The organism is Flammeovirgaceae bacterium, assembly GCA_015180985.1.
In the GTDB taxonomy this organism is placed as follows: Bacteria; Bacteroidota; Bacteroidia; order Cytophagales; family Cyclobacteriaceae; genus UBA2336.
Map to the genome: position 1 here is coordinate 2,620,366 of CP054185.1, position 115,343 is coordinate 2,735,708.

General features: G+C 46.5%; 86 protein-coding genes (1 of these 86 running past the window's edge). 33 read left to right on the plus strand and 53 right to left on the minus strand.

Annotation, left to right across the window (positions count from 1 at the left end; genetic code table 11):
* Positions 1-301: 301 nt before the first annotated feature.
* Both HRU69_12100 and HRU69_12105 read right to left on the minus strand, forming a co-directional pair.
* Entirely contained in the window at positions 302-583 is a 282-nt protein-coding gene (locus HRU69_12100; GenBank protein QOI98921.1) for a GIY-YIG nuclease family protein, read from the minus strand.
* A 161-nt stretch (positions 584-744) separates the two neighbouring features.
* A complete protein-coding gene (locus HRU69_12105; GenBank protein ID QOI98180.1) occupies positions 745-1,143 on the minus strand; it encodes a hypothetical protein in 399 nt (132 codons plus the stop codon).
* A 459-nt stretch (positions 1,144-1,602) separates the two neighbouring features.
* On the opposite strand from HRU69_12105, the gene HRU69_12110 reads away from it, so the two are divergent.
* The 6 genes from HRU69_12110 (at position 1,603) to HRU69_12135 (ending at position 6,330) form a co-directional block, all read left to right on the plus strand.
* On the plus strand, positions 1,603-2,277 hold the full coding sequence (locus tag HRU69_12110; protein ID QOI98181.1) for a hypothetical protein: 675 nt from the start codon (positions 1,603-1,605) through the stop codon (positions 2,275-2,277).
* A gap of 2 nt (positions 2,278-2,279) precedes the next feature.
* Complete coding sequence (locus HRU69_12115) at positions 2,280-2,699, plus strand: DM13 domain-containing protein (protein ID QOI98182.1); 420 nt, start codon at positions 2,280-2,282, stop codon at positions 2,697-2,699.
* 1 nt (position 2,700) lies between these two features.
* Positions 2,701-3,246 (plus strand): YceI family protein, encoded by a 546-nt coding sequence (locus HRU69_12120; protein QOI98183.1) that lies wholly within the window; start codon positions 2,701-2,703, stop codon positions 3,244-3,246.
* A gap of 4 nt (positions 3,247-3,250) precedes the next feature.
* On the plus strand, positions 3,251-4,504 hold the full coding sequence (locus HRU69_12125) for a hypothetical protein (GenBank protein ID QOI98184.1): 1,254 nt from the start codon (positions 3,251-3,253) through the stop codon (positions 4,502-4,504).
* Between the two features lie 121 nt (positions 4,505-4,625).
* Complete coding sequence (locus HRU69_12130; GenBank protein QOI98185.1) at positions 4,626-5,093, plus strand: hypothetical protein; 468 nt, start codon at positions 4,626-4,628, stop codon at positions 5,091-5,093.
* A gap of 187 nt (positions 5,094-5,280) precedes the next feature.
* Positions 5,281-6,330 (plus strand): hypothetical protein, encoded by a 1,050-nt coding sequence (locus tag HRU69_12135; GenBank protein ID QOI98186.1) that lies wholly within the window; start codon positions 5,281-5,283, stop codon positions 6,328-6,330.
* Positions 6,331-6,486: 156 nt separating this feature from the next.
* Here HRU69_12135 and HRU69_12140 read toward each other — a convergent pair whose 3' ends face one another.
* The 11 genes from HRU69_12140 to HRU69_12190 form a co-directional block, all read right to left on the minus strand.
* Positions 6,487-7,062, minus strand: a complete 576-nt coding sequence (locus HRU69_12140; GenBank protein QOI98187.1) for a hypothetical protein — start codon at positions 7,060-7,062, stop codon at positions 6,487-6,489.
* Positions 7,063-7,153: 91 nt separating this feature from the next.
* Entirely contained in the window at positions 7,154-7,537 is a 384-nt protein-coding gene (locus HRU69_12145; protein ID QOI98188.1) for a DoxX family protein, read from the minus strand.
* 5 nt (positions 7,538-7,542) lie between these two features.
* Positions 7,543-8,424, minus strand: a complete 882-nt coding sequence (locus tag HRU69_12150) for a hypothetical protein (GenBank protein QOI98189.1) — start codon at positions 8,422-8,424, stop codon at positions 7,543-7,545.
* Position 8,425: 1 nt separating this feature from the next.
* Positions 8,426-8,815: a biopolymer transporter ExbD gene (locus HRU69_12155; protein ID QOI98190.1), complete on the minus strand. Its 390-nt coding sequence runs from the start codon at positions 8,813-8,815 to the stop codon at positions 8,426-8,428.
* On the minus strand, positions 8,812-9,486 hold the full coding sequence (locus HRU69_12160; GenBank protein QOI98191.1) for a MotA/TolQ/ExbB proton channel family protein: 675 nt from the start codon (positions 9,484-9,486) through the stop codon (positions 8,812-8,814). The genes HRU69_12155 and HRU69_12160 overlap by 4 nt, the downstream gene beginning before the upstream one ends.
* Positions 9,487-9,546: 60 nt before the next feature.
* Positions 9,547-10,314 (minus strand): SPOR domain-containing protein, encoded by a 768-nt coding sequence (locus HRU69_12165; GenBank protein QOI98192.1) that lies wholly within the window; start codon positions 10,312-10,314, stop codon positions 9,547-9,549.
* A 70-nt stretch (positions 10,315-10,384) separates the two neighbouring features.
* Positions 10,385-12,040 carry a hypothetical protein gene (locus HRU69_12170; protein ID QOI98193.1) on the minus strand — a complete coding sequence of 552 codons (1,656 nt, stop codon included), beginning with the start codon at positions 12,038-12,040 and terminating at the stop codon, positions 10,385-10,387.
* Position 12,041: 1 nt separating this feature from the next.
* Positions 12,042-15,092, minus strand: coding sequence for a tetratricopeptide repeat protein (locus HRU69_12175; GenBank protein QOI98194.1), 3,051 nt, complete (start codon positions 15,090-15,092; stop codon positions 12,042-12,044).
* Between the two features lie 144 nt (positions 15,093-15,236).
* Complete coding sequence (holA, locus tag HRU69_12180) at positions 15,237-16,262, minus strand: DNA polymerase III subunit delta (GenBank protein ID QOI98195.1); 1,026 nt, start codon at positions 16,260-16,262, stop codon at positions 15,237-15,239.
* A complete protein-coding gene (locus HRU69_12185; GenBank protein ID QOI98922.1) occupies positions 16,262-16,765 on the minus strand; it encodes a rhomboid family intramembrane serine protease in 504 nt (167 codons plus the stop codon). The genes holA and HRU69_12185 overlap by 1 nt, the downstream gene beginning before the upstream one ends.
* A gap of 67 nt (positions 16,766-16,832) precedes the next feature.
* Positions 16,833-17,300: a hypothetical protein gene (locus HRU69_12190; GenBank protein ID QOI98196.1), complete on the minus strand. Its 468-nt coding sequence runs from the start codon at positions 17,298-17,300 to the stop codon at positions 16,833-16,835.
* Between the two features lie 94 nt (positions 17,301-17,394).
* On the opposite strand from HRU69_12190, the gene HRU69_12195 reads away from it, so the two are divergent.
* Positions 17,395-18,756 (plus strand): sigma-54-dependent Fis family transcriptional regulator, encoded by a 1,362-nt coding sequence (locus HRU69_12195; protein ID QOI98197.1) that lies wholly within the window; start codon positions 17,395-17,397, stop codon positions 18,754-18,756.
* A 2-nt stretch (positions 18,757-18,758) separates the two neighbouring features.
* Positions 18,759-20,663 carry a response regulator gene (locus HRU69_12200; protein ID QOI98198.1) on the plus strand — a complete coding sequence of 635 codons (1,905 nt, stop codon included), beginning with the start codon at positions 18,759-18,761 and terminating at the stop codon, positions 20,661-20,663.
* On the opposite strand, the gene HRU69_12205 is transcribed toward HRU69_12200, so the two are convergent.
* From HRU69_12205 to HRU69_12235, 7 genes are all read right to left on the minus strand, one after another.
* Complete coding sequence (locus HRU69_12205; GenBank protein QOI98199.1) at positions 20,647-39,360, minus strand: autotransporter-associated beta strand repeat-containing protein; 18,714 nt, start codon at positions 39,358-39,360, stop codon at positions 20,647-20,649. The two genes, HRU69_12200 and HRU69_12205, sit on opposite strands and share 17 nt — an antisense overlap.
* Before the next feature lie 95 nt (positions 39,361-39,455).
* Positions 39,456-40,685, minus strand: coding sequence for a hypothetical protein (locus HRU69_12210; protein ID QOI98200.1), 1,230 nt, complete (start codon positions 40,683-40,685; stop codon positions 39,456-39,458).
* Complete coding sequence (locus HRU69_12215; protein QOI98201.1) at positions 40,675-41,760, minus strand: outer membrane beta-barrel protein; 1,086 nt, start codon at positions 41,758-41,760, stop codon at positions 40,675-40,677. Before HRU69_12215 ends, HRU69_12210 begins: the two co-directional genes overlap by 11 nt.
* Before the next feature lie 44 nt (positions 41,761-41,804).
* Positions 41,805-44,963, minus strand: coding sequence for a hypothetical protein (locus tag HRU69_12220; GenBank protein QOI98202.1), 3,159 nt, complete (start codon positions 44,961-44,963; stop codon positions 41,805-41,807).
* Between the two features lie 148 nt (positions 44,964-45,111).
* On the minus strand, positions 45,112-48,261 hold the full coding sequence (locus HRU69_12225) for a cyclic nucleotide-binding domain-containing protein (protein ID QOI98203.1): 3,150 nt from the start codon (positions 48,259-48,261) through the stop codon (positions 45,112-45,114).
* Positions 48,262-48,336: 75 nt separating this feature from the next.
* Entirely contained in the window at positions 48,337-48,939 is a 603-nt protein-coding gene (locus HRU69_12230) for an OmpH family outer membrane protein (protein QOI98204.1), read from the minus strand.
* A gap of 55 nt (positions 48,940-48,994) precedes the next feature.
* Positions 48,995-49,504, minus strand: coding sequence for a gamma carbonic anhydrase family protein (locus tag HRU69_12235; GenBank protein ID QOI98205.1), 510 nt, complete (start codon positions 49,502-49,504; stop codon positions 48,995-48,997).
* A 68-nt stretch (positions 49,505-49,572) separates the two neighbouring features.
* On the opposite strand from HRU69_12235, the gene miaB reads away from it, so the two are divergent.
* The 5 genes from miaB to secG are packed head-to-tail and all read left to right on the plus strand — an operon-like array spanning position 49,573 to position 54,075.
* Positions 49,573-51,021 carry a tRNA (N6-isopentenyl adenosine(37)-C2)-methylthiotransferase MiaB gene (gene miaB, locus HRU69_12240; GenBank protein QOI98206.1) on the plus strand — a complete coding sequence of 483 codons (1,449 nt, stop codon included), beginning with the start codon at positions 49,573-49,575 and terminating at the stop codon, positions 51,019-51,021.
* A gap of 6 nt (positions 51,022-51,027) precedes the next feature.
* A complete protein-coding gene (locus HRU69_12245) occupies positions 51,028-52,290 on the plus strand; it encodes a sigma-54-dependent Fis family transcriptional regulator (protein ID QOI98207.1) in 1,263 nt (420 codons plus the stop codon).
* A gap of 46 nt (positions 52,291-52,336) precedes the next feature.
* Positions 52,337-52,822 carry an LptE family protein gene (locus tag HRU69_12250; protein ID QOI98208.1) on the plus strand — a complete coding sequence of 162 codons (486 nt, stop codon included), beginning with the start codon at positions 52,337-52,339 and terminating at the stop codon, positions 52,820-52,822.
* Between the two features lie 34 nt (positions 52,823-52,856).
* Positions 52,857-53,747, plus strand: coding sequence for a hypothetical protein (locus HRU69_12255; protein QOI98209.1), 891 nt, complete (start codon positions 52,857-52,859; stop codon positions 53,745-53,747).
* Position 53,748: 1 nt separating this feature from the next.
* On the plus strand, positions 53,749-54,075 hold the full coding sequence (secG, locus tag HRU69_12260; protein QOI98210.1) for a preprotein translocase subunit SecG: 327 nt from the start codon (positions 53,749-53,751) through the stop codon (positions 54,073-54,075).
* 287 nt (positions 54,076-54,362) lie between these two features.
* On the opposite strand, the gene HRU69_12265 is transcribed toward secG, so the two are convergent.
* The gene (locus HRU69_12265) at positions 54,363-55,079 is read right to left on the minus strand and encodes a hypothetical protein (protein ID QOI98211.1); all 717 of its coding nucleotides are present in this window, start codon (positions 55,077-55,079) and stop codon (positions 54,363-54,365) included.
* Between the two features lie 273 nt (positions 55,080-55,352).
* Here HRU69_12265 and HRU69_12270 point away from each other — a divergent pair, with 273 nt between their 5' ends.
* The 3 genes from HRU69_12270 (at position 55,353) to HRU69_12280 (ending at position 57,760) form a co-directional block, all read left to right on the plus strand.
* Positions 55,353-55,631 carry a co-chaperone GroES gene (locus HRU69_12270; GenBank protein ID QOI98212.1) on the plus strand — a complete coding sequence of 93 codons (279 nt, stop codon included), beginning with the start codon at positions 55,353-55,355 and terminating at the stop codon, positions 55,629-55,631.
* Positions 55,632-55,659: 28 nt separating this feature from the next.
* Positions 55,660-57,288 (plus strand): chaperonin GroEL, encoded by a 1,629-nt coding sequence (gene groL, locus HRU69_12275; protein QOI98213.1) that lies wholly within the window; start codon positions 55,660-55,662, stop codon positions 57,286-57,288.
* A 106-nt stretch (positions 57,289-57,394) separates the two neighbouring features.
* Positions 57,395-57,760 carry a TerB family tellurite resistance protein gene (locus HRU69_12280; GenBank protein QOI98214.1) on the plus strand — a complete coding sequence of 122 codons (366 nt, stop codon included), beginning with the start codon at positions 57,395-57,397 and terminating at the stop codon, positions 57,758-57,760.
* Between the two features lie 71 nt (positions 57,761-57,831).
* Here the strand turns inward: HRU69_12280 and HRU69_12285 are convergent, their stop codons facing one another.
* The 3 genes from HRU69_12285 to HRU69_12295 all read right to left on the minus strand — a co-directional run bounded on the left by HRU69_12285 (position 57,832) and on the right by HRU69_12295 (position 63,139).
* Positions 57,832-59,877 carry an OPT/YSL family transporter gene (locus HRU69_12285; GenBank protein QOI98215.1) on the minus strand — a complete coding sequence of 682 codons (2,046 nt, stop codon included), beginning with the start codon at positions 59,875-59,877 and terminating at the stop codon, positions 57,832-57,834.
* A gap of 3 nt (positions 59,878-59,880) precedes the next feature.
* Complete coding sequence (locus HRU69_12290) at positions 59,881-61,140, minus strand: MFS transporter (GenBank protein QOI98216.1); 1,260 nt, start codon at positions 61,138-61,140, stop codon at positions 59,881-59,883.
* Positions 61,141-61,291: 151 nt separating this feature from the next.
* A complete protein-coding gene (locus HRU69_12295) occupies positions 61,292-63,139 on the minus strand; it encodes a phosphoenolpyruvate carboxykinase (GTP) (protein ID QOI98217.1) in 1,848 nt (615 codons plus the stop codon).
* Positions 63,140-63,256: 117 nt separating this feature from the next.
* Between HRU69_12295 and HRU69_12300 the strand changes: the two genes are divergently transcribed.
* Genes HRU69_12300 through HRU69_12310 form a run of 3 tightly spaced genes read left to right on the plus strand, consistent with a single transcriptional unit; the run spans position 63,257 to position 65,784 of the window.
* Entirely contained in the window at positions 63,257-63,733 is a 477-nt protein-coding gene (locus tag HRU69_12300; GenBank protein QOI98218.1) for a hypothetical protein, read from the plus strand.
* 60 nt (positions 63,734-63,793) lie between these two features.
* Positions 63,794-64,594, plus strand: a complete 801-nt coding sequence (locus HRU69_12305; protein QOI98219.1) for a M15 family metallopeptidase — start codon at positions 63,794-63,796, stop codon at positions 64,592-64,594.
* Positions 64,591-65,784 carry a glycoside hydrolase family 1 protein gene (locus tag HRU69_12310; GenBank protein ID QOI98220.1) on the plus strand — a complete coding sequence of 398 codons (1,194 nt, stop codon included), beginning with the start codon at positions 64,591-64,593 and terminating at the stop codon, positions 65,782-65,784. Before HRU69_12305 ends, HRU69_12310 begins: the two co-directional genes overlap by 4 nt.
* Here the strand turns inward: HRU69_12310 and glpK are convergent.
* The 7 genes from glpK to HRU69_12345 all read right to left on the minus strand — a co-directional run bounded on the left by glpK (position 65,776) and on the right by HRU69_12345 (position 78,965).
* Positions 65,776-67,254 carry a glycerol kinase GlpK gene (gene glpK, locus HRU69_12315; protein QOI98221.1) on the minus strand — a complete coding sequence of 493 codons (1,479 nt, stop codon included), beginning with the start codon at positions 67,252-67,254 and terminating at the stop codon, positions 65,776-65,778. The genes HRU69_12310 and glpK overlap by 9 nt on opposite strands.
* Positions 67,255-67,959 (minus strand): aquaporin family protein, encoded by a 705-nt coding sequence (locus HRU69_12320; protein ID QOI98222.1) that lies wholly within the window; start codon positions 67,957-67,959, stop codon positions 67,255-67,257.
* Between the two features lie 72 nt (positions 67,960-68,031).
* A complete protein-coding gene (locus HRU69_12325) occupies positions 68,032-73,008 on the minus strand; it encodes a T9SS type A sorting domain-containing protein (GenBank protein QOI98223.1) in 4,977 nt (1,658 codons plus the stop codon).
* A gap of 133 nt (positions 73,009-73,141) precedes the next feature.
* Positions 73,142-75,919, minus strand: a complete 2,778-nt coding sequence (locus tag HRU69_12330) for a DNA gyrase/topoisomerase IV subunit A (protein ID QOI98224.1) — start codon at positions 75,917-75,919, stop codon at positions 73,142-73,144.
* A 5-nt stretch (positions 75,920-75,924) separates the two neighbouring features.
* Positions 75,925-76,458, minus strand: a complete 534-nt coding sequence (locus tag HRU69_12335; GenBank protein QOI98225.1) for an ORF6N domain-containing protein — start codon at positions 76,456-76,458, stop codon at positions 75,925-75,927.
* Positions 76,455-78,317: a type IIA DNA topoisomerase subunit B gene (locus HRU69_12340; protein QOI98923.1), complete on the minus strand. Its 1,863-nt coding sequence runs from the start codon at positions 78,315-78,317 to the stop codon at positions 76,455-76,457. Before HRU69_12340 ends, HRU69_12335 begins: the two co-directional genes overlap by 4 nt.
* A 219-nt stretch (positions 78,318-78,536) precedes the next feature.
* Positions 78,537-78,965, minus strand: coding sequence for a hypothetical protein (locus HRU69_12345; GenBank protein ID QOI98226.1), 429 nt, complete (start codon positions 78,963-78,965; stop codon positions 78,537-78,539).
* 34 nt (positions 78,966-78,999) lie between these two features.
* Here HRU69_12345 and HRU69_12350 point away from each other — a divergent pair, with 34 nt between their 5' ends.
* Together HRU69_12350 and HRU69_12355 are read left to right on the plus strand one after the other, a co-directional pair.
* Positions 79,000-80,229, plus strand: coding sequence for a sterol desaturase family protein (locus HRU69_12350; GenBank protein ID QOI98227.1), 1,230 nt, complete (start codon positions 79,000-79,002; stop codon positions 80,227-80,229).
* Positions 80,207-80,569: a hypothetical protein gene (locus tag HRU69_12355; protein QOI98228.1), complete on the plus strand. Its 363-nt coding sequence runs from the start codon at positions 80,207-80,209 to the stop codon at positions 80,567-80,569. Before HRU69_12350 ends, HRU69_12355 begins: the two co-directional genes overlap by 23 nt.
* Before the next feature lie 222 nt (positions 80,570-80,791).
* On the opposite strand, the gene HRU69_12360 is transcribed toward HRU69_12355, so the two are convergent.
* The gene (locus HRU69_12360; protein ID QOI98229.1) at positions 80,792-81,061 is read right to left on the minus strand and encodes a hypothetical protein; all 270 of its coding nucleotides are present in this window, start codon (positions 81,059-81,061) and stop codon (positions 80,792-80,794) included.
* Positions 81,062-81,100: 39 nt separating this feature from the next.
* On the opposite strand from HRU69_12360, the gene HRU69_12365 reads away from it, so the two are divergent.
* Positions 81,101-81,988 (plus strand): 3-hydroxybutyryl-CoA dehydrogenase, encoded by an 888-nt coding sequence (locus tag HRU69_12365; GenBank protein ID QOI98230.1) that lies wholly within the window; start codon positions 81,101-81,103, stop codon positions 81,986-81,988.
* A gap of 58 nt (positions 81,989-82,046) precedes the next feature.
* Here HRU69_12365 and mscL read toward each other — a convergent pair whose 3' ends face one another.
* The 3 genes from mscL to HRU69_12380 all read right to left on the minus strand — a co-directional run bounded on the left by mscL (position 82,047) and on the right by HRU69_12380 (position 84,211).
* Entirely contained in the window at positions 82,047-82,421 is a 375-nt protein-coding gene (gene mscL, locus HRU69_12370; GenBank protein QOI98231.1) for a large conductance mechanosensitive channel protein MscL, read from the minus strand.
* A gap of 65 nt (positions 82,422-82,486) precedes the next feature.
* On the minus strand, positions 82,487-83,302 hold the full coding sequence (locus HRU69_12375; protein QOI98232.1) for a DUF3108 domain-containing protein: 816 nt from the start codon (positions 83,300-83,302) through the stop codon (positions 82,487-82,489).
* 96 nt (positions 83,303-83,398) lie between these two features.
* The gene (locus HRU69_12380; GenBank protein ID QOI98233.1) at positions 83,399-84,211 is read right to left on the minus strand and encodes a 2,3,4,5-tetrahydropyridine-2,6-dicarboxylate N-succinyltransferase; all 813 of its coding nucleotides are present in this window, start codon (positions 84,209-84,211) and stop codon (positions 83,399-83,401) included.
* A gap of 34 nt (positions 84,212-84,245) precedes the next feature.
* On the opposite strand from HRU69_12380, the gene HRU69_12385 reads away from it, so the two are divergent.
* Genes HRU69_12385 through mnmE form a run of 5 tightly spaced genes read left to right on the plus strand, consistent with a single transcriptional unit; the run spans position 84,246 to position 91,596 of the window.
* Complete coding sequence (locus HRU69_12385) at positions 84,246-85,367, plus strand: glycosyltransferase (GenBank protein ID QOI98234.1); 1,122 nt, start codon at positions 84,246-84,248, stop codon at positions 85,365-85,367.
* Between the two features lie 54 nt (positions 85,368-85,421).
* Positions 85,422-86,078, plus strand: a complete 657-nt coding sequence (locus tag HRU69_12390; GenBank protein QOI98235.1) for a metal-dependent transcriptional regulator — start codon at positions 85,422-85,424, stop codon at positions 86,076-86,078.
* 1 nt (position 86,079) lies between these two features.
* Positions 86,080-88,281: a TonB-dependent receptor gene (locus HRU69_12395; GenBank protein QOI98236.1), complete on the plus strand. Its 2,202-nt coding sequence runs from the start codon at positions 86,080-86,082 to the stop codon at positions 88,279-88,281.
* A gap of 2 nt (positions 88,282-88,283) precedes the next feature.
* On the plus strand, positions 88,284-90,182 hold the full coding sequence (locus tag HRU69_12400) for an Nramp family divalent metal transporter (protein ID QOI98237.1): 1,899 nt from the start codon (positions 88,284-88,286) through the stop codon (positions 90,180-90,182).
* Positions 90,183-90,231: 49 nt separating this feature from the next.
* Entirely contained in the window at positions 90,232-91,596 is a 1,365-nt protein-coding gene (gene mnmE, locus HRU69_12405; protein ID QOI98924.1) for a tRNA uridine-5-carboxymethylaminomethyl(34) synthesis GTPase MnmE, read from the plus strand.
* Positions 91,597-91,606: 10 nt separating this feature from the next.
* Here the strand turns inward: mnmE and HRU69_12410 are convergent, their stop codons facing one another.
* The 6 genes from HRU69_12410 to HRU69_12435 all read right to left on the minus strand — a co-directional run bounded on the left by HRU69_12410 (position 91,607) and on the right by HRU69_12435 (position 95,390).
* Positions 91,607-92,257, minus strand: a complete 651-nt coding sequence (locus tag HRU69_12410) for a response regulator transcription factor (protein ID QOI98238.1) — start codon at positions 92,255-92,257, stop codon at positions 91,607-91,609.
* Positions 92,229-93,044 carry a hypothetical protein gene (locus HRU69_12415; GenBank protein QOI98239.1) on the minus strand — a complete coding sequence of 272 codons (816 nt, stop codon included), beginning with the start codon at positions 93,042-93,044 and terminating at the stop codon, positions 92,229-92,231. The genes HRU69_12410 and HRU69_12415 overlap by 29 nt, the downstream gene beginning before the upstream one ends.
* The gene (locus HRU69_12420) at positions 93,002-93,778 is read right to left on the minus strand and encodes a hypothetical protein (GenBank protein ID QOI98240.1); all 777 of its coding nucleotides are present in this window, start codon (positions 93,776-93,778) and stop codon (positions 93,002-93,004) included. Before HRU69_12420 ends, HRU69_12415 begins: the two co-directional genes overlap by 43 nt.
* Positions 93,768-94,577 carry an IS3 family transposase gene (locus tag HRU69_12425; protein ID QOI98925.1) on the minus strand — a complete coding sequence of 270 codons (810 nt, stop codon included), beginning with the start codon at positions 94,575-94,577 and terminating at the stop codon, positions 93,768-93,770. The genes HRU69_12420 and HRU69_12425 overlap by 11 nt, the downstream gene beginning before the upstream one ends.
* Positions 94,574-94,843 carry a transposase gene (locus HRU69_12430; protein ID QOI98241.1) on the minus strand — a complete coding sequence of 90 codons (270 nt, stop codon included), beginning with the start codon at positions 94,841-94,843 and terminating at the stop codon, positions 94,574-94,576. Before HRU69_12430 ends, HRU69_12425 begins: the two co-directional genes overlap by 4 nt.
* A gap of 196 nt (positions 94,844-95,039) precedes the next feature.
* Entirely contained in the window at positions 95,040-95,390 is a 351-nt protein-coding gene (locus tag HRU69_12435; protein QOI98242.1) for a hypothetical protein, read from the minus strand.
* Positions 95,391-95,875: 485 nt separating this feature from the next.
* On the opposite strand from HRU69_12435, the gene HRU69_12440 reads away from it, so the two are divergent.
* A complete protein-coding gene (locus HRU69_12440) occupies positions 95,876-96,343 on the plus strand; it encodes a DUF1493 family protein (protein QOI98243.1) in 468 nt (155 codons plus the stop codon).
* A gap of 60 nt (positions 96,344-96,403) precedes the next feature.
* On the opposite strand, the gene HRU69_12445 is transcribed toward HRU69_12440, so the two are convergent.
* From HRU69_12445 to HRU69_12485, 9 genes are all read right to left on the minus strand, one after another.
* The gene (locus tag HRU69_12445; GenBank protein ID QOI98926.1) at positions 96,404-96,913 is read right to left on the minus strand and encodes a PD40 domain-containing protein; all 510 of its coding nucleotides are present in this window, start codon (positions 96,911-96,913) and stop codon (positions 96,404-96,406) included.
* A gap of 132 nt (positions 96,914-97,045) precedes the next feature.
* Positions 97,046-98,233, minus strand: coding sequence for an IS256 family transposase (locus tag HRU69_12450; GenBank protein ID QOI98927.1), 1,188 nt, complete (start codon positions 98,231-98,233; stop codon positions 97,046-97,048).
* A gap of 149 nt (positions 98,234-98,382) precedes the next feature.
* Positions 98,383-99,024 carry a hypothetical protein gene (locus HRU69_12455; protein ID QOI98244.1) on the minus strand — a complete coding sequence of 214 codons (642 nt, stop codon included), beginning with the start codon at positions 99,022-99,024 and terminating at the stop codon, positions 98,383-98,385.
* Between the two features lie 110 nt (positions 99,025-99,134).
* Complete coding sequence (locus HRU69_12460) at positions 99,135-99,794, minus strand: response regulator transcription factor (GenBank protein QOI98245.1); 660 nt, start codon at positions 99,792-99,794, stop codon at positions 99,135-99,137.
* 1 nt (position 99,795) lies between these two features.
* On the minus strand, positions 99,796-101,304 hold the full coding sequence (locus HRU69_12465; protein QOI98246.1) for a PAS domain-containing sensor histidine kinase: 1,509 nt from the start codon (positions 101,302-101,304) through the stop codon (positions 99,796-99,798).
* An 11-nt stretch (positions 101,305-101,315) separates the two neighbouring features.
* Positions 101,316-102,425: a hybrid sensor histidine kinase/response regulator gene (locus HRU69_12470; protein ID QOI98247.1), complete on the minus strand. Its 1,110-nt coding sequence runs from the start codon at positions 102,423-102,425 to the stop codon at positions 101,316-101,318.
* Between the two features lie 16 nt (positions 102,426-102,441).
* Positions 102,442-102,867, minus strand: a complete 426-nt coding sequence (locus HRU69_12475) for a response regulator (protein QOI98248.1) — start codon at positions 102,865-102,867, stop codon at positions 102,442-102,444.
* Between the two features lie 8 nt (positions 102,868-102,875).
* On the minus strand, positions 102,876-104,963 hold the full coding sequence (locus HRU69_12480) for a PAS domain S-box protein (protein ID QOI98249.1): 2,088 nt from the start codon (positions 104,961-104,963) through the stop codon (positions 102,876-102,878).
* A 206-nt stretch (positions 104,964-105,169) separates the two neighbouring features.
* Entirely contained in the window at positions 105,170-105,583 is a 414-nt protein-coding gene (locus HRU69_12485) for a glutaredoxin (protein QOI98250.1), read from the minus strand.
* 288 nt (positions 105,584-105,871) lie between these two features.
* Here HRU69_12485 and HRU69_12490 point away from each other — a divergent pair, with 288 nt between their 5' ends.
* Both HRU69_12490 and HRU69_12495 read left to right on the plus strand, forming a co-directional pair.
* Positions 105,872-107,110: an OmpA family protein gene (locus tag HRU69_12490; GenBank protein ID QOI98251.1), complete on the plus strand. Its 1,239-nt coding sequence runs from the start codon at positions 105,872-105,874 to the stop codon at positions 107,108-107,110.
* 107 nt (positions 107,111-107,217) lie between these two features.
* Entirely contained in the window at positions 107,218-109,047 is a 1,830-nt protein-coding gene (locus HRU69_12495) for a glycoside hydrolase family 13 protein (protein ID QOI98252.1), read from the plus strand.
* 68 nt (positions 109,048-109,115) lie between these two features.
* Here HRU69_12495 and hrpB read toward each other — a convergent pair whose 3' ends face one another.
* Positions 109,116-111,599: an ATP-dependent helicase HrpB gene (hrpB, locus tag HRU69_12500; protein QOI98253.1), complete on the minus strand. Its 2,484-nt coding sequence runs from the start codon at positions 111,597-111,599 to the stop codon at positions 109,116-109,118.
* A gap of 234 nt (positions 111,600-111,833) precedes the next feature.
* On the opposite strand from hrpB, the gene HRU69_12505 reads away from it, so the two are divergent.
* The 3 genes from HRU69_12505 to HRU69_12515 all read left to right on the plus strand — a co-directional run bounded on the left by HRU69_12505 (position 111,834) and on the right by HRU69_12515 (position 113,976).
* Positions 111,834-112,145: a hypothetical protein gene (locus tag HRU69_12505; protein QOI98254.1), complete on the plus strand. Its 312-nt coding sequence runs from the start codon at positions 111,834-111,836 to the stop codon at positions 112,143-112,145.
* A 57-nt stretch (positions 112,146-112,202) separates the two neighbouring features.
* Positions 112,203-112,667 carry a MaoC family dehydratase gene (locus tag HRU69_12510; protein ID QOI98255.1) on the plus strand — a complete coding sequence of 155 codons (465 nt, stop codon included), beginning with the start codon at positions 112,203-112,205 and terminating at the stop codon, positions 112,665-112,667.
* A 109-nt stretch (positions 112,668-112,776) separates the two neighbouring features.
* Positions 112,777-113,976 carry a hypothetical protein gene (locus tag HRU69_12515; protein ID QOI98256.1) on the plus strand — a complete coding sequence of 400 codons (1,200 nt, stop codon included), beginning with the start codon at positions 112,777-112,779 and terminating at the stop codon, positions 113,974-113,976.
* Here the strand turns inward: HRU69_12515 and HRU69_12520 are convergent.
* Positions 113,936-114,172, minus strand: a complete 237-nt coding sequence (locus HRU69_12520) for a HAMP domain-containing histidine kinase (GenBank protein ID QOI98928.1) — start codon at positions 114,170-114,172, stop codon at positions 113,936-113,938. The two genes, HRU69_12515 and HRU69_12520, sit on opposite strands and share 41 nt — an antisense overlap.
* Positions 114,144-115,343: the 3' portion of an MASE1 domain-containing protein gene (locus HRU69_12525; GenBank protein ID QOI98257.1), read on the minus strand. It continues 243 nt past the right edge of the window; only the last 1,200 of its 1,443 coding nucleotides appear in the window; its start codon lies beyond the right edge, outside the window; it ends in the stop codon at positions 114,144-114,146. The genes HRU69_12520 and HRU69_12525 overlap by 29 nt, the downstream gene beginning before the upstream one ends.

Consider the following 115,343-nt stretch of genomic DNA (forward strand, 5'->3'; position numbering starts at 1 on the left):
GTGCACAGCTAAAAGTTTTTTTTCCCACGCGCATTTAAAGGCACCAACCGCACAAAGCATAAGTATTGCAAGCCGCGCTTATCAGCGCACAAGCCTAAGCCCGCAATACACATGCTTTCTTGCCAACGCTATTAGAATTACTCAAAATCATTTTGGTGCTTTATAAAGCTCACACATTGTATTTGATTTGCTCCGCTCGCGCTACGCATTAAACTGCGGTGTTCCCCGATGCTTCGATCGGGACGACAAGCGCACTTTTTGTTATGTACTTTTTGCCTTGATGCAAAAAGTACCAAAAAAATCAAGGCCCAAAAATGCTTCCACCCGCCTGGCCCGTGAAATAAGATTTGAGCCGGTTCTTTAAGAACATTTTGCCATAATGAGTTTTGAGGTACTTTTCACGATGCAAAGCATCAGCTTTGGACAAGCATGCTTCGAAGTAAATCAGTCTTAACGGACGTCTGTCTTTTGTTGATGGAACCCTCCCAAGCTGATGCTGCTCAAATCTTAGTTCCAAATTTTCTGTGTAGCCTGTGTAGAGCTTGCCATCCTTATCACTGTGAAGTATGTAGACATAGTACACCATACCCGAAGATAAAAATTTGGAACTATTTCACGGGCCAAGCCAACACACCGCCCCGCTTTTGGGCCGGGCCAGCGCACTCACGTTACTTAACATAATGTGATCAATACTTGCTGACTTGCTTTTCAAAGCTGTACTCGACTAGTTCTTCGAATGTTTTCTTACTTCACGCTGATGCCATATTCGTTGTGCTTGACAGCCGAGTTTGTGAATAGCTGATTAGGGTTTTTCCAAACTGTTGATGGAAACAGGTACTTCACCGGCTTTTTTCCATCGACAAATATTACTAGGCCAATTAAAAGGTCTGAACGCAGACCCATATCCAAATGATTGTGCGGAATAAACGCATAGGTTGTTTTGTCAATGCATATCTGCTTACACAGCACTTCAAACTCTTCTTCGGTTTGTCTATTTGATACTTTGAAGTTGGCTCCTTTATGTTCAACATAGCTGGTAATGACATGATGCTGCTCCGACATGATAAAGTCAGTCTTGATGATGGTTTCTGCCAATTGGTCAAGCTTGGATAATGGACGGAGTTTTGACCAGTCTTTGTTCATGCTTAAAAATACTTAAACATAACGCAAAGTTACGGGCGTGCGGAATAGAAAGCCGCAAGGGTACGCTCCGCCTGCTCGTAAAAAAATCTCCACCCTCCCCTCCTGCCAACCCACATGCCTTGGATAGTATTTTTTTACGGCAGCCCTTGCATCTTTCTATCCGATCCCGTGTGGTCGCGTTATGTTTAAATATATCATTCGTCTCTTCATCGGTGGCTTGGCTGTCGTTCGGTTTTCGGTTTGGCGCCTGCCTGTCCGGTGGCAGGTTAGGCCATTCCTGTTTGCTTTCTGTCCCTCTGGCATCAAAGAGGTTTTCATCAGGTTCTTGTGGCTTGAGTGTTCCATTTCAGAGCTCCATTTTTAGGGGGATCTTTTAAGCAGTTCTCTAGATGTCAGATTCCTGACAAGTTTAATCAAACTTTCTAACCATTATTGTGGTTAAGCGATAAACCAACCTTTATGAGAATATCAGCAATATGCTTCCTTTGCCTGCTTACATTTACTGCTGGATTTGCACAGGATTCTCGATCTGTCAATTACGCTGGTTTTACCGGAGCTATTGGCAACAACCAGGGAAATGTGTCATTGGATTACTTTCATCTATGGAAACTGGGAAAATCTAAAAAAATAGAAATTGGTCTGGGAGGCAGGTTCACATCCTACTTTGGCTCTTCTCAATACTATTCTTCTGCCCCGGCATCTTTGGCGGAGGATGAGAGTAAATCCGACTCACTTTTGCTTTCAACCCCGCAGGTAAATGCCCTGAACCTGGCCATGAACTTAGGCTACAGGCTATCCAGCAAAATCGGGTTAGGATTCAACATCGATGCCATCGGATTTTCCTTTGGGGCCAAGCAAAATGGATCTTACATCAATGGCCCTCAGGGGCAGGCTACATCAGCCTCACCTACCTCTTTTAATATCTTGTTGGTAGGTAATAACGACAAGGGAAGCCTGAATTCTGAATTTTACCTGCGATACTTCTTTAAAGAGAAGCTGGCTGTTAAAGTGGCATTTCAATTTTTATTTACAGAGTTCACCACCGACACACCAGTGCAACAACTGCCGGAACCCAATGATCGGTTCAGAAATAAATCCAGTTTATTCAGCGTAGGTATAACCAAACAATTTTAGGCATGAAAAAATCAATCCTAATCTTTTTGTTAGGCTTTGCAATGGCATGCAATCCTGATGAGGCCACTCCGACCACTCCGGTAAATGATGATTTTGATGAAACAAAGGCAACGCTGCTGCGTGAAGGCACCTGGATGGGCAGCGGAAGTTATAACGTAAGCGGTGTGGCCCAGATTTATGACGACAACGGAAAAAAAGTATTGCTATTGAACAATTTTTCATCCAGCAACGGTCCGGATCTAAGAGTATACCTGAGCACCACAACGGGCGCTGCTTCATTTGTTAACCTGGGGAAATTAAAATCGACCTCTGGTAAACAAACGTATTCCATACCAGATGGCACAGATATTACTCAGTTTAAGTTTGCACTCATCTGGTGCCAGCAATTTTCTGTTCTGTTTGGAAAGGCCGAAACACTGTAGCATGCGCTGTCTATCCACTCTTTCTTTTACTGTTTTTTTTTTAGTTGCCAAGGCACAAGTTTATGTTCCGGTAGATGCTTTATCAAAGATAGATTTTAAAATAAAGAATTTTGGCTCCACCGTTGACGGCAGTTTTAAAGGACTTAAGGGCACCATTAATTTTGATCCCGCCCAACTTTCGAGTGCGGCATTTGATGTAACCATTAATGCGGCCACAATTGATACAGGCATAGGTATGCGCGATAATCACCTGCGCAAATCTGATTACTTTAATGTAAAGGAATACCCTACCATTCGATTTGTATCCGGAAAAGTGGAGCAATCAACAAAGCCGAACGTAGCCATAATAACCGGTAAACTAACCATCAAGAAAACCACTAAGGAAATCTCCTTTCCGTTTCGATATAGCTACGCTGGCGATCTGCTGCAACTCACCGGAGAATTCAGGATTAACAGAAGAGAGTTTGGTGTGGGGGGCAGCAGCATTAGTCTGGCCGATGAATTAACAGTACTGCTTGATGTTAGAGCAACAAAACAACTTAAATAATCAAGTGAAGTGGTGTATATCGACTGTACTTAATGCCTTGCTTGCCTTTGGGATATGCCCAGGCGTATCGGCACAACAAATAATATCCAAGATTGAATTTTCCGGATTAACCAAAACCCGCGAATCGTTTCTGCGACAATACATAACCTTGGCGGAAGGGCAATGGTATGATTCTGTTCAACTTGTAAACGATCGGCAGAGACTTCTTAATCTTGGCATACTTAGCGAGGTGCAAACACAACTCGTGACAAACGGAGATAATGTAGTGGTAATTTTTGTGTGCCGCGAAATGTTCAATACACTGCCGGTATTTGCCCTTGGCAAAACGGAAAATACCTTTTGGTGTAAAGCGGGAATGCAAAGCCTGAACCTGACAGGGCATGGCGATAAATTGTTTGCTATTTATCAATACTACGACCGGCATTCTTTCTATCTGAATTATGCCACTGATCGGATAGGGAACTCGCGCTGGGGCATAACAACTTCCGTTATCAAGTGGGCTACAGTTGAGCCTTTGAATCTTGAGGGTAGTATGGTAAACTACAACTATACTAACTACACAGCTTATGCCAGTGCCGTTCGGTTTTTGTCTTTCCGGGAATCGGTGGATTTTGGTGTCGGTATCTTTAACGAACAATTCAAAGCGAAACAGCCAGATGACAATACCTTGGCGGATATCGTTCAGGGCAAGAAGTTCCTATCGAAACTGATTATCAAGAGCAACCACCTTAATTACAACACATTTTATATTGACGGAATTTACAATCAACTTAATGTTGAATTTATTCATTCACTGGATGAAGTCAGAAACTTCATAACCGTATTCAACGATTTTCGATTCTTCCGGCAGTTTGGCAAGCGCTTCAATTGGGCCAATCGCCTGCGCACAGGTATCGCTACAAACGACAATAACCCTTTTGCGCCATTCGTGCTGGATAGTTACCTCAATATAAGAGGTGTGGGCAACCGGGTTGACCGTGGTACGGGATCCTTGGTTGTTAATACCGAGTTACGCTATACACTTTTTGACAGAAAAATTTTGGCTGCACAAGGGGTGGGATTTCTTGATTTCGGATCATGGCGAAAGCCCGGTGGTAGCTTTAGCGATTTTACTAAAAGTGAGAACATGCGGGCCTTTTCCGGCCTTGGCTTTCGGTTGATTTATAAACGCGCCTTTGATACCCTGCTGCGCATTGACTATGGCTATGATTACAACAAAAATGCCGGGTTGGTCATCGGCATAGGACAATATTTTTAACTGAAATTAATTTTTAAATACTTCGATAAGCCATCAATTTGATGATTTGTCGCCAACACGACATTGATTGCATACTATAGATTCCTTATCCATGTTTATCTTTTGCAAAACAATTTTATGTATGAAACTAAGTGCTGCAATTATTGCCCTTGTGTTGGCACAGGCTGCTTATTCGCAACGGCCTGATACATTAAAATACTGTGTAAATGATAAACACATTGGTGTGGGAGGATATGACCCTGTTAGTTACTTTCAAGGTAATAAGCCGCTGGCTGGGAAAGCGGGTTTTAGCACAACTTTTGATAATGTAATATATCTTTTCGATTCAGAAGCCAACCTGAAAATTTTTGTCGCTAATCCAACCAAATATCTTCCGCAGTTCGGTGGGTGGTGTTCGATGACCCTGGCCATGGGCAGGGCAACAACACCCAAGTATGATAACTTTGTTATCTTGAAAGACAAATTGTACTTGTTCGAGCGCACCGTGTCTGTTAACGGCCGCGAGCTATGGCTAAAGGACCCTAAAAAGAACGAAAAAATTGCGTCAACCAACTACACCACCTATCGAACTACAGGCAAGATTAAATAGGAATTGTTTTCGAATTTGGTATCTGGTCTTCATCATATTTTTTTCGCATGGTTGCCAGAAACAATCTGATGAGTATACAATATTAGGTAACATTGAAGATCCACAAAACCAGATTGCCACTACTATTTCTTCTATACTTAGCAGACATCTTGGTGATACCGTTAAAGTTATAAGTGGCGTTGGGTCATTGTCTAATCTCGATTCCCTTGAGTCAGGTAAAGCAGATTTTGGCATCGTAGACAACTACTCACGATTTAGCGACAAGGTTTCAGTTGTAATGCCACTCTATCCGCAACTACTACACATACTCTACCGAAAGGAAAAATCGCCTCAATCCTTGCGTGAACTCTTTACGATGGGTAAAATTTTTGCCGGTATTGAGGGGAGCGGAACACGTATGTTCGTTGACGAATTGATGAAAGACATGGGCATTGAAAAATCGGAATGCACGTTTGTCGATGTGTATGATTTTTTTGAGGCAGACGTCATTTTTGCCTTTACCGATTTACTTACTCAAGAGGAACTACGGGACTTAGAGGGATATCATTTATACAGCATTGATGAGGTGGCCAATCTTGGCCAAGGATCTTTAGCCGAAGCTATATGCACACGGCATCCAGAGTTTGAACCCTATATTATTGCACACGATTTATACGGTTCGTTTACAGAACGCGCCATACTGACAATCAAGGTTGACGCTATCCTGGTTTGTCGCACAGACCTTGATCCAAGATTGGTTTATAATATGATGAAAGTACTTTCTGAAAACAGTCAGGATTTAAAAAATATCAACCCCCTGCTCTATCAGTTCTCTTCCGATTTTGATTCGCGTAAACTCAGCTTTATGCTTCATCCTGGCTCCAGAGACTACCTTGATCGCAATGCGCCAACCTTCTTTGAGCGGTACGCAGAATTAATGGGTGTGATTGTTACCATTTTAGTGGCGTTGGCCAGTACACTTTACACCATTAGAAAGTGGCAGCTACAAAAGAAGAAGAATAAAATAGATGTATATTATCAACGGATAATGGCCATCCGGAGAAATGCACAAGTAGTTGAGAATACTGAAACATTACTTGCCTTGAAGACTGAACTACAAGCCACTCAGGAGGAAACAATTGATTTGGTAACCGATGAGAAACTATTGGCTGATGACTCGTTTGTTATCTTTCTGAATCTTTACAAGATTGTAAATGAAGAGATTGATAAAAAACTTAATTTATTATTGGGAGTTTAGCAGCAGCAATTGTCAGGCTCTGCCTAACCGACTGGCAGGCCGCGCATCGCTCCAACCTCAAAAGCAAGCCAATAAGTACTGATGCCATCCGGATGCTGCCATCGCACAGGCCAGCCCGGTGTGATTGATTGATTGGGAACAATGTTTAGCCTTGGTCTATTTTCCGAAATCAGCTGAAGATTGTTCGGAAATGACGATGTACCTAAACAATAAGCCGGAAACAGCAAAGAGCCCCGCAAAAAAGGCATTTACCCCGATGATCTCTCCTACCGAACTACCCGGGTAGTGTTGCATACCGGTAAGCAATGCAAGAATAGCGACTAAAACAATAGAACCTGATGCGGCCAACATGGTGTGCTCCATACCCTTAGCCGTAAAGCGCGACAAGTACGTGCCGATAATAATTACAGCCACTACCCCAATGTACATCAGGTTGCCCGGGTTGGGGCCGCCACCAATCAGGCCAACAGCAAGATTTGCCCACACCAACAGAAAAGTTGACCCAATAGCAGAGGCCACTGCAACCCGATTAATAAGCCCCGGAGCATGGCGGGTTACTAACACATAAACTACCCCTGTACCAAATACGAGGATGCCCATTACAATAAAATCGAATACACTCCATTGCACCTCCGTTGTGAATTGCATGGCAATTAACGGTACCAGCAAAAGTAAAGCGGTTACCAGAGCCACCCCCGGAACAGTATGAAGGAATTTCAGCAGTTTTTCCATGTTTCTCTAAAATTAGTTACTTTTCAAAAGTACTTTTAATTTAAAAGTAATACAAGAAGTTTTTATAGTTTATTTACATGAATTGCGCCTTTTAAACCCCGGAAAGCCGCCTGTGATGAAAAATGTAGGAAAGAGTACCTGTACCCAGCGGTATAAGCATTGTAAGCATTAACGGATTAAAGCCGCCCACCATCAACCCTGAAAAGATTGCTCCGGTCAGGTCGAAAAAAAAACCGGCATAGGCCCATTCTTTAATTCGCGGATAGCCCGGAACAAGTAAAGCGATTATTCCAAGCAACTTTGCAATTCCGATAAACGGCAGCATGTAAACCGGGTACCCCAATTGGTTAAAAACATCAACCCACTCTTGCGTTGACATGATATTGGGGATAGCCGAGGTAAGCATAAAGGCGCAAAATATTCCGGTAAAAACCCAGAATAAGATAGTATCCCGTTTTGATGCTGGTTTTATCATACTACTTAGTTTGACCGGATAACAAAAGTGATTTTACCGGTACTGATGGCTGGAACAATAGCTCCGTCTTTGCGGGTAAAAGTAAGTTTTTCAATTGCTTCACGACAGGCCTTTTCGGCCTCTGGGCTAACACTTCGTTCAATCACGCGGTATCCCTCTAATTCACCATCAGCATTTACTTTTATTTCAAACACAATTCGTCCGGATTCATTATTAGGCACATTTGGTTTCGGTATGTAATCCCACATCCAGCCGGCCAGTTCAAGTCCTGTTCCTCCTGCACCACCTCCCTGGTTTCCATATAACGCCTTTGCATCAGGTGTGCCTTTAGGGTCGCCTTGATCGCCTGTTTTATTGGTTTTATCTCCCTGGCTTACGGGCTTACCCTCCTTATCTGTGGCAGTTGCGTTATCAGCCGTTGTGGTTGATTTGTTTTCGGTTTCATTTGGTTTAACGTCTGTCTTAGTTTCTGTTTTCTCTTTCGGCTTTTCAACGGGTTTTTCCACCGGCTTCGGTTGCTCTTTCTTTTCTTCTTTTACAGTTACCGGACTCTCCTGTTTTGTAGTAACGGGCTGCTCAACCGGCTTTGAATTATCGGGCTGGCTTTTGTCTTCAACCACAGGTTTAATCTCTTCATCGGGTTGATCATTCTTAATCTGTTGCTCATCCTCATTGGCCGGAGTTTCAGAGCCGGATGGTGTAACAGGTTGCACTTCACCACTACCCTGACTATCTAATCCAAAATTCAATTCAATTCCATACTCCGGCAGTGGCGGATTAGGCGCCCGCCAGGCCACTACAAACAAAAATGCCAGAAAAAGCAAGGCATGCACCGCTACCGATGTTATCAGCGCAAGTGTTCTGTTTTTCTTTTCTTCTTCGGTCATGTTACTTGGGTTTTGTAGCTACCACCACTTTGGCTTCCAGTTTGGTGGCAATATCAGCAACATAAATGCCATGCTCCCACGGCACATTCTTATCAATGTGCAGGATAACAGACCCTTTTGTTCCTGCCAGCTTGCTTTTCAACTCCCCTTCCAGCAGGCTTTTTGAAACCTTCTTATCATTAACGTAATACTGCAAATCGTTCGTTACGGTTACCGATACCTTTTGTACTTCAATTTTACTCTGGAGGCTGGTGGGCAGGTTTACCGGTAACCCGGAGGGAGTAATAAACGATGAGGTAAGCATAAAGAAAACCAGTAAAAGAAATATCAGGTCCGTCATGGAAGCCATGCTGAACATCGGTTCTACCTTGTTTTTTGATTGCAGACTCATCGGGGTTCTTGTAGTAGATCAATAAATTCAATCGAAGAATACTCCATTTTGTGCACAATCTTCTGCACGCGGGTTACCAAAAAGTTGTAGGCCAGGTACGCCACAATACCTACAATAAGGCCGGCCACGGTGGTCAGCATAGCGGTGTAAATTCCGCTTGACAATAATTTGGGGCTAACCGAGCCTTCTTCCTGTGCGATGGCAATAAATGCCTGTACCATGCCGATTACCGTACCCAGAAAACCCATCATGGGTGCGGCACCGGAAATTGTAGCAAGCGTGGATAGATTCTTTTCCAATTTAAAAATTTCAATTCTTCCCACATTTTCAATCGAAGCCTCAATGTTCTTCAGCGGGCTGCCTATCCGGCTGATTCCTTTCTCGATCATGCGTGCAATAGGTGATTCGTTATGTGAACAAAGAATTTTTGCGCCATTGATATCCCCCTTCTGCACCAGTTCTTTTACTTTTCCCATAAATTGGTTGGGATCCTGACTGGCCTTGTTCAACGTAAGGAAGCGTTCAAAAAAGATGTACACTGCAATAAACGAGAGCAACACAATCGGGTACATCATTAATCCCCCGGCTTTGAATAGCTCCCATAAGGAAAGCTGTTGATCGGTTGTTGTTGCTGCGGTTTCGGCAGCATCGGTCAAGATCTGTGCAATCATCCGGTTAAGTTTAAAAAGTAAAACGACAAAAGTTTAAAAAAGTATCCCGCCAGGGCGGTTTTAATATCTTAAAACCCAAACAGCATCGCCATATTCGGATTTTAGGCCATCTGCCTTGGCCTGCGCAAGGGCAAACGAATCACCACTGTCAACGGTTATCCGGTACACCTTATGTTTTCCGAACGGTGGAATAATTTTACTGCTCACACCTTTTTCGCTGAGTTTCTTGGCATAGTCGGTGAGCAGGTCCACATCGACCGCGCTGGCCACTACTACATAGTACTTTCCGGTGCGCTGCTCCAGGGTTTCGATTGTTCCGGTTGTTGGGATTGCTGCCAACGAATCCAGTCTTCTTTTTTCTGCTGCTTCACGGGCAAGCCTGGCGCGGTTCTCTTCCTCCTCACGTTCTATACGTTCTTTGTCTTGCTGGGCTTTTATCGCAGCCTGCCTGGCTTTCTCTTCCTGTTGAGGCTGGTATATCAGAAAGTAGTAAGCCGCGCCTAAGGCAACCACTACCACCAAAACAATGGCTAATACTTTTGGCCATACCGGAGCAGGCTCCTTTACGGGTTCGTAATGGTACTCGCTTTCTGCCGGAGCAACCGGTTCTTCAGAATAGGTCGTTTCACCGGTTGTTGCTTCGTCAACCTGTGCAACGGGTTCAGATTCATGAAGCGGCTCTGACTCCGGTTCCGGCTCGGGTTCAGTGGCCGGCTCATCCCTTCGTATCGGTTCGTAGTTGATTTCCGGCAACCCAAATGTATCATCAGACGAAGCCTGGTTTTCGTTGGCAGGCGGATTATCGTCAGTCTTTTTTCTTCTGGCCATGAAGGTGTAAAACGTTAGATCTATACAAAATTAACCGAATTTTCGATGCTGACAAATTTTCAGTCATAGACTAAAAGCTCCATGTTATTCCGCCCATCACCTGAAAGCCCCGCACCGGGTAGTTTAAAAACACCGGGTACTTGTTTGAGGTGATGTTGTTCAAATCAACAAACACCGAGAAGTTTTTTGATACAAAATATTCCGTTCTGAAATTAAGATCAAAGGCCGGATCGAGTTTTACAGGAAGTTGTGTTGCCGGATCAAGCGCTTTCATATTGCCCTGGGCGATAATATCAGCTCGCAGCAAAACCTTTTTGCGTATGTTATACGACCCGCTTACGGTAGCACGGTATCCGGGCCGGTGCCAGGCTTCGGGTAATTCATCGGTACTGTAACTGAAGTAGTCGCCCCGCAGCATAAAGCGTGCTACATCAGAATAGTTCAGTGTAAGCGCAGCAAAAAAGTTCGTCCGCTTGGTGGAGCCTGCATCGTACACGGTATTGAACTTGCTAACATCAACCGTATCGTTTACAAAAAAATAGAGGTTTTCAAAATTGGCGAATGATATACCCGTATGAACAAGGGCGATGCTGCTTAAGCGGGCATTAACTGCGGCCTGAATATCAAATAATTTGTTCGTATGATACAGCGGCACGGCCGGAGCAAGCCACAGGTTTTCGCGCACCAAGGTTTGTAACGATACACGTTGTACCCCACCGGTAAGCGTTCCCTCAACATCAACCGAAGAGCTTAGTTTATAAGTAGCTTTAAAATCGGGGAATAAGTGAAAATCTTTTTTGTCCAGGGTATCATTCTCAAGTGCCACAACAACGCCAGCCTGCAAACGAAGGTTATCGATCGGATTAAACAAAAAATAAGGCTTTGCGATGAACAGACTACGGGGTTTGGCATCAATACCTTCATCTTTGCGGCTCATTACCGCGTAGCTGGCCTGTACATTTATCCGGTTCAATTCTGAAACCTTATACGAACCGGCAAAGGCCAAATCCAGTGTACTTTCAGAAGCATTGAATTTATCAGAAAGAAAACTGAAGTTACCATTCAGGTTATAATCAAATTGTGTATTACGCGCATTGGCGAGGCCAAGTTCAACTGAAAACAAATTAAATGATTGCCGGATGGTATCGCGCTCAACGGCCTGGGGTTGCGGGTAGCCGTAAAAATGCGTGGATTGGTTTTCAAAACCTGCACGAGCCTGGTAGGTTACATCGTTTCCGAATGAACGGGCAAACACCGAAAGACCCGAGTTGCCACTGCCGGAATTGCGGCCATCTACCGGGCCTTTACCCGAACTGTTAAGAAATGCATGTGCGCCCAACAGTTTGGTTTTATCACGCTTGCTGTTAACAAATGCTTCCAGATATGGCGAGGCATAGTTGCCATATCCTGCACTGATAAACCCGCCATAGATATCGTCTGTTTCTTCATCCTTTAGTTTAAACGGACGGATAGCTGAATTTACCATTGGCGAACTGAACTGAAAAGAACGAAACTCATAGGTAATTTCAGGCTTAATAGGCTCAGCGGGACGGGGCGGAATTTTCTCAAATAACCGCACAGCTTCAGGCAGCACGATTTTCCGCTCACGAACAATTTCCACCTCAACAGGTGCAAGCTCGGCCTCGATTGGTTTTGGATCCTGCGCTGAAGAAACAAACCCCACAAAACCGGATAGCAGAAATATGAATACCTGTTTCAATTTCATGTTACTTGTTATCAACTGAATCAGCCGCGGCCTGCTTTAACCGCTGGGCTTTCTCGGCATCTGTAATTTTTTTTAGTTTATCTTTAGCTGTATCCTGAATATGCTGCAATGGAAATTTACCAATGAGTGATTCCAAGGTAGCCTTGGCATTGAAAGCATCATTCATGGCCATGAAATTATCCGACAGCAACAGGTACGACCTGCCCACCCACTCTTCATAGGCGGCAAAGTCGGTATTAAGACTGATAAGTGTTTCATAACAGGATTTATGCTGACCGGTGTTAAAGAAAATCTCAGCCAACCGGTATTTTGCTTCCGCTCCGTATTCATCGCGTGCCGAATTCAACGTGTTTAAAAATTCATCTTTGGCCAAATCGTAATTGCCGCGCGCCATCGCAGCTTTGCCAATGAACAACGAGGCTTTGTTAACCGCACCTGCATTAAGGTTACCCTTTTCAATAATCAGATTGGCATACGTGGTTACCGAGTCGTAGGCAGCCAGCAGGTAAAAAGATTCCATTAATCCCGACCAGGCGGTATATAAATCCTTTTTGGTTGACGCGAGCCGCTCTAACCGGTGATAGCCGGTAATGGCGCGATCGTACTTTCCTTGCCTGAAGTCGATTTCCGCCAGGCGACCCACACAACGACCGGCCAACGCAAAAGTCGGGTCGTTGCTTAACTCCTCATACAGTGGATATGCCTTGTCAAAATCGCGCTGGCGGTAAAAGGATTCAGCCAGGTAATACTTTACATCATGCAGGCGCGCACTTTGCGGATAGGTTATAAGAAATGCCTGTAATGCCGGGATGGCCTTGGCATATTGCTGATCGAAATAAAGGTTTTTGGAACTTTCAAATTCCACTACCTCAAGATTCTTATTGTCAGGATTAGACACTTTAAAATCATCCAGGTAACGCTGAAAATCGCCTGCGCGGCCGGCAAGTCCCAGTGCTTCCTGCAACGGTATTAATGCCTGCTGTGCTGCCGGATGGGTTGGGAATTGCTGAAGCAACGTGGCATAGTCGGTAATGGTTTTATCATATTGCTTCAGGTTGTAATAGGATGCCGCCCTTCGCAGGAAGGCGTATGGTAAAAAGCGAGAACCTGCTCCTTCGCGAATCAGTTGCGATAATCCATCGGCTGCCACCTGATAGTTTCCCTGTTCAATTTCAAATTGTGCCCGCTGAAAAATGGCTTCATCACGAAACTGTGATTTCGGATAACCCGATATCAGAAGAGTAAATTGACTGCGGGCTTCGGCATATTTCCGAAGGATACCGTTAATTACGCCCGTCTGAAACAAAATGTAATCATCATCCGGTGAACCCAACTGCCGGGCCCGGTTGTATTGAGCGAGTGCTTCCGGATATTGCTTGCTTACGTAATGGCAATCAGCCAGGCGCAATACGCCATCGGAATAAATAGGGAATGAACGGTTTCCTTTATTAACAAATTCGTTAAAGTTAAAAAGCGCCTGTTCGTATTGCTGCTGATTAAAATGCGCATAGCCTAATCCATAGCGTGTACGTACCAGCACTTCCGGCTCAACGGAAACACCCAACGACACCACTCGCTGGAACATAGTGATGGCTTCGTTGTACCTCCGAAGTGTACTTAGCGACTCCCCACACCAGAACGCTGCCAACCCGGTGTAAACGGGATTGATCGGATAGGAAAGGGATTTTTGAAAATACTCAATGGCCTGTGTGTAATCTTCCTTGTTGAAAAATTCCGATCCTTTAAGAAAGGTGGCTTTCTGATACGCCTGATTAACCGGTTGACTGCGTGCAGGCAGCGATTCGATATAGTCAATGGCTTTATTATAGTTATTACCATTTACATACGCCTGGGCAAGCAGTTCCTTAACTTCAATAACATGCGTACTACGCGGAAAATCAGTTAGAAACCGTTCAAATTCAGTAATTGACTGGTCGGGCTTGCCGGCATCGTAAGCCACCTTGGCCAACTGAAATGTGCTCTCCTCCTGCAACGCTTTGTCGGATTTCGTTCTGCGGGCCTGGTCGAAAGCATTGAGTGCAAGCTGTTTGTCGCCCTGCTTTAAATACAAGATTCCCAAATAATACGAGGCATAGTGCCCTACGGAATCAGGTGCTGCAGCAGACGATTTAAGGTATTGAAGTGCCCTATCGTTTTGGGCAAGCGTGTAGTACGCATACCCTGCCCGAAACAACACAGGTGCAGGAGCCTTGCCTGCGTTTTTCTCAAAGTAGTCTTCGTATGCAGCAACTGCGCTTTTATAATCACGCTTGAAGTAATACGCATCAGCCGCCAGCAATGCAACTTCGCTGAAGTTGGAGATGGAAGTTGCCTTTGGTAACAGACTTTTGTGGTAGGCAATCAGTTCATCGTAATTCTGTTGTTTGTACAAAGCGTTGGCAATAACAACCGGAACCAGCGGAGCATAAGCCGGATTATTTTCAGCTCTTCGCAAATCGATTAATGCGGCATCGTATAGTCCATTCAGGTATTCAATAAAGCCGGCATAGTAATTGGCGGCCGGCAAGTACGGGCTGTCCTGAACCTTTACAAGGTTAAACTGGACAAGGGCTTCATCCAGTTTTTTAAGTGTAAACAGACTATACCCCCAGCGAAACCGGCCCTCGGCCTTTTGCTCGCGCGAAAGACCAGAAAACTCAACTTTAGCGAAATAATAAGATGCTTTAGAATAGTTCTTACTTGTATAAAAGAAGTTGGCCAATTCGTAGTAGGCCGTAACTGCCCGTGGGTTACTGGGGTAGGAACCAATAAAGTCATCGACCAATTTTTCAGCATCCGAGTGCCCGAGGTTAAGGGCACACAAGGCAATTTGGTATTCCGCTTCGGGCCTTCGGGAGTCTGTTTGGTGAGTTAAACCCAGGAATTCAATAAAAACTTCGCGAGCGGCACCGTAATTGGAATGATTAATCAGTTCAAGCCCTTTATTAAAAAGTATTTCCGGTCGGCCACGGGACAATTGATCCTGGGCAACAACTGGAATACCCGTGAGCCAAATAAATGCTAAATTAACCGCAACCAGTTTCCTGATCATCCTGCCAGTTTGAAGGTAAAACCATAGACCTGAAAAAATATTGCAAAGGGCAGACCAAAAAAAGTTTAAAAAATTCAACATGCCACCAAGAGCATGGTTCCAAAGGTAATTAAAATATTCAGGCGCAGAAAAAAAATTGATCGTTCAAATCAGAAGTTTAGCGATCAACTCGCGTAGTAACTGGCCCTCACTCACACTGCCGCTTTCCACACCCTTTAAACGCAAATCAGCGTCCTTTAATGCATGAATGTTCACTGCAATTTGCAAAGGTGAATAAGCCTGTAAAGCCAAACTATAGTCTTGAATAGCATACGGACTGATTTTCAATAGTTTAGTTAGGCCGGTTTTACTCTTATCTTCGGCTGTACTGGCAAGAAGGAGTTTGCTGAAAAATGAAAACAAGAACGCTACAATCGGAATAGCCGGATTCTTTTTTGGATTAGCTTCAAAATAATTGGCAATTTGAATTGCCTTGAGCTTATCCCGTTTGATAAGTGCCTTTTGTAATTCAAAAATATTGTACTCCTTGCTAATGCCTACCTGGCTGATAATCCGGTCAAGATCAATTAATTCATCCTGCTTCAGGACAATCCGGATTTTTTCGATCTCATTAACGAGGCGATTAAGGTCGTTACCCACAAATTCGCACAACGCCTGAACAGCTTCACCCGAAGCCTGTAAACCGGTTTCGCAAAGGTATTCGTCAACAAACTGCGGCAACTGGCTTTCGTAAAGTTTTTTTGCAGTGATGGTAACAGCCAGCTTTTCAATTCTTTTTGCCAGTTCGGTGCGGCCGTCCAGTTTCTTATGCTTGTGGCAAAATACCAATACCGTACTAGGCACGGGTTGTGCAAGGTAATTCAGCAATAATTTTGTACCGGTTTCTCTGGTGAGATCGTTTATTTCCTGGGCTTCCTTTACAATCACTACCTGCCGTTCGGCCATCATCGGAAATCTTCGGGCGTGTGTCAGCACAGTTGCCACCGAAACATCTTTGCTGCCATACAGGATTACCTGGTTAAAACTTCGCTCCGATTCATTCAGCGCATTTTTCTCTATGTAATCAGCAATTAAATCAATAAAATAAGGCTCCTCTCCCTGCAGAAAATATACAGGATGAAATTTACCTGTCTTCAGTTCAGTTAAAACCTTTTTTACATTAGCATCCATCAGGATATTTTTTTCTTGTCGCTAAAAGTAATGGCTGAAGCTATTCCAACCAAGGCCCCTCCGAAGTGTGACTCCCACGATATAAATGGATCGGATGGTAAAACACCATAAAACACACTGCCATAAAGAATTAAGGTAATTATAGAAATCAGTAAGCTAAGCACGTCTCTTCTGAAAAGGCCAAAGAAAATAAGAAAAAATGCAAGCCCGTACACCACCCCGCTGGCCCCGATGTGATTGGCCGGGCGTGCAAACAACCAAACCAATATGTTCGTCCAGAAATAGGCACGAAAAAAAACGCTGCCGGCAATTCGCGGGTAAAAGTAAAATAACAAGGCTCCCATAAACAACAGCGGAAAAGTATTGGAAAGCAGGTGCAAAAGATCACCATGAAGCATGGGCGCAAGGAAAACCCCGATTAGACCCCTTCCGGAACGCGGCCATATACCAAATTGACTGACGGGCAGATTAAAATTAGCTTCAACAAAAAAGAAAAGCCACATTAAAAAAACCAGCCGAAGCGGAATAACAGAACTACCCAGTAAAGATTGGTTGGGCATCAGCCGGTTGCTAAGGTTTACTAACCGGCTTAATCATGGGGAGTTTCATGTACCGGGCTTCTTCTGGTCCGATTTTGCTCAATCCGAGGAATCCTCCTGATGACCTGGCCGTTTTTTCAGCAATGGCGAGCAACGTGTTATACATCTCATGCGCAAAAGCCGGATCAAGCTTTGTAAAAAGATCATTTACGCGTTGCAGTTCTTCAACTATCAGCGGATTACGCTGTGATGATTCGTATGGATATTCCTGCATAAGCAACTTGATCTTATCCTCAAAATCACTTGCTACCTCATGTAATAGTGTCGCCAGTGAAGAAGTTGATCGCCTGAGCTTTTTTTGAACAGACTGAATAGCCCCGATGATCTCCCTCCTGTCAACCGTGCCGTCTGCACCGGCAATGAGTATGCTAACCAGTATCGGAGCTTTGTATGCAAGCTCCAGTTCCTGTTTAGTAAGTGTATCAAATTCGGGAATCATGCTTTAGTTCGGTAAATTTGCTTAATAATGGCGGCTTTTTAAACTTTTTACATTCAAAAAAACTGGTGTATTTTCACCACGAACACAGCTGGTTATGTACGAAAAGGACCCGGTTAAAATTTTTGTTGTTGAGGATGACCCCGCTTATACCAAATTCCTGAAGTACGTACTTGGTCTTAACCCGGATTACGAGGTTGAATACTTTACAACGGGCAAAGATTGCCTGAGTAACCTGCACAAAAAACCAGATGTAATCACCTTAGACTATTCCCTGCCCGACCAGCCGGGCGAAAAAGTGCTGGAGCAAATCCGCAACTACGACCCAAACATCAATGTAATTATTGTTTCCGCGCAGGAGAAGATCGGCACAGCCGTTGAACTGCTTAAAGCCGGAGCCTATGATTACATTACCAAAGATCAGGATACCAAAGAAAGGCTGTTTAATTCGATCAATAATGCCCGTAACAAAGCCTCACTAATCCGTGAAATCAGTCACCTGAAACGGGAAATCACCGAGAAGTACGAATTCGGAAAAAGTATTATTGGCTCGAGCATACCGATAAGGCGGGTTTTCGAACTGCTGGAAAAAGCTGTCAAGTCAACAATTTCAGTCTCAATAACAGGTGAAACAGGTACCGGTAAGGAACTGGTTGCCAAAGCTATACACTATAATTCCAAACGAAAAGATAAGCCCTTTGTTGCGGTTAACATCACAGCCATACCGCCAACACTTATCGAAAGTGAACTGTTTGGTCATGAGAAGGGCGCATTTACCGGGGCCGTTGGAAGACGAATCGGTAAATTCGAAGAAGCTGAAGGCGGAACTATTTTTTTAGATGAGATTGGCGAGATGGACCCTAACCTGCAAGCTAAACTGCTGCGGGTACTGCAGGAGCGAGAAATAACCCGTGTTGGAGGCAACCAAACAATTAAACTGGATGTGCGGCTGATAACGGCTACACATAAAGACCTGACTGAGGAAGTAAAAGCCGGACGCTTCCGTGAAGATCTGTATTACCGTTTGCTTGGCCTGCCCATTCATTTACCTCCTTTGCGCGAACGGGGCAACGACATTTTGCTTATCGCCAAACATTTTCTGGACCAGTATGCCAGGGAAAATCAGTTACCAAAATTCACTATTACACCCGAAGCACAGGAAAAACTACTGGCTTATTCCTTCCCCGGTAATATCCGCGAGTTGAAGTCACTAATTGAATTAGCTGCAGTAATGGCTGATGATCAGGTTATTAAACCTGGTAATGTAACGTTTATCAATACCTCCAGGCCTGAATCATTTTTCTTAAAAGAAATGACCATGCAGGAATACATGTACCGCATTATCCGTCATTTTCTGAACAAGCATGATAACAATGTACTTGAAGTGGCCAGGCGCCTTGACATAGGAAAATCATCGCTTTACCGTTACCTGAAAGAAATGGAAGCGGCCGGAATCTGAACGTGAAAGACCTGCACACATACGTACGCAAGGGCAGCTTCTACGAAGCCGTTGTAGAAGATGGCTCGGATTTGATTTTTATTGTTGACTTTGAAGGGCATATACTTTATCACAATGCCTCCGTTCGTGAAACCCTGGGCTATGGAGCAAAAAAGCTGGTGGGCAAAAACTTTTTTGATTTCATACTGCCTGAAAGCCGGGAGGTGTTTCAGGTAGCGTTCAGGAAGAGCACACGAAAGACCTACAATGAGAAGGTTGAGTTTCAGTTTCTTTGCAAAGATCGTTCCTACCGGTTTCTGGAGTTTAACTCCATTAACCTCAAGATGAAAGGCGGACCTGCGGGTCTGATACTCGATTGCCGCGATATAACCCAGCGAAAGAAGGATGCAGAAGAACTGGTTCGCCTTCAAAAGGCCAAGGAACAATTTCTTGCCAATATAAGCCATGAAATACGCACCCCAATTAACGGCATTGCCGGCATGGCCGGCCTTTTAAGCAGTAACCCCAGTGCCGAAGAGCGTGAAACATACCTTAATGCCATCCGGCATTCGGCCGAAAACCTGAAAGTAATAATTAACGACCTGCTTGACCTGGCTGCTATTGAATCGGGGAAACTTAAATTCGAACGAATTCCATTTAATGTTAACGACCTGATTACTTCACTGATTAGCACCTTTACCTATCAGGCTCGTGAAAAGAAACTTGAACTGAAAAGCAATGTTGATGAAAAGGCTAACCGTATTTTACTGGGTGACCCTGTTCGTCTTAATCAAATCCTCATTAATCTGATCAGCAACGCCATTAAGTTCACTCATGCCGGATCCATTATTGTTACCTGTTTGGTAGAGCGTGAACTTAAAAACAAATGCTGGTTGCGCATATCCGTTAAGGATACCGGAGTGGGCATACCCAACGATAAACTGCAAACCATCTTTGAGAGTTTTAGCCAGGCTGACGAAACCGTAACCCGGAGGTACGGAGGAACCGGCCTTGGGCTGGCCATTGCCAGGCAACTGGTTGAACAGCAAAAAGGCTCTATCACGGTAGAAAGTACGGAGCACAAAGGCTCAGTGTTTACCATCATTATCCCCTATCCCATTGGCAATGTAACCCGATTTAAATCACGGCCAACGGCAGCACCAACGAAGGCTTTGCAAAAAGGAATTCGCGTGCTGCTTGTTGAAGATAATGATATCAACAGGCTATACGCACAAAGCATATTGAAAGGCTGGCAATGCAAAACGCATGCGGCCGAAAACGGATTGGTAGCTATTGAGAAACTAAAAAGCAATACCTATGATGTTGTTCTGATGGATATTCAAATGCCCGTAATGGATGGTTATGAAAGCACCCGTGCCATCCGGCTGATGGCGCCACCAGCCGGCAAAATTCCAATCGTTGCACTTACTGCCAACGCCACCAAAGCAGATGTTGACAAATGCATGGCAGCCGGAATGAATACCTACCTGCCCAAGCCGTTCACACCTGACGATCTCTATCAGAAGCTATTTATTGAATTGAAGATCCTGCCCTCGGGCCTACCGGCAATTCAATCAAACACAACTCCGTTGTACGATTTAAGTTACCTTAAAAAAGTTTCTGGCAACAGCGAACCATTTATTAAAGAAATGATCCAAACATTTCTGCAAACAGCTCCGCAATTACTCAACCAACTTGTTCATTCGAGGGATACAAGAGACTGGCAGGGCGTTTCGAAAATGGTGCATCAGATTAAGCCCTCGCTTACGTTATTAGGTATTCACTCGCTTAAAGAAAGTGCCGCCAACCTGGAAACTGAATACCGGCAGGGTGCACCATCTGCGGCAGCCAAAACCGAACTGGAACGGTTTACCGGTACGCTAAAGCGGGCAATTGATGAGTTGGCCCGGTTTAATGCCGGTTCATAACGGCTAGTTTACGCTGGGTAACTGCCTTGCCGTGTTTATTGATAATAACAATGTACATGCCATTGGCAAGTTTGCCGATATCCACCTCTTGTGGTATGGACAGGTCTTCATTCAGTTGGCCCTGGCCTACAACTACACCCCGTTGGTCAATTAGGCTATACGTGTAGCCGCGGGTACTTACCTTGTTTGAGAAGGAACTTTCTATTGCAAAATTAAATTGCTTTGATGCCGGATTCGGATAAATAACTATGTCTTTTACTGCGGCCAGCGCAGGATCATCCTCAACACCAACAACAGTTGAACCGGTTTTCGGTGGAGACTGAACGATGCGGGCCTGGTGTATCCGCTTGGTGGCATTATCCTGAACCCATGCAACAAGGTAAAGATTAGGGTTGTTAACCCCAATAGGTATATCAATTATGGATCGGATGGATTCAACCTGGGTCGTATTGTATACCCACGTATTTGAAACCAACTTGCCTTCGTTGCCCAGCAACATCTTACGAAGCACATTAATATTGCCTGCCAGGTTTGTTTCAACCAACCCAATGTAGAGTCGTACCGGAGTATTTAATGGTTGTGTTGTATTGACATAGCGGAATGTAACATCGGCTTTAATAGAGTCGTTGGTCGTTGGTAACTGTTGAATGGATATCATAAATACAGAGTCTTCCAACGCGCGCCTGTCAACTTCTACGGCCGTAATCTTGGTTTGATCACCATTAAAGTTCGTTCCGAAATAATCCCCGACTATACCGTCCATAATACCCACCGGAGGAGATTGAATCAGGTAATACAGTTTACGTGCGTCCGGATCAATTTTGTTTTGCTGATAAATCGGATCGTTAACATCCGGATTTCCGATGTGATACTGAATCTTAAAGAAGTCGGAGCTATCCTTAAAAGTAAACTGGTTATTATACAGGTTATTGAGGTAATCGTTTGTTACAAGACTTATGCCTGAGTTTGTAAAGTATTCAACCAGTACATTACGCTGTTTTTCACCAATAAATACATTATCAAAGGCAAACCCGTCAAACGGAAGATCAGGCACGCCATTTACAGGCGGTGGCGTACCGTTATCGCTATTGCTGCCAAAAGCAATACGGAAAATCACCTGGTCACGATCAGCCATCGGGATCTGATCCAGATTATGGCGTGCATTTTTCCATCCGCCCTGGCGGTCCGTCCAGCCAAACTGGCCAAGTGGTTGAATTCCAGGGTTACCGGTAAGGGCCCTTCCGTTATACCAATTAATTCCAGGGCCGCTGTCATCCCCAATAATATGCCAGTTAATCCCACCATCTGTTGAGTATTGCAGCACCGCTCCATCAAAGCGGGCTTCTGAATCCGCCCAATAATCAAGCGATATCATCGGACGCTTAATGCTCCTTAAATCAAGACAAGGCCCAATAATTGCAGAGCGTTCATTATTGTAATATCGCGACTTATCCTGGTTTACAGCAAAGTTGGGGTTAGTGCCGGTCCACCAGGCGTTCGTACCAGAAGATGCTGAAGTAATAACATTGCCAGCGGGCAGGCCGAATACCCAACTGGTATCGCTGGCAGCTCCGGTTTGATTTGCCTTTGAGCTGAACCATGAACCCTGACCCAATTCAAAATCTTCAAAGTAACTTGTTACCGGAGTGGGTGCTGAATAATCCAGAATGGTTACAGTAATAGTGGTGTCCTTCAAACAGCCATCGTTTGTGAGTACGAACAAGCGTACATTTTTCTGACCGAATGCATCATAGCGGTGTCGGGGATTTTTAAATGTACCGGAGGTACGGCCGGCATTGCTTTGTGCAGGTGGCACAGCATCGGTAATCGCCTGTGCCGGATAATTATTGATTACATTAAATCCATCACCAAATCGCCATTCGTACTGTATAATCGTGCTTATGCCTGCATCACTATTATCAGTAAACTGTGTATCATCTCCCTGACAAAATTCACTCCAGGAAAAGTTTACCTTTGGTACAGGGCCTATACGGATTGACTTGATGGTGTCATGGAAGCATCCCTCCGAAGTAGTTACCCGTAACCTAACCGGATAAAATCCATCTCCCGGAAAACGATACACAGGCTCCTGTAAAGTATTTGTGGTCCCAGTACCATCATTAAACTCCCAGAACCAACTTGCCAAGGTGGCACCGTACGTGTTGGGTGTAGTCATGAAGGATGACTCAAGCATGACTGCATCGATATCTTCGCAACTATTACCTGCGTCAATAACTGCCTTGGGTGAAGCCGTTACCCGAATGGGGCGCGTAACAGGGTTCGATGCGCCCAGGCTGTTAGTAAAGGTATAGGTAATTGGGTAAACACCAGGAGGAAGTCCATCGGTGTTAAGCCTGAATTTCTTTGTACCGGAAACATCAAATGTTATCCGGCTGCTGATAATCGGATTGGTACTGGAGAAAACAGCTGACTCAGGTGGTGTTAATGCTGTAATATCCGGTATAAGAGGCTCTTCAATCAATATAAGTTCTCCTTGGTTATTGCAGATAAATGCTACTCCGAGATTTAATGGATCAGGGTTTTCATTTTGCACCCTGAAATTCACAACTGTGATGGGGTTGACAACAACAGTTTTTTTAGGAGCACTGAAACAGCCGGTGGCCGGATCCTGGTACGTATAGGTAATGACGTTTGGTGGTTGAGGAGTAATGTTAGCAATGGATGGAAAGAAGGTTAATCCCGAAATACCCGGTCCACTAAACACACCACCTATGGGTACAGCTGCAAACGTTAAATCTTCAGGTGGCTCATTTTCAGCATATACCGATTTTAACACACCGGTAAACAACACCGAGTTGAGTGTATCACGGACAGCCACTACAACCTGATCATTAACCGGACCGCAAACCCCTGGAGGATCATTGGTCGTCAACGTAAACGTCATCATCAGGTTGGTTGCAGCACGCTCGGCCGCATTAAGTGTGTACGAGGTTACCGGATTATTGATGTTACCGAATTGGGCGGGCACACCCCCACTCCAGGTAACCGAAGTTGTTGAGCCGCCAAAGGAGCCGTTCAGATTAATGTCTTCGTATTCGCAAATGGCAAAGTCGGCACCGGCAAATACTTTAGGGGCCTCTTCAACAGTTACCGTGTAATCAGCAAACACATTTGTACAAGGACCTGCACCGTCCGGATCAAATGCGGTTAACCGGAACACCAGCGAAGTGCCAACGTCAGCCTGTACGGTATCGTATACGGCCGTTACGTTAAGCCCGGTGATACTGCTTACTGACAAGGTTCCGCCACCGGTGATGAGGCTCCAGGCTCCGCTGGAAGCGCTGCCACCAATAGTACCCGAAAGGTTAATGCGCTGGGGCTCACAAACGGTAGCAGGCAACGGCACCGAAGCAATGGCTGCGCGGTTAACATTAAGGGTAAACTGACTTTGTACCGGTGAACATACGGCCGAAGGACTGGTAACGGTAAGCGTAAATGTAATTGTAGTATTGACATCGGAAGGATGAACGGTGTAAACCGGATTAATAATTGTGTTGCTGCTCAGCGAGCCCGCCCCGGTGTGCGTCCAGAACACCGTTCCGTTAGCAAAACTTGCCGGTGTTGTGCGCGCAGCAAAATCAAAGGTTGGTGTACCCTCACAAACCGCATCGTTGTTACCGGCTATAGCCACAGGGGCCGGAGTAATGGTAAGTTGCATAACATCATTGATGCTGCTGCAACTTCCGCTGCTAAACCCGGTTAAGGTAAACGTAACAACCCCGGTTTCAGTTGGAGAAGAAAAGTAGGTTGGCGTTAGCGTATTGGCATTAAATAGTGACCCTGAACCGGTATGCGACCAGAACACGCTGGCCACGTTAAGGGCAGATGCCGGAACACTTTGTGATGAAAAACTAAAGGTTGATCCCTGGCATATTTCTTCGTTACTGCCTGCATCAACAAGTATTCCCGGTGTTATTGAAAGCACCATCTGATCAGTTACATCCGGGCAAACGCCATTGCCAAAAGCAGTAAGTGTAAAGGTTACCAACCCGGTTTCACCAACCCCGGCAGTGTAAACAGGTGTTAGTGTAGTTGCGCCAGACAGTGTGCCGGTGCCGGTGGTTGTCCATTGCAGCGAACTGTAATTCAATGCAAATGCAGCAATAAACTGAGTGGAAAAATCAAAGGCAATACCTTCACAGGTTTCTGCATCGCTGCCGGCATTAACAACAGCTGCCGGGGTAATGGTTAATTGCATTGCGCTGTTCACGGCTGCGCAAGTACCCAAACCGGTTCCGGTAAGCGTAAATGTAATTGTTCCGGTTTCACCCGATGCCGGCTGATAAACCGGGGTTAAGGTGTTGGCACTAAACAGGGTACCGGTACCGGTTGTTGTCCATAATAGTGAAGCTGTGTTGGAGGCATTTGCCGGAGTGCCCTGCGTGCTAAAATCAAAAAGACTACCCTGGCAGATTTGTTCGTTGCTGCCGGCACTGACTACCGGAGGTGGTGTAACAACAAGATTCATCTGATCAAGTACCGATGCACAACTGCCGTTACCGGTAGCCGTGAGGGTAAATACAAGGGTACCCGATTCACCCACACCCGGCACATAGGTTGGCGATAACGTTGTGGCGTTGAATATTGTACCTGAACCGGTGGTAGTCCACAGCAATGAACTAAATGCTGATGCCGAAGCGGGCGTAGTTCGCAGGCTAAAATCGATAGATGATGTCTGGCAAACTTCGGCATCACTTCCGGCATTTACAACCGGTTTGGGCGTAATGGTAAGGTTCATGGTACTGTTTACCGGCAGGCAGCTTCCGTTTCCATTGGCTGTAAGTGTAAACGTTAAGGTGCCGGTTTCACCCAAAGAAGGAACATATAAAGGCGTAAGTGTACTGCCATTGAAAATTGTACCGCTACCGGTAGTTGACCAACTAATTGAACTGAAATTGCCGGCTGTAGCTGGTGTTGCCTGGCTGCTGAAATTAAAGGAAAGTCCTTCACAGATTTCTTCGTTGCTTCCGGCACTAACAGCAGGTGCGGGTGTTATGGAGAGCGTCATCTGACTCGTTTTATCCGGACAGCTACCGTTACCAAAGGCTGTTAGAGTAAACGTTACATTACCAACTTCGCCAATACCGGGTGTATAGGTTGGGGTTAAGGTTGTTGCATTGGTAAGGGTACCGGTACCCGAACTCGACCAGAGCAACGAGGAGTAATTACTTGCCGCGGCAGGCGTTGCCTGTGATACAAAGTTAAATGCTACCCCGGCACAGGTTTCTTCATTGCTGCCGGCATTAACCGCAACGGCCGGTGTAATTGTCAATGTCATTGCACTATTCACTGCCGAACAGCTACCCGGACTGGTAGCCTCAAGGGTAAATGTCACAGGCCCCACTTCAGCCGGGTTGGGCAAATAGGTGGGGGTAAGTGTAGTGGCATTAAACAACGTACCCGTACCCGTATGCGTCCAGTTTAGTGAAGCGTAGTTTGTAGCACTTGCCGGTGTGCTCTGTGTATTGAACGCAAATAACGTACCTTGACAAATTTCTTCAGAACTACCTGCGCTAACAACCGGTAGCGGAGTAATGGTTAACTGCATGACATCAACTGCATCCGGACAAGCACCCGTGCCGGTAGCCGTAAGGGTAAAGGTTATAACTCCTGATTCAGCCGGAGCAGGTGAATACGTTGGTGTGAGTGTAGAAGCATTTGTCAATATACCTGCGCCTGTGGTTGTCCATGTAAGTGATCCGAAATCAACTGCCGAAGCAGGAACTGATTGGCTGCTAAAGTTAAACACCGTACCCTGGCAGATTTCTTCATTGCTTCCGGCATCAACTACCGGGCTTGGTGAAATGGTTACCAGTAATGGTGATGTTTCAACTGCACAACCGGTAACAACGATGGTTTCGGTAACCTTTACGGAACCTGTTCCCGCTCCTGCCCAGGTTACTGTTATAGAGTTTGTGCCAGTTCCGGAGGTGATGCTGCCTCCGACAACCTCCCAGTTATACGTATTTCCAATAACATTTGGAGTTGAGTAAACAACGCCTGCTTGATTGGAGCAAACCGAGTTTGTACCACTGATAACCGGAGAGGGATTGGGATAAATTGTAACCGGATAAACGGGTGTTACTACTGAGCACGAACCTACCGTTTCAGTTACCTGCAAGGTGCCTGAGCCTGCCGCGCCCCAATCAACAGTTACCGAATTATTGGTTGCCGAACCTACAATTGTTCCGCCCGTAACCACCCAGTTATAGGTATTTCCGGCAACAAAAGGTGTAGAGTATGTAACCGCTGTAGCACCTTCACAAACAGTATTATCGCCAGAAACAACAGGAGATGGTATCGGATTAATAATGACGGTAAATGAGGGTGTCGTTACAGAGCAACTGCTTGCAGGAATAAATTCGGTAACTGTAACCGAACCCGTGCCGGCACCACCCCAGTTAACCGTTATGCTGTTCGTGCCCGCCCCGGAAATTATGCTCCCACCAACCACGGTCCATGTATAGGAATTACCCGGAACATTAGGCGTTGAGTACACAACCCCGGTTTCGTTGGCACATACTGAACCGGCACCACTGATTATCGGTGTCGGTATAGGATTAATGTTTACAGAGAATACTGGAGTAGTTGTAAAGCAACCCGTAGCAATAATGGTTTCGGTAAGTTGTATGGTTCCGGTGCCGGCTCCACCCCAATCAACTACAATACTGTTACCGGTTGAGGGTCCATCAATTGTACCACCGGTAACAACCCAGGCATAGGATCGGCCGGCAACCAGTGGTGTACTATAAACTTTATCCTGATCGTTTGCACAAACGGTATTATTTCCACTAATAACAGGTGTTGGGGTCGGGTTAATCGTTACCGACATCGGTGTTGCACTCACCGCACAACCGGTAGGGGTAAATTCAGTAAGCGTAATGGTACCTGCTCCTGCCCCACCCCAATCAACAACTATTGAATTTGTTCCAATTCCAGAGACGATTGTTCCGCCAGAAACCGTCCAGTTATATACATTTCCAGGGGTATTTGGCGTACTATACACTTCACCGCTCTGGTTTGCACACACAATTGCCGAACCGGAAATAACTGGTGCAGGTGCCGGGTTAATAGTTACATTATAAACAGGCGTGGTGATCGAACACCCTGTCAATACAACAGTTTCAACCAGTTGAACGGTACCTGTACCCGGTGTGCCACCCCAATCAACCACAATGCTGTTTCCTGTACTGGAACCATTGATTACACCACCGGTGACTGTCCAGCTATATGTGTTCCCGGCCACAAAAGGCGTACTGTAAATCACACCAAGTTCATTGGCGCACACCGTATTATCACCCGAAATAGCAGGAGTTGGATTAGCATTAATGGTTACTGCAAGTGGAGCAGACGTGGTTACACATCCGGTTGAGGGAATAAATTCAATAAGGGTAACAGAACCTGAACCGGCACTTCCCCAGGTAACTGTTATGGAATTAGTCCCCCCTCCTGCAGTAATGGTACCACCCAGCACCGACCAGATATAAATGTTACCGGGTACGTTAGGAGAAGAATAGCTTAATCCTGCCTGGTTGGCACACACAGTTGTAGTGCCTGATACAACTGGCGTGGGATTCGGATTTATCGTGACTGCATAATTCGGAGTAAGCGTAGAACATGAGGTGGCCGTGATCGTCTCTGTTACCCGTACCCAGCCCGGACCCGCTACACCCCAGTCTATCGTTACGCTGTTGTTGGTGGCCGGCCCTACTATCGTGCCGCCCGATACTTCCCACAGGTACGTACTGCCCGCATTGTTGGTGGTGCTGTACACCACGCCCGTCTGACCCGCACATACTGAGTTCACGCCAGCAACCGAGGGCGTGGGCGTGGGATTGATCGTTACGTTATATGGCGCAGTGGTCGTGGCACAACCCGTGGCCGTTACCGTCTGCGTTACCTGTACGGTACCCGTGCCGGCCGCTCCCCACGTTACCGTGATGCTGTTCGTGCCCGCCCCGGCCGTGATGCTCCCGCCCGTTACACTCCACGCATACGTGTTGCCCGCTACCAAAGCCGTGCTGTACACCAACCCCGCCTGGTTCGCACACGCTGTGGCAGGGCCCCCTATGACGGGCGTGGGATTCGGATTTATCGTGACTGTATAATTCGGAGTAAGTGTGGCGCATGATGTGGCCGTTATCGTTTCTGTTACCCGTACCCAGCCCGGACCCGCTACACCCCAGTCTATCGTTACGCTGTTGTTGGTGGCCGGCCCCACTATCGTGCCGCCCGATACTTCCCACAGGTACGTATTGCCCGCATTGTTGGTGGTGCTGTACACCACGCCCGTCTGACCCGCACATACTGAGTTCACGCCAGCAACCGAGGGCGTGGGCGTGGGATTGATCGTTACGTTATATGGCGCAGTGGTCGTGGCACAACCCGTGGCCGTTACCGTCTGCGTTACCTGTACGGTACCCGTGCCGGCCGCTCCCCACGTTACCGTGATGCTGTTCGTGCCCGCCCCGGCCGTGATGCTCCCGCCCGTTACACTCCACGCATACGTGTTGCCCGCTACCAAAGCCGTGCTGTACACCAACCCCGCCTGGTTCGCACACGCTGTGGCAGGGCCCCCTATGACGGGCGTGGGATTCGGATTTATCGTGACTGTATAATTCGGAGTAAGTGTGGCGCATGATGTGGCCGTTATCGTTTCTGTTACCCGTACCCAGCCCGGACCCGCTACACCCCAGTCTATCGTTACGCTGTTGTTGGTGGCCGGCCCCACTATCGTGCCGCCCGATACTTCCCACAGGTACGTATTGCCCGCATTGTTGGTGGTGCTGTACACCACGCCCGTCTGACCCGCACATACTGAGTTCACGCCAGCAACCGAGGGCGTGGGCGTGGGATTGATCGTTACGTTATATGGCGCAGTGGTCGTGGCACAACCCGTGGCCGTTACCGTCTGCGTTACCTGTACGGTACCCGTGCCGGCCGCTCCCCACGTTACCGTGATGCTGTTCGTGCCCGCCCCGGCCGTGATGCTCCCGCCCGTTACACTCCACGCATACGTGTTGCCCGCTACCAAAGCCGTGCTGTACACCAACCCCGCCTGGTTCGCACACGCTGTGGCAGGGCCCCCTATGACGGGCGTGGGATTCGGATTTATCGTGACTGTATAATTCGGAGTAAGTGTGGCGCATGATGTGGCCGTTATCGTTTCTGTTACCCGTACCCAGCCCGGACCCGCTACACCCCAGTCTATCGTTACGCTGTTGTTGGTGGCCGGCCCCACTATCGTGCCGCCCGATACTTCCCACAGGTACGTATTGCCCGCATTGTTGGTGGTGCTGTACACCACGCCCGTCTGACCCGCACATACTGAGTTCACGCCAGCAACCGAGGGCGTGGGCGTGGGATTGATCGTTACGTTATATGGCGCAGTGGTCGTGGCACAACCCGTGGCCGTTACCGTCTGCGTTACCTGTACGGTACCCGTGCCGGCCGCTCCCCACGTTACCGTGATGCTGTTCGTGCCCGCCCCGGCCGTGATGCTCCCGCCCGTTACACTCCACGCATACGTGTTGCCCGCTACCAAAGCCGTGCTGTACACCAACCCCGCCTGGTTCGCACACGCTGTGGCAGGGCCCCCTATGACGGGCGTGGGATTCGGATTTATCGTGACTGTATAATTCGGAGTAAGTGTGGCGCATGATGTGGCCGTTATCGTTTCTGTTACCCGTACCCAGCCCGGACCCGCTACACCCCAGTCTATCGTTACGCTGTTGTTGGTGGCCGGCCCCACTATCGTGCCGCCCGATACTTCCCACAGGTACGTATTGCCCGCATTGTTGGTGGTGCTGTACACCACGCCCGTCTGACCCGCACATACTGAGTTCACGCCAGCAACCGAGGGCGTGGGCGTGGGATTGATCGTTACGTTATATGGCGCAGTGGTCGTGGCACAACCCGTGGCCGTTACCGTCTGCGTTACCTGTACGGTACCCGTGCCGGCCGCTCCCCACGTTACCGTGATGCTGTTCGTGCCCGCCCCGGCCGTGATGCTCCCGCCCGTTACACTCCACGCATACGTGTTGCCCGCTACCAAAGCCGTGCTGTACACCAACCCCGCCTGGTTCGCACACGCTGTGGCAGGGCCCCCTATGACGGGCGTGGGATTCGGATTTATCGTGACTGTATAATTCGGAGTAAGTGTGGCGCATGATGTGGCCGTTATCGTTTCTGTTACCCGTACCCAGCCCGGACCCGCTACACCCCAGTCTATCGTTACGCTGTTGTTGGTGGCCGGCCCCACTATCGTGCCGCCCGATACTTCCCACAGGTACGTATTGCCCGCATTGTTGGTGGTGCTGTACACCACGCCCGTCTGACCCGCACATACTGAGTTCACGCCAGCAACCGAGGGCGTGGGCGTGGGATTGATCGTTACGTTATATGGCGCAGTGGTCGTGGCACAACCCGTGGCCGTTACCGTCTGCGTTACCTGTACGGTACCCGTGCCGGCCGCTCCCCACGTTACCGTGATGCTGTTCGTGCCCGCCCCGGCCGTGATGCTCCCGCCCGTTACACTCCACGCATACGTGTTGCCCGCTACCAAAGCCGTGCTGTACACCAACCCCGCCTGGTTCGCACACGCTGTGGCAGGGCCCCCTATGACGGGCGTGGGATTCGGATTTATCGTGACTGTATAATTCGGAGTAAGTGTGGCGCATGATGTGGCCGTTATCGTTTCTGTTACCCGTACCCAGCCCGGACCCGCTACACCCCAGTCTATCGTTACGCTGTTGTTGGTGGCCGGCCCCACTATCGTGCCGCCCGATACTTCCCACAGGTACGTATTGCCCGCATTGTTGGTGGTGCTGTACACCACGCCCGTCTGACCCGCACATACTGAGTTCACGCCAGCAACCGAGGGCGTGGGCGTGGGATTGATCGTTACGTTATATGGCGCAGTGGTCGTGGCACAACCCGTGGCCGTTACCGTCTGCGTTACCTGTACGGTACCCGTGCCGGCCGCTCCCCACGTTACCGTGATGCTGTTCGTGCCCGCCCCGGCCGTGATGCTCCCGCCCGTTACACTCCACGCATACGTGTTGCCCGCTACCAAAGCCGTGCTGTACACCAACCCCGCCTGGTTCGCACACGCTGTGGCAGGGCCCCCTATGACGGGCGTGGGATTCGGATTTATCGTGACTGTATAATTCGGAGTAAGTGTGGCGCATGATGTGGCCGTTATCGTTTCTGTTACCCGTACCCAGCCCGGACCCGCTACACCCCAGTCTATCGTTACGCTGTTGTTGGTGGCCGGCCCCACTATCGTGCCGCCCGATACTTCCCACAGGTACGTATTGCCCGCATTGTTGGTGGTGCTGTACACCACGCCCGTCTGACCCGCACATACTGAGTTCACGCCAGCAACCGAGGGCGTGGGCGTGGGATTGATCGTTACGTTATATGGCGCAGTGGTCGTGGCACAACCCGTGGCCGTTACCGTCTGCGTTACCTGTACGGTACCCGTGCCGGCCGCTCCCCACGTTACCGTGATGCTGTTCGTGCCCGCCCCGGCCGTGATGCTCCCGCCCGTTACACTCCACGCATACGTGTTGCCCGCTACCAAAGCCGTGCTGTACACCAACCCCGCCTGGTTCGCACACGCTGTGGCAGGGCCCCCTATGACGGGCGTGGGATTCGGATTTATCGTGACTGTATAATTCGGAGTAAGTGTGGCGCATGATGTGGCCGTTATCGTTTCTGTTACCCGTACCCAGCCCGGACCCGCTACACCCCAGTCTATCGTTACGCTGTTGTTGGTGGCCGGCCCCACTATCGTGCCGCCCGATACTTCCCACAGGTACGTATTGCCCGCATTGTTGGTGGTGCTGTACACCACGCCCGTCTGACCCGCACATACTGAGTTCACGCCAGCAACCGAGGGCGTGGGCGTGGGATTGATCGTTACGTTATATGGCGCAGTGGTCGTGGCACAACCCGTGGCCGTTACCGTCTGCGTTACCTGTACGGTACCCGTGCCGGCCGCTCCCCACGTTACCGTGATGCTGTTCGTGCCCGCCCCGGCCGTGATGCTCCCGCCCGTTACACTCCACGCATACGTGTTGCCCGCTACCAAAGCCGTGCTGTACACCAACCCCGCCTGGTTCGCACACGCTGTGGCAGGGCCCCCTATGACGGGCGTGGGATTCGGATTTATCGTGACTGTATAATTCGGAGTAAGTGTGGCGCATGATGTGGCCGTTATCGTTTCTGTTACCCGTACCCAGCCCGGACCCGCTACACCCCAGTCTATCGTTACGCTGTTGTTGGTGGCCGGCCCCACTATCGTGCCGCCCGATACTTCCCACAGGTACGTATTGCCCGCATTGTTGGTGGTGCTGTACACCACGCCCGTCTGACCCGCACATACTGAGTTCACGCCAGCAACCGAGGGCGTGGGCGTGGGATTGATCGTTACGTTATATGGCGCAGTGGTCGTGGCACAACCCGTGGCCGTTACCGTCTGCGTTACCTGTACGGTACCCGTGCCGGCCGCTCCCCACGTTACCGTGATGCTGTTCGTGCCCGCCCCGGCCGTGATGCTCCCGCCCGTTACACTCCACGCATACGTGTTGCCCGCTACCAAAGCCGTGCTGTACACCAACCCCGCCTGGTTCGCACACGCTGTGGCAGGGCCCCCTATGACGGGCGTGGGATTCGGATTTATCGTGACTGTATAATTCGGAGTAAGTGTGGCGCATGATGTGGCCGTTATCGTTTCTGTTACCCGTACCCAGCCCGGACCCGCTACACCCCAGTCTATCGTTACGCTGTTGTTGGTGGCCGGCCCCACTATCGTGCCGCCCGATACTTCCCACAGGTACGTATTGCCCGCATTGTTGGTGGTGCTGTACACCACGCCCGTCTGACCCGCACATACTGAGTTCACGCCAGCAACCGAGGGCGTGGGCGTGGGATTGATCGTTACGTTATATGGCGCAGTGGTCGTGGCACAACCCGTGGCCGTTACCGTCTGCGTTACCTGTACGGTACCCGTGCCGGCCGCTCCCCACGTTACCGTGATGCTGTTCGTGCCCGCCCCGGCCGTGATGCTCCCGCCCGTTACACTCCACGCATACGTGTTGCCCGCTACCAAAGCCGTGCTGTACACCAACCCCGCCTGGTTCGCACACGCTGTGGCAGGGCCCCCTATGACGGGCGTGGGATTCGGATTTATCGTGACTGTATAATTCGGAGTAAGTGTGGCGCATGATGTGGCCGTTATCGTTTCTGTTACCCGTACCCAGCCCGGACCCGCTACACCCCAGTCTATCGTTACGCTGTTGTTGGTGGCCGGCCCCACTATCGTGCCGCCCGATACTTCCCACAGGTACGTATTGCCCGCATTGTTGGTGGTGCTGTACACCACGCCCGTCTGACCCGCACATACTGAGTTCACGCCAGCAACCGAGGGCGTGGGCGTGGGATTGATCGTTACGTTATATGGCGCAGTGGTCGTGGCACAACCCGTGGCCGTTACCGTCTGCGTTACCTGTACGGTACCCGTGCCGGCCGCTCCCCACGTTACCGTGATGCTGTTCGTGCCCGCCCCGGCCGTGATGCTCCCGCCCGTTACACTCCACGCATACGTGTTGCCCGCTACCAAAGCCGTGCTGTACACCAACCCCGCCTGGTTCGCACACGCTGTGGCAGGGCCCCCTATGACGGGCGTGGGATTCGGATTTATCGTGACTGTATAATTCGGAGTAAGTGTGGCGCATGATGTGGCCGTTATCGTTTCTGTTACCCGTACCCAGCCCGGACCCGCTACACCCCAGTCTATCGTTACGCTGTTGTTGGTGGCCGGCCCCACTATCGTGCCGCCCGATACTTCCCACAGGTACGTATTGCCCGCATTGTTGGTGGTGCTGTACACCACGCCCGTCTGACCCGCACATACTGAGTTCACGCCAGCAACCGAGGGCGTGGGCGTGGGATTGATCGTTACGTTATATGGCGCAGTGGTCGTGGCACAACCCGTGGCCGTTACCGTCTGCGTTACCTGTACGGTACCCGTGCCGGCCGCTCCCCACGTTACCGTGATGCTGTTCGTGCCCGCCCCGGCCGTGATGCTCCCGCCCGTTACACTCCACGCATACGTGTTGCCCGCTACCAAAGCCGTGCTGTACACCAACCCCGCCTGGTTCGCACACGCTGTGGCAGGGCCCCCTATGACGGGCGTGGGATTCGGATTTATCGTGACTGTATAATTCGGAGTAAGTGTGGCGCATGATGTGGCCGTTATCGTTTCTGTTACCCGTACCCAGCCCGGACCCGCTACACCCCAGTCTATCGTTACGCTGTTGTTGGTGGCCGGCCCCACTATCGTGCCGCCCGATACTTCCCACAGGTACGTATTGCCCGCATTGTTGGTGGTGCTGTACACCACGCCCGTCTGACCCGCACATACTGAGTTCACGCCAGCAACCGAGGGCGTGGGCGTGGGATTGATCGTTACGTTATATGGCGCAGTGGTCGTGGCACAACCCGTGGCCGTTACCGTCTGCGTTACCTGTACGGTACCCGTGCCGGCCGCTCCCCACGTTACCGTGATGCTGTTCGTGCCCGCCCCGGCCGTGATGCTCCCGCCCGTTACACTCCACGCATACGTGTTGCCCGCTACCAAAGCCGTGCTGTACACCAACCCCGCCTGGTTCGCACACGCTGTGGCAGGGCCCCCTATGACGGGCGTGGGATTCGGATTTATCGTGACTGCATAATTCGGAGTAAGCGTAGAACATGAGGTGGCCGTGATCGTCTCTGTTACCCGTACCCAGCCTGAACCCGCTACACCCCAGTCTATCGTTACGCTGCTGTTGGTGGCCGGCCCTACTATCGTGCCGCCCGATACTTCCCACAGGTACGTATTGCCCGCATTGTTGGTGGTGCTGTACACCACGCCCGTCTGTCCCGCACATACTGAGTTCACTCCGCTGATGCTTGGTGTTGGATTAGGCTCAACAGTTATCGTTGTATTGGCATTGGCTGTAATACCATTGCCATCAGTTACGGTTACCGTATATAAAGTAGTTACAGCAGGAGATGCTACCGGATTTGCAATGGTAGTGGCGCTGAGCCCGGCCGCAGGTGCCCAATCATAAAGGAAAGGTGCATCCCCGGTTGGCGTAGCCAGCAAATTGACGCTACCTCCGGCACAAACAGTAACTCCACCGCCCGTAATTATAACTGACGGGTCAGTTCCTGTGATACCTGTAAATGATGAAACCTGCCCCGCAGCAATACTACCGGAAGCCGTAAGGGTGTTGGCGGCCAGGTTGCCGAACCGAACCCATGGGTTGGTAACCGGGTTAAAGCTTCCTGTTAGTCTGGCGGCCTTAATACTTGTTTCTGTTCCATTAATATCAACTGACGGGTAGGTAGCCGTAACGGTGGCAACAGCACCACTTATGGTTGTAGTAATGTTCCAGTAACGGGTTAAGAAGTGCGTGGTACTGGCGTTGCTCGGATGTTTGATGTCCTGAACTGAAACGCCCACCTCAGCAGGGAAACCAGAGCCTGCGGTTACATTAACTGTTACAGGCGAGTAGTCAAGGGCTCCGGTGTTATCACCTATTGGAAATGCAAAGGAACCCGTTGTTGAAAATATTTTCTTGACTTCACTGCCACCGGTGGCAATGATCATTCTGGATGACGATGGGCCAACTATAGAAATTGAAGCAGACGGCCCCAGGGTGAGATTAAAGCCCGCCAGGTTAAGATTGCCATTGCTAATAGTGAGCACACCGTTCACGGTAACATCACCGGCAAGTTGTGCTTCGCCCGATGACTGATTAATTGTCAGATTTTCATAAGTACCTGCCGCAACCAACTGGCCGGAGCCATAGTACTCAATAGTACCCGTACTAATGGCCAATCCATTTGAAACACCCGAGAATCGAATTGTGCCAACGGTATTATTAATTGTTCCACCTACCGATAGCGTAAAACCAGCAACATCAAATACAGAAGCATTGACAAGGTTATTGGTTACATTAACCGTACCAACAGCATTTTTCTGTCCCGCACCTGAAAACGATAAGTTGAAATAAGTTACACCTGCCACCGTTTGCGGGCTTGCCCCATTATAAAGCACCGTACCATTATTATTATTAAAGGTTCCACTATTCGTAAGACTTCCGCCAATGGTTAGTGTTCCTGAGGTTGATGTAAACGTACCGGCATTTATTGCCAAACTGTTTAGGGTAACCGGGTTACTTCCAAGAGCCAACGTACCGCCACCCGCTTTAGTAAGATTAAAAGCGGGTGCATTCATAATTCCGCCAACGGCTAATGTATTTGCACTAACCGTAACCAGACGGTTTGCACTTAATGTAACGGTTCCTGTTCCCAGGTTGAGGTTTTGCGTGCCGGTAAAGGTAAAGTCGGCATTCCAGCTTTGCGGGTAGTTAAGTGTGGTAATGCCCGAACCCGATGTATTATTAATTGTACCTCCGTTAATGGTAAAGGTACCAGCTGCGGTTCCCAGCGCACTGGCGTTGTTAATATTCAGCGTACCCGCATTGAGTGTAGTTCCTCCGCTGAAAGCGTTAGCCCCGGTAAGGGTTAAGGTACCCGCACCGCCTTTCGTTAAAGCAAAAGCTCCGGAAATAATTCCTCCGACAGTAAGATTTCCGGCATTGGTGGTTACCTGCCGGTTTGCGGTAAGGGTAACCGCACCCGTTCCAAGATTCAGGTTTTGAGTTCCGGCAAACGTAAAATCGCCTGCCCAGCTTTGCGGGTAGTTGCCTGTTGTAATGGCACCACTCGTAGTGTTATCGATCGTTCCTCCATTAATAATAAATGTTGATGCCGTTGAACCCAAGGCCGTTGAACTATTGATGTTCAACGTTCCGGCCGAAAGGGTTGTGCCTGAATGGGTATTGGCACCAGCTAACGTAAGCGTACCGGCTCCTGCCTTCGTTAGCCTGAAGCCACCGGAAATAACTCCACCCACGGTAAGCATGCCCCCGGAGGTTGTAACCTGCCTGTTTGCGGAAAGTGTTACTGCGCCTGTGCCGACATTCAGATTCTGTGTTCCGGTATAAATAAAGTCACCATTCCAATTTTGAGCATTGTTGGTGGTCAGGGTAATCGCTCCGGAACTTGTATTATCAATAGTGGTACCCGCATTAATTACAAATGAACCTGTTCCAATAGCTGAGGCAGAATTAATATTTAGCGTGCCGCCTGTAAGACTGGTGCCACCAGAATAAGTATTTGTACCACTTAGTGTCAGCGAACCTGAATTCGATTTTGTTAATGCCAGCGCCTGTGCTCCGCCATTTTGAATGGTGCCTGCAAAAACACTGGAGCCTGTTGAGTTAACGGTTAGAGTAGCTGCTGCACCGCCCCCGTTTTCTATAACAGGTGTACCCACAACAACATCGGTATTCAAGGATGATACCGAAATGCTGTTACCGTTGAGTTGCAGAATACCGGTGCTTGCAGGGGAAAATGTTACTGCTCCGGAGTTGAGCGCATTAGTATTCCCCAAACGCAAAGTACCACTCTCAATAAAGGTACCGCCCGTAAAGGTGTTAGCAGCTGAAAGGAAAAGAATACCTGAGCCCCCTTTCCTTACTCCGCCTGTTCCGCTGATGACGGATGAGATTGATAAATCCGGATTGGCCGGACCATCCGCCACTTTAAACTCGCGAATTGAACCTCCAAGAGCAACAGGTGCACTGATTAATGCAGTTGTTGCACTGGCATTTGTTATTACATCACCGGCTAAGGTAATTGTGCCGGTACCTGTAATTGTAGTTCCCGTCATTTCTACGGAAGAAACGGTTGTTACATTATTGGCACCAAGCGCGAAGACACCATTACTCACAAATAATCCATTACTAATTGCAATAGATGAGGCAAGGGTTACCGTATTATTGCCTCCCCCACCGGAGTTAGTAATGGTCAGGTTAGCAACCGTTGCGGGTAAGCCATCGCCAACTGCCTGGTTGGCATTACCGATATAAACATAATTTGCACCAGTACTATACACCCGGTTGGGTACCGACCCCGTCATCTGCACACTGCCCGTCATCGTTGTTAGGGTAATACCCTGAGGAGAACCTATTCTAAGCGTTGAGCCGGCACTTGTTAGAAAATTGCTTTCACCTACTCCGCTTAATGTAGCACCCGGAGAAATGGTCAGGTCGCCATTGTTGGTAAAAAATCTGTCAGCGCCACCCGTAAAGGCATCCAGAACAACGTTGCCGTTCATAACACCTGTTGCGGTTGAGGCAAGTGTAAATTCCATACGTGCACCCGGTGCGCCTATGGTAAACGTTTTTCCTGAAGCTACTGAAAATGAACCGGTAACCGTTATAAGATTGCCACTAACTGAGGCGGAGAATACACAGTTACCCGACCCTGAAACCGTAAGGCTGTTTAGAGAAATAGTTGGAATTCCTGTTATCGTGCCACCGGTATGAGAAGCCGGAATCACCACATTAGCACCAGCACCAGGTACAACGGCCGGGCTCCAGTTGGCGGCTGTATTCCAATCACCGCCTCCAGCCGGCACCCAGGTTTGGGCGTTTACACCAAAACTTAGGGTAAAAACAAGGATAATAAAGACTGCCGAAAGCAATCCGATTTTAGGGCGTTTGCCGGATTTAACCGTTAAAAGAGAATGAAACGGTCGTAAAAATCGGAGCATAGAGAATCGTTAGCCAACTATAGTTTCTGAATCGCATCTGACGCCTAAAAGTAACCTTTTAAGGCTGAAAAACTAAATTTTTCCCAATTCGAAGTCTATTCAAAACTCCCATCGGGCTTAAGTTTTATCAACGCTATTTTATCCTGGTTGATAAGGTTCATGGTACCCAACACCAAAATATCACCATTCGGTAATTCGGCAACGGCAGATGCCCGATCATCGGTTGATTCGCCTCCAAAAGAAGTTTGAAATTCGATATCAAGTGCAGGGTTTACTTTAGCCAGCCAGATATTACGCGTATTACCAGGCCGGATTTGGTTGCCCACAATCAAATACCGGTTTACTCCGTACGAACAGGCATGTACTCCCTGAAAGCCGGACGAAAAACTTTTCGATTCAGATAATGTAAATCCATTAATTACTTTGGTAAGCAAAATGGACTGATCACCGGAGGTACTGGTAGTTGTACCGATGGCAAGGTAAGCCCCCGATGGGGAACTTGTAATCCACGACATTCGTTCAGCAGTAGCTGCTCCGCCTTCAAAAAAATCCGTTCGAACATTGTCTTTAACTTTATTAAACCAGAAATTATAATCATACAATGAGATTACATTTAGTTCACCCGACAGCAGTTTATCAGTATAAGCGGCAAAGTAATGTTCGGTAGGGCTTATATCGAAATACTTAATGCCCATGATATCACCTTCACCGCCAAAGTCGGTGGGCCACGTTGTAAGGTTAAGATTTCCATCAAAGCGGATGGATAACAGATCGCTCAAGTCAGTTACAGCCATGGGGCCGTCATTAAAAGCTTCGGGCGAGGTGTTTCCTGTAACGATAAAGCCGCCATCGGAGGTTGTGGTTACCGAATAACCATACTGGCTTTGCCAGGCATTGTACTCCACGCTGTCTTGCTTATTTCCGGTTTGGTCAATGATAATCAACTTTACCAGGGTGCTGTCGCCAATAGGCTTACGGGTATTTGTAAGTATTACAAAATTTCCGGCAAAGGGACCCGCAGTTACCAACTCGATGTCGCGGGCATCCTCAAATGCAGTACCCATACGTTTTTGCCAGATAATATCACCGGCTGAATTTGCCTTTACAAGAAAAATGCGCCTTTGCTGAGGAGCAACCTGCGTGGAACCTAAAATAAGTATTGTGCCATCCGCATTTACAATCAGATCCCTTCCATCCTGGTCACCGTCCTCTCCATAGTATTTGATAAAGTGTTCTTTGAACACGGGTTCAACATTGTTACCGGTATCACACGATAGCCCAATGCATATGAACAGCAAATTCAATAACAAACCCCTACTCTTCATTATCAATTTTTTTTACTGATTTAAGCACGGTTTTCGTTTTCGCCTTTTTTAGCTTACGAGGTTTATACAACGGTTTAATAAAACCAATCGATACGGAGAGGTTATCCAATCTGAAATAGTCATCCACATGACCGAACTCCTGCATGGGTCTGCCGGCAAAGGTGGTTGTGTTGGTAACTAAATTAGTGAGCCCGAAAGCGTACCGTAAATCCGCGAACAGATAGTCTAGTTTCCATTTGTATTTAACAGCGCCACCAACGATAAAAGAGGCAGCAAGCCTGTTGCGATACGGGAGAAAATCAATCTTAGGGCTTGATGCTATAATAGTATTCAGTCCGTTATCACCCTGATTATTGTTGAATATTTCAAGTTCTCCTTTAGAAGAAAACATATAGCTAAAAGAAACTCCGGCAAAGGCCTGCGGTAAAAATTTCCGCACCTGCGATTTATAAAACCTGTCGAAGGAGTATTTTATCATTACCGGTAGCTGAACCCAATTTGCCCGCTCAAAGAAAATCTGCTGATCGCGTTCGAAAACATTAAATCGTTCACGTTTAAAGTCAGTTAATGTCCATCCGATTTCTGCCGAAAGCGCAAGGTGCTCTGAATAATTCCAGTCAATGCCACCCAAAACCTGGATCCCCGGCTTAATGGTGTATTGAGTACTGATTGGTACCGGGCCGGAGGAAGGCAAAATTTCATGAATAACACGGTTTATCGAAACGTTAGTGCCCATCCGGCCATACACCGAAAAAATGGGTGAGGCCGTAAATTTTTTACTCAGGTAAACCACATCAATAGGATCAACAGCGGGGTCAGTAGCAAATTCAGGATTGGCATCAAGAACCTGCAGGTAACTGTTTTCTGCAGCCAGTGGGTCATCCAGCAACAGGTAAACCTGGGTAAGCAGCAGGTAGGCCCGCTGCCGTTGTTCGCGGGTAAACCCATCGCGAATGCAGTTGGCCAGCATACCGGGTACTCCGTAAAACCTGCCGGAGTTAAATTCTTCTGTTGCCTGATTTAACACTTGTTCGCAGGTCACTTCCTGAGACCATGAAAGAATCGTGCTCCACAAGATTAAAGATGCCCCAACTAAAGTTCGAACGCAGCGCATCTTCTCTATTGATAGTCTTTAATAAGCAGGTTAACACAGGTTGTTTCATAGTCTATATCGTTACCAACATAGGTCTTCCATTCATCCTGTGTCATGTTTCTTGACATTTTCGGGCAAATCTGGCTGGCCAGGAATTTTGGATCGGTTGGCCATATCCGTATTTCAGATTCATGACAGGCGGCTATCAGGTAGTCGCTGCCACGGGCAAAGGCTATGTCCCACACAAAGCCATTGTTGTTGTCCATCACTATCGGTAAGTCTTCGGGGTTATCCAGTACCCACATCTGAAGTCGTTTATCAGCACCGGCACTGGCCAGCAACTTGCCATCAGGTGAAAATTCAACATCATAAACTCCTGCCTTATGCCCGGTAAACTGACGTTCTTCCTTGCGCAAATTCAAATCATACAATTTTACCAGTCCACGCTTATCATTGATTTCGAAAGTACCATAAGCGAGCTTTTGGCCATCCGGACTAAATTGAATGGACAAAACCTGAGCACCTGAATATTCCTTTAGCATTTCGGCTTTGCCGGATTGCAGATCGATCAATACCAGTTGTCCGGACCAAGCTGCACCGGCTACTGTGCGGCCATCCGGGCTAACCGCTAATGTCTTAATCTCATAAGGCAGGCTGCAAATTGTTCTTGACCTGCCCGTTCGATGGTCGACCACAGAAATTGTTCGGTCGGATTTAGCTACCAGAAGACCGCTGTTATCAGGTAAAAATGCTAATGCATTGGTTACTCCTGTAAGCCCCTTAACTACCAGTGGCTTTTGCGAATTACCCTGAAGATCAAAAACCTGTATGGATGCAGAGTCTGTTCCATTAGCCAGATATCGTTCATCCGAACTTAGTGCAATTACACGGTTAGGATACGGATTTTCAAAGCCTGTGGGTGCGCTTGTTTGCTTTTCGTAATTACCGGTAAAAATTCGTCCATCGGCCCCGGCCGCATAAAAGGTTGCCGAACGTGAGGATACGGCTATCGAATTGATTCGGTTGCGGGGCGGGCCGGGCACTTTAACGGCATTGAATGTTGAGCCGCTAAACAGTTTAAGTGCATGATATAATCCATTGTAGATGTACGGATCGTACCGTTTACCTCCGTAACGGGTATTAAAATGATAAGCCTGCATAATCTGGGCCCCAGCCAAATCCCGATCATCATCTTCCTGATAGGATATACCGGCTAACTTTTGAGCAACGGCAAGCATATAAAGCCCATTGGCGCGTTCGAACTGAGCATTAGCCCGTATGGTTTCGGTTTCTGCAATTATTCGTTGCTCTCGTTCCTTCTCACCCGCTGCAATAGCCAGCGCTTCCTGTTCCTCGGCCTTTTTCAATGCGGCAATAGCCAGGTTGCGCTGCCGGTTGGCTTCAGCCAACGCCTTTTCAACGTTAATCAGTGCCTGTTCTAATTCATCCTTTCTGCGGTTGGCCAATTCGGTTGCCGCTTCGGCTTCAATTCGTTTTTGTTCAGCCAGCGCACGTTGGTCCGCTGCTTCCCGTTCGCGCTTTTCAGCAAGCCTGGTCTGATTGTCGGCTTCAACTTTCTGAATGTAAGCAAACACCAGAAACAACAAGGCGATTACGGCCGCTATACCAAGGACCACTGCAGTAACCCTGGCCCTTCGCAGCATTCGTTTTTGCTGCAGTTCCTGATTTTTTAATTCTGCTTCGTATGTAATACGGCTGGTATCGAGAAATACGATAGCCCGCTCAAATGCTTCATCATACCGTTGGGCCCATTCGCGGGTTGGCCGTTGTTTTTTCTGCCAGTTCAAGGCCAGTTGCAAATCGGGTGGTCTCCACAAACCCGTGCGACCAATCTGGTACATGGCCGCAGCATCTGACAGCCGCTTATACATCTGGGCTGACTCAAATTCTTCTTGAACCCAGGAGGTAAGGCGAATCCAGATGCGCATTAAGCTTTCGTGAGAGAGTTCAATTACCGATTCGCTGTTAAGCGGAACATGATGTGATGGCATTAAAAACGACCGGCCGGGTTTGCGGAAATGCTCGACCACGGCAATCATTTCTTCCTCATCGGCATCGGCCAGGCGAGCAATAAGGCCGAGTTTTGCCGGTCTGCGCATACCCCGGCTTTCGCTGCTTTTTTCGGTAATGCTTTTAAAAAGAATTTCAGCAATTTCCTTCTCCCGGGGCGATAGTTCTTCCAGCACCTCATTGGCGTGTTGTGAAAGGGCCTGTTCAATCCGACCGATGGTATTGTAATGCCGGATATCCATCGGCTCCCCAGGCTCCCGATTATTCACCCAGTAATCCCAGGTGCGCATCAATGCATGTTGTAATATGGGCAACTGATCCTGGTTTTTGCCCATATCGTTCAGTAGCCTTTTTACAAGGCGTTGGGAAATTTTACCACCGGCCACGGCAACAGGTCCCTCGATAGCAAGTTTCTTTTGCTCGCGCGTCATCTGCGGCACCAGGTAGTTGCTGTTATTAATAACCTGAGTAAGGCCCGGAAATGCCGCACACTTTGAAATAAAATCAGACCGCATGGTAACCGCTACAAAGATTGGCGTATCGGTTTGCTGAATAGCGTGCAGGATAAGGTTTACATATGCTTGTGCATCATTTTCTGCTTCGCCATATTCGTTTGAATCGCGGTAGCGGAACAATTCTTCAAACTGATCAAGCATGAAGAATATATTGTCCTGTCGGAAGGTTTGCAAAAACCTTGAAACTTCAGAAAGCCCGTGGGGTCCGCTGCGTAACACAGAAAGAATAATAGACCGGTATATGGGTATATCCTCCTGTTGAATCCGCTTGTGCTGAACCATGTATTGAACTACTGATTCGGCCAGGTTTTCGATTGGTGACGTGCCGGGACGCGTGATTATAACATGCCAATGCGGACTGGAGTGCGAAACAAAACCTCCGTAGAGCACGGGTACAAGTCCGCATGACATTAATGATGATTTTCCGCTTCCGGAATAACCCATTACGCAAACAAAGCGATGGGTAGCAAGTTTTGTTAAGATTTCGTCAACCTGGCCTTCCCGACCAAAATACAGATGACATTCATCAACGGTAAAGGGCCGCAACCCGGGAAACGGATTAACAGCATGGGGCTGAATTTCGGTATGAATTTCAGGCAATTCCTGTTCAGGTTCGGTATGTAGCGGCTTACTCAGCATACGATGCCACGAAGAACCTGAAATTTAATGTTTTGAAGCCGAAAAGTTAAGCCCACACTTCAATTATTAGTTTAAAAAATAGAAATCCAGCTACTTAGTTTAAAAAATAGACTCTAAATAAGCGAATTTGGCCAGAAATCGCAAATTTTTATACAAATTCAATTACCCGGTCGGCCAATTTTACGTTATCTGACAGCAACTCGTAAAACTGATCTTTGTTGATTTTTAATAAAGTTACGTCAGTCTTGGCTATGATCAGGTTAGTACTTACAAAGTTGGGCATAGCCAACATCTCCCCTATAAATTCACCATCTTTAAATATTCCCGAAAGAGTACCCCTTTGGTAGAAATCAACTTCGCCCTTTACCACAACAAAAAAATCATTGTTTACGGTTTCATCAAGGGTCATCGATTCATCCTTACTGAGTGAAACTTCCCGGCTAATATCGGCCAGATAAGTCAGGGTTATTCCGGGAACATCCTCAAATACGCTTACTTTCATGAAAAACAAAACTTTACTGAACCGGCTCAACCTGTCCGTCAGTACAATTTCGTCAAGTTCCTTTTTTCTGGCAGCACCCAGCCTGCGGGAGTTTTCTTCATACTCCTGCTCATCAATCTGCCAAAGCGCGAAGGCAGCCACTTCACTAATTAGCTGATCCGGGTTAAACAACTGTGCAATCAGGTCAAGCTTAAACGCTTCGATGCGCTGATTACCGATTTGAAACAACACACATGCCTTGGTCCACCGGTTCGACTGGGTGAAGTCGCGGTTAATAATGAATTTCAATACCAAACGTGCATCTAACTTTACCCGCGGATAAAAAATGTCAAGTCGTTTAATACGCTCTTCATCCGAAATTTCATCGAGTACCGGGATGATACGCTGCTTGAGTTGCTCAGACAAAAATACATCGAGCAATTCCACTGCATAGGTTATTCCTTCGGTGGTTCCACTTTCAATATTTTCCTTCACCAGTTGAATTGAGCGGGTGTCATAGAGCATCGCCAACAGCATATATATGTGCTCAATATCATTTTGAATCTCCCATTTTAATGAATTGATTATGTGCTTATTATACTCACTTGACCCAAGTTCCTGTATAGCACTCAGATTCCACCGTAAATCCGCAATATCATTTTCGATGGCATACTTAATGCGGGTAACCTGCGAGATGCCGGCTTTAAATCCACATTCGCCTAACGATAGCAGCACCTGTGATACAATAACCTTATTGGGGTAATCGATTTTATTCCATAGTAAATCCTTAGCCCGTTGGCCGCCAATACGGCCCATCGCCTGGATGATGCGTTGCATCAGGTGTGTGCTCTGTCCGCTTTTATAAAAAGCTGTTTCCAAAGCCGGAAGTGTTTTTGTACCCATAAGCACCAGTGCATTCATCGCCTGATTACTGAAAATAGGGTTGGCCATATTATCAATAACTGCATTAATCACTTCGGCATTGTGCTTTTTTATGGATGACTTAATAGCGGTATTCCTCACCTTGGTTTCCGGGTCATTCAGAAGTTCAATCAGGAACGAGATAGAATCATCCGAGGAGGTATGCAGCAATAATTCTGCAGCATACTGCCTGTCATTGGCATTGGCTGACCGGGCCAGGCGCTGAATACGGGCTTTTGTAATATCGCCTTCGTTATCGAGAATCATCTGCAGATCAGTTATACTGAGCAGGTTTCTTTCGGAAGGGTTTGTTTTTTCCGGATCAAGGCGAATAACATATTGATCGGATACGGACAGGCCCTTCATTTCATTCATCCGCTCCTGCGCGTAATGTTTAACGGCTTCATCTTCGTTCCGAATAAGGTTATTTACCCAAACCGGGGTTTGACTGGCGTTGATTTTCTCAAGTAACTTATAAGAGAACACCGCCTTTTTGTTATCGGATGAAGTCAGTAAACCTTCCAGGCGTTTGGTTATTTGCGCAAATCCAACTTCGAGTTTATCCTGTTGCAAATCCGGACTTTCAAGTTTAACCCTGATTTTATGTTTATACCCTGTATAGAGTTTGTTAATGACAAGAAAGTACAAACCAGCCAGTAAAGTAAGCATAGCGGATACGTGGATAACATCGAACCACGGTATCAGGCTTAATCCGAAAATGACAAGACCGGTAATAAACCGTGAACTTTCATTTACAAGCCCTTCCACCTTTGCCTGAAGACTAAAGCGCACCCGGTTGTCAAGTGGTATAAAAAACAACTTAAGCACCGGGGTTTCGAGTGATTCGCGTAAAGTCCAGTTAAACAGGCGACTCATGGCCATAAACAAAAAGAAATAGACAAACCCGGCCGGTGAGGTTTCCTTGTGAAACCCAAATGCGGCTCCGGTTATCAGTGAGCCTATTGAAAATACGGCAAGTACAATCGGTAAAATGTAAAGCGAAGTACGCAAACCGTAGTTACCAATAATTCGCTGATTAACAAATGTTTGCATGATTAGACTTAGACCATAAACAGCAGCTGTAAAAAAGGCCATAAAGTCGGTAAGGGCGCGCTGGTCAGGGTATTGCTCCTTTACCATTTGCTGAAAGGAGTACTGGTTAAACACAAAGGCCATCATCGAAACCATCAGCACCACCGACATGACCAGTATATACCGGTCTGAAAACATTCTGCGCACACTGGTTTCACGCCTTACCTCAGCATCAAACTCCCCTGGATCGTTTTTTGATAAAGAAAACTTAGCTGCAATAACCGCCAGCAAAACACCCATCAGTAAAATGCTAACACTACAAACCACCAGGTAATCGCTGGTTTCCGGAACAAGAAATGCTGTAAACGGAATGAGGAAAGAAGCCACAATAGCAGCAATAAGCTGGCCGGTGTCTATCCATCCGATGATGTTTTTGGATTGCCTGAAATTAAACAAACGGCCAAAGGTGCCCCAGTAACTCAGCATTAGCAATGCTACCATTGGGCCCGAGGCACAGTACATTGCAAAAATTACATTACGCTGCCAATCGGGATTTCCGAAGTTCAGCAATAGATATACGGAAAGGGTAAAACTGAAAATAATCCCGATTACAATCAATGAAAGCACCGAGAATCGGATATAATTCTGTAAAAAAGAAAACGTTGCAGTTGAAACAATTCCAAGCACACCGGCAGCCAGAAAGGCCCGATCCAGGTAAGCACCCATCCGGTTCAGGAAAAGCGAATCGGCCGTTACCTGGTAGGTGGCAATAAACACACCCATAAAAAATCCGGTAGCCAGCATGTACACAACCTGGCGTTGCTCCTGGCTTGTAATCCGCAAAGACCGATTTAGAATATTCATGTTTCCTTATGAGCAAATATAAAAAAATAGGGCCTGACGATGCTCGTCAGGCCCTCCTATCCCAAGGGGTTCGGTTTAATTTTTCTTGGCGGCCTCTTTCTCAGCGAGGTATTCCTGGTTAAGGCCGGTAATAACTTCATTGGTAATATCCAATGCACCTTGTCCGTACAAGATATCGCTACCCGGATCCAATTTAAAAACCATTTGAAGACCTTTTTCTTCTCCGTATTTCTTTAAAAAAGCTGTTACACGTTTATACAGTTCTTCGTTCAGTTTAGCCTGATCGTTCACCAACTCCTGGGTTATGCGTTGTTCAAACAACTGTAGGTTTTGTTGTTTTCGTGCCAGATCTTCTTCCAAGGTACGCACCTGGCCAATGGTCATGTTGTTCATGTTACGCTGGTAGGCTGTGATTTCACCTTGCAGACTTTCAGCACGGTTTCGATAATCTTGTTCTACTTTTTTCTTCTTTGCTTCAAGAATCTCAGCCGAAGCTTTGATGTAATCGTAATGCTTAAGCACCGAATCGGAATTGATATAAGCCACCGAAAGCGAACCGGGTCCCTCACCTGAAGAGGATGGCTGATCGGAATCTATACGGCCTGAAAAGAAAAGAAAATACAAAACACCAACTGCCACCAGCAGCACGATGTTGAGCACAAGCGAAATGTTTTTCATGAATTTTTAATTAGCCGGCAAATATAATGAGAACCCCAGCGTGGGCAAACTAATGCTACCTGAACCACTCGGCATACATCGGGTAGTTACGGGCTGTACGCCTGATGGCTTCAAGCATATCCTCCGAAATATCTTTAACCCGTTTTGCCGGAACCCCGGCATACACACTGCCGGGCTCAACCCGTGTGCCCGGCAACACTACCGCACCCGCTGCAATAACCGAATTGGTGCCGATAAGGGCATCATCCATAATAATGGCACCCATGCCAATCAGTACATTATCTTCAACTGTGCAGCCATGCACCACGGCATTGTGCGCAATCGAAACATTATTTCCAATCACCAGCTTAGCGCGTTGATAGGTACAATGAAGCACTGCTCCATCCTGGATGTTGGTGTTGTTACCAATTGTTATGGAATGTACATCGCCCCGCACCACGGCATTAAACCACACCGTGCAGTTATCGCCCATTACCACCTCACCCACGATTACCGCACCATCGGCCAAAAAGCAATTCGCACCGAATCTTGGGGTAAAACCTCGTACTGATTTTATAATAGCCATGCTACTTTACTGACAACTTGTCATATTTACCGATAAAATTATTACTTTTGCAGCCTGATTTCCAGAAAATGAGGCAATTAATTGAGGATATAAGTTTTGTTGAGGGCGAGGTAGCTGATCAGGTAAAAGTCCTGCCTGGTTCGGGCACCGGCAAAGGTCGGAAGCTGTATATCGAAAGCTACGGCTGCCAGATGAATTTTTCTGATAGTGAAATCGTAGCCTCCATCTTGCGCAACGAAGGATTTGATACCACTTCAGAACCGGACCAGGCCGATGTGGTCTTTCTGAATACTTGTTCGATTCGGGAAAAAGCGGAACAAACCGTACGCAACCGGCTGACACAGATTAATGCGCTTAAAAATAAAAAGCCTGAATTACTGGTGGGCGTGCTCGGCTGTATGGCCGAGCGTTTAAAAACCAACTTGCTGGAAGAAGAAAAAATTGTTGACCTGGTTGCCGGTCCGGATGCTTACCGCGATCTGCCAAGGCTCATCAGCCAGGTGGATGAAGGCGCACGGGCCGTGAACACGTTTTTATCAAAAGAAGAAACCTATGCCGACATTGCACCGGTACGGTTAAACTCAAACGGAGTTACCGCCTTTATCTCCATCATGCGGGGCTGCGATAACATGTGTTCATTCTGCGTTGTACCATTTACACGGGGCCGCGAACGCAGCCGCGATCCGCAGTCCATTATAAACGAAGCCCGGACATTATTTGAAAACGGTTACCGCGAGGTTACCCTGCTGGGCCAAAATGTTGACTCGTATAAATGGAGCTCCGAAGAAAATAACAAGGGCCTGTTGGAACGCAAAGGAATAGATTCGGTAATAAACTTTGCCGAGTTACTGGAACTGGTCGCCCAGATCCACCCCGACCTGCGGGTCCGGTTCTCAACATCGCACCCCAAAGACATTACCGATGAGGTGTTGCATACCATGGCCCGGTATGAGAATATCTGTAAATACATCCATTTGCCGGTTCAGAGTGGTAACTCACGCATCCTTGAACTGATGAACCGGGGCTATAGCCGCGAATGGTACCTGCAGAAAATCAACCACATCCGAGAAATACTGGGTGAAGAATGCGGCATTTCATCGGATATGATAACAGGCTTTTGTACAGAAACAGAAGCCGACCATCAGGATACACTTAACCTGATGGAGGAGGTGGTATTCGATTTTGCGTATATGTTTCATTATTCCGAACGCCCGGGCACGCTTGCAGCACGCAAACTGGCAGATGACGTACCCATTGAGGTAAAAAAGCGGAGGTTAAATGAAATTATAAGTAAACAGAATCAGCATTCGCTGTTGCGAAACCGGCAGGCAATTGGGAAAGTGCATAAGGTATTGATTGAAGGTGAATCGAAACGATCAGCCGACTACCTGCAAGGAAGAAACTCGGCTAACAAAGTAATTGTTTTCCCGAGAGAAAACTTTAAAAAAGGCCAGTATGTTCATGTAGGTGTACACCAGTGTACTGCTGCCACATTATTCGGTAAAGTTGTAAGCTGAAGTTAGATGGCTACGCAGGAAGCAGAAATTCAAAGCATTAAACAACGGTTCGGAATAATCGGCAATTCGCCTATGCTGAACCATGCCGTTCGGGTAGCCATGCAGGTAGCCCCCACGGATATGTCGGTACTGATTACCGGTGAGAGTGGCGTTGGCAAAGAGATCTTCTCCAAAATTATTCATCACCTGAGCCCGCGCAAACACGGCCAGTTTATTGCCATTAATTGCGGCTCTATACCGGAAGGAACCATTGACTCCGAGTTGTTCGGCCATGAGAAAGGATCGTTTACCGGGGCTCATGAAGCCCGTAAAGGATACTTTGAAGTAACCAACGGGGGTACCATCTTTCTGGATGAAATTGGCGAAATGCCATTAGGAACCCAAGCCCGATTACTGCGGGTGCTGGAGAATGGAGAATTCATCAAAGTCGGTTCGTCTAAAGTGCAGAAAACAGATGTACGGGTTGTAGCCGCCACCAACGTAAACCTGATGCGCAATGTGGAGGAAGGAAAATTCAGGGAGGATTTATACTACCGGCTTAGCAGCGTACCAATTTATGTTCCGCCCTTGCGCGAACGCGGTAAGGATGTTGAACTTTTATTCCGCAAGTTTGCTACCGATTTTGCCGAAAAGTATAAAGTAAAACCGATTGTACTAACCGAAGATGCCAAGGAAGCGCTGCTGAAGTATCGGTTCCCGGGCAATATCCGCCAGTTAAAAAACCTGGTTGAACAAATCTCCGTTCTGTCAACCGATGATAAGGAGGTTACAGCCGAAAAACTGGCGCATTACCTGCCTCATGAAAATACCCTGCCTGCTCTTTATCGTAACGGTTCTGCTCCGGCCGAAGCCATATCCGAACGAGACATCCTCTACAAGGTGTTGTTCGATATGAAGAAAGATGTGGTTGATTTAAAGCGAATTGTTCTTGATCTGGTTACCCGCCAGGGCAACGCAGCCCAGCTGGTTAAAGAAAACCCCGGACTATTTGAGGGCATCCACTTTACTGAAACCAAACAACCGGAGGAGCACATTGTACTGAACCTGAACCCCACTAAGAAAGACCTTCACCCGGAAGCCGATGTAGAAGTGCAGGATATCAGTCATGAAGCGGAAGACAATTCACTTTCAATTGAACAAAAAGAAAAAGAACTTATTATAAAAGCCCTTCGCAAAAACAACAATAAAAGAAAATATGCAGCGCGGGATTTAGGTATTTCGGAACGTACCCTCTACCGGAAAATAAAACAATATGACCTGGAGGAATAGAATAAAAATAATGTTGTCCGGTCTGCTTAGCTGTTACGCAATCTTGATGACAATTCAGATTTCGTCCTGCGGAGTTTACTCCTTTCAGGGCACAACCACCAATGCAAAAAATATTTCGATACAGGAGTTTTACAACAACACCGAACTGGCACCGGCCAATATCGGGCAGGTATTCACCAACCGGTTAAAAGACTACATGATCCAAAACACCAATCTGAATGTGGTACCTGAAAACGGACAATTACAGATGGAGGGCATTATCACCGGTTATTCGCTAACCCAAATTGCGCCTGTTGCCAGTGGCGATCCGAGTCGGGGCGACCTGGCAGCTTCTACCCGGTTTACAATAACCGTAAAAGTTACGTACATCAATTCACTGGATGAATCCATGAGTTTTAAGGATAGATCATTTTCGTTTTACCGCGATTTCAGCAATGATTTGAATTTTGCCGACATCGAAGAAAACCTGACCCGTCAGATTTTTGATCAACTTGCACTTGACATCTTCAACGCATCGGTTGCCAATTGGTAAAAAACAATTATTTTTACCTACCTCAACCTTACGCGTGAATAAAGTCGATTTAATCTCACTAATCCAGCGTTTTCCGTCCTCCACTCAAGATGAGGCTCGTCAACTCTTGACCTTGCGCAATCAGTATCCATTCAGCCAGGTGCTTCAGGGATTAGCTGCACGGGCATGCAGTGATCACGGCATTCAGGAACATGCAGTTCTCTTACAGGAGGCCGCCATCCACAGTACCGATAGGTCAGTTTTAAAAGAAATCATGACCCGCAGAATAGCCGATACAGATAATCAACCCGTTGCTGAAAATACTATCGTGAAGCAATCCGGCACCTCACCTGATTTTGCGGATGAAGTAGTTGAAGATCTGGAGAAACTGAAGCATGCAAAAGAAACATTTGAAGCTCTTTTTGGTGTTGACAATACCGGAAAACCATTTGTAATCAGAGAAAGAAAATCTGAAAAAGGCAAGAGAGAATTACTAAAATCCAAAAGGCAACGCATTGTAGAACTGGCAAAAGGTTTATCTGCCGCAGAAAAGACAATCGAATCTGATGCAGATAAGCCAATAACAAAAAAGACGGCTGGCAAAACACAACTAACTGACCCGCTGATTGAAGCGATAAAAACCTCGCGTAAAAAGATTAAACCGGAGAATGAAAAGACCAAAGAGCAAATTGAAATCATTAATCAGTTTATTAAAACCAAACCCGTTATTTCTCCGGCAACCGGTACCACCGAAGACCAACCTGACATGTCTGAGTCCCTTCGCAGTGGGGAGTTCAGCGATCACATCGTTTCAGAGACCCTGGTTGAAATCCTGCTGAAACAAGGGAAGAAAGATAAAGCCATTGAAGTGTTAAAGAAGCTCATTTGGAAGTTTCCACAAAAAAAGACTTACTTTGCAGCCCGAATTGATGAACTAAAAAAATAATATGCTCACCTTTATTATCGGTTTAATCCTGTTTTCCTGTGTACTGCTTGTTCTGGTAATACTTGCTCAAAATGCCAAAGGCGGTGGGCTGACGAGCCAATTTGGTGGCTCCGGTGCAACCAACATTATAGGAGTTAAAAAGACCGGTGATTTACTTGAAAAGCTAACCTGGGGCTTTGCCATTGCCATCATGGTGCTTTCGCTTTCAACCAATTTTATTACCCCTTCATCAGGAAGCAAGGGCAGCGACATTCTGGATAAGGCCGGTGAACAGGCCGCACCACCCTCTACTGAAATTCCGGTAACAGATTCAGCCGGTACCAACTGACAGTTACTGCAAGCCGGATACTTACGACTATCAGCCCGCCACCAGGCGGGTTTTTTGTTGTTAGAATAGTAAACCAATTATTCAATACGATAGTCCGGAATCATACCTAATGGTTCATTCATCTTTTTCAGTACGTTGAGACAACGCCCTGGCCAATTTTTGGTCTGGCAGTGGCATGTGTGGACTGGGTGCAGCGTTGGCTGAACAACAGGGCCATGCGGCCCCGGAGCCCAATCACTTCAACCGTCATGCGAATAACATATTCAGGTAAGTTTGCAGATTATCGGTTATTCAATCTTTGAAATGTGTTTTACAAATAACCGCTTCGCAACCGGCATCAGGGTTTCTGTAAACGGAAATTTTACACGCGATAAAATTAGATAGGTTGCCGGATTAGGCATCTCTCTGAATCGTTTAACCAGGTTGATTTTTATACTTTCATACGGAACAACCGGGCTTTTCGGAATAGTTTCGATAAACTCGGTATTCAGGCTGCGCAACTGCTCATATTGCTCTTCGTAAATACTAAGCTGGTAGCGATAAACACTGGTTTCTTTTTCCGGGGGAACCGTAACAAACAAATAGCCTTCGCGGGCGTAAAGCGGAGTAACACCAATAGGCGATATCTCACATTGCGATTCAACGTATTCGTAAATTACCGAACCTTCCTGCAACGAATTTTTAAACCGGGGAAGCGCCCATTCGATAATAGAAGTAAGTTCATTCATTACAGAATCGTCCTCAATCATTTCCCGGTAAGTCAGTTCAAGTTTCTTAAACTCTTCCAACGACAATTCTTTCGGAAACGATTCTCGTATAAGCGCCCTGTTTTCCTTTACAGCCTGCAGATTTTGATAGTGAAAAACCAAATCGCTTAAAAACGGATACAACGCCACCCGCCCAAACGACTCCTTTACCGTTTTCAGGTAAGCCAGCAAGATGTACCGCTTGTACTCAAAATCAATCAGTCCCTGCGTAAGCCAATCTTTTGATAACCGGTTCATTTTTTTTAACCAAATTTTGTAAAAGTTACTAATTGATAAAACGCTGTTCAAGCACGGTTAATACAACCACCGGGCCAAAACGATGCCCTATCAAATCTGCCATCCTGCCAGTTTAGCCACCGGAGGTTGGCAGAATGAAAGGGCTGAAAGCCCCAAAAAACTGCCATTTTGCTGTGGTTTTAATTCATTTTTGCCGGTAAAGCAGGCTGGCACAATAGGTGTTAATCTGGGCACATGTCAAACTTGTTTAACCTAAAAATCAATTAACTGTATATGGCAAAAATCAACTTTAAACCAAACGAGGACAGGGTTCTGGTAGAACCTGCTGCTGCGGAGGAAAAAACCGCATCCGGAATCATTATTCCTGATACGGCAAAAGAGAAACCCCAGAAAGGTAAAATCATTGCCGTAGGTGAAGGTCTGAAAGACAAGCCCGTAACCGTTAAGGTAGGCGACCATGTGCTCTATGGTAAGTATGCCGGCACCGAAATCACCATTGACGGTAAAGAGTACCTGATCATGAGGAACTCAGACATTTTCGGAATTATCTAAATCATAAACTCAAAAAAAACTAAAAACTATGGCGAAAGAAATAACCTTTGATACCTCAGCCCGCGACAGACTGAAGAAGGGCGTTGATAAACTGGCTGATGCCGTAAAGGTAACCCTGGGCCCGAAAGGCCGTAACGTTATCCTTGATAAGAAGTTTGGAGCCCCTACCGTAACCAAGGACGGTGTTTCCGTTGCAAAGGAAATCGAACTGAAAGACCCCATCGAAAACATGGGTGCTCAACTGGTTAAAGAAGTGGCCTCGAAAACTGCTGATGCTGCCGGTGACGGTACCACTACCGCAACCGTGCTGGCGCAAGCTATTTTTAACCACGGTATTAAAAATGTGGCCGCAGGCGCCAACCCGATGGACCTGAAGCGCGGTATTGATAAAGCTGTGACTGTGGTTGTTGAAAATCTGAAGAAGCAATCCAAAAAAATCAAAGACTCGAACGAAATCCAGCAGGTAGCTTCCATCTCATCTAACAACGATGAGACCATCGGTAAAATGATTGCCGATGCGATGGATAAAGTTGGTAAAGACGGTGTAATTACCGTTGAGGAAGCAAAAGGTACCGAAACCGAAGTAAAAACTGTGGAAGGTATGCAGTTCGATCGCGGCTACCTCTCGCCTTACTTCGTTACCAACACCGAAAAAATGGAGGCCGAGCTTGACAATCCCTACATCCTGATTTACGATAAGAAGATCAGCAGCATGAAGGAACTGCTCCCCATCCTGGAAGCTACTGCCCAAACCGGTAAACCGCTGGTGATTATTGCCGAAGAAGTTGAAGGCGAAGCCCTTGCTACACTGGTGGTGAACAAAATCCGTGGCGCGTTGCGCGTGGCTGCCGTTAAAGCCCCCGGCTTTGGCGATCGCAGGAAAGCGATGCTTGAAGACATTGCCATCCTTACCGGTGGTCAGGTAATCAGCGAAGAACGCGGATACAAACTTGAAAACGCCACCCTCGACTACCTGGGCCGCGCTGAAAAAGTAAACATTGATAAAGACAATACCACCATCGTAAACGGTGCCGGTAAAAAGTCGGAAATCCAGGGCCGCATTAACCAGATTAAAGCTCAGATTGAAACCACTACTTCGGATTACGACAAGGAAAAACTGCAGGAGCGTCTCGCCAAACTCTCAGGTGGTGTAGCTATCCTGTACGTAGGTGCTGCAACAGAAGTAGAGATGAAAGAAAAGAAGGATCGCGTTGACGATGCCTTGCATGCAACCCGCGCAGCCGTACAGGAAGGTATCATTCCGGGCGGTGGTGTAGCGTACCTGCGTGCTATTGATGCCCTGAAAGATGTGGACACCGACAACGATGACCAGGAAACCGGTGTAAACATCGTTCGTCTTGCACTGGAAGCTCCGCTGCGCATTATTGCTGAAAATGCCGGTCAGGAAGGCTCAGTAATTGTGAATAAGGTGCGCGATGGCAAGAAGGACTTCGGTTTCAACGCCCGCGAGAACAAGTTTGAAGATTTCTTCCAGGCCGGAATTATTGATCCGACCAAGGTGGCCCGCCTGGCCCTTGAAAACGCTGCTTCTATTGCTGGCTTACTGCTGACAACCGAAGCCGTGGTTTCAGAAATACCGGAAGAAAAAGAAGCCCCTGCCATGCCCGGTGGCGGAGGAATGGGCGGCATGATGTAATATCTCAGCATTTGCTTTACACAAAAAGCCTCACCTGTTGGTGGGGCTTTTGTATTTTGACAGATTTGATTTGCTGCGTAACTTAACAGCCACAAACAAACAACCCATGGTTATCCATAAGACTTTTGCAGACTTTGTATTGTTTCTGTACGTGCACATGGCACACGCTGATGGCGAATTTCATGAAACCGAAGTAAAAGTGGTTAAGGAAAAGATGAAAAAACTGTACCCCAACGAGTCGGATTACGACAAGAAGCTAAAAGAGGCCATGACCCTTTACATAGATTTCGATAAGAACCAATTACGCACCCTATTCCGCGATACATTTAAGCACTTCTCAGAAGTTAAATTTCCGGTTAAATACCATATCTATACCGACCTGTACGATATAATCAATGCCGATGGTAAAATTGATGAATCAGAAACAGATGCATTGACTACGTTGAAGGAAATTATTGATGTATCGCATTAAACAGAAACGATTTCACGTAATAAAAAAGCCCGTTTGATTCGGGCTTTTTTATTATACACTTCAGCGGCTATTCAATCCTTTTTCATTCCGATTTTATAAAGCCCAAAGGCCATAGCAGTAAAGAATAAAACTCCCAGCAAATTATAACCACCTTGACCCAATAAGGAGATAAGGCCATGTTCGGCACTAAGAAGCTGCAGGGCATTGAATATGCCGTCATCAACCGAAAGCAGGGCTACAATTACTCCGGCCAGTGCGCCACCGGCAATCAATCCTGTTGCAAACAAACTACCCCGGCCAAGTTCATCATCAGCTTTAACAGCATGCTTTTTCTCTAACTGCCAGTCGGTTACGCCTTTAATGGCTCCACCAATAAAAATTGGAAGCGTTGTTGACAGTGGGAGGTACAAACCAATAGCAAAGGCAAGCGCCTTAACTCCGCATAACTCAATCATTACAGCGATAAAAACACCTACCATCACAAACTGCCAGTCGAGATTAAATGATAGTATACCACGGGCCAAGGTAGCCATAAGTGTGGCCTGGGGTGCCGAAAACTTATCGGATCCGATGGCATGCGTGTATCCTTGCGCTACCATATCGGCTGTGGGCGTATCCAATACTTTTACAACAATGCCAATTGCGATGGATGACACTATCGCACCGATAAAAAGAGCAAGTTGCTGATACCGCGGAGTTGCCCCGACAATGAATCCTGTTTTCAAATCCTGCGAAGTTGCCCCGGCATTAGCGGCAGCAATACAAATCATGCCGCCAACAACCAGGGCCAAAGGTTCGTAAAGGTTTCCACTCCACCCAACGGCAGTAAAAATCAGGCAGGTTCCCATCAGCGTTGCGATCGTCATGCCTGAAATCGGGCTGTTACTGGAACCTACCAATCCTACAATGCGGCTGGCTACCGTTACAAAAAAGAATCCGAAGATGATAATCAGAATGCCTATCAGGAGTTTTTGAAGTAAACCTTCGCCCGGAATGTTTGGCATAATAGTTAATACGGCTATCAGGATAATGCTGCCGAAGATCACCACCTTAAATGACAAGTCCCTTTCCGTACGAAGTACACCGGCTGAGCCTTTTTCTTTCAGCGAAGCAATGCTTTCTTTAAACGAGCTTACAATTGTAGGCATGGTCTTCATCAGTGTAATAAATCCTCCCGCTGCTACGGCTCCTGCACCAATTTGCCGGATGTAGGCGCGGTAAATGGCATCGGCATAGCTGGCAAAGGTGTGAGCAGCAGGATCCCAGCCACCGGGTCCGCCCGGTTTGGTAATATCGGCCAGATAACCCAGTTTAACCAACTGCAGCGCAATGGTATCAGCCGGAACAAGGGTGGCCAGCAATGGATTTAAACCCCACCAGGCTAATACTGAACCCGCAACCAAAACACCTGAAATTTTTGGGCCGATAATATAACCCACACCCAGATACTCTGGTGTTATTTCACCCCTTGTGGCAGCTGATGGCCAGAATTTATTTAGCTGGCTTGTGACATACGAGGGCGTTTCGGCAATAACATGAAAAACCTTTTGAAGCATGGCATACACCAAAGCCACGCCCATCCCGATAAATGCAGTCTGTGCAAACACACCTCCCTTTTCACCAGCTTGTAGTACAGACCCACAGGCGGTGCCTTCCGGATAAGGCAATGTTCCGTGCTCTTTAACTATCAACGAGCGTCTTAGAGGGATCATCATCAGCGTACCGAGCATACCGCCAAAGGCAGCCAGAATAAGGATGGTTAAATAATTAAAGTACGATTCGCCAACACTTACGCCATCGGGCCCGGGCGATAAAAACAAAAAGCCGGGTAACGTAAACACAACCCCGGCTGCTATGGATTCGCCTGCTGAGCCGGTTGTCTGAATAATGTTGTTTTCTAAAATAGTTGTTTTAAGAAATTTCCTGCCAAGCGTTATCGCTATTACAGCTATTGGAATGGATGCCGAAACCGTAAGCCCTGCTTTCAAAGCAAGATACACGGTAGATGATCCGAAGATGATACCGAACAATGCACCAAAAATCACCGATTTTAAAGTGAATTCGGGTATGTTTTGTTCAGGTGAAATGTAGGGTTTAAATGCTTTGGTTTGCTCCATAGGTTAGGATTGAGGTTGGTTGGGTGTTAAAAACTTATTATAGATGAGCATTAACAAGGTTGATAGAATACCTATTCCGGCCAATGTGTACCACATCATAGAAGGATTCGTACTCAGGTAAGAACCGCGCAGCCAGTCGGCTATTATACCAGCTGTAAACGAACCGATAGCTACCGGCAGAAAAGCAAAACCCATGAATGTACCCACCTGATGCCTTGGCGCCAGCGAGCCAACGTACTCATAAAATCGGGGCGCCTGAATTGCCTCACCCAAGGCAAAAAAGAATATACCGATTATCGCGGCCGGCACCGTTGCCCATACACCAATAATAATCCACGAAAGACTGGCAATGCTGAAGCCGAGTGTCATGGCTGTTATCGGTTTCCATTTGCTTACCAATGCTGTTACCGGAACAGTAAGGATAATAATGCTCCACGCATCCACTGTTTCCAGTAATTCAAACCGTTCAAATTTTAAAACATCGGTAACATAAAACGGGAACGAATAAAAAATCTGCCAGAACATCATCCAGAAGCCGGAGAAAATCAGTAAAAAGGTTATGAAACGCAGATTACCAAAAACAAGCACCATATCACCAAACACTTTTTGAAAGGTCCGGACCTCTGTCGGCTCACCGCGTTCCACGGGTTCTTTAAAAAACAAAACCGTTCCGATAATCAGGAAAAATGAAGTAATAGATGACATGATTAAAACGTATTCGATTCCCCACGTTTCGCGAACCTGCAAAGCGAGTATGGGGCCGATGGCTCCGCCCAGATTAACCAGCGTATAATATATAGAAAAGCCCAAAGCCTGTGCATCCTTTTTACTTGTTTTGGCTACGGTTCCAACGATGCATGGTTTAATCAACGATCCGCCTATGGCCGTCAGCAGAAGGACGGCCAATACATAGTTGCGCTTACCGAAAATGGCCACGAAGTCTTGCCCAAACTCAAGCCCGGCCAGCCCAATCAAAAAATAGCCGATACAGAAAAAAGCAAAGCAGGCAATAAGCGTTTTACGAAAACCGTACTTATCAACAAACACACCGGCTACAATAGGAAGGGAATAAAGCACCAGGTTAAACACACCGGCTAAAAAACCTGCCTCTTCCTGAAGGCCCACTTTTGTAGCGAGGTAAACTGTAAGCACAGCCTTTGATCCGTAATAGGCAAACCGTTCAAAAAGTTCAAGGGTGTTTGCGATCCAAAACGTAGAACTGAATCCGGTTTTAATCTGAGTAAGTCGTTCCTGGATGGTCATCCTGCAATAAAAAATTAGGTTTGGTCAAAGCCAAAGTAGGTGTATTAATTCAATAAATCAATTGCCGTAAAACAAAAAAGCCTGCGGTAAACCACAGGCTTCTACCCAGTCGTCCTACGACTTAAGTCGTAGGACGACTCTATAAAAAGAGTTAACGCTCAGGCTCCAGGCTCCACTTCTCCGGAGAACGCCATAGGCTGGAGAGGAGCAGTTCGCGCATGAAGATAAATTCTTTAGGAAGCCTGTCGTACATGCGCTCAAAGAGTTCGGCATGACTAAGCAGTTCCTGCTTCCATTGCTCACGGTCAATCTCCATAATCCGGTCAAATTCCTGCTTCGAGAAATTCAATCCGCGCCAGTCGATATCATCATAATGAGGCATCCATCCTATCGGACTTTCAACGGCATTGGTTTTGCCGCTTATCTTTTGCACAATCCATTTCAACACGCGCATGTTTTCACCAAAGCCGGGCCATTGAAAGTTCCCCTGCTCATCTTTGCGGAACCAGTTTACACCAAAAATGCGTGGCGGGTTTGGAATATCGCGGCCAAACTGAAGCCAGTGATTAAAGTAGTCGCCCATGTGATAACCACAGAACGGCAGCATGGCAAAGGGGTCACGTCTTACTTTACCTACTTCGCCAAAAGCAGCGGCTGTCATTTCCGAGCCCATGGTGGCTGCCAGGTAAACACCATAATTCCAGTTATGGGCCTGGTAAATTAACGGAACGGTAGTACTCCGTCTTCCACCGAAGATAAAGGCGCCAATGGGTACGCCATTTGGATTTTCCCAATCCGGATCAATGGAGGGGCATTGCGATGCCGGTGCAGTGAAACGGGCATTCGGATGGGCAGCGGGTTTGCCCGGAGCCGGATCATATTTTTGACCTCGCCAGTCGGTTAAATTCGTTGGTATCTCTTTAGTCATTCCCTCCCACCACACATCGCCATCTTCGGTAATAGCCACGTTGGTAAAAATGGTATTCTTGGCGATGGTTTTCATCGCATTGGGATTGGTCTTCTCGTTGGTTCCGGGAGCCACGCCAAAGTAGCCATACTCCGGGTTGATGGCGTAAAGTCGTCCGTCTTTGCCTGGTTTTATCCATGCAATATCGTCACCCACTGTAGTTACCTTCCAATCACTTAATTCTTTCGGAGGTATCAGCATGGCAAAGTTGGTTTTGCCGCAGGCGCTGGGAAAGGCAGCAGCCACATACGTTTTTTCTTTTTCAGGTGTTTCAACACCAAGAATAAGCATGTGTTCGGCCAGCCATCCTTCTTCGCGGGCCATGGAACTTGCGATGCGTAATGCAAAACATTTTTTACCAAGAAGAGCATTACCGCCATAGCCGGATCCATACGAAACAATTGAACGTTCTTCCGGATAGTGTACAATATATTTGGTAGTCGGGTTGGTTGGCCAGGTCGAATCCTGCTGGCCGGGCTTCAGCGGTGCACCTACCGTGTGCAGGCATTTTACAAAATCACCATCAACTCCGAGTACGTCCATTACCCGCTTGCCTACACGCGTCATGATGTGCATGTTTACCACCACATATTCAGAATCAGTAATTTCAATACCAATGTGTGCAATGGGCGAGCCTACCGGCCCCATGCTGAATGGAATAACATACATGGTGCGGCCAGTCATACAGCCATCCATGAGTTTATCGAGGGTTTGCTTCATTTCCTTTGGATCAACCCAATTGTTGGTGGGGCCGGCATCTTCCTTTCTGCGGCTGCAGATGTAGGTCCGATCTTCTACCCGGGCCACATCGCTGGGGTCAGAAAAACAGGCAAAACTATTGGGCCGCTTGGCCGGGTTTAAGCGAATAAATGTACCCTTATCAACAAGCTTGTTACATAATTCATCGTACTCTGCGGTACTTCCATCGCACCAGCGTATTTGGTCAGGTTTACACAAGTCGGCTATTTGTTTTACCCAGTTAAGGGCCACCTCATGATTTATGGCATAGGTGGATACCAATTCGTCAGTCATAGCATTAAGGATTAGAAAAGAGCGCTCAAATTAAGCATTCGTTATACGAAAATGAAATATTCAATCGTTTGCAGAATTAGGCGTCAATATCTCATATTCGCAACAAATTGAAGTAAAATGAATTACCGATTAAAAGTGTGGTCACTGTCGATGCTGTTATCTGCGGGTAGTTTAACCTCAGTCCATGGTCAGGATTCATCAGCACCTGCCATATCCAATGAAGAATTACAGCAATATGCCGTAGTAATGGATTCGATCAATGATTTAACCGAACAATTAAAGAATACACTTTCACAACTGATAAAAAATAACCCGAAAATTTCGGAAGCCCGCTATAACCAGCTTTCGCAACTCGGCAACGACCAGGAGAAACTCAAAGCCGCCAAAGCCACTCCGGAAGAACTTGCGGCCCTCCAGGAAATCAACCTGAAGCGTACCGAGGAAACAATTAAACTTTCGGAAGCCCTCAAGAGCCTGACAACCGAAAAACTAGGTTCGGCATCGTACAATAAAATCCGAAATGCCATTAAATCCGATCCAACGGTAAAGGCCCGATACGAAAAAATTGCTGCGGACCTGAAAAAGAAACCATAACTGCTTGGATTTTCAGAATTTAACAGGCCTTCTTACCTTTGCAGGGTTATTTTTTAACCCATGTTCAGGTACGCCATCCTTGCATTTTTTTCCTGGTATTTTGCACTTCCGGCATTAGCCCAATCAAGCGGCCCCTTTGATTCGTACGACTGCCGCAGCGAAGTCGAGATTATCCGGTCATTGGAACGGGAACAGCAATTAAAAGCACAGGCTCGTCTTGATTCGATAGCAAAAGCGCAGGAACAGCTTCAACTGGCTACGCAGGTTTATTTCATCGAAGATACCGTGAACGGGTGGCGCTTGTGGACTATTGCTGAAAATTATGCGTTTGGAAAAAACCGCGGGGAGTTGCCTATGATTACCGCCCTTGAGGCATTACACCCCTATTTTCGTGATAAAGTTTTTCAGTTAATTCAAATCGCCCGCACTAAAGGGATTGAGCTTGCCGTAGTGGAAACATACCGCACCCGGGCCAAGCAGGCAGAATATAAAAGCATGGGCAAACGCTATACCCGCACCGGTGCCGGCAGTTCAAAACATCAATACGGGCTGGCGGTTGACCTGGTGCCGGTTGTTAATGGCCAGGCACAATGGCATAACATACACCTTTGGCGTAAAGTGGGTGTTATTGGCGAACGGTTGGGTTTGCGCTGGGGCGGCCGTTGGCGTTCACCGTTTGACCCCGGCCATTTTGAATGGACCGCGGGCCTCGGCCCAGAAGATCTTGCAAAAGGAAAAATGCCTGCTGTGCCTAAAAAAGAAATTCAGTACCCCTGCCTGGAAGACGACCTGAAGTTATTAAAGAAATACTGGAATGAGTGGGAAGTAAGTCAGTCGGCATTAGCCCGCCAGCAACGGTGAAAACTTTTCCCGACCACTTTATTTTTGGCACCAGCACAGCGGCCGCCCAGATTGAAACTGCATTTGAACACGACTGGCAAGGCGTTAAAGCACGAGATGGTTCGATCTTTCAGCGCACCACCGACCATGAGCTTCGCTTTAAAGAGGATGCCGAAATCATTGCCTCACTGGCCCCCGGTTACCGCATGAGCCTGCAATGGAGCCGGCTTCAACGCGAACCGTTCGGAAAATTTGATCCAGAAACAGTTAACGCGTATCATGAATTTTTTACAGCCCTGAAAGAAAGAGGCGTCTCCATTATGATGGTGCTTCATCATTTTACCAACCCGCTGTGGTTTACCAAAACTGGCGGATGGGAGAACAGCAGTAACATTGCAATGTGGGTGGATTACTGCCAAAAGGTACTTGATGAATTCGGGCACTATATCTCAAGCTGGAATACGTTTAATGAACCGAACGTATATGCCAGCTACGGCTGGATAACCGGATTCTTTCCGCCATTTAAAATTAACCCGTACCTGGCCGGCAAAGTAGTTAAGAATATGGGCAAAGCCCATAACCTGGTGTACGACCGTATCAAATACAAATTTCCGGATCATCCGGTTGGCATTTCACATAACGCTACCCTGTTCACCCATGAAAATGTACTCGGCTGGTTTCCGGCCCGCTTAAGCGATTGGTGGTTTATGGAATATGTTCCCAGTCACTTTGAAAAGGCTGACTTTTTCGGAATGAGTTATTATGCCCGTGTAACCCACGATCCAATGCCGGTTACTTACGTGGATACGCCTGAAAAAATTAAAGCACTCGGCAAAAACCATGACGACATGTGGGAGTACCACCCGGAAGGTTTGCGCACATGCCTCGAGCGGTATTGGAATAAATACAGAAAGCCGATTATCATTACTGAAAATGGTGTGTGCGATGCACGTGATGAATTACGGCAACAGGCCATTGGCGATTATGCCCGCATCGTGCTTAAAGCCATTGAGGATGGAATTGACGTACGGGGGTATTACTGGTGGAGCACCTGGGATAACTTTGAATGGCACCTGGGCCCTTCGATGAAATTCGGATTATACGCATGTGATCCGGTAACCATGGAGAGGTATAAAAAGAAAAGTGCCGATCTTTATTCTTCACTGGCTTTTGCCAAAAATCTTAATGTACTTCGCCCTGAGTTAGTTTAGCCAATTGAGGGTTCGGGCAACAGCTTTTTTCCATCCGGCATACAGTCTATCACGTCTGGTGTTATCCATTTCAGGTTTAAACACACTCTGAACCTTGCGCCTGGCTGCGATATCCTGCTTTTTCCACAAACCAGCTTTTATGCCGGCCAGAAAAGCCGCACCCAATGCGGTGGATTCAATGACCTCCGGGCGCTCCACCTCAGTACCCAGGATGTCGGCCTGAAACTGCATCAGGATATTGTTGGCGCTGGCGCCACCATCAACTTTTAAGCGGGCCAGTTGTAATCCGGCATCCTCCTGCATGGCCATGAGAACATCCATTGTCTGATAGGCCAGTGATTCGAGGGTTGCTTTAATAATATGATCTTTCCCGGTATCACGGGTAAGCCCGAAAATCGCCCCGCGCGCATACATATCCCAATACGGTGCACCCAATCCGGCAAAAGCCGGAACAACATAGACATCGCTTGAACCAAGCGCCTTTGCCGCAAAGTATTCTGAGTCTTTAGATTCATCGATAAATCCTAAACTATCGCGCAGCCACTGTACGGCCGCTCCGGCAATAAATACGCTGCCTTCCAGGGCGTATTCTACCTTGTTATCAAGGCCCCAGGCAATTGTAGTAATCAATCCGTTTTTTGATGCATGAATAGTAGTGCCCGTGTTCATCAGCATAAAACAACCGGTGCCGTACGTGTTTTTAGCCATCCCCGGCTCAAAGCATGCCTGCCCGAACAAAGCAGCCTGTTGATCGCCAGCTACTCCGTAAATCGGAATGTCAACTCCGTCAAGCCGATAACTTCCAAAATCATCTGACGATTGCTTCACCTGCGGAAGCATAGAAGCCGGTATGGCAAGTGTATCCAATAATTTCTCATCCCATTTCAGGTTACGAATGTTAAACAGCATGGTTCGTGATGCATTTGATACATCAGTGGCGTGTACCTTTTTGTTGGTAAGGTTCCAAATCAGCCAGGTATCAACCGTGCCAAACAATAAATCACCTTTCGTGGCCAGTACTCTCACACCCGGAACCTGATCGAGTATCCATTTTACCTTGGTGGATGAAAAATAAGAATCAATAACAAGGCCGGTGTTAAAGCGAATATAATCTTCAAAACCCCGTACCTTCAATTCTTCACAGGAGGAAGCTGTGCGCTTATCTTGCCATACCAAGGCGTTGTAAACCGGCTGACCGGTGTGTTTATTCCACACCACCGTAGTTTCGCGCTGATTAGTGATGCCGATAGACTGTATCGACCGGGGATTAATTTTATTTTTTGCAATTAAAGAGTGGAGCACTTCGAGCTGGATAGTTAATATTTCCTCCGGGTCATGTTCAACCCAGCCGGGCTTGGGAAAAATCTGCCTGAACTCTTTTTGTTCAATGGCTTCAATTTCCGCCCGTTCATTTACCAGTACTGCCCGTGAGCTGGTTGTACCCTGATCAAGTGCGATGATGTACTTCATTTAAAATAATGCTTGATAAATAAATGCCCCGGCCAGTCCGCCACACAGGGGTCCGACTACCGGTATCCAGGAATACGCCCAGTCGGATGAACCTTTGCCTGAAATGGGCAAAATAAAATGAGCAAGGCGCGGGCCCAGATCGCGTGCCGGATTAATGGCGAAGCCTGTTGTTCCGCCAAGACTGACACCAATAGCAATAATTAATAACCCAACCACCAGCGGATTCAACCCTTCTGTAAATTTATTAGCGCCAATTGTAAGCAACCCCAAAATCAAAACTGCTGTACCAATGATTTCGCTAACCAGGTTGTTGATGGTGGACCGAATGGCCGGACCAGTACAAAATACGGCAAGTTTGGCCGCCTGATCATGGCTCACTTTCCAATGCGGCACGTAGTGTAACCACACGATAACCGCACCGGTAAACGCTCCGGCCAATTGAGCCAGGCAATACCCGGGAACAAGTTTCCATGAAAAACTTCCGGAGTAAGCAAGTGCAAGCGTAACAGCCGGATTGAGGTGGGCTCCGCTATACTGACCAACAGCATAAATTGCCAACGTAACGGCAAGCCCCCAGCCAATCACAATCGTTAGCCATCCGGCATTTTCAGATTTTGTGTGTTTCAGCACAACCGCAGCCACTACCCCATCGCCCAGTACGATAAGGGTTAATGTACCTACAAACTCGGCCAGGTAAGGCGACATTCCAGAAAAACGGTTTAAGCAAGATAGCTAAAACAAACACATTGCACAGTATAGTGTCCTAATTTGTTAGGGCTATCTATTAATAATTATTCTGGCCACTTCCCCTTTTTGATTTCGGAGCAGGTATAAACCTGCCGATAGGTCACTAACATCTAATGAAGTGACCCTGCTTCTGAACAAAATCAGTTGATTCAATGAATTAAATAACTGCACATCGGCCTCTTCGGTAAAGTAAACAACCTGACCTTCCACGGGATTGGGGTAAACAACAAAACCCGGATTTGAGTATGGATTCGTTACCGAAATAACAGCTGAATACTCGGCAGTTCCATCAAAATCTACTTGTTTTAACCGATAGTAAGAAATACCCGATAAAGGAGCTTCATCAATAAAACTATAGAGTTGCAATGAATTACTTGTTCCTGCTCCAGCTATTCTGCCGATAGCTTCAAATTCAAAACCGGTAGCAGAACGTTCTACTTCAAAATAGTTGTTATTAAGTTCAGTGGCAGTCCGCCACGCCAATTCAATAGTTCTATCAACCCAGTTTGCAGTAAACGAAACAAGCTGTACCGGCAAGGGGAAGGATGTTGATGCAACAGCAAACGGGCTAAAGGATGAGACAAGAGCTGATGTAACAGTACCGGTTGAACCGGCATCGGTAGTGGCGGTAACGCCTGCATCAGACCACTCGCTTCCATCCCACCGCGCTACGGTAAGGATATTGGTGTTACTGAATCCGTAACACCCGGTTGCCCTGTTCCAGGTAAGGGTAACCTGTACACTCGATGAGCCTGCCGTTCTGTTTAGCATCCAATAATCACAGGAAGACACATCCGTTACCGTTGGCGCACGTAATGTTATGTCATATCCATCCAGCGTAGGATCAGTAACAAAATATTCAGCCAAAAACGCATCCGAAACAACTGCGGGTGCTGAAATCCTTATCGGACTGAAAATGCCAGCTTTACCAGTAGGAAAGGTAAATGCATCATTGCCGATCTTTTGCATCGGACCGTTCACATACGAATTTACTGAACCTCCCGTTGCTGTTACGTTATCGCCAAGGATTAACAAATTGGTAGAAGTGGTATTCAGCAACCCATTGGTTAGGGTTAAACTTTGTGAAGCTGCATCCAGCTGACACGAAGAAAGCAGGGTTACACTCTCTGCGGTTTTATTGAGTATTACATTTCCATTAAAATTTCCTACGGCTCCGGTCAAATCAAATGTTTGAGGGCTTGAACCGGAAAACAAAATTGGGGCATTCCCACCATCGAAGCCTGATTGAACCACTGCATTGCCGCGTACATCCAGTGTTGCGGTATTAACAACCCCATTAACAAGAGTTAGGTTATTTAAAATAACTACAGATGATGCACCTGTAATATTCAGAATATCTTCGGTACAACCGGTATTGGTTACTTCAATTATCAAGTTATTAAATGTTGCACCGGCCGGCACATGCATGGTAGCTGTTCGTGAGGCACACTCCGGAAACACCGGGTCCATCCGTACCGTGCCGCTGTTGTGGTTAAACGTGCCTCCGTTGATAGTAAAGATAGTCGGGCTGCCCGACCAGGTGCCGCCTACTCGAAACACACCCGTGGGTGCGTTGAACACGCCTGCATCCAGCGTGAACTGCTGCACCAGAAAATCGGTTGTGCCCACTCCCGGGTTCACTACACCCGAACTCTTGTTCACCCGCAGGTGCGCAAACCGCGCGGTGCTCACGTTGTTGTACATTTGCGTGCTCGTGCCATTCAACAATATTGTGGCTGTACCTCCGTCTGCCCCGGCCTCCAGGTACACATCCCTGCGAACTTCTATCGTACCCGTATTCACAAAACCGTCAAACTGCGTGAAGTCATTCATTACCACTACCGAGCCCGCTCCGCTTACCGTAAAAATGTCTTCCGTACACCCTGTGTTATCGACATCAATTATCAGGTTATGAAATGTTACAGCTACCGGGGCGCTTAATGTGGCTGTGCGCTGCCCGCACTCCCCAAACACCGGGTCCATCCGTACCGTGCCGCTGTTGTGGTTAAACGTGCCTCCGTTGATAGTAAAGATAGTCGGGCTGCCCGACCAGGTGCCGCCTACACGGAACACGCCCGTGGGTGCGTTGAACACGCCTGCATCCAGCGTGAACTGCTGCACCAGAAAATCGGTTGTGCCCACTCCCGGGTTCACTACACCCGAACTCTTGTTCACCCGCAGGTGTGCAAACCGCGCGGTGCTCACGTTGTTGTACGTTTGCGTGCTCGTGCCATTCAACAATATTGTGGCTGTACCTCCGTCTGCCCCGGCCTCCAGGTACACATCCCTGCGAACTTCTATCGTACCCGTATTCACAAAACCGTCAAACTGCGTGAAGTCGTTCAGTACCACTACCGAGCCCGCTCCGCTTACCGTAAAAATGTCTTCCGTACACCCTGTGTTATCGACATCAATTATCAGGTTATGAAATGTTACAGCTACCGGGGCGCTTAATGTGGCTGTGCGCTGCCCGCACTCCCCAAACACCGGGTCCATCCGTACCGTGCCGCTGTTGTGGTTAAACGTGCCTCCGTTGATAGTAAAGATAGTCGGGCTGCCCGACCAGGTGCCGCCTACACGGAACACACCCGTGGGTGCGTTGAACACGCCTGCATCCAGCGTGAACTGCTGCACCAGAAAATCGGTTGTGCCCACTCCCGGGTTCACTACACCCGAACTCTTGTTCACCCGCAGGTGCGCAAACCGCGCGGTGCTCACGTTGTTGTACGTTTGCGTGCTCGTGCCATTCAACAATATTGTGGCTGTACCTCCGTCTGCCCCGGCCTCCAGGTACACATCCCTGCGAACTTCTATCGTACCCGTATTCACAAAACCGTCAAACTGCGTGAAGTCGTTCAGTACCACTACCGAGCCCGCTCCGCTTACCGTAAAAATGTCTTCCGTACACCCTGTGTTATCGACATCAATTATCAGGTTATGAAATGTTACAGCTACCGGGGCGCTTAATGTGGCTGTGCGCTGCCCGCACTCCCCAAACACCGGGTCCATCCGTACCGTGCCGCTGTTGTGGTTAAACGTGCCTCCGTTGATAGTAAAGATAGTCGGGCTGCCCGACCAGGTGCCGCCTACACGGAACACACCCGTGGGTGCGTTGAACACGCCTGCATCCAGCGTGAACTGCTGCACCAGAAAATCGGTTGTGCCCACTCCCGGGTTCACTACACCCGAACTCTTGTTCACCCGCAGGTGCGCAAACCGCGCGGTGCTCACGTTGTTGTACGTTTGCGTGCTCGTGCCATTCAACAATATTGTGGCTGTACCTCCGTCTGCCCCGGCCTCCAGGTACACATCCCTGCGAACTTCTATCGTACCCGTATTCACAAAACCGTCAAACTGCGTGAAGTCGTTCAGTACCACTACCGAGCCCGCTCCGCTTACCGTAAAAATGTCTTCCGTACACCCTGTGTTATCGACATCAATTATCAGGTTATGAAATGTTACAGCTACCGGGGCGCTTAATGTGGCTGTGCGCTGCGCACACTCCCCAAACACCGGGTCCATCCGTACCGTGCCGCTGTTGTGGTTAAACGTGCCTCCGTTGATAGTAAAGATAGTCGGGCTGCCCGACCAGGTGCCGCCTACACGGAACACACCCGTGGGTGCGTTGAACACGCCTGCATCCAGCGTGAACTGCTGCACCAGAAAATCGGTTGTGCCCACTCCCGGGTTCACTACACCCGAACTCTTGTTCACCCGCAGGTGCGCAAACCGCGCGGTGCTCACGTTGTTGTACGTTTGCGTGCTCGTGCCATTCAACAATATTGTGGCTGTACCTCCGTCTGCCCCGGCCTCCAGGTACACATCCCTGCGAACTTCTATCGTACCCGTATTCACAAAACCGTCAAACTGCGTGAAGTCGTTCAGTACCACTACCGAGCCCGCTCCGCTTACCGTAAAAATGTCTTCCGTACACCCTGTGTTATCGACATCAATTATCAGGTTATGAAATGTTACAGCTACCGGGGCGCTTAATGTGGCTGTGCGCTGCCCGCACTCCCCAAACACCGGGTCCATCCGTACCGTGCCGCTGTTGTGGTTAAACGTGCCTCCGTTGATAGTAAAGATAGTCGGGCTGCCCGACCAGGTGCCGCCTACACGGAACACACCCGCGGGTGCGTTGAACACGCCTGCATCCAGCGTGAACTGCTGGATGCGCAGGTTATCGCCAGTAAGTGATGGATTAAAAGAACCAGAACCCTTATTTACCCTGATATGGGCAGTGCGGCCCGAGCCACTGTTGCTGTATTCCTGATCGACAGTGCCGTTAACCAAAACGGTGCCTATTCCGCCATCTGCGCCTGCTTCGAGAAAGAAGTTGCCGCGTAATTCAATGGTACCTGAATTAAAAAAGCCATCAAAATGAGTCAGATCTCCAAGTACTATAACAGAACTCCCGGTAACAGTAAGAATGTCCTCGGTACAGCCTGTGTTGGTAACATCAAGAATTAAATGATTAAAGGTAATTGATGATGATAATGAAACAGTAGCTGTTCGCTGGGCACATCCTGTAAAATCCGGATCTAATCTTACTGTACCGGAATTATCCAAGAATGAACCACCTGTATAGGTTAGCAGTGTAACATTCGCCCCGAAAGAGCCTCCGATAAATAGCGTTCCTGAAGTTGAAATGAATGTTCCTCCGGAAAGCGTGAAAAGTCCTGAGTTGATATCGATGTCTGCGTTACTCCCTACAAAAGTGCCGGCAGCCTGAGAAAAACCAGTTGTACCGATGGTAATGGTAAATCCGGCTTGCTGAATTAGTGTTCCACTATAACCGGAGAGCAATTGAATACCCTGAACGGATATAGATGTATTAATTATGCTGTTTCCAACTCCGTTAGCATCAAAAATAGCCCTGTCGGCAGCACCCGGCACGGAAGCTCCACCGGCACCACCAGAAGTGGTTGACCAGTTGGCCGGGTCGTTCCAAAAAGAAGCTATTCCGGCAACCCAAAACCGGTCGGCACCCGCGGCCTGTGTGGCCAAGAAAATTGAAAATGCAGCACAAAGAAAAAGTGTATTTCTGCAAAAGTTGGATAAAGCCATAGACTATAGATAACCCAATTTACCAAAGATAGCGTATTTGGTATAATAATATGGCCCAACCAAGTGAAGTAACCTATAACTCCAACTCAATCGTCTCACCTACCCCGAAGGATTTGCCCGTATTTTTGGGCTTCACTTTTTTACTTTTTCCGGTGGCCTTTTCTTTTTGGTTTTTTGCCGTTTCTCCAAACAGGTTTTGCTGAACCGCCTTTGTGTCTTTGCTTTTTGATGACGGCTTTTCCTTTTTTTTTTGAACAGGTACCGGTTCCTTTGAAGATGCCGCTGTAGCATTCTCCTCCGCCAAATTTTCGTCCGTCTCAGGTTGTTCCTGAATCTCCTCAGGCAGGCTTACTTTTAAAACTTTGTGCTGCGATAACCGGTTGCCGAGGGCCTTCCATCCTTTCACATCAATCAGGTCTTCCAGGTTTACCTGCTCAGTAACTTTATCCTTACCCTTTCCCTTTATTAACTCGATTTCCACTTCAGGGGTATCGGATAAAGTGGCCAATACCAGGCGGGAGCCAATGGCTTCTGAAATAAATCCAAATTCCTTGTCGGGTGTGCTGGTTTCAATCAGGAAGCGTTTGACCATGTATTGTTTCGATTCACCATCAACATAAACAGCCGAAACCGGTTTCTTCGGATTGAACTTTTCAACCCGTAATGTCTTTTCCGGATCGAAGCGGTTATTGAGATCATAACCGGTGATTTTATACGAACCGTTCCGCATAAAGGCTATCACCTGGTCGTTGCCGTCAAATTTACCCAGGTACCGGCCGCGTTTATCTTTATTCAACCGGCCTGAACCGGCATCGTACCACAAATCAAGTTTGCTTAACGTGGAGGTGCCTGCCTGAAGGAAATCTACTTTCCGGATGGGATATTTTGTAAGCGTATTACCCCGCGCCCCTCTTCCCTTCACTTCCAGGTCAGCAAAGTCAAATTCAAAAACCTTTTTCCTTGCTGTGCTTGATTGAGAAAGTTTTACCTCCACTACTTCAGCCTCACCGTTCGGGTTACCGCTGATGTAATGCACACGACTATTCGGATTACCTTGCGTTAAGTCGTATTCCTTATCGCGGATAACGCCCGGCATGGTAAAGCGTTTAACAAATCCTTTACCGGTTTTTCCATCAGAATAGATCATGTTATATACCATTCGGTCATCTCCCTTTTTCCAGACACCGATATACATGATATCTTTACCCATAAACACCTTTTCGCTGATGCGCGAAATCAGTGCTTTACCGTCTCTGCGGATGGCAATAATGTCGTCCAGTTCAGAGCAATCACACACGTACTCATCGCGTCTCAATCCCCAGCCGGCAAAACCGTCAGCGCGGTTCACATACAACTTCTGGTTGATGGCGATAACTTCGGTTGCTGTTACCGACTGGAAGCTTCTGATTTCGGTTTTGCGTTCGCGGCCTTTGCCGTATTTTGTAAGCAGGTTTTGATAATACGCAATGGCATAATCGGTAAGGTGCTTCAGGTGGTGCTCTGTTTCTTTAAGCTCCTTTTCCAGGTCACGCAACAGTTCATCGGCCTTAAACGAATCATACTTTGATATTCGTTTAATTTTTATCTCCGTCAGTTTAACAATATCGTCCGTAGTAATCTCGCGGTAGAATTTTTTCTTGTGCGGCTTCAGGCCCTTATCGATGGTGGCAATCACCTCTTCCCATGTTTCGCACTCTTCGATGTCGCGGTAAATCCGGTTTTCGATAAAAATCTTTTCAAGCGATGAGAAGAGAATCTTTTCTTTTAGTTCGTCACGCTTTATTTCCAGCTCCCGTTTAAGCAGGGTTACGGTTTGCTGGGTATTATATTTAAGGATGTCGTTAACGCCCATGAACCGGGGCTTATCTTCCACGATAACACAGGCATTAGGCGAAATACTAATCTCACAATCGGTAAAAGCATACAATGCATCCATGGCGATTTCAGGCGACTGCCCGGGCTGAAGATGAATCTGTATTTCAACATCTTTAGCAGTGTTATCAATTACCTGCCTGATTTTAATTTGCCCTTTCTCGCTTGCTTTTACGATGGATTCAATCAACGAGGTTGTTGTGGTTGAGAATGGAATCTCCCTGATAATAAGCGTCTTTTTATCGGCTACCTCAATTTTTGCCCGCACTTTTATTTTGCCACCACGTTTGCCCTGTTCGTATTCGGTGAAGTCGGCTATGCCGCCGGTGGGGAAATCAGGATAAATCTTCGGGTTCTTTCCTTTTAATATATCAATGGAAGCTTTTATGAGTTCACAGAAATTGTGGGGCAGGATTTTGGTTGAAAGCCCTACGGCAATGCCATCTACGCCCTGGGCCAGCAGCAGCGGAAATTTTACCGGCAAGGTTACCGGCTCTTTTTTACGGCCATCGTACGATAGCTGCCACTCGGTGGTTTGCGGATTGTAAACAACCTCAAGCGCAAATTTAGAGAGCCTGGCTTCGATGTACCGGGGTGCGGCCGCGCCATCGCCTGTACGGATGTCGCCCCAGTTACCCTGGGTTTCAATAAGCAAATCTTTCTGCCCGATGTTAACAATGGCCTCCCCGATGGCCGCATCGCCATGTGGATGGTACTGCATGGTGTTACCGATAACGTTGGCCACTTTGTTAAAACGTCCGTCATCCATTTCGTGGAGCGAGTGCATGATTCTGCGCTGCACCGGTTTAAGGCCGTCTTCAATACGGGGCACGGCACGCTCAAGGATTACGTACGAGGCATAATCGAGGAACCAATTCTGGTAAAGGCCATCGATGCCTACTGAAATAATTCCGGCTTCATCCTTTTTACCCTTTGATTTTACCGCTGGGGCTTTTACCGGTTTCTTTTTTTTGCTCATTTTATTTAGTCAATCTCATCTTTTCTTTTGAATCCAATTCGTTTAGGCGACCCTGCTGGTGGATTTATTAAATAGCTAAGGGCTTTATAGATTTCTTTGAATCTGCCTTCATATTTCCTTTCCATTAATTGCAATTTCCTTAGTAATTTTTCATAGTTGACAGCCGCGCGCCTTAAGAAAACAAAAGTCCTGATAATAGCGATATTCATTGCCACGGCCCGCTTACTTTTCAGAATGCTGGAAAGCATGGCTATACCCTGTTCAGTAAATGCAAAAGGAGTATACCGTGTTCCTCCCCAGCCGGAACTTGAGGTCACAAATTGTGACCTCAAGTTCGACCATTCTTCTTTTGTAAGTTCAAACATGAAGTCATCTGGAAAACGCTCGATATTGCGCCTGACTGCTTGTTTTAAAACTTTGGTTTCAACCTGATACAACTCAGCAAGGTGAAAATCAAGCATTACCCTTTCTTTTCTAAGAAAAAAAATACGCGCTATAATTCTATCTTCTGGAATAACGGGTTTATCAGACCTTCTCATACAGAAATTAGTTCCTCATTGGTATCCTCCACTTTATCCAACTCAATGCGCAGGTTATCAATAATAAAATCCTGGCGGTCGGGCGTGTTTTTACCCATGTAAAATTCCAGTACATCGCGAAGGTGGCTGTCTTTATCCAGCGTTACCGGCTGCAGCCGGATATCATCACCGATGAACTTACCGAATTCTTCGGGCGAAATTTCACCCAGTCCTTTAAAGCGGGTAATCTCCGGTTTGCCGCCCAGTTTTTTAATGGCATCCTGCTTTTCTTCTTCGCTGTAGCAGTAAAGGGTTTCCTTTTTATTGCGTACACGGAACAACGGAGTTTCAAGAATGTAAACATGACCGGCCTTTACCAGGTCGGGGAAAAACTGCAGGAAGAACGTCATCAGCAGCAACCGGATGTGCATACCGTCCACATCGGCATCGGTAGCTATAATTACTTTATTGTACCGCAGCCCGTCCAGTCCGTCTTCAATATTCAACGCATGTTGCAGCAGGTTAAACTCCTCATTTTCATACACCACTTTCTTAGTCAGTCCAAAACAGTTGAGCGGTTTGCCCCGCAAACTGAATACGGCCTGAGTCTCCACATCGCGCGATTTGGTAATTGAGCCACTCGCGGAGTCGCCCTCCGTAATGAATATCATCGATTCGCCAGCCCGCGTGCTGTTGTCATCAAAATGGTAGCGGCAATCGCGCAGCTTGCGGTTGTGCAGGTTGGCTTTTTTGGCCCGCTCGTTGGCCAGCTTTTTTATGCCGGCAATTTCTTTACGTTCGCGCTCCGACTGCATGATGCGCTTGAGCATGGCATCGGCAACGGATGGATTTTTGTGCAGAAATATTTCCAGCTCTTTCGCAACAAAATCGCCCACATAATTCCGAATAGAAGGCCCATCCGGAGCCATGTTGATGGAGCCGAGCTTGGTTTTGGTTTGCGATTCAAACACGGGCTCCTGCACCCGAACGGCTATGGCCGCTACAATACTGGCCCTGATATCGGCTGCATCGAAATCCTTTTTGTAAAAATCGCGCACAGCCTTTACAACGCCTTCGCGGAACGCGGCCAGATGCGTGCCACCCTGTGTAGTATTTTGCCCGTTAACGAACGAGTAGTATTCTTCACCATATTGGTTACCATGAGTCATGGCTACTTCAATATCGTTACCCTTGAAATGGATTATCGGGTAACGGATTTCCTCCGGATCGGCTTTTTGCTTTAACAGGTCAAGCAGGCCGTCCTTCGAATAAAACTTTTTGCCGTTATAGTTGATAGTCAGCCCGGCATTAAGAAAGGCATAGTTCCACATCAAATCATCCAGGTATTCCGGAATAAAGTGATAGTTTTTGAACATGGTGTTGTCGGGCTCAAACACCACCAGCGTACCGTTTCGTTCGTTGCTCTTTGACACCCTCGGATCACTGGTAAGAACTCCCTTCTTAAACTCGGCAAGTTTAGTCTGGCCATCGCGAAAGGCCTGAACCTTAAAGTAATTGGATAGGGCGTTAACAGCTTTTGTACCCACGCCATTCAAGCCCACTGATTTCTGGAAGGCGCCTGAATCGTACTTGGCGCCAGTATTGATTTTAGAAACGACCTCCACAACTTTGCCCAGTGGTATTCCCCTGCCATAGTCGCGCACGGTTACGGTTTTATCGGTAATCTTGATGTCGATGGTCTTGCCAAAGCCCATCATGTGTTCGTCAATGCTGTTATCCACCACCTCTTTTACCAGCACGTAAATGCCATCGTCTTTAGCGGAGCCGTCACCCAGCTTGCCGATGTACATGCCCGGGCGCAGCCGGATGTGTTCGCGCCAGTCGAGCGACTTGATACTGGCTTCGGTATACTCAAACATGGAGCTGCCTTTATCAGATTTCATAGGCTACAGGATTTTGGTGCGCAAGATTAAAAAATGATCCTGACAAGTTTAAAAAGTAATCGGATGGCCGAATAAAGTGAATTTTTGGTTCAATTCAGTAAATCTGCTGAAATCGTTAACTACAAAAATAGGCGAAGACAAAATACATAACGTACTGATTAAGAGAGAATCACAAGTGATAAGCTGAATTACTGTTTAGGGTGTATTCCTTCGAAACAACCGCACTATCGGCCAACCTACCATCCATATTACAATAAGGCCAACACTTGAGTAGATGACCCAGCCAATCCGACTGAAGTCGAACTTTTCTGAACTGTTATACAAGCCCATGAAACTAAAACCAATAATAAAGAAGATGTTAAACGTAATGACAAGTCCGTGCAACCAGGTGCGAAAGCGCTCGGAGGGTGTAAGTTTTTTCGAAAACAGGTAAACCAGCACATTGAGTAAAGCCAGCAATATCATGGCGGAATAAAACAACCCTTCACGGGCCGTGTAGTAAACATCTTGCCTGTCCTCGTAAATTGCCACTTCCTCCGGCAGGCCGGCATACACGTAAAGCAGGTTGGCTAATGCGGCCAGCATCGACAGAAACCACACTGCCTTGAAAATCTTTAAAATCATGTTGTAATTTGCGCTGCAAATAAAACAATTCGCCTTGGATTTAAACCCGATTGTACTCTCGATACCGGTTTTTTTTATTCTAATCGGAATTGAACTGGTGGCTGAACGAATCACCCACCGCAAGTTGTACCGCCTGCCCGATGCCATTGCCAACCTGAGTTGCGGCATAACTTCACAGCTTAGCGGATTATTTCTGAAAATTTTTGCCATCGGAGTTTACGAGATACTCCACCATAACTTCAACCTGTTTACCTGGGAGCGCAACTGGCTGTATTGGCTGATGTTGTTTCTGCTGGCCGACCTTGCCTATTACTGGGCACATCGTAAGAGTCATGAAATAAACCTGTTCTGGGGCGGGCATGTGGTGCATCATCAAAGCGAAGATTATAACCTGTCGGTTGCCCTCCGGCAGAGTTCATTACAGGTTATCTGGACGTTTGCCTTCAGTCTTCCGCTTGCCTTTCTCGGCTTCCGGACGTTCGACTTCGCGTTGATGTCGGCCCTGATAACCCTATATCAGTTTTGGATTCATACCGAGACCATTAATAAGATGGGTTGGTTTGAATACATATTTAATACACCTTCGCACCACCGGGTACACCATGGGCGAAATCCGAAGTACATCGATAAGAATCATGCCGGAACATTAATTATCTGGGATCGGATGTTCGGAACTTTTCAGGAAGAAGAAGAGCGCCCTACCTATGGCATCACAAAACCAATAAACAGCTGGAATGCCGTGGTTGCCAACTTCAGTCATTATGTTGAGATGGGTAGAGACCTTAAGCGCATTCCGAACCTGGCCGATAAAGTAAAATACCTGTTTGCAAAACCCGGCTGGCTGCCCGATTACCTGGGTGGCTACCGTGCCGCGCCCGAGATTGACAAAGCACATTACCATAAGTATGAAACTGACACTACCCTATCGTTAAGCCTGTATGTGTTGTTTCAGTTTACCGTGTGCCTGGTTGGTACCGCCTGGTTTTTATTCAAGCAGAATCAATTCACGCTTGGCGAAAAAGCAATTATCACCGTATTGATTTCATTTACCGTGGTTATCTGTGGCGTATTGTTTGAAAACCGGCCGTGGGTAAAGTGGGCTGAGTGGTTCAGAATAATCAGCTACCCGATTGCCCTGATTACACTAACCTACCTGCTTGGCTGGCCCGCATGGCTTTACTACCTGGCAGCCGGGTTTATGGCTGTTTCCGTTCTTTGGTATTATTTGGTAGCGAAAAATTATGCCGTCAAAAGTAGTTCTTAGCTTCATCCTGGTACTTTGGAGTTGCGGCAAATCGCTACCGGTTTTTGAGAACATGAATCTGGCTGATTGGCAACAGGATAGAAACGGCTGCTCAGGAAAACGGGCTGCCATGGAACAAGTCATCAGCAACCAGAAAGATAAACTGCTGGCGCTTAGTGAAACACAGGTTGCTGAACTGCTCGGCCGGCCCGACCGCAACGAACTGTACAAACGCAACCAGAAGTTTTTCTATTACTTTATCCACCCCTCACCCGATTGCGATACACCGAAAGAAAATGGCCAGAAACTGGTAATCCGCTTCAATGCTACCGGCCGCGTTAAAGAGGTTACCATTGAATAATCTCGCTTAGCTTGTTAGCGCATTCACGGGTAAGTCCCTCTTTTTTCGTTTCGCTCCTTCAATCGAACTGCGGAGCCGGTTAACCAACTCGTCTTTTGATTTGAAATTTAACGGGTAAAGTGAGGAGGTTTTAAAATAAAATTCAGTACCGAGCTGCTCGGCATGATACAGATTAACTTTGTAAACACCACCCAACGATGAAATTTCTACAGACTCAATGTTTTAGAGGGGTATAATCAAATCCTGATCAGAACGAAACACATACAGAAATTCATCATCAAACGAAACCTGCTGCAACTTCCTTGTAAGCCGGATGATTCGGTAAAAGAAATACGTGTACACGGCACTCTGCGTAACGCCAAAAAATACACTCTGCCTGAATGACACAACAACAATACTACCCAGGAGCATGACGTAGGCCGCATACATAACATGCCGGTACGGCCCCAGAAACCGTGACGATAACCGATTAAGTTTTTGTTTTGCAGCCATCCATTTGCCTTTATCTTTGCCCGCAAAATACTACACTGAATGAAGAATATTGCAGTTATCGGAAGTGGAACCATGGGCAATGGCATTGCGCACGTATTCGCGCAGTTTGGTTATGCTGTTTCGCTGATTGATGTTTCGGAAGAGGCCCTGAAAAAAGCGCTGGCCACCATCGAAAAAAATCTTGATCGGCAGGTAGCCAAACAGGCCATTACTGAAGAAACCAAAAAGCAGGCGCTGGCCAATATTACTACGTTTACCCAACTAAAAGCCGGTGTTGCCAAAGCCGACCTGGTAATAGAGGCCGCCACCGAAAACAGCGATCTGAAACTGAAAATTTTTAAAGATCTTGATGAAGCCGCCCCGGCAAACACTATCCTGGCCACCAATACCTCCTCGATATCAATAACTAAAATAGCCAGCGCAACAAAGCGTGCGGACAAAGTTATCGGTATGCATTTTATGAACCCCGTGCCGGTAATGAAGCTGGTCGAGGTAATCCGGGGTTACAACACCAGCAACGAGGTAACCGAAACCATCATGCAGGTATCGAAGATGGTACAAAAAATTCCGGTTGAAGTAAACGATTACCCGGGGTTTGTTGCCAACCGGATATTAATGCCGATGATCAACGAGGCCATCTATACCCTTTATGAAGGCGTTGCCGGTGTGGAGGAGATTGACAAGGTGATGAAACTGGGCATGGCCCACCCGATGGGTCCGCTGCAACTGGCCGACTTTATCGGGCTGGACGTGTGCCTTTCGATACTCAATGTGCTTTACGAAGGTTTCGGCAACCCGAAATACGCACCCTGCCCGCTGCTGGTAAACATGGTGCAGGCCGGGCACAAAGGGGTAAAAAGCGGAAGCGGATTTTACACCTATACACCCGGCAATAAAGATCTGGTGGTGGCCGATCGGTTCAGGTAGTTGTTGGTTATTTGTTGATCCTTAATCACCATGAATAACCAACAATCAGTAAGGCAACCTACTTCTTCAGCAAATCCCTGATCTCGGTAAGCAACTGAATATCGGCCGGGGGCGGAGCCGGTGCGGCAGGCTTTTCGGCTTCTTTCTTTTGTGCGGCATTAACGCCTTTCACAATCAGAAACAAAACAAATGCAATAATAATAAAGTTGAGTACACCAGCCAGGAAGTTGCCGTATTTAACTGTACCAAAGATAGTAAGTTCATTAAGCTGGGTAAGTTGGGCGGCATCCAGGGCCGGTTTAAGCAACAGCGGAGTAATTACATCGTCAATCAGCGAGCTTACAATTTTACCGAAGGCCCCGCCAATAATTACACCCACGGCCAGGTCAATAACATTGCCACGCATGGCAAACTTTTTAAATTCTTGAAGCATAAGAATCGGGTTTAGTGTTGTTCGTTGTTGCCTGCTAAAGTAAAAATTATTTGCAAAGTAAAAACTTACTTTACCAGATTGACCGGGTTTCGCAGGCGGCTATACGAGGTAAGCTCCACACCGGCACTGCCGATAAACATATTGGCACTTACCTTTAACGGAATGAAATTCTTGTCATCCGAAAACCAGATGGTTATTGAATTTTCACCGCTAAACAGTTTGTTATCAGGCATAACGGGTTTTAAAACAACCGCCCTGAATTTACCGGCCTTTACCTTGATAGTTTCCTTGCCTTTATAAAGTACTTTCAGGTTATAAAAGGTATCTTCAAAAAAACCGCTTACAGTAACGGTGTCATTCAGTTTAAACTTACTGTAATCGTGTGTGCGCATAAACATAAACCCGCCAATAAGGTCGCGCACCTGGGCCGGGGCATCGTAATAAACCGGGTCTTTGTATTTGCCTGTTTTCTGATTGATGACTTTGGCCGTTATTTTCCCGTTCAGGTGATCAAACAGAATAACCTCATCTTTTTTATATTTCCCTTCGCGGATTTTACGATACGACATGTGCGGAACCAGCGCTGCGGTATCAATGTATGCTCCCCATTGGTCGTTCACATCAGCCACCCAGTCAACCATACCGGTTGTTCTTCCAAAAACATCCACCCGAAAACATTTGCGGTCGTTCATAGTGGTGTATTCATCATGGATTTTTACGGTACCCTTGCCGATGTTAAAAATTCCGTAGTGCATTTTATACTCCAGCGATTCGCCACGGGTAAAACTCTCGTTTTTAACAACCGGATAAATGTCGTTGCGTTCAGACTGGAACGAAGAGAGTGTCATGAGAAGTAGCAGATATTTAAAAATTGTTCTCATGTCGTATCCCGGCAAATTTAATCAATGGATGTTTCCAAAGCATTAAATCTCAAAGGCAGTGCCAGAAACCATTAAAAGTCAAAAAAGCCTTTTGAATTACACAGAAACATTGTTTTCGCGCAAGGCCTCGTTAAGTGATGTCTTTTTATCCGTACTCTCTTTCCGCCTGCCGATAATCAGGGCGCAGGGTACATTGTACGTTCCGGCCGTAAACTTTTTTGGATACGAGCCGGGAATAACCACTGAACGTTCGGGTACATATCCGGTGTATTCCACGGGGTCGGCTTGTGTAACATCGATAATTTTTGAACTGGCCGTTAATACTACGTTGGCACCCAGTACGGCCTCCCGTCCTACCCGAACACCTTCTACCACTATGCAGCGCGAGCCAATAAAGGCATTGTCTTCAATAATTACCGGGGCAGCCTGTACAGGCTCCAGCACACCGCCAATACCTACTCCACCGCTTAAGTGAACTTGTTTTCCAATCTGGGCACAACTGCCAACAGTTGCCCAGGTATCCACCATGGTACCTTCATCTACATACGCACCGATGTTGACATACGAGGGCATCATGATAACACCTTTGGCCAGGTAACTTCCGTAGCGGGCTACCGCGTGAGGTACCACACGCACACCAAGCGCTTTATAGTTGCGTTTCAACGCAATCTTGTCGTGAAATTCAAGCGGCCCGACTTCAACGGTTTCCATGGTTTGAATGGGGAAGTAAAGGATAACCGCTTTCTTTACCCACTCATTTACCTGCCAGGTTGTTCCAACCGGTTCGGCCACCCGCAGCTCACCTTTATCAAGTTGAGCTATAACCGACCGGATGGCGGCCTGGGTATCCTTTTGTTGTAATAATGAACGATCTTCCCACGCCTGTTCAACGATTTGTTTTAATTCCATTTTACGTTAGTTTGACGAATTGATTACCAAAACCTTGGCGCAAGTAATAAAAAAAAGAACAATCGTACTGGCTTCGGTATTGAAACCGGTAAACGAAACACGCATGTTCGAAAAACTGGGCGCCACATTTGCCACCCTTCCAAATGCGGTTGTACATATTATCGGGTTTCCGTCATCGCAGCAACTTGTACAGCATGAAAACCTTCAACTTCACGCGCATACTGCTAAACCGTTTGGCCGGTTAAGCCATCAGCGCATAACAGCCCCTGTACGCATACTATTTAAATTGCTGCAACTCAAACCCAGGCTGTTGATTATTACCACGCATGAACTGCTGGCTGTTGCCCTGTGGTGTAAATTTGTAACCGGCTGCCGGTTGGTGTATGATGTTCAGGAAAATTACTATTTCAACATCCGGTTTACCAAATCGTTTCCGGTTGTCATCCGGCAGGTACTTGCATTGGCGGTTCGGTTTAAAGAGTATCTCACCAAACCGTTTATCGATTACTACTTTCTGGCTGAAAGGGGTTATGTGCACGAACTTCGTTTTGCCCGTCCGTACCTGGTGCTGGAGAACAAATTACCCCAGCGCCTGGCCTTGAAGTTCAGGCGTCATCAGGCCGGGAATACCCGTTTGATTTTCAGCGGAACACTATCCGAAACAACGGGAGTCATTGAAGCTATTGAACTGGCTGCTAAACTACATCAACTGAATCCGGCTATTACGTTAACTGTTATAGGAAACAGTTTATCATTAAGCTTTTTGGCTTTGCTGAAACGAAAAGCTGAAACCTATCCGTTTATCAGACTGAAGGTTAGTGAATATCCTTTTGCACACGAGCAAATACTGGAAGCATTAGGCCAGGCCGATGCCGGCATTATTATCTATCCGCCTAATCCCTCAACAGCCAGTTCAATCCCAACCAAACTGTACGAATACCTGGCCGTGCAACTTCCGGTTATTATACGGCATAATGAAGCCTCGCACCAACTGGTTAACCACTTGAAAGCCGGTGTGCTGCTTACAACCCATTTCATGCCAGAGACCCTTCTAGCCTCCTTGCGGGAGGGCTTCAAACCGTTGGATAGTCCGTTAATTTATTGGGAATCAGCAGAAAACGAACTGGCAGCTATTATAAAAAGATTAATTCTCTGAGTATTTTTTAGATTAATCTAAACTTTTATTTTTGCGTATCGTAATTATTGCGGTATGCTCAGTTACACCGAAGAAAACTACCTCAAGTCCATTTACCACCTCTCAAATGCCGGAGAGCGGCCTGTGTTAACCAACGAACTGGCCGAAACCATGCAAACCAAACCCGCCTCGGTTACCGACATGATTAAAAAACTATCGGCTAAAAACCTGATAGCTTATGAAAAATATCATGGCGTTAACCTGCTGAAGCAAGGCAAGCAGGAAGCCCTGCAGATTATCCGCAAACACCGGCTGTGGGAAACTTTTCTGGTGAACAAACTCGGCTTTACCTGGGACGAAGTACATGAGGTAGCCGAGCAACTGGAACACATTCAATCAGGCTTGCTGATTGAGAAACTGGATAAATTTCTGGAATATCCTACCGTTGATCCGCACGGTCACCCCATCCCCGACCCCTCCGGTAAGATTAAGGAAGTAAAACAAATTCCTCTGGCTGAATTTCCGGCTTATAAAAAATGTACCATCCGTGCTGTAAAAAATGGTTCACCCTCCTTTCTGCAGTACTTGAGCAAAATCGGAATCTATATTGATGCTTCGGTAAGCATTGTGGATAAAGTTGAATTTGATGGATCGCTGGAAGTAAGCATCGACAACAAAAAGCGCGTTTTTATATCACGCGAAGCCGCGCAAAACTTAATGGTTACCGGGTAATATGAGTCTCAGGTTAACGATAGTTTTTCTTTCAATAACAGTTTCGATCAACCCGGTCAGCGCTCAGCAAACTACATTTAAGGGTACGGTTCTGGATGCCGAAACCCGCCAACCGCTTGCCTATGCTTCGGTACTGGTTACCGGTACCGATAACGGAACAACCACCGATGAAGCAGGAAATTTTATACTTGCCTTTACCGGTGAAGCAAAAAATACAATACTGAAAATTTCGTATGTAGGATATGTAACCGAATTACTTCCGATAAGTTCAAAACAAACACGGTACACCATCATGCTTAAACCCGAAGCCACTACCCTGCCGGAAGTGGCCGTGGTTTCTGCAACGTTGAAAGAAGTTTCCAAAGCCGATTCGCCCATCCCGGTTGAGATCTATACCCCTGCCCTGTTCCGTAAAAATCCAACGCCCAGCATATTCGAATCGCTTGGTATGATTAACGGTGTTCAGCCTCAGATTAACTGCAACGTATGCAACACCGGTGACATCCACATAAACGGCATGGAGGGGCCCTACACCATGGTGTTGATTGACGGCATGCCCATCGTAAGCAGCCTGTCAACCGTATACGGACTTTCGGGAATACCCAACAACATGGTAAAGCGCATTGAAATTGTGAAAGGCCCGGCCTCAACGCTTTACGGATCAGAAGCCGTTGCCGGATTGATAAATATCATCACCAAAGAGCCGTCCCTGTCTCCACGCTTTAATGTTGACGTTCAGGCTACTTCGCTGGCTGAATTTAATACCGACATTTCATCGGCCTGGAAAGCCCGAAAATCAAACGGCCTGCTCGGTATGAATTACTTTCTGTTCAACAACCCGCTCGACATCAATCACGATAATTTTACCGATGTAACACAGCAGAACCGCTTTTCTGTTTTTAATAAATGGCAATTCCACCGGGCACACAACCGCCAGGCTACCCTGGCCGCGCGGTACGTTTATGAAGACCGGTGGGGTGGCGAACTGCAATGGACCCGGGCCGACCGTGGCAGCAACCAGGTTTATGGCGAATCAATCTTTACCAACCGGGCCGAACTGATTGGCGCTTACCAACTTGCTTCCCAAAAACTGTTTGTTGACTATTCCTACAACTACCACCACCAGGATTCATACTATGGAATAACCAAGTACCTGGCCCATCAGCACGTGGCCTTTGCCCAACTGCGTTACACTAAATCGATCGGCAGGCACGATTTGCTTATTGGCATTCCAATCCGGTTTACCCGGTATGATGACAGCACTCCTGCTACCCCTTTGCCCCAAAACACCTGGCTGCCCGGGTTTTTTGTTCAGAATGAATTTCGTGCATCTGAAAAAATTACCTGGCTGTGGGGTATGCGCTATGACTACCACAATGTTCATGGAAGTATTTACTCGCCCCGTATATCGCTTAAATATGCTCCGGCCCAATATCACACCTTCCGCCTTACCGCGGGCAACGGCTTCAGGGTAGTTAACCTGTTTACCGAAGACCATGCCGCCTTAACCGGATCACGTGAGGTGGTCATTAAAAACAAACTGAACCCAGAACAGTCGTGGAATGTAAACCTGAATTATGCCACCACAATCCGGCTTACCACCGGATACATCAACCTGGACGCATCTGTTTTTTATACCCACTTTACCAACAAAATTGTTGGCGATTTTCTTACAAACTCCGACCAGATTATTTATGATAACCTGAACGGGTATGCTGTTTCGAAAGGGATAACACTGAATGCCGATGCGGCCTTTACCAGCGGCTTTAAGTTTATGGCAGGCGCCACCCTGATGGACGTGTACCAAAAACAACGCGACAGCCTGGATGTAATGCAAACCACCCCGCAACTTTTTGCCCCGGTATTCTCAGGTACCTATTCGCTGAGCTATACACTTGACCGCTACCGGATCACCATCGACCTCAGCGGACGGGTTACCGGCCCCATGCACCTGCCGGTAGTACCCAACGATTTTCGGCCAGAAAGCTCACCCTGGTTTACCCTGATGAACATCCAGCTAACAAAATCTTTTACAAATGGAATAGAACTTTATGGTGGCATTAAAAACCTGTTCAATTTTATTCCGGACAACCCGATTTATAACTGGCAGCAGCCCTTCTCACCGGAGTTTGACACCAGTTATAATTATGCTCCGGTACAAGGCATAAAAGCATTTTTTGGAATCCGTTATACCTTTCAATAACCATGAACCTGCATAAAACTGATGATAAATCACTCAGCGAAGTACACGCATCAGTAGATACATCTACCCGCAAAGGCTGGCGCAGGCTGTTTGCCTTTCTGGGTCCGGCTTACCTGGTAAGTGTAGGGTACATGGACCCGGGCAACTGGGCCACCGATATTGCCGGAGGCAGCCAGTTTGGCTATACGTTAATCTGGGTGCTGGTGATGTCGAACATCATGGCGTTGCTGCTGCAAAGCCTCAGCGCACGCCTGGGTATTGTACGGCAATTGGACTTAGCCCAGGCATCACGCAAAACCTATCACCCGGTGGTTAACTATGCGCTTTGGTTTTTGGCTGAGATTGCCATTGCAGCAACCGACCTGGCCGAGGTACTGGGCATGGCCATCGGCCTCAACCTGCTGTTTGGTATTCCGCTGGTGTGGGGCGTATCGCTCACCGTGCTTGATACCCTCCTGCTCCTGTTGCTTCAGAGTTACGGCATCCGGAAAATCGAAGCGTTTATTATATCGCTGGTAGGCATCATCGGCATAGCCTTCATCATTGAAATGGTATTTGCCAAACCCGATATGGTAGCCTTAGCCAAGGGGTTTATTCCGTCCATCCCCAACGACCATGCCCTTTACATAGCCATCGGTATTATTGGCGCCACCGTTATGCCTCACAACCTGTACCTGCACTCCTCGCTGGTGCAAACGCGCAGGATCGAAAACAATGACAAAGGAATATGGCGCGCCATTAAATACAATTTTATTGATTCAGCCATAGCCCTCAATGCCGCATTCTTCGTGAATGCCGCCATCCTGGTATTGGCTGCCTCAACATTTTTTAAGGCGGGTATGTATGAAGTGCAGGAGATACAGGACGCCTATAAATTTCTTGCACCGCTGCTGGGCACCGAATGGGCATCTATTCTTTTCGGCATCGCCCTGATCGCGGCCGGGCAAAGCTCAACGATTACCGGCACCCTCTCCGGCCAGATTGTAATGGAAGGTTACCTCAACCTCCGCATCGCCCCGTGGTTAAGGCGACTTATAACGCGGCTCATCGCCATCATTCCGGCTTACCTGGTTATTCTCATCTATGGCGAAAGTAAAACGGGCGATCTGCTGGTGTTCAGCCAGGTGGTGCTGAGTTTGCAACTTGGTTTCGCTATTATTCCGCTCATTCACTTTACCAGCGATAAGGAGAAAATGGGCAACTTTGTTGTTGGCCCCTGGCTCAGCGGTGCTGCATGGGTTATTGCAGCTGTTATTGTTTCGCTGAATGCCAAATTGGTTTACCAGGAAGTAGCCGGCTGGCTTATGGATGCAGGAAGCAACGCCTGGATTTTATGGATTACCGTGGTACCGGTTTGCCTGGCAGCCGTGGCCCTGCTGGTTTACATTTGCATTAAACCTTTTATTGAAAAGCGAAGAGTTGAAAAATCAACACGCCTGCCGCATGGTGCTGCACAGCCTTTGGTGGTTGACCCGTCAGCCCGTTACAACCGCATTGCCATTTGCGTTGATTTTACTTCGGTAGATGCAGCCGCCATCAGCAGTGCGCTGGCCCAGGGCGGTAAGCAGGCCAGTTACCTGCTCATTCACATTACCGAAACAGCCGGGGCGATGGTGTATGGCAGCGAAATAGCCGACCATGAATCCAGCGAAGATGCTGCTGCGCTTAACGTGTACCTCAGGCAAATTCACGCCCAGGGTTATCGCGCTGAATCAAAAATCGGATACGGCAACCCGCGCAAAAGCATACCCGAAATCGTTACTGCCTACGATGCCGATTTGCTGGTGATGGGCGCACACGGCCATGCCTGGTTTAAAGATTTGATCTTCGGAACCACCCTCGAATCAGTAAGGCACCGGGTAAACATTCCGGTATTGATTGTTACGGATAAGACAACCTGATTTCAGATTATTGATTTTAGATTTTAGATTTAGCTCAAACTGAATTTATCTGCAAATCCAACTGAACGATACCATCATTGCACCCGCTACACCCCAGGGCATTTCGGCCATTGCCGTGGTAAGGCTTTCAGGTAAAAATTGCATTCACCTGGTACAGCAGGTTTTTTTCGGAAAGGATCTTACCACTGTACCCACGCACACCATTCACTTTGGTACCATTCGCGATGACGACAGGATTATTGATGAAGTGCTGGTATCCGTATTCCATGAAGGCACATCCTACACCAGCGAAAATGCCGTGGAAATTTCCTGTCATGGCTCACCGGTTGTGGTAAAGGAAATCATCAACCTGCTGGTTAAGAAAGGCGCACGCCTGGCCCAGCCCGGAGAATTTACCAAACGGGCCTTCCTGCATGGCAGGCTGGACCTGACCCAGGCCGAAGCCGTGGCCGACATCATCCATGCCGAAACAGAAAATGCGCGCCAGGCCGCCATTAACCAGATGCGTGGCGGGTTTTCGAAAGAAATAAACCGGCTACGCGATGAACTAATCCATTTTGCCTCGCTCATTGAACTGGAACTTGATTTTGGCGAGGAGGATGTGGAGTTTGCCAAACGCGATGAATTGAAAAACCTGATCCTGAAAATCCAATACTTCGTTCAATCCCTCGTTCAGTCTTTTGATCAGGGCAACGTAATTAAAAACGGAGTACCAACCGTGATTGCCGGCAGGCCCAATGCGGGTAAGTCAACATTGCTGAACTTGCTGTTAAATGAAGAGCGCGCCATCGTATCGGACATACCGGGCACTACCCGCGATGTAATTGAAGATGAAATGGTGCTGAACGGCATTGCCTTCCGGTTTATCGACACGGCCGGCTTGCGCGAAACCTCCGACACCATCGAGGCCATTGGCGTGGAGCGTACCCGCCAGCAGATGGAGAAGGCTTCGCTTATTCTGTATGTTATCGATTTAACCGACACAACACCGCAGGCCGTCCAACAGGAAGAAACGGAACTTAAAAATCTCGGCATCCCCTATATCCTTATCGGGAACAAACTGGACAAAGCCCGGCCCGAACTGATTGAAAAGCTGAAAAAAAATTTAGTACTTATTTCGGCTTCGAAGCACACCAATATTGAGGCACTCAAGGAAGCCATACTCACGCGCGTTCATGTTAACCGGGTAAAAACCGGTGATGTGCTGGTAACCAATGTTCGCCATTACCAGAACCTGCTGCAAACAAAGGATGCCCTACAGCGCGTACTTGAAGGAATGGAAAAAGGAATAACCGGTGACTTTCTGGCCATGGACATCCGCCAGGCCTTGCACTTTCTGGGCGAGATTACAGGCGCCATCACCACCGATGATTTGCTGGAGAATATATTTTCAAAATTTTGTATCGGAAAGTAATCTCAACCATTCACTGCACTTCGAGTTTATACAAGCCATTATCAATTGCATACTTAACCAGACCCACACTATTTTTTGCACCGGTTTTTTCAAGAATTCTATACCTGTGATTAAAGTACGTTTTTTCACTAATCTGCAGACGTTCGCTAATCTCCACCGGTGATAATTCATCACAAATAAGCAAAAGAATTTCAAGTTCTCTGGGGCTTAATTTATAGTAGTCACTTCTATTCTGTTTCCTTGCTGGAAGCCTCTTCAGAACGCGGGTAACCATTTCATTTCTATAAAAATCTTTATCGACAACAGCGTAAAGTGCTTTTTCAAGCTCTTCGGCCGAACTGTTTTTGCTTAAAAAACCATGAACACCTAAGTCCAGCATCCGTACCACAAAAACATCCTCCATATGCATGGTCAGCATTAGGATTTTCACTTGAGGGAAGTGTTCTAAAATATATTTCGCACACTCCATCCCGCCCATTACTGGCATTTCAATATCTAGAATTACAACATGTGGAACATGTTGCTCCATAAGAGTTAGCAATTCACGGCCGTTACCGACTTCTTTCACATGTTGAACCCTAGCAAAGGATTTTAATAGCCGCATCATACCACTTCGAACTACTGCATGATCATCAGCTAGATATACTTTGAGCATGTTCATAGATAAAAGGTACCTGAATCTGCACAAAACTTCCATTACCGATAGGAGGAACTCCTATTTGCATTTTTGCCTGAAGTTGTTTAACCCTAAGTTTAATATTCCACCACCCAAAACCTGTACCGGTGCTTTTGATCGAAAAACCAATCCCGTTATCCTGGACAGTTACTACCATCACGTCCTTACCAAACTCAATACTTACATTGACGACCAGTGCTTTACTGTGCTGAAGACTGTTGCTTATCAATTCCTGAATTATCCTATACACCGACAATGCTCGGTCATCATTAAGAACTAGATCTGTATGGTCACATTTAAACGCAACAGTTAACCCTTTTCCGTTTAATCTTTCACATAAAAGTCTGACAGATTCACAAAGCCCCAAACTGTGGAATAAACCGGGAGTTAATTCCCAGGAAATTCGCTTAACTGCTTCAACAGCCTGCTCAAGAGATGTCAATAAATCAGTATAAGCAGATTTTGCATCTCCAATTAGTGGAAGAGAACGTTCAAGAAACAAGGCATTAAGTTTGGCACCGCTGAGCAATGAACCTAGTGAGTCATGTAAATCTGCTGCGATTCGTTTTCTTTCGTTCTCCTGGCTCTGCAATTGTGCATGAACCATCCGGTGTTGAAAAATCTGTTCAAGTTTTTTCTGCCTTTCCTGTTCCATGATCAAGCGTTTTTGATAAATAGTTATAAATACAGCGATGCTTCCAACAAGAAACAATATCAGGCATGAACCAATTACGATGATAATGAGGATTTCACGTTGCGGTAATTCTGCCATAATGCAATCGCGAAAAGAAGGTTTTTGATAACATTCAACAAGTTATGCAAAATCCATACACTGCGCTGAAAAGCCGGAGTTTCCGAAAGGTAATTTCCTGCTAAAAACAAAAAAAAATTACCTCCGTAATAAACCAGTATGGCAAAGCAAATCCACAGCATTGGCAGTTTATGGATATGCAAGACCGGCAAATCGTGCAATAACCGGTACAAATAGTACATGGAAAAGGTAATGAGAATAATACTAGCCAATACGTTAGAAGCCGAATTAAGCTTCCATGGACCCTCATAGAAAATAATGTTAAAAGTAAAGAAGATTACAAAGAAAACGTATACAATCAGAGAAGTTTTTATAAAATAAGATTGTTTCTTAAATAAATATGCTAACAATGAAAACTGGATCAACAAAAATATATTCCCAATCAACAAAGAATTTAGACCATGATGGATAATAACAACAGAAATGATATCTGCTACCAAAGAAAAAATCAGAATTAAAACAATTGGCCAGAGCTCGGGACTAATGGACCGGTAAGTGGCTGGGAATTTTGACAGGTTGTAATTATAGATTAAGGTTTTGAGTTTTGCAATAGCTTTACCTGCGTGGCTGCGATTGGAAACCTCAGCGAACAAGCAGGGTTTGCACTGAAAAAAGTTTTGGGCTGTCATACTGATGGCCCATACTTTTTTTAGGGAAACAGAAAAAGAGTTTCCCATGTAGGTATCACGCAGCATAGGCCATGGGTGTTTGATAGTTGAGCGCCTGGTGTGGCCTTTTATGGTTGTAATCATCGACCCACTTGTGAGTGACTTGCCGGGCGTTATCCAGTGAGCTGAATACGTTGGCATCCAACACATCTTCGCGATAAGTTTTGTTGAATCGTTCGATGATGGCGTTCTGTTGCGGCTTTCCTTTCTGTATCGGGTTCCACTGGATGTGGTTGTTGTGCATCCAGTTCATAAAGCGTTTGGCGCGGAACTCAGGGCCGTTGTCGGTACGGATGCTGAGCGGTTTGCCGTACCGCTCAATGGCACGCTCCAATGCTTCTATTACCCTTCTGGCCGGCAGGTTAAAGTCCACCTCAATACCCATACACTGGCGGTTGAAATGGTCCACGATGTTGAGTGTGCGGAATGTACGCCCGCTATCCAGGGCATCGCTCATAAAGTCCATGGCCCACTCGATATTGGCCTGCAGGGGTATAGAAAGGGGGTTGGCGGGGTTGTCTTTGATGCGCTTGCGCAGTTTGCGGTGAAGGGAAAACCCTTCACGCTCATATACTCTGCGAATTTTACTGTCGCCCCATTCCGGGTGATTCTTTTGTACCAGCTTGATTACCTTCATCCTTCCCTTACGGCTTGTTCCGATGACTTGTTCGATTGCTTTTTTTACCACGGCATCTTTGGCCGGCATCCGCTTGCGGTAATACTTTTTAGTACGCGAACAGCCCACCAGTTTGCACGCCCGGACATGGCTCATTCGAAACTGCTTCTTCAAATGGGCCAGGCCGTGTTCTTTTTGTCCGGGCGTCAGAACTTTTTTGAGAGCAGGTCTTTTATGGCATCAATCTCCAGGCTCTGGTTGGCCACAATTTTCTTGAGCCTCGCATTTTCATACTCAAGTTCTTTAAGTCGCTTAAGTTCGTCAACGGTCATGCCCGCGTACTTGCTGCGCCAATTGTAGAACGTAGCCTCGCTAATACCATGCTTGCGGCATACTTCGGCCACCTTCTGGTCTTGTTGGATTTGTTCGTTGAGGATGCCAATAATCTGGGCCTCGGTAAATTTGCTCTTCTTCATTTTGACTTTTTTTGGTCGGTTAAATTAGAAAATCCTACTTTTAACCTGTTCAAAAAAAGCAGCCTAGTACCGACCGCTTTACAATTATCGGTATAGCAATAGGAATCAGTACGGAGGCAAGGGAGAGGTAGCCAATCGCATATTCAAGCTCCATAAATCGGAGGCTTAACAATAAGACCTACCACAAAATAGCCACTTATAATTTATTGTCAGGACAATATGGAGGACAAGGAAAAGACACATCCCCGATTTGATTATCTCCGCCTTCACCACCGGCAGCGGTGCCAGCCTGAGGCAACAAGTTATTGCCTTTGGAATTGGTGCCAACCAATAGTAATTGTTTGTTTCCTTTATCATCGATTGCATAATAAATCCGTATGCCCGAGCAATCTCCTTCTGCAAGAATTCTTAAAATAAGGTCTCTGCCAAAGTAATGTGCCTCGGTTTCACCGGGGTGCTTTACCCTGTAATTAGCTGTCCACCTTTTTGCAGTTGTAAGGTCTATCGGTCCGCCATCAGTACCGTCATATTTTGGTCCATTAGCCATTGTCTTGAGGTTTTAGTTCGAACTCAACAATCGGCAAAACTAGGTTTATCCAAACTGGAACATAGGAGTTTCTCCTATAAATCTTAGTTATTCACAACCAGGACGAACCGTTCAGATTGTGACCTCCCGCTTACCAAAATCAAATCTGAATTCACTGCGCCATCATTTCCGGACTATTAAATCCCGAATGATTGGGCTGGCAAAATCTTGTTTCTTCGTATGGATTTAGATTATTATCCCAAACCATAGGTTATAGGAGTAATTCCTATGTTAAAAGGAATAAAAAAATAGGCCAGCATAATTTGGACTTATGTGGATAAGAACCCTTGTCCGAAGAGTTTTGATGATGGTTGCTATTGCAATTACAATATTTGTGTTACTTGTTTCTAACTTGCGTCAAAACAACAATACCGATTTGTTACTTTGGTCATTGTCTGTATTTGTAGTTTCGCTAATTTTTTTTGTATTACGACTGGGTAAAAAATATGAATAGTAAAGGATACACCAGAGAAGCACTTGAGCAAGCGCCTAACCATATTTCATACAGAAACTGGTATAATAGCATACTACTGGTGAAGAGGTTTGTGGCGGCTGAAACTGGGTATCATGTAAATTTGAATACTGAATTAGAAAATGAATTGGGTCTTTCAGGCGATTTAGCTTGGGAATTTATGGAGCGGTTTGGTAAAGTCTTTGATGTAAATATGGAGGAATTCAAGTTGAATTTCCTAAAGTACTTCAGGCCGAATTCTTCTTACGTAAGTCTACTTACGCTTCACCTAATGTTTGAAATACCAGTGAAAGCAATCCAACATTTATTCAAAGGAAATACTCAGCGATTCGGTGAGCATCTCTTTGATTCCAAAGAATATGATTTGACTATCGGAGATCTTGTAGCTAGTGTGGTCAAAAAAAAATTTTGCTTACGAGAAAAATTAAAGCGTATTCGTTAAAACAGAAAAGCAGCCTGTTTTCCTAACAGGCTGCTTTTCTGAAACTCTACATAGAAGCATTTATAGTGCAGCCACGGCTGAATTCCCTGATTTTCCCGGTCTATTCTCTTGTTGTTTAACGGGCAACGCAAATAACTTATCCATTGAAATTCGGAACAAATCAACATTATGAACACTTACCTGACGTGAAAAAACTGCATAGTTACCGCAATGTGTAATACTGAAAAACTCGTCATCGAGTGAACTATTCACTGCGGGGCCCAAATTTTCAGGTTCACTCCAGTTTAACCACGTGTCATCTAAACGCTTGGTTACATAAATATCATAACCACCATATCCATTGTGCCCTCTTGAAGCAAAGTAAAGGGTTCTGTTATCAGCAGCAAGGAATGGTGAAGATTCTTCCATTTCGGTATTGATAACCCCGCCCATATTGAGAGGCTGTCCGGCTACTTTTCCGTTCCAGAAGCTAACATATAGATCGCGGCCACCGTAAGAGTCAACACGCTGTACTGATTGGATGATGACGCCTGTGCTCAGCGAAACGTAAGCATTCGCATGATTTGACATATTGTAATCATCCTGAATTTGAATCGACTGAGGGGCTGACCAACGGCCTCGGATGTTCACGCTATAAGATAAGGACACTGCCTAATTAAGTGTGTAAGTGCTGGGTAACGACTAAGCAACTGCGTAAAGGTTTTATATTTTGCATCTGCCTTCGAAGATAGTTAAAAATTGATTTACGATTAGTGGCCAGTTTCTCACGGGCAAGGTCCATTTTTTGGTGATCTCCCGTAAAGCCAGGTACACCGCTTTCACCACCGCCTGGTCGTCAGGGAACGAAAGTTTGTTGTTGGTATACTTGCGGATTTTTCCGTTGAGATTTTCGATAATGTTCGTGGTATAGATCAGCGTTCGGATTTCGATCGGATAATCGAAGAAGTGCGTGAGGTTATCCCAATTCGTTTTCCACGACTTGATAGCATGCGGATATTTTTTGCCCCATGTTACTTCAAGCTGCTCTAAGGCTTGAGCAGCCAGCTCTTTGTTTGGTGCTCCGTAAACAGTCTTCAAATCGGCTACAAATTGTTTCTTGTCTTTCCAGACAACGTAGCGAAGCGCATTTCTGATCTGATGAACTACACAAATCTGGGTTACCGATTGGGTAAACACGCTGGTGATTGCATCGGTGAAGCCCTTCAGATTATCGGTGCTGGTGATGAGAATATCTTCCACGCCACGGCTTTTTAAATCAGTAAGTACACTTATCCAGAATGAAGCACTTTCGCTTTCACCCAGCCACATGCCCAATACTTCCTTAAACCCCTGAGCATTAAGGCCTACGGCCAGGTAAATGGTTTTGTTGATCACCTTCCCATTCTGCCGGACTTTGAATACGATCCCATCCATCCACACCACAAAGTACACCGATGAAAGAGGCCTGCTTTGCCACTCCGTTACCAACGTATGTACCCGCGAGGTAACGTTGGAAATAGTGGCATCCGAAACATTCACACCATAGATTTCCCGGATTTGTATTTCAATGTCGCGTACGCTCATACCCCGGGCATATAAGGAGATGATAATTTCTTCGATGCCTTCTACGAACCGGCTGCGCTTGGGAACCAGGACGGGCTCAAACGTGCTGTTCCGATCCCGAGGTACTTCTATCTGTAGTTCACCTCGCGTGGTCTTGATGGTCTTACGGGTTTTTCCGTTCCGTGAGTTCCCGGAGTTAATCCCTTCTGGTGAATGTTTGGCATAGCCCAAATGGCCATCGAGTTCACCTTCCAGCATTTGCTCCATGCCCTTTTTGAAAAGTTCATCGATAAAGCTGTTGAGGTCTTTCGAATTCTTAAATTGCTTGAGAAACTCAGGGGTGAGCATCTCTTTGAGTAGTGGGTGTTGTTCTTGATTTTCCATGGTAACTGTGTTTAAAGTTAAGTCTTTAAATGCAACCGATTCGGCTGAAAGTGGTACATTCCACATCCCCTTTCAGCAAGGCCGAATCGGGCCTTTACACAGTTGCTTAGTCGTTACCAAGATAAGCCTGCTTTCATTTTACCATTTTTCAGGTATTGATTGCCAAGAATAATTGTGTCGCCTGTTAAACTTACATTGTTTATAAAATTTGGTCCGGCATTGTTCAATTCACCATGCATCCGAATCGGGTCGGACCACCTTCCGGTGTGTTCATCAAACTCCGAATACCAGATATCCTCCTGGTCGAATTCACCAAACGTATTGTTCGGATGTGCAAATCTGCTGAAATACAATCGTTTGCCACAGGGAGCCATGACGGGTTTAAGTTCTTCGTAAGGTCCGTTAATGGCAGGGTTGATTGCAGTTGCTTGAGTATCAAATTTGACGTTTGCGTGATGCTTGATGCCTTTGCCTGCATTTTTAATCAGGCTAAGTGGTTTGTCTACTGTAAAGTTTGCCAAGCTTGTTTGCTCCGGTTGCGAAAAACAAGAATAGATACCAACAGTTAGAAATACTAAAAATACCATTCCTGCATTTAGGATTCTCTCGATGATTCTTACTTTAAGTGTCATTTTTTTGTTGTTTAAGTTTTCTACTTGATTTAGTGACACAAAGGTTTGATAATTGACAAGGCTACAAATCAGGGCATTCCTGATTTGTAAAAAATCAGGGAATAGGCCAAAATTTTTAGTCAAGACCCGGGCTTTTGAAAATTTACTGCTAGGAACATTGAAGACTCTAATCAGGGAAGCCAGCCAAATGAACTGTGGTCTAGCTGAAGTAAATCAGGGAAAACCCTGAGTTTTCAGAGTTTGTCCACCGAAATAATATGATTTTTAATCGCATACTTAATCAATTCAGCTGTGTTTCTGAGGCCAAGCTTCTCAAGAATATGTGTTTTATGTGTCTCCACTGTTTTTACACTAATAAACAAGGCTTCAGCTACCTCACGATTAGTTTTCCCACTCGCTACGTGTCCTAATACTTCATATTCGCGTGCGGTTAGCTCATTGGGTAGTCTTCTATCTGTGCTTTTCAATTTTTCGCTTGCATAAAACTCTTCAAATACAAGTTTCATAATAGCCTCATTAAAGTATCGCTCTCCGTTGTACACGGCACGAATAGATTCTATCAATACTTCCTTATCAACATCTTTGGGAAGATATCCCTCAACACCCGCCTTGATAGCAGCTGAAACATAATCCTTGCTAATTTCCATGGTAACAATAAGAACTTTTATGGTGGAGTCAATGTCCTTTATCCAGCGAGTGGTTTCTATACCAGTCATCCCACTCATAAGTATGTCCATCAAAATCACATCCGGTCGATTATTACGAACTGCGTTAACCGCAAATTCACCTGAATGCACAGAGCCTATTACTTCAATGTCCTCTATAGTCTCAAGCATTGCTTGAATGCCATCCCGGATTAACTTGTGATCATCTGTAATCAATACTTTAATCATGTTATATATTTAATGGTATGCTTACAGTGAATTTAGTTCCCTCACCAGGCTGACTTTTAACAGTTATTGAGCCATTCAGAAGTTCAACTGCTTTTTTTACAATGGAAAGGCCTAAACCGGTTCCTTCTATAGCCAAGGCTCTAGACCCCCGAAGAAACGGATCAAAAATTTTCGCAAGTTCATTACGTGGAATGCCTATTCCAAAATCGCTTACAGAAACAACCAAGTATCCACCTACACATTCAGCATCAAATAAGACACATTCTTTGCCTGGAGAGAATTTTATTGCATTTGAAAGTAGATTTGTAAAAATGCTTCGAAGCAATTTTGCATCACTTATCATGCATTCGGTAATGTTTATAAAATTCGTTTCAATCCTGTGAGTCCTCTCATCGCATTTTTCAAGATCTTCCTTAACCGCCTGAAGTAATTCACGAATTGTGATAGAGGACATAACGGGCTGAATTTTACCTGCTTCGCCTTTACCATATGTAAGCACATCATCAAGTAGTAACATCATGTGACGCACATTTTTCTCAATTTCATTTGCCTTTAATTGAAGGGCAGAAACACTATGCTCTTTTGCCAGCTTTTTTACTAATTCTAGGTCAGCTTGAATGGCCGCCAGGGGTGTTCGGAATTCATGCGAAGCTATGGAAACAAACCGGTTTTTCATTTCAACTACCTCTCGCTCTTTCCTTAGCGCCTGTAAAAGTTCCCTGGTTCGCTCTTCCACCCGTACCTCCAATAATTTCCGGTATTCCATAAGTTCAGTAACATCCTGACCAACAAGGGCAAATCCAACAACCGAATCACTTGAAGAATAACGCGCTGTACCACTTATTAGGACAATGATTCTCCCTCCATTTTTAGTAATCAGGGTAATTTCTTGGTTGCTCACCTGACCTTTTGATAATATTCGATCAAGCAATTCCCTAAATGAATGACGCTCAGTTTCAGGTAATATAGTATCCGCAAAACGTTGAGCAAACACTTCATTTTTTGAATAACCGGTAACCTGTGCTGTATGCTCATTCCATTCTGTTACATAACCTCGTGTATCAAGCCCAATAATAATTGCGTTGGATTTCTCAATTAGCCTATTTATGTTCTTTGCCTGACTAACCAGTTTCCGTTCAAAAATCTTTTGTGGCGTAATGTCTCGTATGATAATATAAATCATCGGTAAGTTATTGTGCCGGTCAAACACAGGTGCATAGGTTATGGAGAGGTAAAACGGACAGTTATTAGGTCCGGCATATTCAACTTCAGTTCGATACGGGACACGAGCCTTAATAACTTCGTTTATTATCTCCTGTACCATCCCCTCACGATCAGTCCGAACGATTTCATTCAATAGAATTCCAGGGGCTATAGGCCGTCTTGCTAATATTGCCACTTCACTGTGTTGGGTGCTATGAAAAAGAATTTTTCCCTCTGAATCAGTGACTATAAATAAATCACCTGTAAGCTTTAGAATAGAGGGTATATCGATATCCTCATTTCGCATCGTAGCTCTAACTAACTAGGCTGCTTATTTGGAATTATTACGGTAAACAAAGTATATTCACCCGCCTTCGACTCAACATTAATACTGCCCTTCAGCTTAGCAACAGCTTCTTTTACAATATAGAGTCCCAAACCCGCTCCTTCACTCCGTTCTGTAGCTCGGAAAAACATTTCAAAAATGCGTGGCTGAAGTTCTTCTGATATGCCAATGCCATTGTCGCGGATCAAAAAAACTGCTTCAAGGGATACCACTGAGACCTGTATTGATACATAGCTGTCGACAAACGGATTGCGATATTTGATAGCATTTGAGAACAAGTTGGTGAGTATTATTGATAGACGGCCGGTATCAGAATAAAAAGGTACAGACTGTTTGGTATGTAACTGGAAATCAATCTTATCGTACCCAACAAGGTATCTTAAATTCTGAAGCAGACTTATTATAAGGGTATCAAGCTTGACTTCTGTGAATACCATTTCCGTTCTGGAGTTTTTAGAATAGTCGATGATCTCTTTAACTGTTTCATCTAACTTGTGTATGCTCTTAGTCATCATATCCCAATAATGTTGAAAACGCTTATGGTTATCATCACGCTCGGCAAGTTGGATAAGACCTAGAACTGATAGCAGGGGCGCTCTTAAGTTATGCGAAACGCTATAAACAAAATTGTCAAGTTCACGATAAACTTTTATCAGCTCTTCATTTTGTTTTCGAAGATTTTTTTCGGCACTCTTTCTGTTGCGCTCCATTTCATAATGTCTCAGTGAACTTGCGATTGCTGTTGAAAGTCTTGAAAGATTCGATTTAAGAACGTAATCATCGGCACCAAGTTTTAGGCAGCTTACGGCAAATTCTTCCGAAACCGCACCGGTAACAAGGATAAAAGGTATGGCTACATGTTGATGCTTAAGCAGCTTAAGAGCTTCAATTGAATTGAATTGGGGCAGGGCATGGTCAGAAAGAATAACATCAGGAAGGTAATCATTAAGTGCCTCAACGAAAGCTTGCCGTGTTTCTACCCTTTTTCGGATAAACATAAGGCCATCCTTTCTGAGTTGCCGTTCAATAAGCATTGCATCATCCTCCAGATCCTCAAGCATAAGAATTTTAAGTTCTTTCATACTTTTCATGCCCTAATTACTTTTTGGGTGGTTGATTTAAGACCAGCCAAAACATTCCTAATTTTGTAACGGCTTCTACAAACTTATCAAAATCAACTGGCTTTACGATGTATGCATTTACTCCTAACTTATATGAGTCAATGATATCACGTTCTTCTTTGGATGAAGTGAGAACAACCACGGGAATCACACATTTACCCAAATCAGATTTTATTTTCCTGAGGACTTCAATACCATCAATTTTAGGCATTTTAAGATCCAAAAGAATAAGTTTTGGAAACGGGACTGACCGTGTATCAAACAGAAAGTTCAAAGCTTCTTGACCATCTTTTAAGTGAAGAAGATTGTTGGCCAAGTTATGTTGACGAAGTGTACGAATGGTTAACTCTGCATCCTCAGCGCTATCTTCAATAAGCAATATTTCTACAACATTAGGATCCATAAGGTCACCTATTTAGGTAATGAAAATGTAAAAGTTGCACCAGCATCAACTTGGCCGCTGGCCCAAATTAAACCACCATGCCGTTTAATGATTCGTTTAGTCAGGGCTAAACCTACACCAGTACCTTCAAACTCCTGTAAACTGTGCAATCGCTGAAACACCTCGAACAACTTATTGCTATAGCGTTCATCAAACCCGGCTCCGTTATCACTGACCGAGTAATGAATTTCCTCTTCCAATTCCTTGCAGGCAATTTTAATAATTGCAACTTCCTTTTTGCTAGTATATTTTAATGCATTCGATATGAGGTTAATCCAAACCTGACCTATCATTGTCAGGTCAGCTTTGGCATTGATCAATTCATCAATCGTGAGTTCAATCTTCCGAGCATTCTCATGCGATATTAGTTCATCAGCAATTCCGCGGACAAGTTGATTCATATTAACTTCTGAAACTCTTAACTCCTGCCTTCCTGTTCGGGATAAATTAAGAAGGTCGTCAATTAATTGCCCCATTCTTTGCGCATTGCGAATAACCGTATCAAGGATACGTATACCCTCATTGTCAAGATTACTAGCAAAGTCCTGTTTCAGAATCGTTGCGAAACTGTGAATGGATCGCAATGGAGCCCTTAAGTCGTGTGATACTGAATAGGTAAATGCCTCCAGTTCCGCATTTAATTGTTTGATCTTGTTCTCTTTCTCCTTGCGTTCGGTAATATCGCGAATAGCCGCAATTATAAACATACCATCGCCTGTTTGAATCGGACTTAGGCTGATCTCAACGGGTACCATACGTCCATCTTTCCGGAAGGCATTAAGTTCTATACCCGCTCCCATTGGTCTTTTTGTAGGATGTTTAACAAAAGCCATTCTATGGTTTGTATGAATTACTCTCAGATCTCCTGGAACAAGCATCTCAACTTTCTGTCCAATCATTTCATGCCGTGTAAATCCAAAAATTGCCTCGCTTTGATTATTGACCATTTGAATATTGCCATTCTGATCAGCGATTATCAAAGCATCAGGAGATGAGTCAATGAACGAGGCAAGACGCGCTTCCAGTTTCTTTCTGTCCGAAATATCAAACACTGTTGTTGTACTCTTATAAAAATTTCCTTGTTGATCAAAGAGAGCAGCGCTGTTCACCAATACAGGGAATTTAGTGCCATCTTTTCGTTTGAATTCAAACTCAAGGCCATGTACATACCCTTTGATTTTGTATTCTTCGAAGTCCTTTTCGAATGATTCCAGAAAGTGAGTTTTGCTTTCATCTGTAAGGAGATCCTCGTACTTAAGTTTACCGACAATTTCATCAACCGAATACCCCAACCAGTTAAGGAGTGTTTGATTGATATTGGTGATCCTGATATCCGAATCTACTGAAAGATAGCCGCATGGTGCATTGTCGTATAGAACATGTATATCACGTAATGCATTTGATAGAAACTTCTCCGATTTCAGATGCTTTTTCATGATATGGTTGACAGTGTAGAAAAGAATCGTGATAGTCAATCCAGTAACAATCAAAAGCCCTAGGAAGGCAACCTGAAATGCAACTAACTTTTCTTTGTTAAACGTATTGTACGGAATAACTTTACTATCTTGTTGGATTGCCTTAATGATATGCTTTATTTGAAGCAAAATATTTTTTCCAATTCCTGATGAAACGAGTTGGTTTGCACTATCTCTGCTTACCTTTCTTGCTTCGATAACATTATCAGTCCAACTCATTTTCTCTTTTAGCAAAAATTGCAGGGTATCCATACCGGTAGTTCGTGATTGGTCAGCGGTTACTATACCCTCCAAATCTTCAACAATGCGAAAAAGAGCATATTTCAAATTGTAGTAAGATTCCAAATAATAGTCATTAGCGGTTATTACAAAACCCAATTGTACTGTTTCCATCTCGATAGCATGAGCAAGAAGTTGGTTGGATACGGCAATCACTCTATTTGTTTGATTAAGTTGCCGTGAATTTCGAATTAATCCAACGATAGTTAAATAGGTATAAACACCAAGTCCGGAAATGGTTGCAATAGCCAGAATAAAACCTGCAAGCAAATTCCTGCTGGTATAAAGCATATCCAACTGCATTTAAATAATTTACCTTCCTCAGTTTATGAATTTTGAAGGGCTAATAAGGTTTGTTATGGGAGTAACTCCTATATAAGCTAAAGAATGATCTATGCAAAAATTCTCCTAACTAATGTACTTCCTGAGTGATACAGAAGTAATCACCACCGATGATTTGCTGGAGAATATTTTTTCAAAATTTTGTATCGGAAAGTAATCCGGATACCCTAATCCCTCTCCTTATACGACTTCAGGTGCGGCATGGCCTTTTCTTCGCGCACGGGCCGCAGTTTAAAAATATCGGTAGGTGTTTCGCAGAAAACAGCCATGCCCCTGTAAATGGCAATCGGGGCTTTAATCATGTTGGCGTTATACACCAGCACTTCCAGCCAGCCATCCATGGTGTAGGTATTCGTACCGATTTTTTTAACATAATCCGGGTGCGATTTATCCAGCAACTGGTCGGGCTGCATCTTCAGCAGGTTTACAATCTCCTTCCAATACGTAGGCGATAACTTTTCAGCCGTAATGTCTACCTCGTTTACATGGCTGCAAATATCCTTGGCAATGGCCTTGGTTTGCTTGCCCATGGTGGATTGCGGATTATAAACAAGGAAAAGTTCGTTCGGGTGAAACTGCATAGTGGTTGTATTTTATGACCTGAATATACTGAAAAATTCATTTTGTAACATCCGGTTAACAACCCGGTAACACAAATCCTATCACAATCGACCATCTAGGTTTTATGATTACTGATAATCCGTAAAGATACCTAAGACGAATATGCTCCCGGGCCGCATGGCCCCGTATACTCATCCAACGCTGTGCCCAATCCGCACCTGCCCAGCCAGTCCAAAGATTGGCCAAGGCGTTGTCTGAGTACATTGAAAATAAAACTCACATTCAAATAGTTAGTAAATTAAAGTGGTATGATTGCGGACTATCAAATTATGATTCAATTGATAATTGAATTACAATCATTAAATTTTAAAAAAATTTACGACATGACCCTCGCCCGTTGCATAGTAACTGCTACCCTGGCCCTCCTACTGACTTCAAGCGCTGCAGCCCAACAGTATTATGTGGTAATCGGAGCATTCGCCATTGAATCGAATGCCAAAAAATTTACCGGCTACGCCCGCAACCAGCGCTATGATGCGGAATACAGGTTGAGAACCGACCGCAACCTGTTTTATGTGTACGTTCTGAAAACATCCAGCCGGAAAGAAGCTTACTCGCAAACCGTGCAGTTACAGAAGGAAACCGAATTTAAAGATGCCTGGGCGTTTTACGGCTCCCTTGGCGATGAAAGACCGGTTGCTGATGTAAAACCCGAACCGGTTAAAAAGCCGGTAGAAGTAAAACCGGTAATTGAACCCGTGGCTGAACCAAAAGTGGTTATCATTGAGGAAGTCACACCCCAACCCGAGCCGGTAGTTATTGCAGAGCCCGAACCCCTTAAGCCCAAAGGAAAATTTTTCAGATTTCAGATTACCACCACCGATGGCCGTTTGGTGCCCGGTGAAGTTCATTATGTTGACCGGCAGCAGGGGCGCGACATTGCCACCTATAAAACCGGTGAGTTGGTTGATATTTTGAAACCGGGCGATGACCGGCCCATGACTATAGTATGCGGCATTTTTGGATTTAAGGAAGTAGTTAAAGTAATCGATTACAGCGACCCCGCTGCTACTGAAGGAGCTTCACAGGGCAGCAATGGCGAGTGGGTCATCTCCTACCAGCTTGAGCGGATGAAAAAGGGCGATGTGACCGTGATGTATAATGTTGCCTTTTATAAAGATGCCGTGGTAATGCTGCCAAAATCAAAAACTGAGCTTGATGAACTGGTGACCATGATGAATCTGAACCCGAAATACAAAATCAAAATCCACGGACACTGCAACGGCAATTACAACAAGCGTAAGATTATTGCGCTGGGTAAATCGAAAAACTATTTTGAGATGAAGGGTTCCGATGAGAAAAACGGTTCTTCGAAAGAATTATCAAAGCTAAGAGCGGAAGCCATTCAATCCTACCTGGCCGAAAACGGCATTGATAAAAAACGAACCGAAATCTTTGCCTGGGGCGGCACCAACATGCTGGTAGGCGAAAACAGCGCCAGCGCCCGGCTTAATGATCGCATTGAAATTGAAATACTGGAGGAGTAGTTGAGCGCCTTCAAACGATTGCAGCATACATTCATTTCCACTCAGACGTTTGCGTGGTGTAAACGTGAAATCTATTTCGTTACTTGAGTGTGCTTAATACAATACCTATGCGATTATTATTCCTTCTGTTACTTGGCATCGGTTTTACTGCGCTGGCCCAGCCACAGGTTTATCCGCCACACTGGTGGGTGGGCATGAAAAACCCGTCCCTTCAGCTGATGATTTACGGGCAGGATATCGGTAAAGAAAGACCTGCTGTAACCATAAAATATCCGGGCATTCAGGTTAACAAAGTTCATTATCCTGATAATGATAACTACCTGTTTGTTGATTTAACCGTATCGCCTAAAACGGCCCCTGGCAAATTTTCAATCACCATTCAATCCACCACCATCGACTATGTAGTAAAACCCCGCAGAAACGGAAACGGTACCGAGTTTGCGAAGGGCATCACCCCGGCCGACCTGGTGTACCTGCTCATGCCCGATCGGTTCAGTAATGGCGACCCATCTAACGATCGCATTCCGGGCTTGCGCGATCAAAGTTTAAACCGCGATTCAATATTTCACCGGCACGGAGGCGATTTGCAGGGCGTTATCAATCACCTGGACTACCTGCAGGATTTAGGCGTTACTGCCCTATGGATGACGCCCGTAATTCAAAACGATATGCCCGACCGAACCGAGCACGGTTATGCCTTTACCAACCATTATAAAATTGAACCGCGCTTTGGCGGAGAAGAGCAATACAAAAAACTGGGGTATGAATTGCACAGGCGCGGCATGAAACTGGTACAGGATGCCGTGTATAATCATGTTGGTCTTTACCATTTTACCGTGCAGGATAAACCCATGCACGACTGGCTGCACGAGTGGCCCGTGTACACCAATACCACTTATAAAGATCAAACGTTGTTTGATCCGTACGCTGCCGCAAGCGATCGCAAAAAGATGACGGACGGCTGGTTTACACCCAACATGCCCGACCTGAACCACCACAATCCGTTTGTTGCCACCTACCTCATTCAACATGCCATTTACTGCGTTGAAGAATTTGCCGTTGACGGCTGGCGCATAGATACCTATTTCTACAACGACCTGGAATTTATGAACCGGTGCAACAAAGCGCTGCTGGATGAGTACCCTAAGCTAACCCTGTTTGGTGAAACCTGGGTACACGGCACCGTAAACCAGGCCTTCTTTGCTGAAAATAACCTGGATATAAAATTTAAAAGCAACCTGCCAGGGGTAACCGATTTCCAGACATTATTCTACGGTATCCAGGCAGCCGTAAACGAAAAATTCGGGTGGACGGAGGGCGTTAACAAACTCTATCAAACACTGTCGAATGACATCCTGTACAAAGACCCGATGAAAAACGTCATCTTCCTTGATAACCACGACCTGAACCGGTTTTTCTCGGTGGTTGGCGAAGACCTGAATAAAATTAAAGTGGCCTTCACCTGGCTGCTTACCTGCCGGGGCATTCCGCAATTGTATTATGGCGGTGAAATACTGATGAAAGGCTTTACCAACCCTGACGGCTGGGTGAGACTGGATTTTCCGGGGGGATGGCCGGGTGACAAGGTTAATAAATTCACTGCCGAAGGCCGCACAAAAGACGAGAATGAAGTTTTCAACCTCATCCGCACGCTGGCCAACTACCGTAAAAAATCAAGCGCCATTACCACCGGAAAATTTATGCACTACCTGCCTGTTGATGGTGTTTATGTTTACTTCCGGTATGACGAGAAGCAAACCATTATGTGTATAATGAATACAAGCGATAAAGACCGGTTAATTGACTTTACAAAATATACCGAACGCACTACAGGCTTTACAAAAGCCACAAATATTTTATCGGGCGAAAATTTAACTACATCTTCACCCCTGAACACAAAACCAATGAGCCTGGTGGTACTGGAATTGAAAAAGTAATGTTTAGATGTTGGGCAGGTAGTCTATTCAAGACTAAGAAATAAGAACCAAATACCGAACAACCATCATTACCTTCGTTTCACTACTCCCCGTACCGCCTTGGCCGTCCACGGATCATCGGGCCAGGCATGTTTCGGGTAACGCCTTTTCAGTTCCTTTTTCACTTCGTAGTAGGTGGTATTCCAGAAACTCCTCAAATCCTGCGTAACCTGCACCGGTTTATAGCCGGGCGAAAGCAGGTGCATGGTAATTTTTATCCGGCCGTCATTTACGGTTGGTGTATCCGGCCATCCAAAAACTTCCTGTAAGCGAACTTCCATAACAGGAGGTTGACCATTGCTGAAATAATTTACCGGAATTAAAGAACCGCTGGGTACTTCTAATTTTACGGGCGTCAGTTTTCCGAGTTTTGTTTGAAGTTCCCACGGCAATAAAGCCGGCAACACTTCGCTAATATCAATTCGCTGGAGATCTGTGCGTGAGTTTGCCACATTCACAAAAGGTGTTAACCAGGAAGAAACATTTTCCAGCAACGCTTTATCCGAAACATCAGGCCAACCGTCATCCGGTCGCCAAAGCCGCAGGCTCAGCACGCGGTTTTGCCATTGGGTGTGTACTTCCTGCCAGTTGAGTACGCGTAATCCCTCTTCCTGAACGACTTTGCAAAGTATTGCAGCCCGGGCTTGGTTGTTACCTGCCGGCATTGTCTTTTTGGCCACTACCAGATTGCCTATTCGCTTTTCCTGAACACCCTCAACAAGTCCGCGCTCTTTGTCCCATCGAACTACATCAACGGTTTGAACGAATCTCATCAAATCTTCCTCGTTTATAGCCGAACCCAGAAAAATTTTTCCTTCACCAGTTCCGGCATCAAGCTGGGCGGCCACAATCCATTCGGCATGCATAAGCGGATCGTGTGCGGGCAGACTGGCTACCCGGCCATTGGTCAACTTATATCGTTCGCTGTGTTTATTAACACGCTGGGCGATACGTTCAGGATAAGCCAGTGCCAACAAGGCACCCACCTCACCTTCGGAAACAGAAGTATTGTCAACATCCAGCGAAAACAAGTTACGCCATGCTTTGGCCAATCGCTCAATCCGTTCAAGAAGCATCCTATCGGCTCCTGCTAAGTCACCGCTGCGCCATTTTCGAAGTTGATCAACACGCAGAGAAAGGTCGGCACTACGTTCATTAATCAGCGGGTCACGCTCTTCCAACAGTGCGGCAATATCCGTTGCCAGGGCCCGTCTTCGTTTATCATGGTCCACTGCTGTAAGCATGTGTGCTAACCTTGGATGCGTGGGCAATGCAACCATTTTACGTCCCCAGTCCGTTATCCTGTTTTCTTCCAGTGCTTCAAGTTTTACTAACAGATCGCTTGCCTGTTGCGTTGCGCCTGCCGGTGGGGGCGTTATCCAATTTATGTTGTTCAGATCATGGATGCCCCATGCGGCTAACTCAAGTACGAGCGAAGCCAAATCAGCTTCCAGTATTTCGGGTTTGCGCTGTGCCACCAGGCTTCGTTGAGTAGCTTCGCTCCATAGCCGGTAACAGGTTCCTGCTGTCAGTCGGCCGGCACGGCCGGCACGTTGGTCGGCTGCATCGCGGGTAACGCGCACGGTTTCCAGCCGGGTAAGTCCGCTGCGCGGATCAAACTTCGGAACCCGCGACAATCCGGAATCAATTACCATAGTAATTCCTTCAATGGTTAACGAGGTCTCGGCAATGGAGGTGGCCAACACAATTTTTCTCCGGCCTTGTGCATCGGGTTCGATGGCCCGCTGTTGCAATGTAAAGGACAGCTCGCCATATAGCGGAACAACCAGGGCCTGAATTTTTTCAGCTTCGAGCAATTCCATCGTGCGTTTTATTTCACCCGTGCCCGGCAGAAAACAAAGAATATCGCCCGAATGCACGGCAAGCGCTTTTCGAACAGCTTTCACCATTTTTACCGGCAATGGGGTGTGCTGGTCATCACCCAGGTAAAAAATTTCAACGGGGTATGCTTTGCCTGTGCTGCTGATAACCGGTGCGTTGTTTAGTTGTGCCGAAAGTTTTTCCGCATCAAGAGTAGCCGACATGATCAGTATCCGTAAATCGGGCCGAAGGATGGATTGAACCTGCAGGCACAGCGCAAGGGCCAGGTCGGCTTGCAGGCTGCGTTCATGAAACTCATCGAAAATAACCAGACCAACATGGGTAAGCGCGTTATCCTTTTGGAGCATCCGCGTTAGTATTCCTTCGGTAACAACTTCTATTTCGGTACGCGCGCTCACTTTGGCATCGAAGCGGATGCGATACCCTACACGATCACCAATTTCCTCATTAAGTAAAGAGGCCATGCGCATTGCCACCGAACGGGCTGCCAGCCTGCGCGGCTCAAGCATGATAATTTTTTTACCGGCAAGCCACGAGTCACCCATCAGGGCTAACGGCACAACGGTAGACTTGCCCGCTCCTGGCGGAGCCTGAAGTATAACCACAGATTGGTTATGTAACTGTTCCTTCAGAACAGGCAGTACATCATGTACCGGGTAGGTTACCTCCATGAAGTAAAACTAAAAAATTGACAACCATCCGGAACAACCGGGGATTGAATAAGTTACGCAATGACGAAACCCGGTTATTCCGCATGCGTACATAGTGATGTGCTGATATTTTTTTAAACAGGTTTAGCATAATGAGCAAAACATTTGCAGTTGTATTGGACAGAAGGCAGGCGAAATGTTTTGCTGAAGAAGAGTTTTGAAAAATTTTTTGGTCTGATTGGCACTAAAAGCAAAATGAAAACAAAGAAAAGAAATTGGATTCCTGTTTACCTGGTTGGGCGCGATTGCTTTCAGAAGCCGGTACTGGAAGCGCTCGACCGGTCTGACTTGCCCTTTATGCCGGGCTACTTGTTTGACAACTCCCTTTCGGGCGACTACGGGATGTTATGGGTTGATGAGCAGGTTAACCTTCGCGAATACAAAAAAGCCATTGGCGGAAAGTTAATCTGGAAGCACCGGATACGGTTTTTTACCGACCTGAATGAATTTACCTCCAATTCGAAGGCTCCTGTAAACACGCCTGAGGAGTTTGACACTGCAGCATAGCGGCTTTCCGGAAACGGGTGTAAACTGTATATTTACTCATGCCAATGCTGCCCCTTCATGAGTAAAGTTGTCATCAACGGTTTTTCTGAATTTGAAAAGTTCACCGGGCTTGAAATCGGGGTATCCGGTTATCTGAAAATCACCCAGGAACAAATCAACAAGTTTGCCGAGGCCACCCTTGACCACCAATGGATACACACCGACCCGGAACGGGCAAAAGCTGAAAGTCAGTTTAAAAGTACCATTGCCCACGGCTACCTTACACTTTCGCTCATACCGTACCTCTGGGAACAAATTGCCCAGGTAAACAACAGCAAAATGCTGGTGAATTACGGTATTGAAAACCTGCGGTTTAACCAACCGGTTTTGGTTAACCAGGAGGTACGGCTACGGGTAAAACTGAAAAGCATTGCCGACCTGCGGGGCATTGCCAAAGCCGAAATGCTGGTAACCCTCGAAATCAGAGATAACCCAAAGCCGGCTTTTACGGCCACCATTGTTTTTCTGTATCACTTTCGTTGATTTTTCGATTAGCGGGCCTTACTTGAATTTCTTAACATTGGCGTAATATGCCCTATGGTTTTTTCAGGCATTTTTGCCGGCTAAGGCATGTATTATTTTTTAAAACCCCATGGCGCCCCACAATGAACTGATTGATAACCGCAGGAAGAACCGGATTACCCATCCGTACCTGAATTTACTTGAGTTTGCCACCCGGGAACGCACCTTTCTTATTATAATCGGAATTGCCTTCATCATGGCAGCCTTTGCTACCCTCAACTGGCACTTTGCCATGTGGCTTGGATTTACGTTTGCTTCCTACTCGGCTGTAGCCAACGACAGCATTCAATCGCTGGGTACGTTTATTGAAAGTAATAAAAAACGAAAGTGGTATATTCTCTGGCTGTTTACAGGGCTTATTCTGATAGTTACCATCTCGTTCAGCTATTTTTATTTTAAAGGTGATGTTACTTACCAGCGCCTGCTGGACGACCAGGGCAATACGGCTTACCCGCACCCCGAGACCTTTTCATTTTTTCAGATAATTGCCCCGATTGTTCTGCTGATTCTTACCCGGCTGCGCATGCCGGTGTCCACCACCTTTTTGCTGCTAAGTGTTTTCAGTGCTTCTGCGGAAGGCATTACTTCCATTGTTTCGAAAAGTATTTCGGGTTACCTCATTTCCTTTATTCTTTCATTCGTAATCTGGTACGCAGGATATGACCTTATCCGCAAATACTTTAAAAAAAGAAAAGCCCATGTTGCCTGGCCGATTATTCAATGGGCTGTCAGCGGAGCATTGTGGTCGGTTTGGCTGATGCAGGACGGAGCTAACATTGCCGTTTTCTTGCCGCGTAAACTTGAATTTTACCAGTTTATAATTTTCACAGGCACCATCTTCCTCGGGTTGGGCCTGTTGTTTTATCTGCGCGGGGATAAAATCCAGGAAATTGTAAGTGAAAAAGTAAGAATATCAGATGTACGGGCAGCTACGCTGGTTGACTTTACTTATGTGTTGCTGCTGATCTATAAATTACTTGACAGCACCGTTCCGCTGAGTACCACCTGGGTATTTCTGGGTGTGATTGGCGGGCGCGAAATTGCGGTGAACATCGCGCGGAATAAAAAAGGCATGAAACACAAACGCAAAGCACTCGGCCAAATCGGCCGTGATTTGCTGTATGCCACCATCGGGCTTATTATCTCAGTAGCACTTGCATCAGGTGCTAACCCGTTAATACGGAAAGAGATTATGGATTTTCTCTCGTCACTTACAGACTTCAGCGCCTTCAGTTGGCTGGCGTGGTGGCTTCCGGTATATCTACGGTAACTGTAGTTCCCTCTCCTTCGGTTGAGGTTATCGCTATCGAACCATTCAGTTTAGCCAGAGTTTCTTTTACAATATAAAGCCCAAGCCCCGAACCGGCCCCCTCATCCGTTGCACGGTAAAACATCTTTCCGAGGTTCGGCAAATGTTCTTTGCTTATTCCTCGTCCGTTATCCGCAACCGAAATTCGATATAAGATTGTTCAGGATGATTTTCAGTCGCCATTTGTCGCAGTAAAACTCCTGAGGTTGGTTAATCTCAACAATCCGTTCAAATTGAACGCCCTTCAGGTTGGCATAACTAAGTTGCTCAAAGGTTTCGTCAACCAACTGGCTTAACTGAACCGATTCGGGTTTAACTTCCAGCCGGGCGTTGCGCGACTGATCGAGAATTTCGCGAATGAAATAATCCTGCTGCCTTGCGCTTTTTTCAATCATTTCTAAATACATAATCGAATTGGTGCCCTGATCTTTTTTAGCCAGATTAATCAATCCAAGTATGGAAGAAATGGGAGCCCGTAAATCATGCGAAACGCTGTAAACAAAATTATCGAGCTCCATATTTCGCTTCATTAACTCTTTGTTGCTTTGCTCAAGCTTATCCTGGGTTTCAATACGTTTATTAATCTCGTCCATAAGCGCTTTCGTACGTTGCTGAACGGTTGATTCCAGGTTCTCATTAAACCGCTTTAAATCGTTCTGAGCTTGCTGGCGTTCATTAACTGCCGAAGAAAGCACCAGTGCCGAAAGACTTATTACCCCTACGTAAACCTGCACCAGGAATATTGAATTAGCAGGTGGCCCGTCCATTGTAAAAGGGCCTACATTATGGCCGGTAAAATAAAAGGCTGTTATAGCAACTAAAATCAATGCAACGGTTGATACAACCGTGTGGAACCGAAACGCAAGCCATAACAAAAGCGGAATGACAGCAAACGGGTACACATACGGAGCCACCTGATTAACATAGTCGGTTGATAAAAGTGCAAATACCAGCAATGCGCTCAGGATGAGCAAAGCGAACTCGCCTGCTTTCTGGAAATCAGGCTTCGTAATACGAAGTTGAGCAACCGAAATTAAAAGTGGGGCGAATAAGATCATGCCGGTTACGTTGCTGAGCCACAATTCAAAAAAGCGGGTAAACACCAACTCATTTGAAATAACCGATGAAAGATTAAGGCTAAGTACAATGAAGGAAGAACTGATAACCGAAACAACAAAAACCACCAGCACAAACTGGAAAGCATGCAGGGTAGTTGAAAACGGATAAGTTTTTTTAACAAGCCGGTTAAGCAGGTAGTGACCGGCCAATGGCTCTAACACCCGGCCTGCGGCAATTGCTGCCGAAACGGCAATGATTATTTCAACCGA

What these genes read in the sequence shown, in the direction of transcription:
- HRU69_12435 (QOI98242.1), bottom strand. Translation starts at nt 95,390, where the DNA reads ATGGCTAATGGACCAAAATATGACGGTACTGATGGCGGACCGATAGAC.
- HRU69_12340 (QOI98923.1), bottom strand. Translation starts at nt 78,317, where the DNA reads ATGTTTGAGTATACCGAAGCCAGTATCAAGTCGCTCGACTGGCGCGAA.
- HRU69_12225 (QOI98203.1), bottom strand. Translation starts at nt 48,261, where the DNA reads ATGAATATTCTAAATCGGTCTTTGCGGATTACAAGCCAGGAGCAACGC.
- HRU69_12300 (QOI98218.1), top strand. Translation starts at nt 63,257, where the DNA reads ATGAATTACCGATTAAAAGTGTGGTCACTGTCGATGCTGTTATCTGCG.
- groL (QOI98213.1), top strand. Translation starts at nt 55,660, where the DNA reads ATGGCGAAAGAAATAACCTTTGATACCTCAGCCCGCGACAGACTGAAG.
- HRU69_12360 (QOI98229.1), bottom strand. Translation starts at nt 81,061, where the DNA reads ATGGCTGCAAAACAAAAACTTAATCGGTTATCGTCACGGTTTCTGGGG.
- HRU69_12290 (QOI98216.1), bottom strand. Translation starts at nt 61,140, where the DNA reads ATGACCATCCAGGAACGACTTACTCAGATTAAAACCGGATTCAGTTCT.
- HRU69_12165 (QOI98192.1), bottom strand. Translation starts at nt 10,314, where the DNA reads ATGGCCAGAAGAAAAAAGACTGACGATAATCCGCCTGCCAACGAAAAC.
- HRU69_12305 (QOI98219.1), top strand. Translation starts at nt 63,794, where the DNA reads ATGTTCAGGTACGCCATCCTTGCATTTTTTTCCTGGTATTTTGCACTT.
- HRU69_12320 (QOI98222.1), bottom strand. Translation starts at nt 67,959, where the DNA reads ATGTCGCCTTACCTGGCCGAGTTTGTAGGTACATTAACCCTTATCGTA.
- secG (QOI98210.1), top strand. Translation starts at nt 53,749, where the DNA reads ATGCTCACCTTTATTATCGGTTTAATCCTGTTTTCCTGTGTACTGCTT.
- HRU69_12510 (QOI98255.1), top strand. Translation starts at nt 112,203, where the DNA reads ATGAGTAAAGTTGTCATCAACGGTTTTTCTGAATTTGAAAAGTTCACC.
- HRU69_12380 (QOI98233.1), bottom strand. Translation starts at nt 84,211, where the DNA reads ATGGAATTAAAACAAATCGTTGAACAGGCGTGGGAAGATCGTTCATTA.
- HRU69_12390 (QOI98235.1), top strand. Translation starts at nt 85,422, where the DNA reads ATGCTCAGTTACACCGAAGAAAACTACCTCAAGTCCATTTACCACCTC.
- HRU69_12335 (QOI98225.1), bottom strand. Translation starts at nt 76,458, where the DNA reads ATGAGAAGGTCTGATAAACCCGTTATTCCAGAAGATAGAATTATAGCG.
- HRU69_12220 (QOI98202.1), bottom strand. Translation starts at nt 44,963, where the DNA reads ATGCTGAGTAAGCCGCTACATACCGAACCTGAACAGGAATTGCCTGAA.
- HRU69_12170 (QOI98193.1), bottom strand. Translation starts at nt 12,040, where the DNA reads ATGAAATTGAAACAGGTATTCATATTTCTGCTATCCGGTTTTGTGGGG.
- HRU69_12420 (QOI98240.1), bottom strand. Translation starts at nt 93,778, where the DNA reads ATGCTGCGTGATACCTACATGGGAAACTCTTTTTCTGTTTCCCTAAAA.
- HRU69_12365 (QOI98230.1), top strand. Translation starts at nt 81,101, where the DNA reads ATGAAGAATATTGCAGTTATCGGAAGTGGAACCATGGGCAATGGCATT.
- HRU69_12355 (QOI98228.1), top strand. Translation starts at nt 80,207, where the DNA reads ATGCCGTCAAAAGTAGTTCTTAGCTTCATCCTGGTACTTTGGAGTTGC.
- HRU69_12245 (QOI98207.1), top strand. Translation starts at nt 51,028, where the DNA reads ATGGCTACGCAGGAAGCAGAAATTCAAAGCATTAAACAACGGTTCGGA.
- HRU69_12465 (QOI98246.1), bottom strand. Translation starts at nt 101,304, where the DNA reads ATGCGAAATGAGGATATCGATATACCCTCTATTCTAAAGCTTACAGGT.
- HRU69_12205 (QOI98199.1), bottom strand. Translation starts at nt 39,360, where the DNA reads ATGCTCCGATTTTTACGACCGTTTCATTCTCTTTTAACGGTTAAATCC.
- HRU69_12285 (QOI98215.1), bottom strand. Translation starts at nt 59,877, where the DNA reads ATGGAGCAAACCAAAGCATTTAAACCCTACATTTCACCTGAACAAAAC.
- glpK (QOI98221.1), bottom strand. Translation starts at nt 67,254, where the DNA reads ATGAAGTACATCATCGCACTTGATCAGGGTACAACCAGCTCACGGGCA.
- HRU69_12185 (QOI98922.1), bottom strand. Translation starts at nt 16,765, where the DNA reads ATGTGGCTTTTCTTTTTTGTTGAAGCTAATTTTAATCTGCCCGTCAGT.
- HRU69_12120 (QOI98183.1), top strand. Translation starts at nt 2,701, where the DNA reads ATGCGCTGTCTATCCACTCTTTCTTTTACTGTTTTTTTTTTAGTTGCC.
- HRU69_12490 (QOI98251.1), top strand. Translation starts at nt 105,872, where the DNA reads ATGATTGCGGACTATCAAATTATGATTCAATTGATAATTGAATTACAA.
- HRU69_12445 (QOI98926.1), bottom strand. Translation starts at nt 96,913, where the DNA reads ATGTCAAATCATGCGAATGCTTACGTTTCGCTGAGCACAGGCGTCATC.
- HRU69_12235 (QOI98205.1), bottom strand. Translation starts at nt 49,504, where the DNA reads ATGGCTATTATAAAATCAGTACGAGGTTTTACCCCAAGATTCGGTGCG.
- HRU69_12160 (QOI98191.1), bottom strand. Translation starts at nt 9,486, where the DNA reads ATGATTGCACAGATCTTGACCGATGCTGCCGAAACCGCAGCAACAACA.
- HRU69_12475 (QOI98248.1), bottom strand. Translation starts at nt 102,867, where the DNA reads ATGGATCCTAATGTTGTAGAAATATTGCTTATTGAAGATAGCGCTGAG.
- HRU69_12130 (QOI98185.1), top strand. Translation starts at nt 4,626, where the DNA reads ATGAAACTAAGTGCTGCAATTATTGCCCTTGTGTTGGCACAGGCTGCT.
- HRU69_12440 (QOI98243.1), top strand. Translation starts at nt 95,876, where the DNA reads ATGAATAGTAAAGGATACACCAGAGAAGCACTTGAGCAAGCGCCTAAC.
- HRU69_12110 (QOI98181.1), top strand. Translation starts at nt 1,603, where the DNA reads ATGAGAATATCAGCAATATGCTTCCTTTGCCTGCTTACATTTACTGCT.
- HRU69_12495 (QOI98252.1), top strand. Translation starts at nt 107,218, where the DNA reads ATGCGATTATTATTCCTTCTGTTACTTGGCATCGGTTTTACTGCGCTG.
- HRU69_12175 (QOI98194.1), bottom strand. Translation starts at nt 15,092, where the DNA reads ATGATCAGGAAACTGGTTGCGGTTAATTTAGCATTTATTTGGCTCACG.
- HRU69_12345 (QOI98226.1), bottom strand. Translation starts at nt 78,965, where the DNA reads ATGATTTTAAAGATTTTCAAGGCAGTGTGGTTTCTGTCGATGCTGGCC.
- holA (QOI98195.1), bottom strand. Translation starts at nt 16,262, where the DNA reads ATGGATGCTAATGTAAAAAAGGTTTTAACTGAACTGAAGACAGGTAAA.
- HRU69_12230 (QOI98204.1), bottom strand. Translation starts at nt 48,939, where the DNA reads ATGAAAAACATTTCGCTTGTGCTCAACATCGTGCTGCTGGTGGCAGTT.
- HRU69_12145 (QOI98188.1), bottom strand. Translation starts at nt 7,537, where the DNA reads ATGATAAAACCAGCATCAAAACGGGATACTATCTTATTCTGGGTTTTT.
- HRU69_12190 (QOI98196.1), bottom strand. Translation starts at nt 17,300, where the DNA reads ATGATTCCCGAATTTGATACACTTACTAAACAGGAACTGGAGCTTGCA.
- HRU69_12515 (QOI98256.1), top strand. Translation starts at nt 112,777, where the DNA reads ATGGCGCCCCACAATGAACTGATTGATAACCGCAGGAAGAACCGGATT.
- HRU69_12270 (QOI98212.1), top strand. Translation starts at nt 55,353, where the DNA reads ATGGCAAAAATCAACTTTAAACCAAACGAGGACAGGGTTCTGGTAGAA.
- HRU69_12265 (QOI98211.1), bottom strand. Translation starts at nt 55,079, where the DNA reads ATGAACCGGTTATCAAAAGATTGGCTTACGCAGGGACTGATTGATTTT.
- HRU69_12450 (QOI98927.1), bottom strand. Translation starts at nt 98,233, where the DNA reads ATGCTCACCCCTGAGTTTCTCAAGCAATTTAAGAATTCGAAAGACCTC.
- HRU69_12470 (QOI98247.1), bottom strand. Translation starts at nt 102,425, where the DNA reads ATGAAAGAACTTAAAATTCTTATGCTTGAGGATCTGGAGGATGATGCA.
- HRU69_12250 (QOI98208.1), top strand. Translation starts at nt 52,337, where the DNA reads ATGACAATTCAGATTTCGTCCTGCGGAGTTTACTCCTTTCAGGGCACA.
- HRU69_12430 (QOI98241.1), bottom strand. Translation starts at nt 94,843, where the DNA reads ATGAAGAAGAGCAAATTTACCGAGGCCCAGATTATTGGCATCCTCAAC.
- HRU69_12375 (QOI98232.1), bottom strand. Translation starts at nt 83,302, where the DNA reads ATGAGAACAATTTTTAAATATCTGCTACTTCTCATGACACTCTCTTCG.
- HRU69_12195 (QOI98197.1), top strand. Translation starts at nt 17,395, where the DNA reads ATGTACGAAAAGGACCCGGTTAAAATTTTTGTTGTTGAGGATGACCCC.
- HRU69_12505 (QOI98254.1), top strand. Translation starts at nt 111,834, where the DNA reads ATGAAAACAAAGAAAAGAAATTGGATTCCTGTTTACCTGGTTGGGCGC.
- HRU69_12105 (QOI98180.1), bottom strand. Translation starts at nt 1,143, where the DNA reads ATGAACAAAGACTGGTCAAAACTCCGTCCATTATCCAAGCTTGACCAA.
- HRU69_12480 (QOI98249.1), bottom strand. Translation starts at nt 104,963, where the DNA reads ATGCAGTTGGATATGCTTTATACCAGCAGGAATTTGCTTGCAGGTTTT.
- HRU69_12115 (QOI98182.1), top strand. Translation starts at nt 2,280, where the DNA reads ATGAAAAAATCAATCCTAATCTTTTTGTTAGGCTTTGCAATGGCATGC.
- hrpB (QOI98253.1), bottom strand. Translation starts at nt 111,599, where the DNA reads ATGGAGGTAACCTACCCGGTACATGATGTACTGCCTGTTCTGAAGGAA.
- mscL (QOI98231.1), bottom strand. Translation starts at nt 82,421, where the DNA reads ATGCTTCAAGAATTTAAAAAGTTTGCCATGCGTGGCAATGTTATTGAC.
- HRU69_12210 (QOI98200.1), bottom strand. Translation starts at nt 40,685, where the DNA reads ATGAAGAGTAGGGGTTTGTTATTGAATTTGCTGTTCATATGCATTGGG.
- HRU69_12155 (QOI98190.1), bottom strand. Translation starts at nt 8,815, where the DNA reads ATGAGTCTGCAATCAAAAAACAAGGTAGAACCGATGTTCAGCATGGCT.
- miaB (QOI98206.1), top strand. Translation starts at nt 49,573, where the DNA reads ATGAGGCAATTAATTGAGGATATAAGTTTTGTTGAGGGCGAGGTAGCT.
- HRU69_12295 (QOI98217.1), bottom strand. Translation starts at nt 63,139, where the DNA reads ATGACTGACGAATTGGTATCCACCTATGCCATAAATCATGAGGTGGCC.
- HRU69_12400 (QOI98237.1), top strand. Translation starts at nt 88,284, where the DNA reads ATGAACCTGCATAAAACTGATGATAAATCACTCAGCGAAGTACACGCA.
- HRU69_12485 (QOI98250.1), bottom strand. Translation starts at nt 105,583, where the DNA reads ATGCAGTTTCACCCGAACGAACTTTTCCTTGTTTATAATCCGCAATCC.
- HRU69_12460 (QOI98245.1), bottom strand. Translation starts at nt 99,794, where the DNA reads ATGATTAAAGTATTGATTACAGATGATCACAAGTTAATCCGGGATGGC.
- HRU69_12330 (QOI98224.1), bottom strand. Translation starts at nt 75,919, where the DNA reads ATGAGCAAAAAAAAGAAACCGGTAAAAGCCCCAGCGGTAAAATCAAAG.
- HRU69_12395 (QOI98236.1), top strand. Translation starts at nt 86,080, where the DNA reads ATGAGTCTCAGGTTAACGATAGTTTTTCTTTCAATAACAGTTTCGATC.
- HRU69_12280 (QOI98214.1), top strand. Translation starts at nt 57,395, where the DNA reads ATGGTTATCCATAAGACTTTTGCAGACTTTGTATTGTTTCTGTACGTG.
- HRU69_12150 (QOI98189.1), bottom strand. Translation starts at nt 8,424, where the DNA reads ATGACCGAAGAAGAAAAGAAAAACAGAACACTTGCGCTGATAACATCG.
- HRU69_12140 (QOI98187.1), bottom strand. Translation starts at nt 7,062, where the DNA reads ATGGAAAAACTGCTGAAATTCCTTCATACTGTTCCGGGGGTGGCTCTG.
- HRU69_12415 (QOI98239.1), bottom strand. Translation starts at nt 93,044, where the DNA reads ATGGCAGAATTACCGCAACGTGAAATCCTCATTATCATCGTAATTGGT.
- HRU69_12410 (QOI98238.1), bottom strand. Translation starts at nt 92,257, where the DNA reads ATGAACATGCTCAAAGTATATCTAGCTGATGATCATGCAGTAGTTCGA.